The sequence below is a fragment of the Prauserella muralis genome, assembly GCF_003202285.1.
Taxonomy (GTDB): Bacteria; Actinomycetota; Actinomycetes; order Mycobacteriales; family Pseudonocardiaceae; genus Prauserella_B; species Prauserella_B muralis.
In genome coordinates this window covers 1,524,172-1,637,602 of sequence record NZ_MASW01000002.1, presented here as the reverse complement: position 1 = coordinate 1,637,602, position 113,431 = coordinate 1,524,172, and the positions used below count along the sequence as shown (strand labels likewise).

Annotated in this window: 111 protein-coding genes (2 of these 111 running past the window's edge); 65 read left to right on the top strand and 46 right to left on the bottom strand. The window is 72.4% G+C overall.

Annotation, left to right across the window (positions count from 1 at the left end; genetic code table 11):
• Window positions 1-585: the 5' portion of a cell division protein ZapE gene (zapE, locus tag BAY60_RS18945; protein WP_112282219.1), read on the bottom strand. It extends 468 nt beyond the left edge of the window; 585 of the gene's 1,053 nt are visible here — the first part of the coding sequence; its start codon is at window positions 583-585; its stop codon lies beyond the left edge, outside the window.
• Between the two features lie 60 nt (window positions 586-645).
• On the opposite strand from zapE, the gene BAY60_RS18940 reads away from it, so the two are divergent.
• The 12 genes from BAY60_RS18940 (at window position 646) to BAY60_RS18885 (ending at window position 8,126) form a co-directional block, all read left to right on the top strand.
• Entirely contained in the window at window positions 646-1,428 is a 783-nt protein-coding gene (locus BAY60_RS18940) for a pyrimidine reductase family protein (protein WP_112282218.1), read from the top strand.
• On the top strand, window positions 1,425-2,048 hold the full coding sequence (locus tag BAY60_RS18935) for an RNA polymerase sigma factor (RefSeq protein ID WP_112282217.1): 624 nt from the start codon (window positions 1,425-1,427) through the stop codon (window positions 2,046-2,048). The genes BAY60_RS18940 and BAY60_RS18935 overlap by 4 nt, the downstream gene beginning before the upstream one ends.
• The gene (locus tag BAY60_RS18930) at window positions 2,045-2,479 is read left to right on the top strand and encodes an Asp23/Gls24 family envelope stress response protein (RefSeq protein ID WP_112282216.1); all 435 of its coding nucleotides are present in this window, start codon (window positions 2,045-2,047) and stop codon (window positions 2,477-2,479) included. The genes BAY60_RS18935 and BAY60_RS18930 overlap by 4 nt, the downstream gene beginning before the upstream one ends.
• Window positions 2,480-2,596: 117 nt before the next feature.
• Window positions 2,597-3,067, top strand: coding sequence for an Asp23/Gls24 family envelope stress response protein (locus BAY60_RS18925; protein ID WP_112282215.1), 471 nt, complete (start codon window positions 2,597-2,599; stop codon window positions 3,065-3,067).
• A gap of 12 nt (window positions 3,068-3,079) precedes the next feature.
• Window positions 3,080-3,394, top strand: coding sequence for a hypothetical protein (locus BAY60_RS18920; RefSeq protein WP_112282214.1), 315 nt, complete (start codon window positions 3,080-3,082; stop codon window positions 3,392-3,394).
• Window positions 3,391-3,651 carry a hypothetical protein gene (locus tag BAY60_RS18915; RefSeq protein WP_112282213.1) on the top strand — a complete coding sequence of 87 codons (261 nt, stop codon included), beginning with the start codon at window positions 3,391-3,393 and terminating at the stop codon, window positions 3,649-3,651. Before BAY60_RS18920 ends, BAY60_RS18915 begins: the two co-directional genes overlap by 4 nt.
• 53 nt (window positions 3,652-3,704) lie before the next feature.
• Complete coding sequence (locus BAY60_RS18910; protein ID WP_112282212.1) at window positions 3,705-3,881, top strand: hypothetical protein; 177 nt, start codon at window positions 3,705-3,707, stop codon at window positions 3,879-3,881.
• Entirely contained in the window at window positions 3,878-4,237 is a 360-nt protein-coding gene (locus BAY60_RS18905; RefSeq protein WP_112282211.1) for an Asp23/Gls24 family envelope stress response protein, read from the top strand. Before BAY60_RS18910 ends, BAY60_RS18905 begins: the two co-directional genes overlap by 4 nt.
• Before the next feature lie 25 nt (window positions 4,238-4,262).
• Window positions 4,263-4,799, top strand: coding sequence for a DUF6286 domain-containing protein (locus tag BAY60_RS18900; protein ID WP_112282210.1), 537 nt, complete (start codon window positions 4,263-4,265; stop codon window positions 4,797-4,799).
• The gene (locus tag BAY60_RS18895) at window positions 4,796-5,404 is read left to right on the top strand and encodes an Asp23/Gls24 family envelope stress response protein (protein WP_112282209.1); all 609 of its coding nucleotides are present in this window, start codon (window positions 4,796-4,798) and stop codon (window positions 5,402-5,404) included. The genes BAY60_RS18900 and BAY60_RS18895 overlap by 4 nt, the downstream gene beginning before the upstream one ends.
• A 4-nt stretch (window positions 5,405-5,408) precedes the next feature.
• Window positions 5,409-6,485 carry an ATP-dependent DNA ligase gene (locus BAY60_RS18890; RefSeq protein ID WP_112282208.1) on the top strand — a complete coding sequence of 359 codons (1,077 nt, stop codon included), beginning with the start codon at window positions 5,409-5,411 and terminating at the stop codon, window positions 6,483-6,485.
• 87 nt (window positions 6,486-6,572) lie between these two features.
• Window positions 6,573-8,126 (top strand): alpha/beta hydrolase, encoded by a 1,554-nt coding sequence (locus BAY60_RS18885; protein WP_112282207.1) that lies wholly within the window; start codon window positions 6,573-6,575, stop codon window positions 8,124-8,126.
• A 9-nt stretch (window positions 8,127-8,135) separates the two neighbouring features.
• Here the strand turns inward: BAY60_RS18885 and BAY60_RS18880 are convergent, their stop codons facing one another.
• Window positions 8,136-8,984, bottom strand: a complete 849-nt coding sequence (locus BAY60_RS18880; RefSeq protein ID WP_112282484.1) for an endonuclease/exonuclease/phosphatase family protein — start codon at window positions 8,982-8,984, stop codon at window positions 8,136-8,138.
• Window positions 8,985-9,041: 57 nt separating this feature from the next.
• On the opposite strand from BAY60_RS18880, the gene BAY60_RS18875 reads away from it, so the two are divergent.
• Both BAY60_RS18875 and BAY60_RS18870 read left to right on the top strand, forming a co-directional pair.
• On the top strand, window positions 9,042-10,313 hold the full coding sequence (locus tag BAY60_RS18875) for an AMP-binding protein (protein ID WP_112282206.1): 1,272 nt from the start codon (window positions 9,042-9,044) through the stop codon (window positions 10,311-10,313).
• A 54-nt stretch (window positions 10,314-10,367) separates the two neighbouring features.
• The gene (locus BAY60_RS18870; RefSeq protein ID WP_112282205.1) at window positions 10,368-10,781 is read left to right on the top strand and encodes a pyridoxamine 5'-phosphate oxidase family protein; all 414 of its coding nucleotides are present in this window, start codon (window positions 10,368-10,370) and stop codon (window positions 10,779-10,781) included.
• A 97-nt stretch (window positions 10,782-10,878) separates the two neighbouring features.
• On the opposite strand, the gene BAY60_RS18865 is transcribed toward BAY60_RS18870, so the two are convergent.
• Window positions 10,879-11,898, bottom strand: coding sequence for a DNA polymerase domain-containing protein (locus tag BAY60_RS18865; protein ID WP_112282204.1), 1,020 nt, complete (start codon window positions 11,896-11,898; stop codon window positions 10,879-10,881).
• A gap of 52 nt (window positions 11,899-11,950) precedes the next feature.
• Here BAY60_RS18865 and BAY60_RS18860 point away from each other — a divergent pair, with 52 nt between their 5' ends.
• From BAY60_RS18860 to msrB, 4 genes are all read left to right on the top strand, one after another.
• Complete coding sequence (locus BAY60_RS18860) at window positions 11,951-12,628, top strand: TVP38/TMEM64 family protein (protein ID WP_112282483.1); 678 nt, start codon at window positions 11,951-11,953, stop codon at window positions 12,626-12,628.
• Between the two features lie 145 nt (window positions 12,629-12,773).
• Window positions 12,774-14,342: a serine/threonine-protein kinase gene (locus tag BAY60_RS18855; protein WP_112282203.1), complete on the top strand. Its 1,569-nt coding sequence runs from the start codon at window positions 12,774-12,776 to the stop codon at window positions 14,340-14,342.
• A 35-nt stretch (window positions 14,343-14,377) separates the two neighbouring features.
• Window positions 14,378-14,677 (top strand): hypothetical protein, encoded by a 300-nt coding sequence (locus BAY60_RS18850; protein WP_112282202.1) that lies wholly within the window; start codon window positions 14,378-14,380, stop codon window positions 14,675-14,677.
• 27 nt (window positions 14,678-14,704) lie between these two features.
• Window positions 14,705-15,130 (top strand): peptide-methionine (R)-S-oxide reductase MsrB, encoded by a 426-nt coding sequence (msrB, locus tag BAY60_RS18845; protein ID WP_112282201.1) that lies wholly within the window; start codon window positions 14,705-14,707, stop codon window positions 15,128-15,130.
• Between the two features lie 4 nt (window positions 15,131-15,134).
• On the opposite strand, the gene hemQ is transcribed toward msrB, so the two are convergent.
• Genes hemQ through hemE form a run of 3 tightly spaced genes read right to left on the bottom strand, consistent with a single transcriptional unit; the run spans window position 15,135 to window position 18,315 of the window.
• Window positions 15,135-15,827 (bottom strand): hydrogen peroxide-dependent heme synthase, encoded by a 693-nt coding sequence (gene hemQ / locus BAY60_RS18840; protein ID WP_112282200.1) that lies wholly within the window; start codon window positions 15,825-15,827, stop codon window positions 15,135-15,137.
• Between the two features lie 4 nt (window positions 15,828-15,831).
• Window positions 15,832-17,211, bottom strand: a complete 1,380-nt coding sequence (gene hemG / locus BAY60_RS18835) for a protoporphyrinogen oxidase (RefSeq protein ID WP_112282199.1) — start codon at window positions 17,209-17,211, stop codon at window positions 15,832-15,834.
• Between the two features lie 21 nt (window positions 17,212-17,232).
• Complete coding sequence (gene hemE, locus BAY60_RS18830; protein WP_112282198.1) at window positions 17,233-18,315, bottom strand: uroporphyrinogen decarboxylase; 1,083 nt, start codon at window positions 18,313-18,315, stop codon at window positions 17,233-17,235.
• A gap of 86 nt (window positions 18,316-18,401) precedes the next feature.
• Here hemE and BAY60_RS18825 point away from each other — a divergent pair, with 86 nt between their 5' ends.
• From BAY60_RS18825 to BAY60_RS18805, 5 genes are all read left to right on the top strand, one after another.
• Window positions 18,402-18,965, top strand: coding sequence for a DUF3000 domain-containing protein (locus tag BAY60_RS18825; RefSeq protein ID WP_170160448.1), 564 nt, complete (start codon window positions 18,402-18,404; stop codon window positions 18,963-18,965).
• Between the two features lie 368 nt (window positions 18,966-19,333).
• Complete coding sequence (locus tag BAY60_RS18820; RefSeq protein WP_112282197.1) at window positions 19,334-20,050, top strand: response regulator; 717 nt, start codon at window positions 19,334-19,336, stop codon at window positions 20,048-20,050.
• 66 nt (window positions 20,051-20,116) lie between these two features.
• Entirely contained in the window at window positions 20,117-21,358 is a 1,242-nt protein-coding gene (locus BAY60_RS18815) for a ribonuclease D (protein WP_112282196.1), read from the top strand.
• Window positions 21,359-21,536: 178 nt separating this feature from the next.
• The gene (locus tag BAY60_RS18810) at window positions 21,537-22,727 is read left to right on the top strand and encodes a thiolase family protein (RefSeq protein ID WP_112282481.1); all 1,191 of its coding nucleotides are present in this window, start codon (window positions 21,537-21,539) and stop codon (window positions 22,725-22,727) included.
• Entirely contained in the window at window positions 22,724-24,832 is a 2,109-nt protein-coding gene (locus BAY60_RS18805; RefSeq protein ID WP_112282195.1) for a 3-hydroxyacyl-CoA dehydrogenase NAD-binding domain-containing protein, read from the top strand. Before BAY60_RS18810 ends, BAY60_RS18805 begins: the two co-directional genes overlap by 4 nt.
• A 145-nt stretch (window positions 24,833-24,977) precedes the next feature.
• On the opposite strand, the gene BAY60_RS18800 is transcribed toward BAY60_RS18805, so the two are convergent.
• The 9 genes from BAY60_RS18800 to BAY60_RS18760 all read right to left on the bottom strand — a co-directional run bounded on the left by BAY60_RS18800 (window position 24,978) and on the right by BAY60_RS18760 (window position 33,363).
• Complete coding sequence (locus BAY60_RS18800) at window positions 24,978-25,805, bottom strand: aldo/keto reductase (RefSeq protein ID WP_112282194.1); 828 nt, start codon at window positions 25,803-25,805, stop codon at window positions 24,978-24,980.
• Between the two features lie 17 nt (window positions 25,806-25,822).
• Complete coding sequence (locus BAY60_RS18795) at window positions 25,823-26,956, bottom strand: sensor histidine kinase (RefSeq protein ID WP_112282193.1); 1,134 nt, start codon at window positions 26,954-26,956, stop codon at window positions 25,823-25,825.
• Window positions 26,953-27,648, bottom strand: a complete 696-nt coding sequence (locus tag BAY60_RS18790; protein WP_112282192.1) for a response regulator transcription factor — start codon at window positions 27,646-27,648, stop codon at window positions 26,953-26,955. Before BAY60_RS18790 ends, BAY60_RS18795 begins: the two co-directional genes overlap by 4 nt.
• Window positions 27,649-27,833: 185 nt before the next feature.
• Entirely contained in the window at window positions 27,834-28,520 is a 687-nt protein-coding gene (locus tag BAY60_RS18785) for an anti-sigma factor family protein (protein WP_112282191.1), read from the bottom strand.
• Window positions 28,517-29,068, bottom strand: a complete 552-nt coding sequence (locus BAY60_RS18780; RefSeq protein ID WP_112282190.1) for a sigma-70 family RNA polymerase sigma factor — start codon at window positions 29,066-29,068, stop codon at window positions 28,517-28,519. The genes BAY60_RS18785 and BAY60_RS18780 overlap by 4 nt, the downstream gene beginning before the upstream one ends.
• A 114-nt stretch (window positions 29,069-29,182) precedes the next feature.
• On the bottom strand, window positions 29,183-30,139 hold the full coding sequence (locus BAY60_RS18775) for an SCO0930 family lipoprotein (RefSeq protein WP_112282189.1): 957 nt from the start codon (window positions 30,137-30,139) through the stop codon (window positions 29,183-29,185).
• Between the two features lie 122 nt (window positions 30,140-30,261).
• Window positions 30,262-31,743, bottom strand: a complete 1,482-nt coding sequence (locus tag BAY60_RS18770; protein ID WP_112282188.1) for a DUF1996 domain-containing protein — start codon at window positions 31,741-31,743, stop codon at window positions 30,262-30,264.
• Between the two features lie 209 nt (window positions 31,744-31,952).
• Window positions 31,953-32,804 carry a zf-HC2 domain-containing protein gene (locus tag BAY60_RS18765; protein WP_112282187.1) on the bottom strand — a complete coding sequence of 284 codons (852 nt, stop codon included), beginning with the start codon at window positions 32,802-32,804 and terminating at the stop codon, window positions 31,953-31,955.
• Window positions 32,805-32,808: 4 nt separating this feature from the next.
• Entirely contained in the window at window positions 32,809-33,363 is a 555-nt protein-coding gene (locus BAY60_RS18760) for a sigma-70 family RNA polymerase sigma factor (protein ID WP_425466473.1), read from the bottom strand.
• Window positions 33,364-33,609: 246 nt separating this feature from the next.
• On the opposite strand from BAY60_RS18760, the gene BAY60_RS37940 reads away from it, so the two are divergent.
• From BAY60_RS37940 to BAY60_RS18745, 4 genes are read left to right on the top strand one after another with little or no spacing between them, the layout of a single operon-like run.
• Window positions 33,610-34,830: a DUF4142 domain-containing protein gene (locus tag BAY60_RS37940; RefSeq protein WP_245992610.1), complete on the top strand. Its 1,221-nt coding sequence runs from the start codon at window positions 33,610-33,612 to the stop codon at window positions 34,828-34,830.
• A complete protein-coding gene (locus tag BAY60_RS18750) occupies window positions 34,823-35,428 on the top strand; it encodes a ferric reductase-like transmembrane domain-containing protein (RefSeq protein WP_170160447.1) in 606 nt (201 codons plus the stop codon). The genes BAY60_RS37940 and BAY60_RS18750 overlap by 8 nt, the downstream gene beginning before the upstream one ends.
• A complete protein-coding gene (locus BAY60_RS37175; protein WP_245992608.1) occupies window positions 35,425-35,658 on the top strand; it encodes a ferredoxin in 234 nt (77 codons plus the stop codon). The genes BAY60_RS18750 and BAY60_RS37175 overlap by 4 nt, the downstream gene beginning before the upstream one ends.
• Window positions 35,651-36,880 (top strand): NAD(P)/FAD-dependent oxidoreductase, encoded by a 1,230-nt coding sequence (locus BAY60_RS18745; protein ID WP_112282185.1) that lies wholly within the window; start codon window positions 35,651-35,653, stop codon window positions 36,878-36,880. Before BAY60_RS37175 ends, BAY60_RS18745 begins: the two co-directional genes overlap by 8 nt.
• Window positions 36,881-37,000: 120 nt before the next feature.
• Here BAY60_RS18745 and BAY60_RS18735 read toward each other — a convergent pair whose 3' ends face one another.
• Window positions 37,001-38,470 carry a PucR family transcriptional regulator gene (locus BAY60_RS18735; protein ID WP_211330394.1) on the bottom strand — a complete coding sequence of 490 codons (1,470 nt, stop codon included), beginning with the start codon at window positions 38,468-38,470 and terminating at the stop codon, window positions 37,001-37,003.
• A gap of 98 nt (window positions 38,471-38,568) precedes the next feature.
• Between BAY60_RS18735 and BAY60_RS18730 the strand changes: the two genes are divergently transcribed.
• From BAY60_RS18730 to BAY60_RS18710, 5 genes are read left to right on the top strand one after another with little or no spacing between them, the layout of a single operon-like run.
• Window positions 38,569-40,002, top strand: coding sequence for a sodium:solute symporter family protein (locus BAY60_RS18730; RefSeq protein WP_112282183.1), 1,434 nt, complete (start codon window positions 38,569-38,571; stop codon window positions 40,000-40,002).
• 17 nt (window positions 40,003-40,019) lie between these two features.
• Window positions 40,020-40,964, top strand: coding sequence for an agmatinase (speB, locus tag BAY60_RS18725; RefSeq protein ID WP_112282182.1), 945 nt, complete (start codon window positions 40,020-40,022; stop codon window positions 40,962-40,964).
• Window positions 40,961-42,580: a thiamine pyrophosphate-binding protein gene (locus BAY60_RS18720; protein ID WP_112282181.1), complete on the top strand. Its 1,620-nt coding sequence runs from the start codon at window positions 40,961-40,963 to the stop codon at window positions 42,578-42,580. Before speB ends, BAY60_RS18720 begins: the two co-directional genes overlap by 4 nt.
• Window positions 42,580-43,986 carry an aminobutyraldehyde dehydrogenase gene (locus BAY60_RS18715; protein ID WP_112282180.1) on the top strand — a complete coding sequence of 469 codons (1,407 nt, stop codon included), beginning with the start codon at window positions 42,580-42,582 and terminating at the stop codon, window positions 43,984-43,986. The genes BAY60_RS18720 and BAY60_RS18715 overlap by 1 nt, the downstream gene beginning before the upstream one ends.
• 19 nt (window positions 43,987-44,005) lie before the next feature.
• A complete protein-coding gene (locus BAY60_RS18710) occupies window positions 44,006-45,589 on the top strand; it encodes a purine-cytosine permease family protein (RefSeq protein WP_112282179.1) in 1,584 nt (527 codons plus the stop codon).
• A gap of 6 nt (window positions 45,590-45,595) precedes the next feature.
• On the opposite strand, the gene dxs is transcribed toward BAY60_RS18710, so the two are convergent.
• The gene (gene dxs / locus BAY60_RS18705) at window positions 45,596-47,536 is read right to left on the bottom strand and encodes a 1-deoxy-D-xylulose-5-phosphate synthase (RefSeq protein ID WP_112282178.1); all 1,941 of its coding nucleotides are present in this window, start codon (window positions 47,534-47,536) and stop codon (window positions 45,596-45,598) included.
• A gap of 237 nt (window positions 47,537-47,773) precedes the next feature.
• Between dxs and BAY60_RS18700 the strand changes: the two genes are divergently transcribed.
• Together BAY60_RS18700 and BAY60_RS18695 are read left to right on the top strand one after the other, a co-directional pair.
• Entirely contained in the window at window positions 47,774-49,246 is a 1,473-nt protein-coding gene (locus BAY60_RS18700) for an aldehyde dehydrogenase family protein (protein WP_112282177.1), read from the top strand.
• 17 nt (window positions 49,247-49,263) lie between these two features.
• Window positions 49,264-50,817 (top strand): GMC family oxidoreductase, encoded by a 1,554-nt coding sequence (locus tag BAY60_RS18695; RefSeq protein ID WP_112282176.1) that lies wholly within the window; start codon window positions 49,264-49,266, stop codon window positions 50,815-50,817.
• Between the two features lie 115 nt (window positions 50,818-50,932).
• On the opposite strand, the gene BAY60_RS18690 is transcribed toward BAY60_RS18695, so the two are convergent.
• Window positions 50,933-51,652, bottom strand: coding sequence for a FadR/GntR family transcriptional regulator (locus BAY60_RS18690; protein ID WP_112282175.1), 720 nt, complete (start codon window positions 51,650-51,652; stop codon window positions 50,933-50,935).
• 94 nt (window positions 51,653-51,746) lie between these two features.
• On the opposite strand from BAY60_RS18690, the gene BAY60_RS18685 reads away from it, so the two are divergent.
• The 4 genes from BAY60_RS18685 (at window position 51,747) to BAY60_RS18670 (ending at window position 55,520) form a co-directional block, all read left to right on the top strand.
• Window positions 51,747-52,274, top strand: a complete 528-nt coding sequence (locus BAY60_RS18685) for a gluconokinase (protein WP_112282174.1) — start codon at window positions 51,747-51,749, stop codon at window positions 52,272-52,274.
• 62 nt (window positions 52,275-52,336) lie between these two features.
• Window positions 52,337-53,725: a GntP family permease gene (locus tag BAY60_RS18680; protein WP_112282173.1), complete on the top strand. Its 1,389-nt coding sequence runs from the start codon at window positions 52,337-52,339 to the stop codon at window positions 53,723-53,725.
• Window positions 53,726-53,736: 11 nt separating this feature from the next.
• Window positions 53,737-54,489, top strand: coding sequence for an SDR family oxidoreductase (locus BAY60_RS18675; protein ID WP_112282172.1), 753 nt, complete (start codon window positions 53,737-53,739; stop codon window positions 54,487-54,489).
• 11 nt (window positions 54,490-54,500) lie between these two features.
• Window positions 54,501-55,520 (top strand): L-idonate 5-dehydrogenase, encoded by a 1,020-nt coding sequence (locus BAY60_RS18670; protein WP_112282171.1) that lies wholly within the window; start codon window positions 54,501-54,503, stop codon window positions 55,518-55,520.
• Window positions 55,521-55,578: 58 nt separating this feature from the next.
• Here BAY60_RS18670 and BAY60_RS18665 read toward each other — a convergent pair whose 3' ends face one another.
• The 3 genes from BAY60_RS18665 to BAY60_RS18655 are packed head-to-tail and all read right to left on the bottom strand — an operon-like array spanning window position 55,579 to window position 59,285.
• Complete coding sequence (locus tag BAY60_RS18665) at window positions 55,579-56,757, bottom strand: class I SAM-dependent RNA methyltransferase (protein ID WP_112282170.1); 1,179 nt, start codon at window positions 56,755-56,757, stop codon at window positions 55,579-55,581.
• Entirely contained in the window at window positions 56,754-58,796 is a 2,043-nt protein-coding gene (locus tag BAY60_RS18660; RefSeq protein ID WP_112282169.1) for an APC family permease, read from the bottom strand. Before BAY60_RS18660 ends, BAY60_RS18665 begins: the two co-directional genes overlap by 4 nt.
• 33 nt (window positions 58,797-58,829) lie before the next feature.
• The gene (locus BAY60_RS18655) at window positions 58,830-59,285 is read right to left on the bottom strand and encodes a GbsR/MarR family transcriptional regulator (protein WP_112282168.1); all 456 of its coding nucleotides are present in this window, start codon (window positions 59,283-59,285) and stop codon (window positions 58,830-58,832) included.
• A gap of 152 nt (window positions 59,286-59,437) precedes the next feature.
• Here BAY60_RS18655 and BAY60_RS18650 point away from each other — a divergent pair, with 152 nt between their 5' ends.
• The gene (locus tag BAY60_RS18650) at window positions 59,438-60,103 is read left to right on the top strand and encodes a potassium channel family protein (RefSeq protein WP_112282167.1); all 666 of its coding nucleotides are present in this window, start codon (window positions 59,438-59,440) and stop codon (window positions 60,101-60,103) included.
• Window positions 60,103-60,759 (top strand): potassium channel family protein, encoded by a 657-nt coding sequence (locus tag BAY60_RS18645; RefSeq protein WP_112282166.1) that lies wholly within the window; start codon window positions 60,103-60,105, stop codon window positions 60,757-60,759. Before BAY60_RS18650 ends, BAY60_RS18645 begins: the two co-directional genes overlap by 1 nt.
• A 58-nt stretch (window positions 60,760-60,817) precedes the next feature.
• On the opposite strand, the gene BAY60_RS18640 is transcribed toward BAY60_RS18645, so the two are convergent.
• Window positions 60,818-61,468 carry a DUF3159 domain-containing protein gene (locus BAY60_RS18640; protein ID WP_112282479.1) on the bottom strand — a complete coding sequence of 217 codons (651 nt, stop codon included), beginning with the start codon at window positions 61,466-61,468 and terminating at the stop codon, window positions 60,818-60,820.
• Between the two features lie 126 nt (window positions 61,469-61,594).
• Window positions 61,595-61,972, bottom strand: coding sequence for an OB-fold nucleic acid binding domain-containing protein (locus tag BAY60_RS18635; protein WP_112282165.1), 378 nt, complete (start codon window positions 61,970-61,972; stop codon window positions 61,595-61,597).
• Between the two features lie 109 nt (window positions 61,973-62,081).
• On the opposite strand from BAY60_RS18635, the gene BAY60_RS18630 reads away from it, so the two are divergent.
• A complete protein-coding gene (locus BAY60_RS18630) occupies window positions 62,082-62,795 on the top strand; it encodes an alpha/beta hydrolase (RefSeq protein WP_245992606.1) in 714 nt (237 codons plus the stop codon).
• Between the two features lie 16 nt (window positions 62,796-62,811).
• Here the strand turns inward: BAY60_RS18630 and BAY60_RS18625 are convergent, their stop codons facing one another.
• From BAY60_RS18625 to dut, 3 genes are read right to left on the bottom strand one after another with little or no spacing between them, the layout of a single operon-like run.
• Entirely contained in the window at window positions 62,812-63,447 is a 636-nt protein-coding gene (locus BAY60_RS18625; RefSeq protein ID WP_112282163.1) for a LysE family translocator, read from the bottom strand.
• Between the two features lie 32 nt (window positions 63,448-63,479).
• Window positions 63,480-64,190, bottom strand: coding sequence for a DUF3710 domain-containing protein (locus BAY60_RS18620; protein ID WP_112282162.1), 711 nt, complete (start codon window positions 64,188-64,190; stop codon window positions 63,480-63,482).
• 2 nt (window positions 64,191-64,192) lie between these two features.
• Window positions 64,193-64,654 carry a dUTP diphosphatase gene (dut, locus tag BAY60_RS18615; protein ID WP_112282161.1) on the bottom strand — a complete coding sequence of 154 codons (462 nt, stop codon included), beginning with the start codon at window positions 64,652-64,654 and terminating at the stop codon, window positions 64,193-64,195.
• A 24-nt stretch (window positions 64,655-64,678) separates the two neighbouring features.
• On the opposite strand from dut, the gene BAY60_RS18610 reads away from it, so the two are divergent.
• Window positions 64,679-65,209 (top strand): DUF3093 domain-containing protein, encoded by a 531-nt coding sequence (locus tag BAY60_RS18610; protein ID WP_112282160.1) that lies wholly within the window; start codon window positions 64,679-64,681, stop codon window positions 65,207-65,209.
• A gap of 104 nt (window positions 65,210-65,313) precedes the next feature.
• Here the strand turns inward: BAY60_RS18610 and BAY60_RS18605 are convergent, their stop codons facing one another.
• Window positions 65,314-65,622, bottom strand: coding sequence for a DUF4193 domain-containing protein (locus BAY60_RS18605; protein ID WP_112282159.1), 309 nt, complete (start codon window positions 65,620-65,622; stop codon window positions 65,314-65,316).
• Between the two features lie 468 nt (window positions 65,623-66,090).
• Between BAY60_RS18605 and cei the strand changes: the two genes are divergently transcribed.
• On the top strand, window positions 66,091-66,768 hold the full coding sequence (gene cei / locus BAY60_RS18600; protein ID WP_342769774.1) for an envelope integrity protein Cei: 678 nt from the start codon (window positions 66,091-66,093) through the stop codon (window positions 66,766-66,768).
• Window positions 66,769-66,862: 94 nt separating this feature from the next.
• Here cei and BAY60_RS18595 read toward each other — a convergent pair whose 3' ends face one another.
• Window positions 66,863-67,696, bottom strand: coding sequence for an inositol monophosphatase family protein (locus tag BAY60_RS18595; protein ID WP_112282158.1), 834 nt, complete (start codon window positions 67,694-67,696; stop codon window positions 66,863-66,865).
• A gap of 128 nt (window positions 67,697-67,824) precedes the next feature.
• On the opposite strand from BAY60_RS18595, the gene ppgK reads away from it, so the two are divergent.
• Entirely contained in the window at window positions 67,825-68,586 is a 762-nt protein-coding gene (gene ppgK / locus BAY60_RS18590; RefSeq protein WP_112282157.1) for a polyphosphate--glucose phosphotransferase, read from the top strand.
• A 188-nt stretch (window positions 68,587-68,774) separates the two neighbouring features.
• A complete protein-coding gene (locus BAY60_RS18585) occupies window positions 68,775-70,142 on the top strand; it encodes an RNA polymerase sigma factor (RefSeq protein WP_112282477.1) in 1,368 nt (455 codons plus the stop codon).
• A 77-nt stretch (window positions 70,143-70,219) separates the two neighbouring features.
• On the opposite strand, the gene BAY60_RS18580 is transcribed toward BAY60_RS18585, so the two are convergent.
• Window positions 70,220-70,465: a hypothetical protein gene (locus BAY60_RS18580; RefSeq protein ID WP_245992605.1), complete on the bottom strand. Its 246-nt coding sequence runs from the start codon at window positions 70,463-70,465 to the stop codon at window positions 70,220-70,222.
• A 78-nt stretch (window positions 70,466-70,543) separates the two neighbouring features.
• Here BAY60_RS18580 and BAY60_RS18575 point away from each other — a divergent pair, with 78 nt between their 5' ends.
• The 3 genes from BAY60_RS18575 to BAY60_RS18565 all read left to right on the top strand — a co-directional run bounded on the left by BAY60_RS18575 (window position 70,544) and on the right by BAY60_RS18565 (window position 73,874).
• The gene (locus BAY60_RS18575) at window positions 70,544-71,722 is read left to right on the top strand and encodes a sensor histidine kinase (protein WP_112282156.1); all 1,179 of its coding nucleotides are present in this window, start codon (window positions 70,544-70,546) and stop codon (window positions 71,720-71,722) included.
• Complete coding sequence (locus tag BAY60_RS18570; RefSeq protein ID WP_112282155.1) at window positions 71,719-72,354, top strand: response regulator; 636 nt, start codon at window positions 71,719-71,721, stop codon at window positions 72,352-72,354. The genes BAY60_RS18575 and BAY60_RS18570 overlap by 4 nt, the downstream gene beginning before the upstream one ends.
• Before the next feature lie 62 nt (window positions 72,355-72,416).
• Window positions 72,417-73,874, top strand: a complete 1,458-nt coding sequence (locus BAY60_RS18565) for an amino acid permease (protein ID WP_112282154.1) — start codon at window positions 72,417-72,419, stop codon at window positions 73,872-73,874.
• A 15-nt stretch (window positions 73,875-73,889) separates the two neighbouring features.
• Here the strand turns inward: BAY60_RS18565 and BAY60_RS18560 are convergent, their stop codons facing one another.
• Genes BAY60_RS18560 through BAY60_RS18550 form a run of 3 tightly spaced genes read right to left on the bottom strand, consistent with a single transcriptional unit; the run spans window position 73,890 to window position 76,844 of the window.
• Window positions 73,890-74,690, bottom strand: coding sequence for a DUF6885 family protein (locus tag BAY60_RS18560; protein WP_112282153.1), 801 nt, complete (start codon window positions 74,688-74,690; stop codon window positions 73,890-73,892).
• A 3-nt stretch (window positions 74,691-74,693) separates the two neighbouring features.
• Window positions 74,694-76,046 (bottom strand): type I glutamate--ammonia ligase, encoded by a 1,353-nt coding sequence (locus BAY60_RS18555; protein ID WP_112282152.1) that lies wholly within the window; start codon window positions 76,044-76,046, stop codon window positions 74,694-74,696.
• Between the two features lie 9 nt (window positions 76,047-76,055).
• Window positions 76,056-76,844 carry an EamA family transporter gene (locus BAY60_RS18550; protein WP_425466478.1) on the bottom strand — a complete coding sequence of 263 codons (789 nt, stop codon included), beginning with the start codon at window positions 76,842-76,844 and terminating at the stop codon, window positions 76,056-76,058.
• Between the two features lie 324 nt (window positions 76,845-77,168).
• Between BAY60_RS18550 and BAY60_RS18545 the strand changes: the two genes are divergently transcribed.
• Window positions 77,169-77,348 (top strand): DUF7455 domain-containing protein, encoded by a 180-nt coding sequence (locus BAY60_RS18545; RefSeq protein WP_112282151.1) that lies wholly within the window; start codon window positions 77,169-77,171, stop codon window positions 77,346-77,348.
• 171 nt (window positions 77,349-77,519) lie between these two features.
• Entirely contained in the window at window positions 77,520-78,908 is a 1,389-nt protein-coding gene (locus BAY60_RS18540) for a PepSY-associated TM helix domain-containing protein (protein WP_112282150.1), read from the top strand.
• Window positions 78,909-78,917: 9 nt separating this feature from the next.
• On the opposite strand, the gene BAY60_RS18535 is transcribed toward BAY60_RS18540, so the two are convergent.
• From BAY60_RS18535 to BAY60_RS18515, 5 genes are all read right to left on the bottom strand, one after another.
• Complete coding sequence (locus BAY60_RS18535; RefSeq protein ID WP_112282149.1) at window positions 78,918-80,087, bottom strand: ROK family transcriptional regulator; 1,170 nt, start codon at window positions 80,085-80,087, stop codon at window positions 78,918-78,920.
• 25 nt (window positions 80,088-80,112) lie between these two features.
• The gene (locus BAY60_RS18530; protein ID WP_112282148.1) at window positions 80,113-81,531 is read right to left on the bottom strand and encodes a sugar ABC transporter permease; all 1,419 of its coding nucleotides are present in this window, start codon (window positions 81,529-81,531) and stop codon (window positions 80,113-80,115) included.
• A gap of 32 nt (window positions 81,532-81,563) precedes the next feature.
• Entirely contained in the window at window positions 81,564-82,337 is a 774-nt protein-coding gene (locus BAY60_RS18525) for an ATP-binding cassette domain-containing protein (protein ID WP_112282147.1), read from the bottom strand.
• A gap of 85 nt (window positions 82,338-82,422) precedes the next feature.
• Window positions 82,423-83,556 (bottom strand): sugar ABC transporter substrate-binding protein, encoded by a 1,134-nt coding sequence (locus BAY60_RS18520; protein ID WP_112282146.1) that lies wholly within the window; start codon window positions 83,554-83,556, stop codon window positions 82,423-82,425.
• Between the two features lie 471 nt (window positions 83,557-84,027).
• The gene (locus tag BAY60_RS18515; protein WP_112282145.1) at window positions 84,028-85,782 is read right to left on the bottom strand and encodes a DEAD/DEAH box helicase; all 1,755 of its coding nucleotides are present in this window, start codon (window positions 85,780-85,782) and stop codon (window positions 84,028-84,030) included.
• 192 nt (window positions 85,783-85,974) lie between these two features.
• Here BAY60_RS18515 and BAY60_RS18510 point away from each other — a divergent pair, with 192 nt between their 5' ends.
• Window positions 85,975-87,207 (top strand): YihY/virulence factor BrkB family protein, encoded by a 1,233-nt coding sequence (locus BAY60_RS18510; RefSeq protein ID WP_245992602.1) that lies wholly within the window; start codon window positions 85,975-85,977, stop codon window positions 87,205-87,207.
• Here the strand turns inward: BAY60_RS18510 and BAY60_RS18505 are convergent.
• Entirely contained in the window at window positions 87,171-87,431 is a 261-nt protein-coding gene (locus tag BAY60_RS18505; RefSeq protein ID WP_211330356.1) for a DUF3039 domain-containing protein, read from the bottom strand. The two genes, BAY60_RS18510 and BAY60_RS18505, sit on opposite strands and share 37 nt — an antisense overlap.
• A gap of 117 nt (window positions 87,432-87,548) precedes the next feature.
• On the opposite strand from BAY60_RS18505, the gene BAY60_RS18500 reads away from it, so the two are divergent.
• Together BAY60_RS18500 and BAY60_RS18495 are read left to right on the top strand one after the other, a co-directional pair.
• On the top strand, window positions 87,549-88,451 hold the full coding sequence (locus BAY60_RS18500; protein WP_245992667.1) for a pseudouridine-5'-phosphate glycosidase: 903 nt from the start codon (window positions 87,549-87,551) through the stop codon (window positions 88,449-88,451).
• Window positions 88,448-89,317, top strand: coding sequence for a carbohydrate kinase family protein (locus BAY60_RS18495; protein ID WP_112282141.1), 870 nt, complete (start codon window positions 88,448-88,450; stop codon window positions 89,315-89,317). Before BAY60_RS18500 ends, BAY60_RS18495 begins: the two co-directional genes overlap by 4 nt.
• Before the next feature lie 125 nt (window positions 89,318-89,442).
• Here the strand turns inward: BAY60_RS18495 and BAY60_RS18490 are convergent, their stop codons facing one another.
• Window positions 89,443-89,757: a DUF3099 domain-containing protein gene (locus BAY60_RS18490; protein ID WP_112282474.1), complete on the bottom strand. Its 315-nt coding sequence runs from the start codon at window positions 89,755-89,757 to the stop codon at window positions 89,443-89,445.
• Between the two features lie 40 nt (window positions 89,758-89,797).
• A complete protein-coding gene (locus BAY60_RS18485; protein ID WP_112282140.1) occupies window positions 89,798-91,057 on the bottom strand; it encodes an amidohydrolase in 1,260 nt (419 codons plus the stop codon).
• Between the two features lie 51 nt (window positions 91,058-91,108).
• On the opposite strand from BAY60_RS18485, the gene BAY60_RS18480 reads away from it, so the two are divergent.
• From BAY60_RS18480 to BAY60_RS18465, 4 genes are all read left to right on the top strand, one after another.
• Complete coding sequence (locus tag BAY60_RS18480; RefSeq protein WP_170160446.1) at window positions 91,109-92,602, top strand: DUF7782 domain-containing protein; 1,494 nt, start codon at window positions 91,109-91,111, stop codon at window positions 92,600-92,602.
• A complete protein-coding gene (gene dtd, locus BAY60_RS18475; protein ID WP_112282139.1) occupies window positions 92,599-93,024 on the top strand; it encodes a D-aminoacyl-tRNA deacylase in 426 nt (141 codons plus the stop codon). The genes BAY60_RS18480 and dtd overlap by 4 nt, the downstream gene beginning before the upstream one ends.
• A 259-nt stretch (window positions 93,025-93,283) precedes the next feature.
• Window positions 93,284-94,321 (top strand): sigma-70 family RNA polymerase sigma factor, encoded by a 1,038-nt coding sequence (locus tag BAY60_RS18470; protein WP_112282138.1) that lies wholly within the window; start codon window positions 93,284-93,286, stop codon window positions 94,319-94,321.
• Window positions 94,322-94,713: 392 nt separating this feature from the next.
• Window positions 94,714-96,378 (top strand): fumarate hydratase, encoded by a 1,665-nt coding sequence (locus BAY60_RS18465; protein WP_112282137.1) that lies wholly within the window; start codon window positions 94,714-94,716, stop codon window positions 96,376-96,378.
• 15 nt (window positions 96,379-96,393) lie between these two features.
• On the opposite strand, the gene BAY60_RS18460 is transcribed toward BAY60_RS18465, so the two are convergent.
• The gene (locus BAY60_RS18460) at window positions 96,394-97,257 is read right to left on the bottom strand and encodes a MurR/RpiR family transcriptional regulator (protein WP_112282136.1); all 864 of its coding nucleotides are present in this window, start codon (window positions 97,255-97,257) and stop codon (window positions 96,394-96,396) included.
• A gap of 111 nt (window positions 97,258-97,368) precedes the next feature.
• On the opposite strand from BAY60_RS18460, the gene BAY60_RS18455 reads away from it, so the two are divergent.
• From BAY60_RS18455 to BAY60_RS18445, 3 genes are all read left to right on the top strand, one after another.
• Window positions 97,369-98,775 (top strand): sodium:solute symporter family protein, encoded by a 1,407-nt coding sequence (locus tag BAY60_RS18455; protein WP_112282135.1) that lies wholly within the window; start codon window positions 97,369-97,371, stop codon window positions 98,773-98,775.
• On the top strand, window positions 98,772-99,995 hold the full coding sequence (locus BAY60_RS18450; protein ID WP_112282134.1) for a metal-dependent hydrolase family protein: 1,224 nt from the start codon (window positions 98,772-98,774) through the stop codon (window positions 99,993-99,995). The genes BAY60_RS18455 and BAY60_RS18450 overlap by 4 nt, the downstream gene beginning before the upstream one ends.
• Before the next feature lie 225 nt (window positions 99,996-100,220).
• Complete coding sequence (locus BAY60_RS18445; protein WP_245992601.1) at window positions 100,221-101,456, top strand: glycoside hydrolase family 16 protein; 1,236 nt, start codon at window positions 100,221-100,223, stop codon at window positions 101,454-101,456.
• A 15-nt stretch (window positions 101,457-101,471) separates the two neighbouring features.
• Here BAY60_RS18445 and BAY60_RS18440 read toward each other — a convergent pair whose 3' ends face one another.
• A complete protein-coding gene (locus tag BAY60_RS18440; protein ID WP_112282472.1) occupies window positions 101,472-101,984 on the bottom strand; it encodes a hypothetical protein in 513 nt (170 codons plus the stop codon).
• A gap of 40 nt (window positions 101,985-102,024) precedes the next feature.
• Between BAY60_RS18440 and BAY60_RS18435 the strand changes: the two genes are divergently transcribed.
• Entirely contained in the window at window positions 102,025-103,257 is a 1,233-nt protein-coding gene (locus BAY60_RS18435) for an APC family permease (RefSeq protein WP_112282132.1), read from the top strand.
• On the opposite strand, the gene BAY60_RS18430 is transcribed toward BAY60_RS18435, so the two are convergent.
• Together BAY60_RS18430 and BAY60_RS18425 are read right to left on the bottom strand one after the other, a co-directional pair.
• Window positions 103,244-104,356, bottom strand: a complete 1,113-nt coding sequence (locus BAY60_RS18430; RefSeq protein ID WP_112282131.1) for an NAD(P)H-dependent flavin oxidoreductase — start codon at window positions 104,354-104,356, stop codon at window positions 103,244-103,246. The two genes, BAY60_RS18435 and BAY60_RS18430, sit on opposite strands and share 14 nt — an antisense overlap.
• A gap of 16 nt (window positions 104,357-104,372) precedes the next feature.
• Complete coding sequence (locus tag BAY60_RS18425) at window positions 104,373-105,989, bottom strand: acyl-CoA synthetase (protein WP_112282130.1); 1,617 nt, start codon at window positions 105,987-105,989, stop codon at window positions 104,373-104,375.
• A gap of 83 nt (window positions 105,990-106,072) precedes the next feature.
• Between BAY60_RS18425 and BAY60_RS18420 the strand changes: the two genes are divergently transcribed.
• Window positions 106,073-106,858 carry a crotonase/enoyl-CoA hydratase family protein gene (locus BAY60_RS18420; protein WP_112282129.1) on the top strand — a complete coding sequence of 262 codons (786 nt, stop codon included), beginning with the start codon at window positions 106,073-106,075 and terminating at the stop codon, window positions 106,856-106,858.
• 67 nt (window positions 106,859-106,925) lie between these two features.
• Here the strand turns inward: BAY60_RS18420 and BAY60_RS18415 are convergent, their stop codons facing one another.
• Complete coding sequence (locus BAY60_RS18415; protein WP_112282128.1) at window positions 106,926-108,500, bottom strand: acyl-CoA synthetase; 1,575 nt, start codon at window positions 108,498-108,500, stop codon at window positions 106,926-106,928.
• A 99-nt stretch (window positions 108,501-108,599) separates the two neighbouring features.
• Between BAY60_RS18415 and BAY60_RS18410 the strand changes: the two genes are divergently transcribed.
• From BAY60_RS18410 to BAY60_RS18400, 3 genes are read left to right on the top strand one after another with little or no spacing between them, the layout of a single operon-like run.
• Window positions 108,600-109,610 carry a Zn-ribbon domain-containing OB-fold protein gene (locus BAY60_RS18410; RefSeq protein ID WP_112282127.1) on the top strand — a complete coding sequence of 337 codons (1,011 nt, stop codon included), beginning with the start codon at window positions 108,600-108,602 and terminating at the stop codon, window positions 109,608-109,610.
• A gap of 11 nt (window positions 109,611-109,621) precedes the next feature.
• The gene (locus BAY60_RS18405; protein ID WP_112282126.1) at window positions 109,622-110,677 is read left to right on the top strand and encodes a thiolase domain-containing protein; all 1,056 of its coding nucleotides are present in this window, start codon (window positions 109,622-109,624) and stop codon (window positions 110,675-110,677) included.
• A gap of 3 nt (window positions 110,678-110,680) precedes the next feature.
• Entirely contained in the window at window positions 110,681-111,841 is a 1,161-nt protein-coding gene (locus BAY60_RS18400) for a thiolase domain-containing protein (RefSeq protein ID WP_112282125.1), read from the top strand.
• A 73-nt stretch (window positions 111,842-111,914) separates the two neighbouring features.
• Here the strand turns inward: BAY60_RS18400 and BAY60_RS18395 are convergent, their stop codons facing one another.
• On the bottom strand, window positions 111,915-113,431 hold the 3' portion of the coding sequence (locus tag BAY60_RS18395; RefSeq protein WP_245992600.1) for a helix-turn-helix transcriptional regulator. The gene runs 1,207 nt beyond the window's last position; 1,517 of the gene's 2,724 nt are visible here — the last part of the coding sequence; its start codon lies off the right edge, out of view; it ends in the stop codon at window positions 111,915-111,917.

Below are 113,431 nucleotides of genomic sequence, written 5' to 3'. Positions count from 1 at the left end.
GAAGTCCTCGGCAGCGAACCGGCCCTCCCCGAGCTTGTCCGGCAGCGTGTTCGACGTCGCCGCGACGAACACCCCGGCCTCGGTCAGCTCCCGCAGCAGCCGGTTGACCAGCATCGTGTCGCCGGGATCGTCCAGCTCGAACTCGTCGATCGCGAGCAGCGTGTGCTCGGCGAGCCTGCGCACCGCCTCGGCGAACCCGAGGGCGCCCACCACGTGGGTCAGTTCCACGAACGTGCCGTAGGCCTTCGGGCCGGGCACCTCGTGCCAGATCGAGGCGAGCAGGTGCGTCTTGCCCACTCCGAAGCCGCCGTCGAGGTAGAGGCCGGGCCGCTCCGGCGCCGAGCCCTTGCGGTCCTTGCGCCCGAACAGCGCGCGCCATCCCGAACGCCGCCCGCCCCTGCCCTGCGCCACCCGCTCGGCGAAGGCCGCGCACGAGGCGACCGCCTCGGCCTGGCTCGGCTCGTCCGGGTTGGGCACGTAGGTCGAGAAGCGGACGCTGTCGAACCGGGGCGGCGGCACGAGCGAGGTGATCAGCTCGTCCGCCCCGATCTCCGGGTCGCGTGCGGTCAGCGTCTCGATGGCCATGCCGACGAGGTTACGGGGGCGCCGGAGCCCGAATGGCCACGGCCTTGCCGTCATGTTGGGATGGGACGCGTGCATTGCCTGTGGCCCCTGCCATCCGACGCGGCGTCCGCCGGCCCGCTGACGGTCGCCGACCTCGAACGGATCTACGCCTACCCGGAGGAGCTGACCCGGCCCTGGGTGCAGGCGAACTTCGTGTCCTCCGCCGACGGCGCCGTCACCGTCGCGGACCGCTCGGAGGGCCTGTCCCACCCCGCCGACAAGCGGATCTTCGCGCTCGGCAGGGACCTCGCCGACGTGATCCTGGTCGGCGCGGGCACCGTGAAGGCCGAGAAGTACCGGGGCGCCAAGCCCGGCGAGGTGCGCATCGAGCGCAGGCGCAGGCACGGCCTCGCCGAGGTGCCGACCATCGCGGTCGTCAGCGGGCGCTGCACCATCAGCGCCGACGACCCGATCGTCACCGACACCGTGGTGCCACCGGTGATCGTCACCACGTCCTCCGCCGACCCGGCGCGCAGGGCGGCGCTGGCCGACGCGGGCGCCGACGTCCTGGTGGCCGGGGAGCACGGGGTGGACCTGCCACTGGCCCTGCGGCTGCTCGGCGAGCGCGGACTGCTGCGCGTCAACTGCGAGGGCGGGCCGCACCTGTTCGCGTCACTGGTCGCCGACGACCTGGTGGACCAGCTGTGCCTCACGCTGGCGCCGCTGCTGGCCGGGGCGGGCGCCGATCGCATCGTCGCGGGCCGGGCGGCCCCGGTGCCCCGCACCATGCGGCTGGCCTCGCTGCTGCACGAGGACGGCTTCACGATGTTCCGCTACCGCCGCGACCGCGACGCCGCCGGATGACCGACACGGCGGACACGGCGGGCGCGGCGGGCACCGGTCCGGCCGGTACCGCCGACGCCACGCTGGTGGCGCGGGCCGCGCGCGGCGAGGCCGCGGCCTTCGACGGGCTCGTGCGCAGGCACACGCCGCGCATGTACCGGGTGGCGCTGCGCATCACCGGCACGGCAGCCGAGGCCGAGGACGTGGTGCAGGAGGCGTGGCTGTCGGCCTGGCGGGGGCTGGCCGACTTTCGCGGCGAGTCCGCCGTGTCCACCTGGCTCTACCGGGTGGTGACCAACGCCGCGCTCGGCCACGTGCGCAAGCGCAGGCCCACCGTCTCGCTGGACGCCGCGCTCCTCGCCGGCACCGGCGAGAGCGGCCCCCTGCCCGGACTTGGCGTGCTCGCCGACCCGCACGCCAATCCCGAGGGCCAGGTGGTGCGCGCCGAACAGGTGGATGCGGTCCTGCGCGCCATCGCCGAGCTGGACGTGTCGCAGCGGGTGCCACTCGTCTTGCGGGAGCTGGAGGAGCTCAGTTACGAGGAGGTCGCCGAAGTGCTGGAGGTCAGCGTCCCGGCCTTGCGTTCCCGGCTGCACCGCGCGAGGGTGGCCCTGCTCGCGAAACTCAAGGAGCGGTCATGAGTGCCGGCGCCGACCCCCTCGACGACCCGCGCTGGGAATGGGTGCGGGCGGCCGCGCGCACCCCGGCTCCCACGCCGCCGGGGCTGGTCGAGCGGGTGCTGCGCTCCGTGCGCGGCGTGCGGGGCACGCTGCTGACCGAGCCGCTGGAGCTGGAGCAGGACGGCGGCAGGCTGCGCGTCGGCGAGCGGGCGGTGGTCGTGCTGGCCAGACGGCGGGGCGCCGAACTGGCCGGGGAGATCGGCGGGGTGCACGTCGCGGCCGTGGCGCTGGAGCCCGGCGGGCTCGACGTGCTCGTCACCGTGCGCTACGGCACCCCGGCCGACGAGGTGGCCGAGGCACTGCGCCGCGGGCTGCGGGATGCGCTGGTGGCCGAGTTCGGGCCCGTCGCCCCCGCGGTGAACGTCCACATCACCGACGTCTACGGCGGCTGACGATCCCGTGCTGCTAACCCTTTAGGGGGAGTTCGCGGAAGACCGCGCGGCGAAGCCGCATCGTACGGGGTGAGAAAGGGTTCGATCCCTTTCACGGCGTGCGAAAGGAGCAGCTTCATGGCGCAGAACAGCGCTGCCAAGCCGGAGACGTCGGTCGCGGCCCGGGCGGGTTCGGCCACCGCGCTCAACGAGGAGGGCACCGCGGGCAAGACCACCATCGCCTCGTCGGTGGTGCAGAAGGTGGCGGGCATCGCCGCGCGGGAGGTGTCCGGTGTGTACGCGATCGGGGGCGGCGTCTCCCGCGCGTTCGGGGCGATCCGGGAACGCATTCCCGGCTCCGGCACCGTCACCACCTCCGGAGTGTCGGTCGAGGTCGGCGAGAAGCAGGCGGCCGTCGACCTCGACCTCGTCGTCGAGTACGGCGCGCGCATCGTGGACGTGGCCAGGGCGGTGCGGCGCAACGTGATCTCCACCGTGGAACAGATCACCGGCCTGGAGGTCATCGAGGTCAACATCGCGGTCAACGACATCCACGTCCCGGAGGACGACGAGGCCGGGGACACCAGCACCACCACCCGCGTGGAGTGAGGCGGAACAGCCATGGACTCCGAACTGGCGGACGCCATCGCCCGGGAGGTCGGCGCGCACCCTTCGGTGGTCCGGCTCGACGGCGGACCAGTGGGCACGCTCGCCACGCACCTGCCCGGCCGCAGGATCGCCGGCGTGCGCGTGGCGGGCCCCGGTGAGCCGGTGGACGTCGGCGTGGTGCTGCGCCTCGGCGAGCGCCTGCCCGAGGTGACCGGCGAGCTGCGCGAGCTGGTGCGCGGCGTCGCGGGTGAGGTCGCCGTGAACATCGAGGTGACCGACGTCGTCGCACCGTCCACTGCGGACGGCACGGCGGCCACACCGCGATGAGCGGCGCCGGGGGCCGGGACGCGGAACCGCGCGCGCGGCGGGCGGAGTTCCGCGCCTACGTCCGCGCTCACCATCCCGACGCGGGCGGTGATGCCGACGCCTTCGTCGCCGGGCTGGCCCGCTTCGCCGAACGCGGCCGGCGCAGCTCCGTCGCCGACCGGGCCGACGCGCCCGTCGTGTTCGTCTCGCGACCTGGCGCCCTCACCCGTCTCGTCCGGTGGTGGCGCAGGCGGCGCAGCCCGCCGCGGGTCCGCTGACGCCGGCGCGTCGCCAGATCCGTCCACACTGCACTGACACGGAGGAGCCACGCATGAACGCCACCCAGACCGGCCTGCTCGCCGGTCTCGTCCTGGGACTCGCGGCCGCCCAGAGCTTCGCCGCGTTCCTCGTCACGCTCGCCGTGGGCGTGATCGGTCTCGTCGTCGGCAGGGCGCTCGACGGCCAGCTGGACCTCTCCGAGGTCTTCGGCAGGGGCAGGGACCGGTGAGCACGATCGACCCCGGCGAGCGCGGCACGCTGGAGATCGCGCACGGCGTGGTGCGCAAGGTCGCCGAGCGGGCCGCGGCCACGGTGCCGGGCACCGCCAAGGCCCCGGCCCCACCCCGCATCGCCGGGCTCGGCCGCGGCGGCAACGGCGCCGCGGTGCGCGTGTCCGGCGCGGGCAACGACGTCGACCTCGCCCTCGACCTCGCCCTGCACTACCCGGCCCCGGTGCGCGACGTCGTCGACGACGTGCGCTCGAAGGTCACCGGTGAGGTCGAGCGGATCACGTCCTATCGGGTCCGTGCGCTCGACGTGACGGTGTCGGCGCTGCTGCCGCAGTCCCCGTCACGGGTGCGGTGAAGGGCCGGGAGGAGGAGCAACTGCCGTGCGTGTCTTCGTCCGTCTACTCTCGACAGTGCTGGCGCTCGCCCTCGCGGCGGCGGGCGCCCTGCTCGCGCTGGAGGTCGCCTGGCACTGGTGGCGCCCCGCCGGCGCGCCGCTGCTGCTGCCGTGGCCCGGGTGGCGCGACACCCTCGGCGGTCTCGCCTGGGACTCGCCCCCGTTGCGCGTCGCCGCGATCGTCACCGGTGGCGCGGGCCTCGTCCTGCTGTTGGCCGCGGGCGCGGCCCGGCGCAGGGAGGTGCCGCTGCGCGAGCCTGCCGCCGGGGTCAGGGTCACCACCTCGCCACGGGCGCTGGCGCGGCTGGTCGGCCAGCACGTCAGGGCGCAGGACAACGTCACCGGCGCCACGGTGACCGCGGGCTCGCGCAAGGTCCGCGTACGCGCGACGAGCACGCTGGAGGCCGAGCAGCAGCTGCGGCCGCGGCTGACCGAGTCGGTCACCGCGCTGCTGGACGACGTGCCGCTGGTGCGCCGGCCCACCGTCTCCGTGGTCGTCGACTCCCCGAAGGACCGCCGATGACGAAACCCAGCACCATCTCCGCGAAGGCGCTCGCCCGCTCGTACCGCACCGAGCGCACGCTGACGACCGTGACCGGGCTGCTGGCCGTCGCGATCGCCGCGGTGGTCCTGGTCGCAGGCGCCGGCTGGCTGGGCGAGTTCCGCGCCCGCAGGCCCGTGCTCGACCCGCTCGTGCTGGACTGGCTCGGCGGCCTGCCGCCGTGGCTGGCCCGCGGCGGGGCCATCGCCGCGGGCGTGCTGCTGGCCGTGCTCGGCCTGTGGTGGCTGGCCCGCTCGCTGCGGCCGGAGCGGCGCCCCGATCTGGAACTCGACCACACCGACGGCAGGACGCTGACGGTGACCGCGTCGGCGCTGGCCGGTGCCGTGCGGGCCGACGCCGAGGGCGTGGCCGGCGTCGTCAAGGCGCGGGTGCGCTCGGTCGGCGATGCCGCCGAGCCCGCGCTGCGCCTGCGGCTCTGGCTGCGGGAGGGCAGCGACCTGCGGCAGGTGTGGCACGAGCTGGACACCCGCGTGCTCGCGCGGGCCAGGGACACGCTCGGCGTGGCCGTCCTGCCCGCTGCCGTGCGGTTCGAGCTCGGCTCGGCCCAGCGCCGACGCGTACGGTGAGCGCATGTCGTTGCCGGTCACCCCGCCCGTCAAGCCGATGCTGGCCCGTCCGGCCAAGCGCATCCCCGACTCGGCCGAGCTGCTGTTCGAGCCCAAGTGGGACGGCTTCCGCTGCCTCGTCTTCCGCGACGGCGCCGAGCTCACCCTGCAGTCGCGCTCGCTGAAGCCGCTCAACCGCTACTTTCCCGAGGTGCTCGCCGAGCTCGCCGAGACCCTGCCCGAGCGGGTCGTGCTCGACGGGGAGCTGGTCGTCGGGCTCGGCGGCCGCCTCGACTTCGACGCGCTCACCGAGCGAATCCACCCGGCGCAGAGCCGGATCAGCCTGCTCGCCGAGCAGACCCCGGCCAGCTTCGTGGCCTTCGACGTGCTCGCCGTGGGCGACCGGTCGCTGCTGGACGAGCCGACCGGCGAGCGCAGGGCGGCGCTCACCGACCTGGCGGGCGAGGCGGTCCGGCTCACTCCCGCGACCACCGACCCGGCCACCGCCCGGCACTGGTTCGAGCTGTTCGAGGGCGCCGGGCTCGACGGCGTCATCGGCAAGCCGCTCGCCGAGACCTACCAGCCCGGCAAGCGGGTGCTGTTCAAGTACAAGCACTCCCGCACCGCCGACTGCGTCGTGGCGGGGCTGCGCTGGCACGCCGACACCGCACCCGGCGAGGCCGTCGGCTCCCTGCTGCTCGGCCTGCACGACGAGGCGGGGGTGCTGCACCACGTCGGCGTCGTCGGCGCGTTCCCGGTGGCCCGCCGCCGGGAGCTGGCGGCCGAGCTGGCCGGCCTGGTCACCGAGGGCCCGCACCCGTGGCTCGGCGACGCCGTGACCGAGCACCAGCGGCTGCCGGGCGGGGTGAACCGGTGGCGGCCGAGCGAGCAGCCGTGGGTGCCGCTGCGGCCCGAGCGGGTGGTCGAAGTCAGCTACGAGCACACCGAGGGCGGCCACCCGGCGCGGCTGCGCCACACCGCCCAGTTCGTGCGCTGGCGGCCCGACCGCGACCCCGCGTCGTGCGGCTACGCCCAGCTGGAGGAGCCCGCCCGCTACGACCTCGACGCGGTGTTCCACGGCGAGGTCAAGCGCACACGCTGACGCCGCCCCGCTCACCGCGCTCTCACCCGGCACGTGCGAAGGTGGCTGGGCAAAGCAGATCCCAGGGGGAAGTGAGGACGACAACTCGTGCCGCGCCGTGCCCGCAGGCTCACGCTCGCCGCGCTCGTGCCGCTGATCCTCGCGGGGTGCACCGCGGGGCCGTCCACCCGCCCCCCGGTGGTGGAGAACGACGGGCCCGCCCCGAGCGAGAAGACCACCACGCCCAGCCAGGCCCCGCTGCCCGAGCTCGCCGAGCCACGCGGCTCGGCCATCGACTGGTCGGACTGCGGCGCCGAGACCCAGCAGCGGCTCGGCGCCGACGGCGGCGAGGCGGGCGGCTCGCTGAGCTACTCCTGCGCGCGGATCACCACCACCCTGGACGCCCCGGACCTGCCGCGCCGCGGCATCAAGCGGATCGCCGTGCTCAAGGCGGGCACGGGGCCGGTCCCGCTGGTGGTCGTGAACGACGTCGACGGCGAGCCGGGCACCCTCTACGCCGCGAAGCTGGCCGCCACGCTCCCGCCCGAGCTGCTGGAGACGTTCTCGCTGGTCGGCATGGACCGCAGGGGCACAGGGCAGTCCGACCCGGCGCGCTGCATCCCCAGCGACGTGCGCGCCACCCTGCTCGGGCACGACCCCGCCGCCGGGCTGGAGCCCGTCCTGGACGCCGCGCGTACCGCGGGGCAGCAGTGCGCCATCAACCTGGAGGACGAGCAGGGCGCCCTGGACAGCTGGCGGGCGGCAGGCGACCTCGACGAGCTGCGCGACCAGCTGGGCGTGGCGCGGCTCAACGCGATCGGCCACGGCGAGGGATCGAACGTGGTGGCGCTCTTCGGTGCCCGCTACCCGGGCCGCGCCGGCAGGCTCGTGCTCGACGGCGTGCCCGACCCGTCCGCCGACCGGGCGGCCGTGCTCGACGGCATGGCAGGCGGTGCCGAGGCGACCCTCGACGCGTTCGGCGAGCAGTGCGCGACCGACCCGGGCTGCCCGCTCGGCGGCGACGTGCGCGGCGATGTCACCGCACTCGCCGAGCAGGCCCGGCGCAGCCCCGTGCCGACCGGGCGCGGCACGGCGCTCGGACCGGGACTGGTGCTGCGTGCCGTGCTCGCCGGGCTGGCCGACCGGAACCGCTGGGGCGAGCTCGCGGGCGCGCTGGCCGCCGCGAAGTCCGGGGACGGCGCGAAGCTGTCGGCGTTCGTGGAGCCGATGCTGGTGGAGACGGAGTACGCGGCGGCACGGCTCGACGGCAGCCTCGCCACCCAGTGCAACGACACCGTGACGAGGCTGCCGGCCGACCAGCTCGCCAAGGCGGCGAAGGATCTGGACGCCAGGCACCCGGTGTTCGGCGCCGTGCTCGCGCAGGAGCTGGCCTGGTGCAGCCCGTGGCCGAGCAGGCGCGAGCCCGTGCCCCAGCTCGGCGCTCCCGGCGCGCCGCCGATCCTGGTGATCTCCACGGCCGTCGATCCGGTCACGCCCGAGCGCGGCACCATCAGGGCCGCCGAGCGCCTCCCCAGCGCCGTGCGCGTCGCGTGGCAGGGCACCGGGCACGGGGCGCTCGGCTCGCCGTGTGTGGCCCAGGCGACGCAGGCGTTCCTCGTGAACGGCACCGTGCCCCGCGACGGCACCCTCTGCCCGGCCTGAGCGCGCCGGTCAGCGCAGGGCGAGCTCGGCCAGCACCGGCAGGTGGTCGGAGGCCCGCGTGCCGGGCACGGCCGCCGAGCGCACCCGGATCGGCCCGGAGACCGTCACGTAGTCGATGCGCGAGCTCGGCGTCTCCGCCGGGTAGGTGAAGCCACCGGCACCGTCGCCGTGCGCGGCGGGCCAGGCATCCCGCACCCGCGCGAACAGCGGGACCAGCTCGGGCGCGTCCGGCGGGGCGTTGACGTCGCCGAGCAGCACCTGCGCGGCCCCGCGCGGCGCGCGGTCGAGGATGTCCACGGTTTCGGTGACCTGCGTGGCCCGCACGGCCGGGTCCGCCCGGTGGTCCAGGTGGGTCGAGTAGACGTGGACTACCGTGCCACGCACCGACAGCACCACCTCGGCGAAGCCGGGCGCAGGCGCGGGCGCCGGGTCGGGCTCCACCGTCGACAGCCGCGTGAGCGGGTGGTTCACCGCCCGCACGATCGGGTGGCGGCTGAGCACGGCGACGCCGTAGCGGCGGCGCTCGGTACGCCCGGGTTCCGGGGCGAGGTCGTAGATCGGGGCGAAGAAGGCCCGCATCCCGGTGAGCCGGGCCAGCTCGCTGACCTGGTCGGCGTAGCCGCTGCGGGCCGACCAGCGCACGTCCACCTCCTGCAGGCCCACGACGTCGGCGCCGGTGGCCCGGATGGCGGCCGCCGTGCGGGCGAGGTCGAGGGCGCCGTCGGCGCCGATGCCGGCGTGGATGTTGTAGCTCAGCACGCGCAGCGTGCCCGGCCGGGTGGCGGTCGCGGGCGCGGCGGAGGCGAGCAGCACGGCCAGAGCGGCCAGCACCGAGACGATCACCCGCGGCGTTCGCATGACGATCAAACTAGCCCCACTTGACGGAGGCCGAACCAAGTGTTTCGCTGTCGCGCGGTGAATCTTCTGTCGTTGCTCGCAGGCCTGACCAAGCGCGACCCACACGCCACCATCGCGATCGACGCCGATCCCGGACACCCCGTACACGTGAGCCGCTCCGAACTGTGGCGGCGCACGTTGCAGCTGCGCGCCGATCTGGCGACGGCCGGCGTCGGGCGCGGGGACGCGGTGGCCGTGTGGCTGCCGAACTGGTCGGAGGTGCTGGACTGGCACATCGCCACGGCCTCGCTCGGCGCGCACACCGTGGGGCTGGGCCTGGACGCGGACACCGACGAGGTCGCGCGCGTGGTCCGGGCCGCGCGGCCGAGAGTGGTGGCGCTGGCCCACGGCGCCGGTGAGCGCGACCTGACCGCGACGCTGCGGGAGGCGCTCGCGCGCGCCGAGGTGATCGCACCGCCCGCCGTCGCCGTGGTGGCGGGCCCGCACGGCACGCCTCCGCTGGACCCGGCGCTGCACGACGTGGGCGGAGGCGCCTGGCTGCCCAGCGCCAGCACCGCGGGCATGCCCATGCCGGTGACGAGCGGTGACGAGCCGGCCGTGGCGTTCGGGCCCCGGCTGGCGGCGCACCGGGAGTCGGCGGTGGTGCGGCACGCGCTCGCCGTGGCCCGCGCGATCGGCATCCGCGACGACGACGCCGTGCTGTGCGTGCACCCGCTCACCGGTGCATTCGGCTGCGCGCTCGCGCTGGCCGCGCTGGCGGGCGGCGCCACGTGCGTGCTGGAGCCGGTCACCGACGCCGGGCTGCTCCTGGCGGACATGGAGCGCTTCGACGTCACCCAGCTCGCCGTCACCGACGAGGTGGCGCTGCGGCTGGCGGGGGCGTGGCAGCGGCGGCCGCGGGAGCTGCGCTCGTGGCGCTGGCTCGGGGTGGCCGAGGCCGTCGGCTCGGTCCAGGAGTCCGCGACGTGGGCGGAGAAGGAGTTCGGTGTCGTCAGCACGGGGCTGTACGGCTCGCCGGAGCTGTTCGGGCTCACCGCGCTGTGGCCTCCGGGCTCGCCGGCCCCCCACCGCTGGTGGCCCGGCGGGCACCCGGTGTCGCCGGAGCTGGAGGTCCGCGTCGCCGACCCGCTCACCGGCAGGCCGGTGCCCGCCGAGGAACAGGGTGAGCTGCAGTTCCGCGGCTATGCCGTGGCCGACGCCCACCTCGGCGACGACCCCGCGGAGCGCCCGCTCACCGAGGACGGCTGGTTCCGTACCGGTGAACGGGGCTCCCTGGTGGGCGACGGCGGTTTCCGCTACCTCGGCGCGATACCGGTTTCGTCCCTGTGAGTGAGGACTTTGTGCCCTAGGTGACCGGTCGCGACAGCCCGGATACTCCTGCTCATGACCGACGCCGCACCACGGCGAATGGAGCAGCTCAGCACGGAGGAGTCTCTTCGCCTGCTGGGCAGCGTGTCGTTCGGCCGGATCGCGTTCAGCTTGCATGCCCTGCCCGCCATCCGGCCGGTGAACCATCTCGTCGACGGCGGTGACGTCATCATCCGCAGCCACTCCGACTCCGGCATGACCAATGCCGCCGGGCAGGTCGTCGCCTACGAGGCCGACCGCATCGGCGAGGAGGACCACCTCGGCTGGAGTGTCATCATCACCGGCAAGGCCGAACTCGTGCGCGACGTGGAGCAGCTCGCCCGCTACGAAGGGCGGCTGCGCCCGTGGGTCGCCGTCGAGATGGACGCCGTGATCCGCATCCCGCCCGAGTTCGTCACCGGTTACCGCCTGGTCAACGGCACCCCCTAGCCGCCAGGCACGCTCCCCAATGTGGCATTCGTGGCGTTCGACTTCCCCAATGCGGCATTCGTAGCGCTCAACTTCCCCAATGCCGCATCGGGCGCTCTCAGTCGCGGTGACGGGCGCGGCTGGGCTGCACGCGCATCGGCTCGCCCGCCATCTTCGGGTACTCCGGCGGATACGGCAGGTCGCCGAGGCCGTGGTCGCGTTCGTCGCGGGCGTAGGCCTCCAGCAGCGGCTCGATGCCGAACGCCTGCCCGTCCAGCTCGCCGTGGGGATCGCCGTACGCGGTGAGCAGGCCCGGCGCGGTGAGCAGGTCGAAGTCCTCGGGCTCCACCTGCGGCAGGTGTTCCCAGGTCACCGGCATCGACACCGTCGCCCTCGGCGTGCCGCGCACCGACCACGCCGAGGCGATCGTGCGGTCGCGCGCCGCCTGGTTGTAGTCGAGGAAGACCCGCCCCGCGCGTTCCTCCTTCCACCAGGCCACGGTCGCCTCCCCGGGAGCCCTCCGCTCCACCTCGCGCCCCAGCGCGATCACCGCGTGCCGCACCGCGACGAAGTCCCACTCCGGCCGGATGCGGACCAGCACGTGCACCCCACGCCCGCCGGACGTCTTCGGGTAGCCCACCAGCCCGGCGTCGGCCAGCACCTCACGCACCACGCCCGCCACTCGCACGGCGGCGGCGAAGCCCGCGGTCTCCGGCGGATCGACGTCGATCCGCAGCTCGTCGGGACGATCGACGTCGGCACGCCGCACCGGCCACGGGTGGAAGTCGAACGTGCCCAGGTTGGCCGCCCATGCGAGCACGGCGGGCTCGGTCGGGCAGACCTCCTCGGCCGGACGGCCGGACGGGAAGGTGATCCGCACCCGCTCCACCCAGTCCGGGGCGCCCTTCGGCACGCGCTTGGCGTAGAACGGCTCGCCGGTGACGCCGTCGACGTAGCGCTTCAGTGTCGTCGGCCGCTCGCCCACTGCGCGCAACAACGGTTCCGAAACGGACAGGTAGTACTCCACCAGCTGCCGCTTGGTGATGCCCCGCTCCGGGAAGTAGACCTTGTCCGGATTGGACACCCGGACCACCCGCTCATCCACGCGGTACTCGACCGCCTCGCCGTGTCGCGCCACAGTCGCGAGCGTAGCCGTGAGCGCGTCACCACACGTGCTCTACCGTGAACGGGTGGCAGGCAGATCGAAGATTCTCGTGGCACTCGTGCTCGTGGCGGCACTCGCGGTGGCGGCGCTGACCCTGCCACTGCCCAGCCCCGCGGCGGTGCGCGCGTGGGCCGACGACGCGGGCGCCGCGGCGGCGCTGCTGCTGCTGGCCGCCTACGCGCTGCTGACGGTGGCGCCGATTCCGCGCACGGTGTTCAGCCTGGCCGCGGGCCTGCTGCTCGGCGAGGCGCTGGGCGTGGTGGTCGCGATCACCGCCACCACCGTCTCGGCCTGCCTCGGTTTCCTGCTGGCCCGCGCGCTGGGCCAGGACTTCGTGGCCCGCCACCTGCATCGCGCGCCGGTGCGCACGGTGAACGACCGGCTCGCCGGCGGGGGCGCCCTGGCCGTGGCTTCGCTGCGGCTGATTCCGGTGGTGCCGTTCGCGCCGCTGAGTTACTGCTGCGGCGTCTCGTCGTTGCGACTGCGCCCCTACCTGCTGGGCACCGTCGCAGGCAGCCTGCCCGGAACGGTCGCCGTGGTGGTGCTCGGCGACGCACTCACAGGGACCACACCTCCCGCTTTGCTTGTCTGCTATGTGGTCTTCGCGCTGCTGGGCGCGATAGGGTTGCTGCGCGCCATTCGCACGGCGAGGCCGCACCCGGCCGAGCCGCCTCCGGCCGAGCCGGAGTACGCCGTACGATGACGCGGCGCGAGCGGCGGTTCACGCGGATCGGCAACCGGGGACCGCTACACTCGATCGGGGCGCGAGCCAGGACACATCGCGCCTGCCGAGTCCATTCACGATCGCGAGAAACAGCCGAGGAGCAGGCGCCATCGACACGGGTCAGTTGATCGCAGGCCACTATCGCCTCGTAGAGCACGTCGGCAGCGGTGCCATGGGGATCGTCTGGCGCGCGATCGACGAGCGTTTGGAACGTTCGGTCGCCGTCAAGCAAATCCTGACCCAGCCGGGGCTCTCGGAGGCCGAGCGCAGCAACGTGCGCCAGCGCGCCATGCGCGAGGCGAAGAACGCCGCGCGCTTCCAGCATCCCAACGCGATCGTGGTGTTCGACATCGCCGAGCACGCCGGCGATCCATGCCTGGTGATGGAGTACCTGCCCTCGCGCAGCCTGTCCGCGATCCTCGCCGACGCGGGCACCCTGCCGGTGCAGGAGGTCGCGCGGATCGGCGAGCAGGTGGCCGCGGCCCTCGTCGCCGCCCACCGTGCCGGGATCGTGCACCGCGACATCAAGCCGGGCAACATCCTCATCGACGACAACGGCGTCTGCAAGATCACCGACTTCGGCATCTCCCGGGCCAGTGGTGACCTGACCCTCACCCAGACCGGGCTGATCGGCGGGACGCCCGCCTACCTGGCGCCGGAGCTGGCACGCGGTGCGGATCCGACGCCGGCGTCCGACGTGTTCTCCCTGGGTGCGACGCTGTACCACGCGGTCGAGGGCCTGCCGCCGTACGGCGACAGCACCAATCAGCTGGCGTTGCTGTACGCGGCGGCGAACGGCAAGGTCAACCCGCCGACCCACGCAGGCCCGGCCACCGCGCTGCTCATGAGCCTGCTGCGCGCCGAGCCGGAGGAACGGCCCACCATGAGCGAGGCCCGGGAGCGGCTCGCCCGGCTGGCCGTCGGCGGCGAGGGCAACGGCAAGCCGCTGGCCGGGACACTCGTCTCCCCGCCGCTGCTGTCCGGCGGTGCGGGCCCGAAGCCCGCCGCGCCAGGCCCGCAGGCGGCGCCGTGGCAGCGCAACCCGCCACACCAGCAGCACAGCGGTCCGCGCCCGCAGCCCACCGCCAACGCGGCGGCCGCCGCCCCGCCCGCACCCCCCGCGCGGCAGCAGACGGGCACCGGCGGTGACAGACGCAAGCCGCTCGTGTTCGGCGCGATCGGCGTCGCCGTGCTGATTCTCGCGGCAGCGCTCATCATCGTGCTCAACCTGGGCGGCACCGAGGAGAACCCGAACGCCCAGGGCGGCGACCCGTCGACCTCCACGTCGTCGTCGCCCGGCACGCCGAGCTCATCGAACTCCCCGTCGCCCAGCTCGCGGGCGCAGAGTTCCGGTGGCCCCGTGGCCTGGGGTGCGGCGGGCCAGACGATCGAGACCTTCTACAGCAACCCGGCGGGCTCCTGGAACCTGCTCACCCCCGCCGCCAAGGCCGCCTACGACAACGACCAGTCCGAGTTCGCCGAGTACTGGCAGGAGAACCAGCCGACGTCGTTCGGCGGCATCGAGGCCTACAAGCGCAAGAACAACCCGGACGGCTCGGTGGACATGCGGCTGACCGTCGACATCGGGGACGGCGCGCAGCAGATGACGCTGCGGGTGATCGACTCCGGCGGCAGGCTGCTCATCGACGGCGACACCCGCCCCGACAAGAGCGGCCGCGGCTCCTCGGGCTGATGCGCAGGCCAGCGCCGATGGCCTACCGTTGTGACATGTCGGAGGACAACCCGGCCCGCCGCAGCTCGCGCTTCGACGACGAGCTCGTCGGGCTCGACCCGGACGATCCGGAGACCCAGGCGTTCGCCGAGCACCTGGACCGGATGCAACGCACCGGGCCGGCCTTCACCGTGGAGGCCTCGCTGCGCGGGGTCGCCGACTTCGCCGAGGGCAGCAACCGCGCGGGCGGCCTGCGCTGGTTCGTGGCCGTGCTGCTGGTGTGCCTGATCCTGCTCGGCGTGCTCGTCTCGGCCTGGGACACGCTGGGCAACCTGCTCGACTGGCTGGCCCAGTGAGCCGCGCGGACAGGTAGTCTCGGACGCATGGAACCTGCCGCCGAGACCAGTCCACGCGTTCAGAAGTCCGACGAGGAATGGCGCAGGCAGCTCTCGCCCGAGGAGTACGCCGTGCTGCGCCAGGCGGCCACCGAGCGGCCGTTCACCGGCGAGTACACCGACACCAAGACCGAGGGCGTGTACGAGTGCCGCGCCTGTGGCGCCGAGCTGTTCCGCAGCGACACCAAGTTCGAGAGCCACTGCGGCTGGCCGTCGTTCTACGACCCGGCCGACTCCGACGCCGTGATCCTGCGTCAGGACCGCTCGATGGGCATGGTGCGCACCGAGGTGCTGTGCGCCGCCTGCCACAGCCACCTCGGCCACGTGTTCGAGGGCGAGGGCTACCCGACACCCACCGACCAGCGCTACTGCATCAACTCGGTCGCGCTGCGCCTCACGCCTGCCGGGTCGTAGCCGCTCAGGGCAGGTTCAGCACCAGCTCACCCGGTGCCACGCGGGTCCCCGTGTAGAACGGAATCTCCTCCCGGACGTGGCGGCGGGCCTCGGTGCCGCGCAGGTGCCGCATGAGGTCCACGATGCGGTGGAGCTCGTCGGCCTCGAACGCGAGGATCCACTCGTAGTCGCCGAGCGCGAACGACGCGACCGTGTTCGCGCGCACGTCCGGGTAGTCCCTGGCCTCCTTGCCGTGGTCGGCGAGCATCTTGCGCCGCTCGTCGTCCGGCAGCAGGTACCACTCGTACGAGCGCACGAACGGGTACACGCACACGTACCGGCGGGCTTCCTCGCCGGCCAGGAACGCCGGGACGTGGCTCTTGTTGAACTCCGCGGGACGGTGCAGCGCCACCTGGCTCCACACCGGCACGGAGACCCGGCCCAGCGGGGTGCGCCGGAACCCGGTGTAGGCGGCCTGGACCTGCTCGACCTCCGGCGCGTGCCACCAGATCAGGTAGTCGGCGTCGGCCCGCAGGCCCGCCACGTCGTACACGCCGCGCACGACCACGCCCTTGTCCTCCAGCGCGTCCAGGTAGTCGCTGGTCTCCCGGGCCGCGGGGCCGCGGTCGTCGGGCAGCCTGCCCGGCTCGACGCGGAACACCGACCAGGCGGTGTAGCGGATGGTGTCGTTGAGTTCTTGGTAGTTCAGGCGCGCCATGCCCCTATCGTCCCACCAGACGGCGGGCGGCCACCTCGGCGGTGGCCACACATGCGGGGATCCCCACACCGTGCAGGGCGGCGCCCGCGACCTCCAGCCCCGGCACGGCGGCGACGGCACGCTCGATGCGCGCGACCCGCTCGGTGTGGCCGGTGCCGTACTGGGGCAGTCCTCCGCCCCAGCGGTGTACGAGCGCGTCGACGGGCTCGGCGGTGATGCCGGTCAGCGCGGCGAGGTCGTCGCGGACCAGCCGCACCAGCTCGGCGTCGGTGGCCCGCAGCGACTCCGTCTCGCCGAACCGCCCGACCGAGCCCCGGATCAGCACCGGAAGGCCCTCGGTGAGGTGATGCGCCCACTTGCGCGCCGAGAAGGTGAACGCCTTCGCCGTGAACGGCCTGCCGTCGGCGTGCCGCTCCCCCTGGCCGATGAGGACACCGGAGGCCCGCGGCGGGTCGGTGCCGGGCGGCAGCGCGAGGGCCACCACGGCCATCGAGGCCAGCTCGACGCCCGCGAACGCGGCGGACGCCTCCGGTGCCACGTCGGCCAGCAGCCTGCGGGCGGCGGGCGGGGGCACGGCCAGCAGCACCGCGTCGGCCTCCAGCGGGCCGCCGTCGCCGAACGTCAGCCGCCAGCCGCCCTCCGGCAGCCGGGCCAGCGACAGCACCGGCGCACCGCGGCGCACGTGCGCGGCCGAGGCCTTCTCCAGCTGCGCCACCAGCGTGCCGAGGCCCCCGGTCAGCGTCGCGAACACCGGCGAGGTGCCGGGCGTCGCCGGAAGCTGGCGGGAGGCGGCCTCGGTGAGCGAACCGGCCCCGGCATCGAGTGCGGCGGCCAGCGCGGGCAGCGTGGCGCGCAGGCCGAGCCCGTCGGCTCCCCCGGCGTACACACCGCCGAGCAGCGGGTCCACCAGCCGGTCGACGAGCTCGTCGCCGAAGCGCCGCCGCAGCAGCCCGCCGAGCGAGACGTCGTCCTCCGCCAACTCCAGCCGCGGCAGCGAGGGCTCGGCGGCCACCCGTTCACCGCCCTCGGCGGAGAGCACCCCGGCCACGGCGTCGCGCGAGGCGGGCACGCCCATGACGGTCCCGGCGGGCAGCGGCACGGTGCGGCCCCCGGCCCGCACCGTGGCCTTCGCCCCGGTGGGGTGGGTCAGCTCGGCCTCGAGCCCCAGCTCCCTGGCGAGGTCCACGGCCTCGGGCCTGCGCGCGAGAAACGCCTCGGCGCCCACGTCGAAGGAGCGACCGGCCAGTTCCACGGTGCGCAGCTTGCCGCCGAGCACGTCACCGGCCTCACACACGGTGATGGCGGCGCGGTCACCGAGCAGCGCACGCAGCCGGTGGGCCGCGGCCAGCCCGGAGACGCCTCCGCCGACGACGGCGACTCTCACCGGTACCTCACGACAGGGTCCTCACAGGCTGTGCACCAGCTCCACGACACGGGTGAGCACGGCCGGGTCCGTCTCCGGCAGCACGCCGTGCCCCAGGTTGAAGATGTGCCCGGCCGCGGCGCGGCCCTCGGCGGCGATGCGGCGGACCTCCGCCTCGATCACCGGCCACGACGCCATGAGCAACGCGGGGTCGAGGTTGCCCTGCACCACCGGGGGCGGCCCGCCGGGCAGGTCGAGCCTGCGCACGGCCTCGTCGAGCGGCACGCGCCAGTCGACGCCGACCACGTCGGCCCCGGCGTCGCGCATCGCGGTGAGCAGCTCGCCGGTGCCGACGCCGAAGTGGATGCGCGGCACGCCGTACTCGGCCACGCCCGCGAGCACCTTCTCCGAGTGCGGCAGCACGAACTCCCGGTAGTCGCGGGCCGACAGCGCACCGGCCCAGGAGTCGAACAGCTGCACGGCGTCGACGCCGGCGTCCAGCTGCGCCCGCAGAAACGCCAGGGTGATGTCGGCGAGCCTGCTCGCCAGGTCGTGCCACAGCGCGGGGTCGGCGTGCATGAGCGCCTTGGTGTGTTCGTGGTTCTTGCTCGGGCCTCCCTCGATGAGATAGGAGGCCAGCGTGAACGGGGCACCGGCGAAGCCGATCAGCGGCGTGTCGCCGAGCCTGCCGACCAGCAGCCGCACGCCCTCGGCGACGGCGTCGACCTGACCCGGCTCCAGCCGCGGCAGGGCCGCCACCGCGTCGGCCGAGCGCACGGGCTCGGCCACCACGGGCCCGGTGCCGGGCACGATGTCGATCTCGACCCCGGCCGCGGCGAGCGGCACGACGATGTCGCTGAACAGGATCGCGGCGTCCACGCCGTGCCTGCGCACCGGCTGCAGGGTGATCTCGGCCAGCATCTCGGGGTCGAAGCACGCGTCGAGCATGGACACGCCCTCCCGCAGGGCGCGGTACTCGGGCAGCGACCGGCCGGCCTGGCGCATGAACCACACCGGAAGCCGGGACGGCCTGCCGCCCCGCGCGGCCACGAGCAGCGGCGCGCCGGTGAGGTCACGCCGTGCCGGGACGGAGGCCAGGGACGGCGAGGAGGGGGACGTTGTCATCATCGTTATCGTGCCACGACCAGTTCGAGCCCGGTTCTCGGCGCGTCCTTTGCCTGCGGGCCAGGGTGGCGATTTAGAGTCGGACAGTGACCGCCATGACGCAGGCTCCCGAGGAGTTCCGTGCCGCCGTCGCAGGGCTGCAGGCCGTGCGACCCCGGCCGGAGGTGAGCCTGGAGCCGATCCGGGCCCCCCAGCGTCTCGCGCCGTGGGCCTACGCGCTGAGCTGTGAGACGCAGGGGGCGGGCGACGTGCTCGCGTCGGGACGGCTGGTGCTGCTGCACGATCCGGACGGCCAGGAGGCGTGGAACGGCGTGTTCCGGCTGGTGGTCTACGTGCGGGCCGGGCTGGACCGGGAGCTGGCGACGGACCCGTTCCTGCCCGCGGTCGGCTGGTCGTGGCTCACCGACGCGCTGGAGGCCTCGGGCGCGGCCTGGAGCACCCTGGGTGGTACGGTCACGGAGACGTCCTCGGCACGCTTCGGCGACATCGCGGGACCGGCCCGTACCGACGATCTCGAACTGCGGGCGTCCTGGACGCCGGTCACCTCGGAGCTGCGGCCGCACGGCGAGGCGTTCTGCCAGCTGATGGCGAGCTACGCCGGACTGCCTCCCGTGGGCGTCACGATGTTCGGCCAGCGTCAGTCTTCCTAGCGTCCTCCCGGCCGGGGACGACGTCACCGTCGGTTCACACGCGTCCGCCGGCGGCACTGCGCTCCGCGACCGCCGATTCGCCGTGCACGAGGCATCTGCACGCCCTGATGAGCACCGGCAACCTCTCTACATCGTGTTCGCTCAGCGATCCGTTAACCACGGGCCGTGTAATAACCTGATCGTGCGACAACCACGGCGGCTAGTTACTACCCGATTGGGATAGATACCCGTTCGATCGCCCCACTGACCCACTCGGGCGGCTAAAGTGCATCCAACGACACCACTTTCGGTCTAAAGCTGGCGCGGCTGATTGGCCGAAAGTCCCGGTGCCGGTCGGGGGGCACGACCGGCACCAGGGAGGTAGTGACGTGGCTGCCGTCGGCTTTAACCAGGCCGTTCGTTCCACGCCAGCCGGTGCGTTGCCGGCGAGCATGGTCCCGCACCCGCGGGAAGAGTTGTTTTCCGTGCTGGTGGTCGACGACCACCCGCTGTTGAGGGAGGCGATTGCCGCACGACTGGCGCAGATGGGCGCCGGGACGGTACACGAGGCCGCCACGGTGGCCGAGGCACGAGCGAGGGCGGCGGCCACCGGGCCGTGCGACCTGGCGATCCTCGACCTCGGGCTGCCCGATGGCAGTGGCATCGAGCTGGTCACCGAGCTGCGCAGCACCGGCTGGCCACGCGTGGTGGTGCTCGCGTCGTCGGACGACCCGTACGCGGTGCGCTCGGCGTTCCAGGCGGGCGCCCAGGCGTACCTGCTGAAGTCCGCCTCGCCGGTGGTCGTCACCGACGGGGTCCGGCGGGTGCTCGAGGGCGGCGTCTACGCCGACCCGAGCGTGGCGCCCGTGCTCGCGACGGGCACGCGAGTGGCGGGCACCGACAACACCCCGCGCGAGCTCTCGGCGCGCGAGGTGGAGGTCCTGCAGCTGGTCGCCGATGGCCAGTCGAACAAGGAGATCGGTGAGGAGCTGAGCCTGTCCGCGCTGACGGTGAAATCGCACCTGTCGCGGATCGGGCGCAAGCTCGGCACCGGTGACCGGGCTCAGATGGTGGCGCTGGCCATGCGGGCCGGCGTCATCCGCTAGACGGGCAACACCCCTACGGGGCGGGCCGACCAGGCGCGGCGAGCCCGTCCCGTAGGGTTCAAGCTTGTGGACAACGCAGATCACGGCCCCGAGGTGCCGGAGGAGTCTGCGCCCATACCGCTGACGGAACCGGCGGGGGGAACCCCGCCGGTGATCTCTGACGTCGCGGCACTCCGGGCGGCGTGCGCACGTCTGGCGGCGGGCAGTGGCTCCATCGCCGTCGACACCGAGCGGGCGTCCGGGTACCGGTACTGGCCGAAGGCCTACCTGGTGCAGATCCGGCGCGAGGGCGCCGGAACGATGCTCATCGACCCGATCCCGCTGCGCGACGAGCTGACACCGCTGGCCGAGGTCCTCTCCGGCGCGGAGTGGGTGCTGCACGCGGCCTCGCAGGACCTGCCGTGCCTTGCCGAGCTCGACCTGCACCCGCCCGCCCTCTTCGACACCGAGCTGGCGGGCAGGCTGGCGGGCTACGAGCGCGTCGCGCTGGGCACCCTGGTCGAGGTGCTGCTCGGCTACCGGCTGGAGAAGGGCCACAGCGCCGCCGACTGGTCGAAGCGGCCGCTGCCGCAGGACTGGCTGAACTACGCGGCGCTCGACGTCGAACTGCTGGTGCCGCTGCGCGAGAAGCTGGAGGCCGAGCTCGCCGCCCAGGGCAAGCTGGAGTGGGCGCGGCAGGAGTTCGAGGCGGTCCGGTTGGCTCCGCCGCCAGGGCCCCGTGCCGAACCGTGGCGACGGACCTCCGGCATTCACAAGATCCGCACCGCGCGCGGGCTCGCCGCCGTGCGCGCGCTCTGGGAGGCGCGCGACGAACTGGCCCGCAAGCGCGACCGCGCGCCGAGCCGCATCCTGCCCGATAGCGCGATCATCAACGCCGTGCTCTCGGACGCCCGGACGAGTGCCGACCTGCAGGCGTTGCCGGTGTTCGGCGGCCGCGTGCAGCGCCGCTACACGGGCAACTGGCTGCGGCACCTGCAGGCGGCGCGCACGCTGCCGTCCTCCGAGCTGCCCAGCCCGTCGGTGCCCAACGACGGTCCTCCCCCGACCAACCGGTGGAGCGACAAGGACCCGGACGCCGCCGCGCGGCTGGCCGCCGCCCGCACGGCACTGGCCACCATCGCCGAGCACCACCGGCTGCCGGTGGAGAACCTCCTGCTGCCCGACCTGCTGCGCCGCACCTGCTGGCGCCCGCCCGAGGACCGCTCCCCCGCGGGCGTCGCCGAGATGCTCCGCGAGAACGGGGCCCGGCCCTGGCAGATCGAGCTCACCGCCACGGAGATCAGCAAGGCCCTGCACACACAGGCCTGAGCCACGGACCGCTCGTCCTCCCTCCCCCCGCGCCGGCGGGGCGCTGTCGTTGCGCTGTCCTGCGCGCGGCGTGAGCCACCCGACAGGAGTACCATCCTGGTTACCGGGCGGTAACTTAGGCTATCGTGCCGGCATCCACGTACTCGACATCCACGAAGGAGCACCCGTGGCCGCACCCGTGCGCACCGTGGCCTTCGTCGACGGGGTCCGAACCCCCTTCGGCAGGGCAGGCGACAAGGGGATCTACGCCAACACGCGGGCCGACGACATGATCGTCAAGGTCATCCGCGAGCTGCTGCGCCGGCACCCGGAGCTGCCGCCCGAGCGGGTGGACGACGTCGCCGTCGCCGCGACGACCCAGACCGGCGACCAGGGACTGACCATCGGCCGCACCGCCGCGCTGCTGGCCGGGCTGCCCAAGTCCGTGCCCGGTTTCGCGATCGACCGCATGTGCGCGGGCGCGATGACCGCGGTCACCACCACCGCGAGCGGCATCGGCTTCGGTGCCTACGACGTCGTCATCGCGGGCGGCGTGGAGCACATGGGCCGTCATCCGATGGGCGAGGGCGTCGACCCCAACCCGCGGTTTCTCACCGACAAGCTCGTCGACCCTTCGGCGCTGGTGATGGGCCAGACGGCCGAGAACCTGCACGACCGCTTCCCCGCCATCACCAAGCAGCGCTGCGACGCCTACGCGGTGCGCAGCCAGGAGCGCTTCGCCGACGCGGTGAAGGAAGGCAAGATCGGCCCGGAGCTGGTGCCGGTCGCCACGCGCCACCCCGAGCTGGGCTGGGGCCTGGCCACCGAGGACGAGCCGCCTCGCCCCGGCACGACGATGGAGGGCCTGGCGAGCCTGAAGACGCCGTTCCGCCCGCACGGGCGGGTCACCGCGGGCAACGCCGCGGGTCTCAACGACGGCGCGACCGGCGCGATCCTCGCCGACGAGTCCACCGCCAGGGAACTGGGGCTGCCCGTCGGCATGCGCCTGGTGGGCTACGCCTTCGCCGGGGTCGACCCGGAGGTGATGGGCGTGGGCCCGGTTCCGGCCACCGAGAAGGCGCTCGCCCGCGCCGGTCTGTCCATCTCGGACATCGGCCTGTTCGAGATCAACGAGGCGTTCGCCGTGCAGGTGCTGGCGTTTCTCGACCACTTCGGCATCGCCGAGGACGACCCGCGCGTCAACCAGTGGGGCGGCGCGATCGCGTGCGGGCACCCGCTGGCCTCGTCCGGTGTCCGGCTGATGACGCAGCTGTCCCGGCAGTTCGCCGAGCGGCCCGACGTCCGCTACGGCATCACCACCATGTGCATCGGCATCGGCATGGGTGGCACGGTCATCTGGGAGAACCCCGCCTGGGAGGGAGCGAAGTGATTTCCGCCGAGCAGGCCAAGCAGGCCTTCCCCGACGAGGTGGTCACCCGTGCGGTGACCCGGCTGGTGACCGTGCCCGGCCTGGACAAGCCGGTCGCGCTCATCACCATCGACAACGGCTACGACCACAACCGGCCCTCGACGTTCGGCCCGCAGAGCCTGGTCAGCCTCGACGCCGCGCTCGACGAGGCGTTCTCCGCCGAGCCCGCCGCGGTGGCGGTCACCGGCAAGCCGTTCGTCTTCGCCGTCGGCGCCGACCTCTCCGGCGTCGAGCAGGTCTCCCGGCCCGAGCTGGCCCGCGAGATCGCGCAGTCAGGGCACGACGTGTTCCGCAGGCTCACCGAGTCGCGCATCCCGACCTTCGCCTTCGTCAACGGCGCGGTGATGGGCGGCGGGCTGGAGCTGGCGCTGTCCTGCCACTACCGGACGCTGGCCGACAACGCCGCCGCGATCGCGTTTCCCGAGGTGTTTCTCGGGCTGTTCCCCGGCTGGGGCGGCACGCAGCTGCTGCCGAACCTCATCGGCCCTGACGCCGCCGTGACGGTGACCATCGAGAACGCGCTCAACCAGAACACGATGCTCAAGCCGAAGCAGGCGGCCGAGCTGAGGATCGTGGACGAGCTGCTCGGCTCGGCCGACTTCCTGGAGCAGTCCCTGCTGTGGCTGGCGAAGGTGGTGCGCGGCGAGCACACCCCGGCGCGCAGGGAGATCGACCGCGGCCAGGAGTGGGACGCCGCCATCGCCCGGGCCCGCGCGATCGTCGACGGCAAGACCAAGGGCGCCTCGCCCGGCGCGGCGAAGGCCGTCGAGCTGCTGGAGCTGGCCCGCGAGGCGGACCTGGACACCGGCTACGCGGCGGAGACCGACGCGCTGGCCGAGATCCTGATGACCGACACCCTGCGCGCGGGGCTGTACTCGTTCAACCTCGTCAACAAGCGCGCCAAGCGGCCGGCCGGGGCGCCGGACAAGGCGCTGGCCCGGCAGGTCGGCAAGGTCGGCATCGTGGGCGCGGGCCTGATGGCCAGCCAGCTGGCGCTGCTGTTCGTGCGCAGGCTCAAGGTGCCGGTGGTGCTCACCGACGTCGACCAGCAGCGCATCGACTCCGGCGTCGGCTACGTCCACGACGAGATCGGCAAGCTGGCCGCCAAGAAGCGCGTGTCGCCCGACGAGGCGAACCGGCTCAAGGCCCTGGTGTCCGGCTCGCTGGACAAGGCCGCCTTCGCCGATGCCGACTTCGTCATCGAGGCGGTGTTCGAGGAGCTGGGCGTCAAGCGACAGGTGTTCGCCGAGTTGGAGCAGCACGTGTCCCCCGAGGCGATCCTGGCGACCAACACCTCGTCGCTGTCGGTGACCGCCATGGCCGAGCAGCTGCAGCACCCGGAGCGGGTCGTCGGCTTCCACTTCTTCAACCCGGTGGCCGTGCTGCCGTTGCTGGAGATCGTGCGCGGCGAGCGCACCGACGACGCGGCGCTGGCCACCGCGTTCGCCGTGGGCAAGCAGTTGAAGAAGTCGTGCGTGCTGGTCAAGGACGCGCCGGCGTTCGTGGTGAACCGGCTGCTGACCCGGTTCCTCGGCGAGGTCCTGGCGTCGGTGGACGAGGGCACGCCGTTCGAGGTGGCCGACTCCGCGCTCGACCCGCTGGGCCTGCCGATGTCGCCGCTGACCCTGCTGCAGCTGGTCGGGCCTCCGGTGGCACTGCACGTCGCCGAGACGATGCACGAGGCGTTCCCCGACCGGTTCGGGGTGAGCGAGAACCTCAGGCGTTTCGTCGAGGCGGGCAAGCGCGCCGTCTGGACCTGGGACGAGCAGGGCAACCAGCGGCTCGACCCCGAGGTGGCGCAGCTGTGGCAGCAGGGTGACCGGCCCGCCACGGCCGAGCAGGTGCGCGAGCGGGCGCTGGGCGCGATCGCCGAGGAGGTGCGCATCATGCTCGACGAGGGTGTGGTCGCCGAGGCGCAGGACATCGACCTGTGCCTGATCCTCGGCGCGGGCTGGCCGTTCTGGCTCGGCGGCATCACGCCGTACCTCGACCGCACGGGCGTGTCCGAAAAGGTCAACGGCAAGCCGTTCCTCGCGCCCGGGGTCGCCTCGGTACCCGCCGCCTGACCAAAGCTCCCCAATGCGGCATTGGTGGCGTTGAACCGGCACAGCGACGCGGAGCGTCTCCGTTTGGGCAGTGGTGGGAGACGGGCGGGCGCTACGAATGCCGCATTGGGGAAGTTGAACGCTACAAATGTGGCATTGGGGAGCTTCAGGCGAGCGTGTCGGGATGGGGGCCGAGACGGTCGCCGGATTCCAGGGTCGCGAAGGCGGCGATGTCGTGCTCGTCGAGCTCGAAGTCGAAGACGTCGATGTTCTCGGCGATACGCGCCGGGGTCACCGACTTCGGGATCACCACGTGCCCCATCTCGAGGTGCCAGCGCAGAACGACCTGCGCCGGGGTCTTGCCGTGCTTGCGGGCGACCGTGGAGATCACCTCGCTGCCGGAAAGGCGCTCGCCGCCCCGCGCGATCGGACTCCACGCCTCGGTGGCGATGCCGTTCTCCTCGTGGAAGGTGCGCAGCTCCGGCTGCTGCAGCCAGGGGTGCAGTTCGATCTGGTTCACCGCCGGCGTCACGCCCGTCTCGTCGATGAGCCGCTGCAGATGCGGCACCTGGAAGTTCGAGACGCCGACGGCGCGGGCACGGCCGTCCGAGGCGATCTTCTCCAGCGCACGCCACGTGTCGACGTAAAGGTCCTTGCTGGGCACGGGCCAGTGGATCAGGTACAGGTCCACGTAGTCGAGGGCCAGCTCCCGCAGGCTGACGTCGAAGGCCCGCAACGCCGCGTCGTAGCCGTGCTCCGTGTTCCACAGCTTCGTGGTGACGAACAACTCCTCGCGCGGCAGCCCGGACTTGGCCACCGCCTCACCGACACCGCGCTCGTTGCGGTACAGCGTCGCCGTGTCGACGCTGCGGTAGCCGGCCTCGAAGGCGGTGAGCACCGTGTCGGTGGCCTCGGCGTCCGGGACCTTGTACACCCCGAATCCCAGCTGGGGCATCCGGACACCGTTGTTGAGCTCGACCGTGGGTACGTCCATGCCCCGACCGTAACCCGCTATCCCGCCAGCGGCAGCGTCACGGTGACCGCCAGTCCCCCGCCCACCACGGGCTCCGCGGTGACGGACCCGCCGTGTGCGCGCACGGCCGCGCGCACGATGGACAGCCCGAGGCCGGCGCCCGAGCGTGCGGTGCGCGCCACGCCCGCCCTGCGGAACGGTTCGAACAGCTCGGCCACGGTCGCCGGGTCGATCAGCGGACCCGAGGAGCGCACGCACAGCCGCACCGAGCGCGGCCCGCTGTCGGTGCGCACGTCGATCCAGCCGCCGTCGACGTTGTGCCGCACGGCGTTCTCCAGCAGATTGCCCGCGATCCGCTCCAGCAGGGCGGGGTCGCCGGTCGTGACCGCCGAGGGGGTCTCGAACTCGGCGCGCAGGCCGCGCTTGTCGGCCTCGGTCCGCACGGCCCGCCACGCGCTGTCGGCCACCGCGGCCAGGTCCACGTGCTCGGTCAGCGCGAGCCCCGCGCCGTCGGTGCGGGCCAGCAGCAGCAGCGAGCCCACCAGCTGCTCGGCCCGCTCGGTGGCGTCGCGCACCACCGCGGCCATGCGGCGCAGCTCCGTCTCGTCGGCCTGCTCGTCGGACAGCGTGACGTCCAGCTCGGTGCGGATCACCGACAGCGGGGTGCGCAGCTCGTGGCTGGCGTTGGCCACGAAATGCCGCTGCGCCTCGAACGCCGCCTGCAGCCGGTCGAGCATCTCGTCGAAGGTGTGCGCCAGCTCGGCCAGCTCGTCGCGGGTGCTCAGCTCGCCGATACGCTCGCCCAGCGACTCCACCGACAGCCGGTGGGCGGTGTCGGTGATCTCCCGCAGCGGCAGCAGCACCCGCGAGGTGAACGTCCACGACAGAATGCCCGCGGCGGCCACGACGAAGCAGAAGGCCACGGCGCCCGCGATGAGCATCCGCTGCCGCGCCTGCTCACGCAGGTGCTCGGCCAGCGTGGAGGCCTCCACGTCGACGCCGTCCACCCGGACCACCGTGCCGGGCGGCATCTGCGGCACCGCCGCCACCGAGTCGCCGACCAGCTGCCAGGCCAGCCAGAGCAGCACGAGGCTCACGAGCGCGACCAGGACGGTCGCGAGCACCGTGATACGCGCGCGCAGGCTGCGCGCTCCGAGGCCCCGGCGGATCACCCGTCGAGCGAACCAGATCCCGAACTCGTCCCGGCGCCCGGCACCCGGTAACCCGATCCGACCACCGTTTCGATGATCCCTGGTTCGCCCAGCTTCTTACGCAACGTCATCACGGTGACACGGACCGTGGTAGTGAAGGGGTCGGCGTTCTCGTCCCACACCCGTTCGAGCAGGTCCTCGCTGCTGACCACGGCGCCACCCGCGGAGAGCAGCACCTCCAGCACGCCGAACTCCTTGCGCGTCAGCTCCACCAGCTCGCCCGCCCTGCGCACGGTGCGCCGTGCCGGGTCGAGCTCGACGTCGTCCGCGGTGAGCACCGGCGGTGCCGCCGGGGTGGCCCTCCTGCCCAGAGCACGCACGCGGGCGACCAGCTCCGGGAAGGCGAACGGCTTGGCCAGGTAGTCGTCGGCCCCCAGGGACAGTCCCTCGACACGGTCGGACACCGCGCCGCTGGCCGTGAGCATGAGCACCCGCGTCAGCTCGCCCGAGGTGACGATCTCCTTGCACAGGTCGTCTCCCGACATGCCGGGCAGGTCACGGTCCAGCAGCACCACGTCGTAGCGCGTGATGGACGCCTTCTCGTGCCCGTCGTCGCCGTTGAGCGCGACGTCCACCGCCATACCCTCGCGGCGCAGACCCCGCGCGATCGCCTCGGCGAGCGGCTCCTCGTCCTCAACTACCAAAACCCGCACGTCAACACCGTGTCACACAATCCTGAGAGCTTTCTATGTGAAGCCCGTGTGTGTGCATTCTAGGCCGATTACCGTACCCCGCAGCCGGACGACGACGGGCACGGTGGCGAGCCCGAGGGCACCTTGGGTACACGCCACGTACCCAGGGTGCCCTTGGGCTCGGCGACAGCGGCCGGTGCGCCACCCTAGAGCGGTACGGACACCAGCTGCTCGCCGTCGAAGGTCTCGATCCGTACCGAGGCGATGTCGGCGGCCGGGACAGCGGCGGCGCCGTCCAGCTCCAGGCCTTCGCGCTCGCCCTTGGCCGAGACGGTCCAGCTGCCCGCGACCTCGCGCGTGCCGTCCGACGAGACGACGACCAGCCTGCACTTCAGGCCCGCCGCCACGCCCTCGACGGTGGCGGCGAGCCGCACCCAGTCACCGGCGGGCCGGACCGACACGCGCAGGGCCGCGCCGGTGCGGGCGTCGGTCGCCGACGTGATGGTGGTGCCCTCGGCGATCTCCTCGCCCGGCACCACATCCGGCGCCGCGACCCAGCCGACGAGCACACCACCTCCGGCGAGCACGGCGGCGACGGCGGCGGCCGCGAGCCCGGCGCGCACGAGCCGCCGCCTGCCGATCGCGTCCCGCTCGGCACGGACGAGACGCAGCGTCCGGCGCAGGAACAGGTCGTCCTCGGCGGGCGGGCCGTCGAGCAGCGCCTCGGGCGGCACCTCGCCGAGCACGGCATGCGCGTCGCGCAGCTGAGCCAGTTCCGCGCGGCAGCGCGGGCAGCCGGCCAGATGCCCTTCCACGGCACGTGCCTCCAGGGGGTCGAGCGCGGTGAGCACGTAGCCGCCGAGCGAGGCCGCTTCCTCGTGCCGCTGCCTCATCCGGCCACCTCCCGCACCGCGAGCCTGCCGCCCGCGAAGCCCTGGCGCAGGGCGCGCAGCGCGTAGTACGACCGCGACTTCACGGTGCCGGGCGGCACGCCGAGCGTGCGGGCGGCCTCGCTGACGGTGCGGCCGTGGAAGTAGATCTCGGTGAGCACGTCGCGGTGCTCCGGGCTGAGCCGGGCGAGTGCGTCGAACACGACGAGCGAGTCGACGACGTGGTCGGCGTGGTCGGTCTGCACCGGTGGCGTCTGCGGCGACTCGGCCACCTCCTGCGGCCGGGCCGCCTTGGCCCGGACCCGGTCGGTGACGATGTTGCGGGCGACGGTGAGCAGCCAGCCACGCACGGAGCCTTTGCCGTTGAGCAGCGCGTCCGGACGCCGCCACGCGCGGACCAGGGTTTCCTGGACCACGTCCTCGGCAGTCGCGCGGTCGCCGGTGAGCCGCGTCGCGTAGGCGAGCAGTGCCCGGCCGTGTTCGGCGTAGAGCGAGCGGATGAGCGCCTCGTCGGCCGCTTCCTCTCGTCTCCGGGCCCACAAAGCGGCCATGCGGGAGCCTCTTTCTCGGGGAAGGAACAACGGGGGTGGACCGGCCCGGCGGGTGTGGTGAGGCGGGCGCACCCGCCGGGCCGGAGACTTCGAAGCCGGGGTCCGGGAGAGCGGTCAGTAGCCGTCGCCCGCGTCCTCGGACGCGGCGGAGCCGGTGGGGCGCTTGTCGGCGGCGACGGCGCAGCCGTTGGTCTCCACCGCGAACCAGGTGCCCTTGACGCCGTGCCCGGCGGCGTCGCCGGGGCCGGCGTCCCTGGCGTAGGTGTACATCGGCCAGCCGCCGACGGTGACCTGCTCGGTGCCGTCGGGACGGGTGACCGTGCCGACCAGATCCGGGTCCACACCGGTGATCTCGACGTCTCCGTCGGCGATCACCGGCGGCCAGGCCTCGGCGCACTCCCCCGCGCACGTGGCAGCCGGGGGTTTCGTGCCGTCCTCGGTGAACAGGTACAGCGTGCGGCCCTCGCCGTCGGTGAGCACGGTGCCGAGCCCGCCGATCCGGGTGGTGGCGACCGCGACGGACCTGTCCCGCGCGGACGACGACGGAGCCGAGGCCTGCCCCACCGTGGCCCCGGTCGGGCTGATCGCCGACCACTGGCCGTCACCCGCGCCGTGTCCGGTGGACTCACCGGGTTCGGCGTCCTGGGCATAGGTGTAGACCGGCCAGCCCTTGACGGTGACCTGCTCGGTGCCGTCGGCCCGCCGGACGGTGCCGACGACGTCGGAGCTGAGACCGTCGACGGCCACGCCGTCCTTGGCGATCAGCGGCGGCCAGGCGGCCGCGCACTCACCGTCGCAGTGGGACTGTGGCGGATCGGCGGTGTCCTGGCTGAACCGGTAGAGCGTCCGGCCGTCGCCGTCGGTGAGCACCGCGCCCAGCCCGGCCACGTCGGCGACCGCGACCAGCGTCGCGGTCGCCGACGTGGATTCGGCCTGCGCCTGCTGCTGAACCGCCACCGGAGTGGTCCGGCCCGTGCCGGAGGAACCATCAGTGCCGTCTCCGCACGCGCCGAGCAGTCCGATACCGGCCACGGCTGCGACCGTGAGGGCGGCAAGACTCCTGCGAGACATGAGTTTCTCCTTGTGTGAAGGGAGGTCCCGCGCTCGTCGCGGTGACCGGCACTGCGAACACGGCTGCCGGGAGCGTTCGGTTCAGCGCGGCGGGCACTGGTGTCAACCAGTCGCCGGGCGCGTCACTCGTTGCAGGTCTGCCCGTCGTTGATGCAGTTCACGACGCGGTTCATGAGGTCCTGGCCCATGACGTTGGCGAAGTCGTCATGGTCGGAGGCCGGGTTGTTGTCCTCCTCCGGGAACGAGTCTATTGTGTACTGTCCGGCTTCCTGCACCGCGCGGGGAATGTCGTAGGTCAGCGTGATCCGCAGCTGCGGCACCGCGGTGAAGCCGTCGGGACACTGCCCGGTCGCCTCGTCGGGGAAGACGATGTGGTCCCGGTGGTTCGGGCTGTCGACGTTCTGGCCGTCCCAGCAGCTCGGGAAGTCGTGCACGCGCATCACCTGGCTGCCTTCCGGGCACACGACGTAGGTGTCGACCAGCCGGTCCTCGAAACCGGAGCAGGTGAACGAAGGGCGGGCCAGCGCGTCGCCGTTCGCGGTGGGCTTGGCCTGGCCGGTCAGCACGCGCAGGAACTGGGGCATCGCCGTGACCGGTCCCGCGGCGTTGCCCCGGAAGGTCAACTCGACACTGGTCTCGCGCTGGATCTCGCCCTCGTTGCCCGGCAGTTCCAGGTTCGGTCCCTGCGGTTCGGGGAACTGCCCGTCCTGCGAGTCGTCGCCGTCGCCGTTCTCGTCGCCGTTGTCGATGCCGGAGTCCTCGTCGTCGCGCACGTCGCAGCCGTCCAGGCCGCCGAGGCCGCCGGGCCGCTCGGCGAACCGGTCGATGGCGGTGCGGATCCGGTCGAGGACGGCGCGGCGTTTGGCCTGCAACGGCCCGAGGATGGCGTTGCGGACGAAGTTCGGGCCGCCTTCACCGCGCGCGGTCTCCAGCCGCCGGTCCGCCTCGGCGATCTGCCGGTCGAGGGTGGCCAGTGCGCGATTGACCTCGGTCATGGCGCGAGCGGGCACGTTGGGCAGGCGCGTCACGACATCCGGGCATTCGACACCGGGTCGCGTGGCCGTCTGCCGCGCCTGGGCGCGCAGTGCCGCCGTGCGCCGGGATTCGGCACGCCAGTCGCGCGGCCCACCCCGGAAGCGGCCCGTGGCCTCGCCCGCCTCGCGGTCGATGCGCAGCACCGGCCAGTAGTAGGTCGACTTGTCACCGTTGGCGCACGTCGTGTCCGCCTCGAGCAGGCTTTCGTTGGTGGAGTCGGCGTTGGTGGAGAGGTTTCCGACGTAGGTGTGCACGTGCTGGGCGCCACCGTTGACGCCGGGCTGCGCGATGACGTTGTCGGCGTTGAAATGGCCCTCCTCGTTGGTGCCGCAGTCGACGGTGAACGTTCCGGTGGAGGCGTTCTCGCCCGCGGGCGGCTCCTGCACGTTCGGCTGCACGGTCGTGATGTCGACGTAGCGCGACGGATCGGCCTGGCCTGCGGCGGCCTTGCCGGTCTCGCCGGTCGTCGTGGTGACGACGAGCGCGCCGACCGCGATGGCGAAGCCGAGGGCGCCGGTGGCGATCTTCGTTCTCCGGGCAAGACGATGCCGCCCTTGATTTCGGGGCATGGGGTGTTTCACCTCGTTCGCGTTCTGGCCACGGCGGGCGGGGAGCACTCGTCGCGGCACAGTGACGGATTGGTGCGTGGAGATCGCGAACCGGACCGGTCGTCGGTCCCGGTTCGTCAGCCGGAAGGTCCGGCACCGGGGAGTACGGGGCGAGTTGCCGAGAAGGTTTAAACCGCGACCCTGTCGTTATCTTCTCGTTATAAAGTGCCTCAGGGTGACACCGAGGTCAACAGCGCGCCGTCGTCGGAGCGGATCTCGAAATGGTCGATCTCCTCCGGGCTCAGCGCGGTTCCGCCGCTCAGCCGCAACGGTTTCGGCGACGCGGGCACGCCGTAGCCCTTGGCGGGAACCGCCCAGCCGACGACGACCCAGGCCGTTCCCTCATTCGTCACGGCGAGTAGCTGGCATCGTAACGGTCCGGTGACGCCCTCCAGCTGCAGATCGACCCTGCTACCCCACTCCCTGCGCTTGACCGAGACCTTCGCGGCGACGGCGGCCGAGCCCTGGCTGAGCAGGTGGGGATCGCGGCGGTCCTCCGGCGGCCCGCCCGGCTCGACGTGCCCGCCCTTCACCGTCGGGCTCGGGGAGCTCGGCGCCGTGCTGGGTGGCGGCGCGGCACCTTCCGGGGGACCGGAGGACGACTCCGGCCCGGACGTGGCCGGTGGCGCCTGCGTGGTGGCTGCCGGTGGCGGCGCCACCCCGGCGTACGGAGTTCCCGGGGAGGCCGACGCGAGCACGGCCAGCGTGACCAGCGGCCCGGCGATGATCAGCAGCACCGCCGCGGCGGCGACCAGCTTCGCGGTGCGCCTTCCCTTGCGCCGCGCCTCGGCCGTGGCGTCCAGCAGCTGGTGCAGCACCGGTGCACGGGGCGCGGGCAGCGGCGGGTTGGGCCAGGTCTGACGCACGCGATCGAGCACGCCCGGCAGGTCCTGCAGTTCCAGCAGGTCGAGCTGGCAGTGCGGGCAGTCGAGCAGGTGCGCCTCGAACAGCGCGTTGTCGGCGTCGTCGAGCACGCCGAGCACGTAGGCGGCGACGTCGGTGTGAGTCGGGCCTCCGGACATCAGCTCACCCCCGCTCCTGCAGCGCGCGCCGCAGGGTGCGTACCGCGTGGTAGATCCGTGACTTGACCGTGCCGGGCGGGATGCCGAGTGTCGCCGCGACCTCGTTGACGGTACGGCCGCGCAGGTAGGTCTGCAGCACCGCCTCGCGCTGTTCCGGCGTGAGGCTGCGCAGCGCGTCGTAGACCACCAGCGCGGCCAGCGTCTTGTCCGACTCGTCCGGCACGCCGACGGAGTCGGCGTCGGCTTCCTCGACCTCCTGCGGCCTGGCCTGCCTGCTGCGCCACCCGTCGATGATGATGCGCCGCGCCACGGTGTAGAGCCAGGCACGCAGCATCTCGGGGTCGCGGTCGAGCTTGTCGGCGTTGCGCCAGGCCCGGATCAGGGTCTCCTGCACCACGTCCTCGGCCCATTGCCGGTCCCGGCCGGTCAGATTGAGGGCAAAGGCCATCAACGGCCGGCCGAACTCCTGGTACAGGGCTCGCGCCAGGTCATCCTGCCGGCCGCTCGTCTCGGCACCTCGCTCGATCACGGGTTGCAGAGTTCGACTGTGGCGTCCCACGGCGGACATCCTTGTGGCAAACGGGTTCGGCGTCCAGTACCCCGGCCGCAGACACTCGGTGAGATCTTTTTTTGAACCGCTCCCCACCAGGGACCGTATCCCCCGGCGTAGGCCCCGGAAGGCGTTGTCCCCCGCGACGCCTGAGTTCCATTATGGATGGAAACGTCCACAGTAGATACGTTGCGCCCTTGAACTGCTACTTCCATGGCGATGGCGCACGCCCCTGGCCCCCGACAGGAGGAAGTCATGGCGCGCCCGAAGCGCTCGGCCGGCACCGTGGCCGCGGGACTCGTCCTGCTCGCGCTGACCGCAGCCTGCGACGACAGCAATTCCTACGGCAGCTATTACTCCAGTGGCACCAATGACAGCGTCCGAATACACACGGTCGCGCAGGAGAGCACGGCCGAGGCCACGCTGCCGCTGCACGCCGCCGAGGCGTTCGACATCGGCCGGATGGTCGTCGACGACAACGGCTTCGCGCTTTACCGCTACGACCGCGACAGCGCCGACCCGCCACGGTCGAGATGCGAGAACGCGTGCGCGCGGACGTGGCGTCCGGTACCCGCCCGCGGCGAGCTGCGCGCCACCGGTATAGACCAGAGCCTGCTGGGCACGGTGACCCGCTCCGACGGCACCGACCAGCTGACACTCAACGGCCGGCCCCTCTACCGCTACACCGGCGACGAGATGCCGGGCGAGACCTCGGGCCACGGCGCGGACGGCGCCTGGTTCCCGGTGACGCCCGACGGCGGCAAGGTCCGCGACTCGGGCGCCATCGCCCGTGCCGAGAACCCCGGGACGCTCACCGACACCGACGTCGAACTGCTCGTCAAGGTGCGCCAGGCCGGGCTGTGGGAGATGCCGTCGGCCACCTGGGCCCGCGAACGCGGCGCCAGCGAGCGGGTCCGCGCGATCGGCCTGCCCATCCTCGTCGACCACGGCAGGCTCGACGCCGCGACCACCGACCTCGCCGCGCGCTTCGGCGTGCGGCTGCCGTCCGAGCCGACCGTGAAACAGCAGGACTGGCTGGGCGAGATGCGCTCGGCGGGCAGCGGGGAGGAGTTCGACCGCATCTTCGCCAACCGGCTGCGCCTGGCGCACGGCAAGGTGCTGACCTACATCGCCAACGTGCGGGCAGGCACACGCAACGAGACGATGCGCCAGTACGCCTCCACCGGAAACCAGGCCGTGCTCCGGCACATCACGCTGCTGGAGAGCACCGGCCTCGTCGACTTCGAGGCGCTGCCCGCCCCGGTGCTCGACGCCTCCGCCACCTCCGCCGGCGCCGCGCTCGACACCGAGGCCACCGACGTGTTCCTCGGCGTCGTGCTCGCCGTGTTCGTCTCCGGCGCCACGGTGCTGCTGCTCTGGCTCACGCGCCAGTCGCGGCGCCGGAAAGCCGCGGCGCCCGGCGGCGCCGACGACCTCACCGCCACAACTGAATCAGGAGAGAGGACGCATGCCTGACAGCTACGTGCAGGCCGTCATCCACCTCGCCCAGCCCGCCGCGGACCAGGGCCTGCGCTACGTGGCCGCCATCTCGGCGCGCCTGTCGTACGCGTTCCTGTGCCTGACCCTGTGCTGGGGGGTGCTGACGGCGACCGGATGGATCCAGCACATCTGCGGCCGCAAGGCGATGCGCAGCGGACACATCGCGCTGGCGACGCTGGCGCTGGCCTTTGGCGTCGTGCACGCCGTCGGATTCCTGTTCGTCACGGCGGGCACGTTCAGCGCCGCGCGCCTGCTGATCCCCCTGCTCCCGGGCACGATGGCCCGGCACACGATGGGCATCGTCGGGCTGGAACTGACCCTGGCCGTGGCGCTCACCGCGGGCATGCTCCGCTGGACGTCCTACCGGCGCTGGCTGTGGCTGCACCGCCTCGCCTACCCCGCGTTCGCGCTGCTGGTGCTGCACTCGCTCCTGGGGGCCATCGCCAACGGGCGGCTCGCGCTGCTGTGGCTGGGCGGCATCACGCTGCTGGTGCCCGCAGTGACGCTCGCGGTGCTGCGTTTCCTGCCCGTCCGGGTGCTGGAGCGCATCGGCCTCGTCGAGGAGCAGGTGTGAGCCGGCTGCGCAGGAAGTCCCGGACGCGCGCCCGCCTCAGCGTGGACAACGAGCGCTGCGAGCTGTTCGGCATCTGCGAGTGGGAGGCGCCCGCGTTGTTCGAGCTCGGCCGCGACGGCCGGCTCCGCTACCGGCGGCAACCCGCCGCCGGCGAACTGACCCAGGCCGCGGCGGCAGCCCGGTGCTGCCCGATGCAGGCGATCGAGCTACGAGGTGGAGACGATGAGTGACGGCGACCGGATCGTGATCGTGGGTGCGGGGGTTGCCGGCCTGCGTGCCGCCGAACGGCTGCGCGAGCTCGGCTTCGACGGGGAGCTGGTGATCATCGGCGACGAGGCCCGCAAGCCCTACCACCGGCCGTCGGTGTCCAAGCAGCTCGTCATGGGCACCGCGCGCCCTTCGGACATGACGCTGCACGCCTACACCGACCTGGACGCGCGCTGGCGGCTGGGCACGCGGGCGACGCACCTGGACACCGCCGAGCGCGTCGTGCACCTGCCCGGCGTTGAACAGCTGTGGTACGACGGGCTGGTCATCGCCACCGGCGTGGTGCCCCGGCACCTTCCGGGGGCGATGCGGCACGACCCGCGGGTGCGCGTGCTGCGCACGGTGGACGACGCGCTGGCGGTACGCCGCGCGCTCGCCGCGAGCACCAGGCCCGCGGTGGTGATCGGCACCGGGCTCATCGGCTGCGAGTTCGCCGCGAGCATGCGGCAGCTGGGCCGCGACGTCACGCTCGTCGGGCACGCCCGCGCGCCGCTGTATCGCTTCGGGCCCGCCATCGCCGACTCGGTGTCGCGGCTGCTGGCCGGCCACAGGGCCAAACTGGCGATGAAGTCGGAGATCCGGCACTGGATCAGCACCAAGGAGACGTTCGGCCTGCACCTGACCAACAACCAGCTCGTCGTCGCCAGCTGCGTCGTTCTCGCCATCGGCAGCGTGCCCGCGGTCGACTGGCTGCGCGGCTCGGGACTCGACATCTCCGACGGGGTGCTGTGCGAGCCGACGCTGTTCGCCGAGGGCGCCGACGACGTCGTGGTGGCCGGGGACACGGCACGCTGGCCGAACCTGCGCTTCGACGAGGTCCCCCGGCGGGTCGAGCACTGGCTCAACGCGGTGGAGTCGGCCAGGGCGGCGGCCGAGAGCCTGCTCGCGGGACGGGCCGCGGCGACGCCGTTCACCCCGCTGCCGCGCGCGTGGTCGAGCCTGTACGACGTACGCCTGCAGATGGCGGGCCTGCCCGCGCTGGCGGAGGACACCGTGCAGCTCGACCGCGACGTGACCGGGTTCGTCCGCGCCGGGGAGCTGGTCGGTGTCTGCACGTGGGACCGGCCGCACGCCATGATGCGCTGGACCGCGGAGCTGGAGCGCAGGCTTCCCGCGCCCGCGACCACCCCGGCTCCCGCGCACGCCGCCTCCACGGCCGGGATCACCCGGCTGGCCACGGTGTGAGCACCATGACCGGCGGCAGCGGCGAGGACGTCGAGCGGGCCGAGCGCGCGGCACGGGAGCTGATCGACGACGAGCTGGTGCCCGCGTACGGGCGGCTGTACCGGTGCCTCTACCTGGATCTCACGTTTCCGCCCAGCGAAGGGCGAACCACAGCTCCATCCGGGCATCCGGATCGGACAGATCGAGCTTGAGCGCGCGCTCGGCCTGGCCGATGCGGTGCCGGACGCTGTTGCGGTGCACGCCAAGAGCGGCCGCGGTGCGGTCCCAGCCGCCGTGGCAGGCGAGCCAGGTGCGCAGTGTGGTGACGAGGACGTCGTCGCCGCGCTCGCGCAGCGGGGCGAGCAGGCGCCGCGCGTGGCGGGCCGCCGCCTCCGGTGGCACCACCGACGAGAGGCCCTGCCCCGGCTCGGCCGTCACGGGACGGCCGAGCGCCCGTGCCCGCTCCAGCAGCGTGCGCAGCTCCGACTCGGCCTCGGCCAGCCGCCCGGCGGGCAGGGGGCTCGCGGTGACGACGAGCCAGCCCTGCGCGGCGAGCGCGGCGGTCGTGTCCGGATCCGGTGCCGCGGTGGCGATGGCGGTGAACCGCCCGCCCGTCACCCGCACGAGCGGCGTGCGCAGCAGGGAGTGCAGCCACTCGTAGCCCGGTTCCTCCTCGCCCGTGCCGTCGCGGCGCACGCCCGCGACGACGCGGTACTCGGCCGACGGCAGCAGCGCGCTGAGCGCGTCCGCCTGCGCGCTGCCGGTGAGCAGAGCGGTGGTCGCCGCGCCGAGCCGGGCGGTGTCGGTGCCCGCGTGCGCCGCGAGGCCCAGCAGCGCGGCGCCGACGGCCACGATGGCCCTGTCGGTGGAGCCGAACCGCTCGCCCCGGCCCACCACGAGCAAATGCGCCGCCGTGGCCTGCGGGTAGACCGGCTGCGCCACCACGAACGTCGGACCGGGCAGTTCGGTGGTCGCGCTGCGGATGCCGGTGCCCGCGCGCAGCCGGGCCAGGATGCCGCCGACCTCGGCGGGCAGCGGACGTGGCGCGCCGTCCTCGGCGGTGGGCTCGTCGTCGCGGCCGACCAGCGCCACCCAGCCGGAGAGCCTGCGCGCCAGACCGCGCACCACCTCCCGCACGCCTCCCGCGGCGGCGCGGGTGAGTGCCTCCCTCGCCTCGGCCACCCGGCGCTGCTCGCGCTGGCTCGCCTCGGCCAGCGCCACCGACACCGCCCGGCTGATCGCGAGGAACGGCGTGCGGGTGGGCACCACGAGCAGGGGAAGCTGGTGCCGGGCGCAGGCGTGCCGCAGCCGCACGGGCAACTCGTGGTGCATCGGCGGGGTGACCCCGAAGCCCAGTGCGGTGATGCCTGCCGCCGCGAGCCCACGCACGTACTCGTCCACTGCCGCGCGGCTGCCCGGCAGGTTCACGCCCGCCGTGAGCAGCAGCTCGTCGCCGAGCAGGTACGGCGCCGGGTCGCGCAGCTCGCTGACATGGGCCCAGCGCACCGGCTGGTCGAGCGCGCCTGGCCGCAGGGTCTCGGGCACGACCTCGAGGTGCAGCTCGGGATGGTCGGCGACCGTTCGTAACGGCACCGACACGTCGTTGTTCATATCGTCCACGATCTCTCTCCGTTTGGGACGGATTATCCCATTCAACACGGGTGGTGACCGAACTTACGGTTGCCGGAACCCGAATGAAGGAGGTTGCCGTGGCCGGTGACTACGCGGTGATCACGCTCTACATCGCCGGAATGATCGGGATCGGCTGGTACAGCCTGCGGCTGGCCAAGACCCGCAACGACTACCTGGTCGCCGGGCGGCGGCTGGGCGGATTCCTGTACGCGGGCACCATGTCGGCGGTGGTGCTGGGCGGCGCCTCGACGATCGGCGGCGTCGGGCTCGGCTACACCTACGGCATCTCGGGCGCCTGGCTCGTGCTCACCATCGGGCTCGGCATCCTGGCGCTGCACGCGGTGTTCGCGCGGCGACTGGTTCGGCTGCGCCTCTACACCGTCTCCGAGCTGCTCGACCTGCGCTACGGCGGCTCCACCAGCGCGATCTCCGGGGTGGTGATGTGGGGCTACACCCTGATGCTCACCGTGACCTCCACCCTGGCGTTCGCCACCATCTTCAGCGTCCTCTACGACCTGCCGACCTGGGCGTCCGTGGCGATCGGTGGCGCGATCGTCGTCTGCTACGCCGCACTCGGCGGCATGTGGTCGATCACGCTCACCGACCTGGCGCAGTTCGTGATCATGACGATCGGGTTCCTGCTGATCCTGCTGCCCGTGGCGCTGACCTCGGCCGACGGCTTCACCGGGCTGCGCGCCGAGCTGGACGCGAGCTTCTTCTCCTTCGGCAGCATCGGCGGCGGCACGATCTTCACCTACGTGCTGATCTACGGCTTCGGGCTGCTCATCGGCCAGGACATCTGGCAGCGGGTGTTCACCGCCCGCAGCCCGAAGGTGTCCACGTGGGGCGGCATCGGCTCGGCCGTCTACTGCGCCGTCTACGCCATCGCCGGTGCGCTCATCGGCACCGCGGCCAAGGCCCTGTATCCGAACCTCGGCAACGCCGACGACGCGTTCGCCACCATCGTGCGCGACCTGCTGCCCTCGGGTGTGCGCGGGCTGGTGCTCGCGGCGGCGCTCTCGGCGCTGATGTCCACGGCAAGCGGCGCGCTCATCGCCTGCTCGACGGTGAGCACCACCGACATCCTGCCCAAGCTGCTGCGCCGCGAGCTGGGCACGAGCGTGGCGACCAACCGGATCGCCACGGTGGTGCTGGGCGCGCTGGCGATCGGCATCTCGATGATCGTCACCGACGTCGTGGCCGCGCTGACCGTCGCCTACAACATCCTCGTCGGCGGGCTGCTGGTCGCGATCCTGGGCGCGCTGCTGTGGCGGCGCGGCACCCGCGCGGGTGCCCTGGCGTCGATGGTCACCGGCTCGGTCGTCGTGATCGTCTCGATGATCACGCAGGGCCTGCTGGCGAACGAACCCATCTACTACGGCCTCGGCGCGAGCCTGGTCGTCTACGTCGTGGTCAGCCTGGCCACGCCCCGCACGTCCGACGCCGTGCTGCGGACCTGGGACCAGCGGCTGGCGGCGGAACAGGAAGAGCCCGCGAGCGTCCGCTCGTAGGCGCGAGCAAGGAGCAGGTGTTGTACGTACCACCCACTGATTCGTCGGCGGTGCCGCGGTTCGCGGGTTTCGCCACGTTCGCCCGGCTGCCGAGGATCGACGAGGTCGCCCACGCCGACATCGCCGTCGTCGGCGTCCCGTTCGACGCCGGGGTCTCCTACCGGCCGGGCGCCCGGTTCGGCCCCGCCGCGGTGCGGGAGGCCAGCAGGTTGCTGCGGCCCTACCACCCCGGCCTTGACGTCTCGCCGTTCGCGTCGTGCCAGGTGGCCGACGCGGGCGACGTCGCGCTCAACCCGTTCAACATCGGCGAGGCGATCGAGACCCTGCAGCACGCGGCGGGCGAGTTCGCGGGCCGCGGCACGCGCATGGTCACGGTCGGCGGCGACCACACGATCGCGCTGCCGCTGCTGCGAGCCGCGGCGGCCCAGCACGGGCCGGTGGCGCTGCTGCACTTCGACGCCCACCTCGACACCTGGGACACCTATTTCGGCGAGCCGTACACGCACGGCACGCCGTTTCGCAGGGCGGTCGAGGAGGGCGTGCTCGACACGAGCGCGCTGTGCCACGTGGGCACGCGCGGACCGCTGTACGGCAAGCGCGACCTCGACGAGGACACCCGGCTGGGCTTCGGCATCGTCACCTCCGCCGACGTGATGTACCGGGGCGTGCGCGAGACCGTCGCCGCGCTGCGGGAGCGCATCGGCGAGCGCCCGCTGTACGTCTCGGTGGACATCGACGTGCTCGACCCGGCCCACGCGCCCGGCACCGGCACGCCGGAGGCGGGCGGCATGACCAGCCGCGAGCTGCTGGAGATCCTGCGCGGGCTGCGCGACTGTCACCTGATCGGCGCCGACGTCGTGGAGGTCGCGCCCGCCTACGACCACGCCGAGATCACCGCGATCGCCGCCTCGCACGTCGCCTACGACCTGGTGAGCCTGCTGGCGCTGCGGGGGGGTTCGTGAGCCGCATCGGGGGTGACCTCGTCGTCGAGACGCTGCGGGCGCTCGGCGCGGACACCGTGTTCGGCCTGCCGGGCCAGCACGCGCTCGGGCTGTTCGAGGCGCTGCGCCGGGCCCCCGACCTGCGGCTGATCGGTGCGCGGGTGGAGAACAACCTCGCCTTCGCCGCCGACGGTTTCGCCCGCACCCGCGGCACGGTGACGCCGATGGTCGTCTCCACCGGCCCGGGGGCGTTGCTCACGCTCGCGTCGCTGCAGGAGTCGCGCTCGGCGTCGGCGCCGGTGCTGGGCATCGGCAGCCAGGTGCCGGTGGCCGGGCTCGGCGGCGGCAGGCACGGCTACCTGCACGAGCTGCCCGACCAGCAGGCCAGCTTCCGCGACGTCGTCAAGTCGGTGCACGTGGTGCGCACGGCGAGCCAGATCCCGACGGTGCTGCGCGAGGCGTGGGAGTCCGCGGCGAGGGCGCCGCAGGGTCCGGTGTGGGTGGAGATCCCACAGGACGTGCTCCTGGGCCCTGCCGGGCTGCCGCCGATCACCTCCGTGCCTGCCTGCGTCCCCGCCCTGCCGCCGCTGCCGGAGGTCGCCGACGAGGCGGCGCGGCTGCTCGCCTCGGCGGAGAACCCGGTGATCCTCGCCGGGGGCGGCGTGGTGCGGGCCGGGGCGCAGGCCGAGCTGCGCGCCCTCGCCGAGGCGCTGCGGGCACCGGTGCTGACGACGTTCGGCGGCAAGGGCGCCTTCGGCTGGGACCATCCCCTTTCCGGGCAGTCCTGGCTGGAGGACCGGCACTCCACCGCGTTCCTGGAGGACGCCGACGTGCTGCTGGTCGCGGGCTCCGGGCTCGGCGAGCTGTCCAGCAACTACCACACGTTCGCGCCGCGCGGCCGGATCGTGCAGATCGACGCCGACGCGGGCACGCTCGGCGCGAACCATCCGGTGCTCGGCGTGCACGCCGACGCGCGGCTGGCGCTCGCCGAGCTCGTCGAACGGGTGCCCGCGCGGGAGCCGGACGGCCGCGCCGAGGCGGCGGTCGCCGGGCTGCTCGCCCGCGTGCGGGCGCGCCTCGACGCGCAGGACCTGGCGCTGGAGCGGCGGGTGCTCGCGGACGTGCGGGCCGCGCTGCCGGAGGGCACGCCGAGCTTCTGGGACATGACGATCCTCGGCTACTGGGCCTGGTCCGCCTGGAACGCCGACGGCGCGCCGATCCACACCGCGCAGGGCGCGGGCGGCCTCGGTTTCGGGCTGCCCGCCGCGCTCGGTGCCGCCGCGGCCACCGGTGGGCCGGTGCTGGCGGTGTCCGGTGACGGCGGCGCGATGTACGGCATCGCCGAGCTGGCCACCGCCGTGCAGCACGACCTCGACGTCACGTGGCTCGTCGTCGACGACGGCGGCTACGGCATCCTGCGCGAGTACCTGACCGGCGCCTTCGGCGCGACCACCGCCACCGAGCTGACCCGCCCCGACTTCGCCGCGCTGGCCGCCGCCTTCGGCGTCGCGGCCACCGTGTCCTCCGTGGACACACTGCGCGCCGACCTCGCCGGCGCGCTCGCCACGCCGGGGCCACACGTCGTCGTCCTTCCGGCACGACTGCGGATGTTCGAACCCACGCATGGGGAGGCCTGATGCTCACCAACGTCGTCGCGGGCCGCCACCGGCCCGCCTCCACGGGCAGCGCGCTCACGCTGGTCGACCCGAGCACCGGCACGACCTCCGGCCACACCGTCAACTCGCGACAGTCCGATGTGGATGAAGCGATGACCGCTGCGGCGTCGGCGTTCCCGCGCTGGCGGCGCAGCACCCCCGCCGAACGGCAGCGGGCGCTGCTGGCGCTCGCCGACGCGCTGGAGTCCGGTGCCGAGACGTTCGCCGACGCCGAGATCCGGGAGACCGGCAAGCCGCGCAGGGTGGTGCTGGACGAGGAGATTCCCGAGTGCGTGAGCGCGCTGCGGTTCTTCGCGGGCGCCGCCCGGCTGCTGGAGGGCACTGCCGCCACCGAGTACGCGCCGGGCCACACGTCGTTCGTCCGCCGCGAGCCGGTGGGCGTGTGCGCGCAGATCGCGCCGTGGAACTACCCGCTGATGATGGCGGTGTGGAAGATCGCCCCGGCACTGGCCGCGGGCAACACCGTCGTGCTCAAGCCCGCCGAGACCACGCCGAGCACCGCGGTGCTGCTGGCGGAGACGGCGGCGGAGCAGCTGCCGCCCGGCACGTTCAACGTGGTGCTCGGCGACCGCGACACCGGCAGGGCACTGGTGTCGCACCCGCTCACCGACCTGGTGTCCATCACCGGATCGACGCGCGCCGGGATCGACGTCGCCACCACGGCCGCCGCCGACCTCAAACGCACGCATCTGGAACTCGGCGGCAACGCGCCGCTGCTGGTGTTCGGCGACGTGGACGTCGCGGAGACGGCCGAGGGCATCTGCGCCGCCGCGTTCTACAACGCCGGCCAGGACTGCACGGCGGCCAGCCGCGTCCTTGCCCACGAGTCGGTGTACGACGAGCTGGTGGCGGCACTGACCAAGGCCGCGGCGGGCACGCGCACCGCGACCGCCGACGCGGACTTCGGCCCGCTCAACAGCGCCGCGCAGCTGTCGCGCGTGCAGGGCCTCATCGACCGGCTCGGCGACCATGCCGAGCTGCGCACGGGTGGCCGCCGGGCCGCCGACCACGGATTCTTCTTCTCCCCCACCGTGATCGCGAACCTGCGCCAGGACGACGAGATCGTGCAGGAGGAGATCTTCGGCCCCGTCATCACCGTGCAGCGCTTCGCAAGCGAGGCCGAGGCGGTGGCGCTGGCGAACGACGTGCGCTACGGGCTGGCCGCGTCGGTGTGGACGCGCGACCACGCCCGCGCGCTGCGCGTGTCGGCCGAGCTGGACTTCGGCTGCGTGTGGGTGAACACACACGGCCCGCTGGTGCTCGAGATGCCGCACGGCGGGTTCCGCCACTCCGGGCACGGCAAGGACCTGTCCGCCTACTCGTTCGCCGAGTACACCCGCGTCAAGCATGTGATGAGCAGGCTCTGACTCCCAGGGAGAGTCCACCATGGAAGAACGCACACCCCGGGTCACCGAGGTCGAGCACCACGGCATCAACCCGATCCCGCCCGCCGAGCAGACCTCCCGCCCCCGGGACCTGTTCCGGCTGGCCTTCGGTGGCGCCAACACCTTCGCCACGATCATCCTCGGCACATTGCCGATCGCGTTCGGGCTCGGGTTCTGGCAGGCGGCGTCCGCGACCGCGGCCGGGGTGCTGATCGGCGCCCTCGTGCTCGCGCCGATGGCGTTGTTCGGCCCGGTGACGCGCACGAACAACGCCGTGTCGTCCGGCGCGCACTTCGGAGTCGTGGGCCGCTGCGTCGGCTCGTTCCTGTCGCTGCTGACCGCGATCACGTTCTTCGCGATCTCGGTGTGGGTCAGCGGCGACGCGGTGACCGGCGCCGCCCGCCGCCTGCTCGGCATCGACGGCGGCCAGGTGCTGCGCGCGGTGTCCTACGGCGTGATCGCGCTCGCGGTGCTCGTGGTGTGCATCTACGGCTACCGGTTCATGCTCCTGGTCAACCGCGTCGCGGTGGTGCTGGGGACGGCGATCATGCTGCTGGGCATCGCGGCCTACGGCGGCCGGTTCGACCCGGACTTCGCAGGTACGGGCACCTACGCGCTCGGCGAGTTCTGGCCCACGTGGATCCTCGCCGCGCTGACGGCGATGGCGAACCCGATCTCGTTCGGCGCATTCCTCGGTGACTGGTCGCGCTACATCCCGGCCACGCACAGCAGGCGGTCTCTGCTGGCCGCGCCGCTGCTGGCGCAGATGGCGACGCTGCTGCCCTTCGGTTTCGGACTGACCACGGCCACGCTCGTCACCGACGCGGGCGACTACATCACCGGGCTGACCGCGATCTCGCCGCTGTGGTACGTGATCCCGCTGATCGTGGTGGCACTCATCGGCGGGCTGTCCACCGGCACGACGGCCCTGTACGGCACGGGGCTGGACTTCAGCTCGATCTTCACGCGGCTGAGCCGGGTGCAGGCCACGGTGCTGGTCGGGTCGCTGGCGGTGGTGTTCATCTTCGTCGGCAACTTCGCGCTGGACATGGTGAGCAGCATCAACGCGTTCGCGACGCTGATCGTGCTGTGCACGTCGCCGTGGATGGTGATCATGATGATCGGCTACTGGACGCGCAGGGGCTTCTACGACGTGGCCGACCTGCAGGTGTTCAACGAGGGCCGCAAGGGCGGGCGGTACTGGTTCAGCCGGGGCGTGAACTGGCGGGCCATGGGCGCCTGGGTGCCCGCCACCGGTGCCGGGCTGCTGACGGCCAACACGCCGATGATCGCGGGCCCGCTGCGCGACATCGCGGGCGGTGTGGACGTCAGCATGGTGTGCACCCTGGCGACGGCCGCGGTCCTCTACCCGCTGCTCATCACCCTGTTCCCGGAACCCCACGAGGTGTTCGGCCCCGAAGGCCCCCGTGCGGTCCGCACCAAGCTCCCCAATGCGGCATTCGCTCCACTGGATGGAGCGAATGCCGCATTCGCTCCGTTGAGTGGAACAAATGTGGCATTGGGGAGCTCTTCGGCGGCGGCGTCCGGCTCCGACGGGGTGCAGCCGGACGCCGGTCGGTCGTGAACGCCGTCAGTCCTGAGGCGTGTCGAGATCCAGGACGTCGCTCGCCTCGCCGGCACTCGCGGGCTCCGTCTGGGACTCCCCGAGACGGGTGGCGGCCCACTCGGTGACCTGGCGGGCCACGTCCTGGGCGGTGAGCCCCACGGCGGCGAGCACCTCGTCGCGGGTGCCGTGGGCATGGAAGCGCTGCGGAACGGCGAGGTCACGCAGCGGCACGTCGCAGTCGGCGTCGCGCAGCGCGGCTGCCAGCGCGGCGCCGAACCCGCCGTGCCTGCCGCTGTCCTCGACGGTGACGACGAGCCGGTGCCGCGCGGCCAGCTCGACCAGCTCCTCCGGCACCGGCACCACCCAGCGGGGATCCACCACGGTGACGCCGATGCCCTGGTCCGCGAGCCGCCCCGCGGCGGCCAGACCGAGCGTGCCGAACGCGCCCACCGACACGAGCAGCACGTCCTCGCTCGCGCATCGGCGCAGCACGTCGACGGTGCCGATGCGCTCGACGGCGGGCAGCGGCTCGCCCACACTGCCCTTGGAGAAACGCAGCGCCGTCGGCCCGTCCGAGACGGCGACAGCCTCGCGCAGCTCCTCCCGCAGCGTCTCGGCGTCCCGCGGCGCGGCCACGCGCATACCGGGCACCATGCCCAGCAGGGAGAGGTCCCACATGCCGTGGTGGCTGGGCCCGTCCGGGCCCGTGATGCCCGCGCGGTCCAGCACGAGCGTCACCGGCAGCCTGTGCAGAGCGATATCCATCAGCACCTGGTCGAACGCCCGGTTGAGGAACGTCGAGTACACGGCCACCACCGGGTGCAGCCCGCCCAGCGCCAGCCCGGCAGCCGAGGTCACGGCGTGCTGCTCGGCGATGCCGACGTCGTACCAGCGGTCGGGGTAGGCCTCGGCGAAGGTGTGCAGCCCGGTGGAGCGCAGCATCGCCGCCGTGATGGCCACGAGGTCCTGCCGCTCGCCGCCCAGCCGCGTCAGCTCGTCGCCGAAGACCGAGGTCCAGCTGGTGCCCTTCTTCGGCGGCAGTCCGGTGGCCGGGTCGATCGGGTCGGTCTGGTGCATCTGGTCGGCCTCGTGGTTGACCGCGGGCGGGTAACCGTGACCCTTCTCGGTGACCGCGTGCACGATCACCGGACCGCCGAAGGCCTTCGCGTTGTGCAGCGCCTTCTCCAGCGCCGCGAGGTCGTGCCCGTCGACGGGACCGAAGTACTTCAGCCCCAGGTCGGAGAACATCACCTGCGGGCTCAGCGCATCCTTGATGCCGGCCTTGGCGGCGTGCAGCGCGGTGTAGAGCGGCCTGCCCACCACCGGCGTGTTCTGCAGCAGCTCCCGCCCGCCGTCGAGGATGCGCTCGTAGCTGGGCCGCAGCCGCAGCGCCGCGAGATGCTCGGCCAGCCCGCCGATCGTCGGCGAGTACGACCGCCCGTTGTCGTTGACGACGATCACGACCGGCCGCTCCGGGTCGGCGGCGATGTTGTTGAGCGCCTCCCAGCACATGCCACCGGTGAGCGCGCCGTCACCGACGACGGCCACCGCGTGCCGCCCGCCGCCACCGAGCTGGAACGCCTTGGCCAGGCCGTCGGCGTAGGACAGGGCGGTGGAGGCGTGGCTGTTCTCGATGAGGTCGTGCTCGCTCTCCGCCTGCGCCGGGTAGCCGGCGATGCCACCCTGCTGCCGCAGACCGTCGAACCCACCGTGACGACCCGTCACGATCTTGTGGACATACGACTGGTGACCGACGTCGAACAGCAGGGCGTCCTTCGGCGAGTCGAACACCCGGTGCAGAGCGAGGGTCAGCTCGACGACACCGAGGTTGGGGCCGAGGTGACCACCGGTCTTGCACACTTTGTCGACGAGGAACTGCCTGATCTCCTCAGCCAGGACCCCCAGCTGATCATGGCTCATGCGCTTGAGGTCGGCCGGTTCACGCACGGACTCCAGCAGCGTCACTTTTCACCTCACCTGTCCGCCTCACCCATCGATCCAGGGCTGTCGCTCAAGTCTAGGAGAGAGCGGAAAGCGGCACCGCCCGCCGCGCGCCCGAATCTGCTACATACAGTATCCGGCGCCGTGGTCCAGACCACATCGGACGCGGACGGACGTGTCCGGGATTACGCTCCGGCTGCCGGGATTCCGCAGGTCCCGTAGGATTCGCGATCGGCAAGCACCAGGCCGATCGGGAGAGTCATGTCCGAACTATTCATCGGTGGCGAATGGGTCTCCGCGCGGCGCGGACAGACGAGGGAGATCCGCTGTCCCGCGGACGGTTCCCTGGTCGCGACCGTCGACGAGGGAACCCGCGAGGACACCGAAGCCGCCATCGCGGCAGCACGCACGGCGTTCGACTCCGGCCCGTGGCCGTCGGTCCCGGCCCGGCGGCGGGGCGACCTGCTCCTGCGTGTGGCCGACCTGCTGGACCGCGACCGGGACACCTTCGCCCGCGCGGAGTCGCTCGACACCGGCAAGCGCCTCGTCGAGAGCGAGTACGACATGGCCGACATCGCGGCCTGCTTCCGCTACTACGGCGAGTTCGCGGGCAAGGACGCGGGCCGGGTCGTCGACACGGGCGACCCGGACGTCATCAGCCGCATCGTGCACGAGCCGGTCGGCGTCTGCGGGCTCATCACCCCCTGGAACTACCCGCTGCTGCAGGTCGCCTGGAAGGTGGCACCCGCGCTCGCGGCGGGCAACACCTTCGTCCTCAAGCCCAGCGAGCTGACGCCGCACACCGCGATCCTGCTGATGCGGATCCTGAGCGAGGCCGGCCTGCCCGACGGCGTGGCCAACCTGGTGCTCGGCGCGGGCGCCGAGGCCGGGGCGCCGCTGTCGGAGCACCCGGACGTCGACATGGTCTCGTTCACCGGCGGGCTGGCCACCGGGCGGCGCATCGCCGCCGCGGCGGCCGGGACGGTGAAGAAGGTCGCACTCGAGCTCGGCGGCAAGAACCCGAACGTGGTGTTCGCCGACGCCGACTTCGACACGGCCGTCGACTACGCGCTGATGGCGATCTTCCTGCACTCCGGGCAGGTGTGCTCCGCGGGCTCGCGGCTGATCGTGCAGCAGGAGTGGCACGAGGAGTTCGTGGCCGAGGTCGTGCGCAGGGCCGAGCGCATCCGGCTCGGCGGGCCGTTCGACCCGGACGCGGAGACGGGGCCGCTGATCTCGGCCGCCCACCGTGACAAGGTGGAACGCCACGTCGAGGCCGCGCTCGCCGAGGGTGCCGTGCTGCGCACCGGCGGCCGCAGGCCGGACGACGAGCGGCTGGCCGGCGGCTTCTACTACCTGCCGACCGTGCTCGACGGCGTGCGCCAGGGCAGCACGGCGGTCCAGGAGGAGTCGTTCGGCCCGGTGCTCACGGTGGAGACCTTCACCGACGAGGACGACGCGGTGCGCATCGCCAACGACACCCACTACGGGCTCGCGGGCGCCGTGTTCACCTCGGACGTCTCGCGCGCGCAGCGGGTGGCCCAGCGGCTGCGGCACGGCACGATCTGGATCAACGACTTCCACCCCTACCTGCCGCAGGCCGAGTGGGGCGGCTTCAAGCAGTCCGGGTTCGGCCGCGAGCTCGGGCCGACCGGCCTCGCCGAGTACCAGGAGACCAAGCACATCTACCAGAACCTGCGGCCGGCGCCACAGCGCTGGTTCTCCGGCAAGTGAGCAAAGGAGCGAAGAGCGTGACCCGCGAGTTCGACTACGTCGTCGTCGGTGGCGGCACGGCCGGTTCGGTCGTGGCGGCACGGCTGTCGGAGGACCCCGACGTCTCCGTGTGCCTGCTGGAGGCCGGACCCTCCGATGTGGACGATCCAGCGGTGCTCGAGCTGAACAGGTGGATGGCGCTGCTGGAGTCCGGCTACGACTGGGACTACCTCGTGGAGCCGCAGGAGTCGGGCAACTCCTTCCTGCGGCACGCCAGGGCCAAGGTGCTCGGCGGGTGCTCCTCGCACAACTCGTGCATCGCCTTCTGGGCCCCGGCCGAGGACCTCGACGAGTGGGCCTCGCTGGGGCTGCCCGGCTGGTCGGCCGAGGACGTGTTCCCGCTGTACAAGCGGCTGGAGACCAACGACGGGCCCGGCGACCACCACGGCAGGTCGGGCCCGGTGACCATCCGCTCCGTGCCGCCGCGCGACCCGGCCGGCGTGGCGTTGCTGGAGGCGTGCGAGCAGGCGGGCATCCCGAGGGCCGAGTTCAACTCCGGCACCACCGTGACCCACGGCGCGAACTGGTTCCAGATCAACGCGCGTGAGGACGGCACCCGGTCGTCGGCCTCGGTGTCCTACCTGCATCCGATCATGGGCAAGCGGTCCAACCTGGAGGTTCGCACGGGAGTGCGCGCCAAGCGGCTCACGTTCGACGGGCTGCGCTGCACCGGCGTCGAGGTGCTCACCGAGGACCTGCTGCACAGCGAGCCGATCGTGGCGCGGCGCGAGGTGATCGTCAGCACGGGCGCCATCGACACACCGAAGCTGCTGATGCTGTCGGGCATCGGGCCCGCCGAGCACCTGACGGGCCTGGGCATCGACGTGCTCGTCGACTCCCCCGGCATCGGCGAGAACCTGCAGGACCACCCGGAGGGCCTGGTCCAGTGGGAGGCGCGCAAGCCGATGGTCGGCGACTCCACGCAGTGGTGGGAGATCGGCATCTTCACCACCACCGAGCCCGGGCTGGACCGGCCGGACCTGATGTTCCACTACGGCTCGGTGCCGTTCGACCTGAACACGCTGCGGCACGGCTACCCGACGACGGAGAACGGCTTCTGCCTGACGCCGAACGTCACCCGCGCCCGCTCCACCGGCACGGTCCGGCTGCGCACCAGGGACTTCCGCGACAAGCCGAAGGTGGACCCGCGCTACTTCACCGACCCGCACGACATGCGGGTGATGACGTACGGCGTCAAACTGGCGCGCAAGATCGTGTCGCAGCCGGCGATGGCGGAGTGGGCGGGCCCCGAGCTGGCGCCCGGCGTGGACGCGCGCAGCGACGACGAGATCGCCGACTACCTGCGCAAGACCCACAACACCGTCTACCACCCGTCGTGCACGGTGAAGATGGGCCCGGCGAGTGACCCGATGGCGCCGCTGGACGAGCGGCTGCGGGTGCGTGGCGTGCAGAACCTGCGGGTGGCCGACGGCTCGGCGATGCCGTTCCTCGTCGCCGTCAACCCCTGCATCACCACGATGGCGATCGGCGAGAAGTGCGCCGACCTGCTTGCCGAGGACGCCAAGCGCTGACCCTCACCGCCGTCCCAAGCTCCCCAATGCGGCATTGGTTACGTTGAGTGGAGCCAATGCGGCATTCGCTCCATCCAGTGGAGCGAATGCCGCATTGGGGAGCTCGGGGCGCGGGCTACTGGCGGTGCCAGAGGGGAAGCATGGCGTCGCGGACCTCGGCGAGCAGTTCCCGCATGGCGTGCTCGGCGTCGGCGCCGCGCCCAGCCGCCACGGCGTGCGCCACCTCCTCGTGCAGGTCCAGTGCCTCGGGCACCGGCTGATGCGGCATGAGACCCAGCTGCGTGCGGCCCCGCAGCACCACCGCCACGACGTCGGCCAGCGCACCGAACATCTCGTTGCCGCTGGCCCGCAGCAGCAGCGAGTGGAACGCGATGTCGAGCTCCATGAACTCGTCGAGCCTGCCCGCCTCCCCCAGCGTGCGCATGCGCGAGGCCACCTCCACCGCACGGGTGCGCTGCTCGCCGGAGGCGCTGCGCGCGGCCGCGCTGGCCGCCAGGGGCTCGACGGCGATGCGCAGCTCGGTGAGCGAGCGTAGCTGCGCGTCGCGCCCGGAACCGGACAGCCGCCACCAGATCACGCGCGGGTCGAAGACGTTCCAGGACGCGGCGGGCTGCACGGTGATGCCGACGCGCCGCCGCGAGCGCACGAGCCCCATCGACTCCAGGATGCGCATGGTCTCGCGAGCCACCGTGCGGGAGACGCCGAAGCGCTCCTGAATCCGGTCGAGCGTGAGGACGTGGCCAGGGGACAGCTCGCCGCAGGTGATCTCCAGCCCGATCGTGTCGAGCACCGTGCTGTGCAGCGCCTCGATGCCGCCCTCGTACCCAGCTCCCACGCCGAAAGCCTATCCGGGGAGGGGGCTTCCCCCGGCTCCGCCAATGGTGTTATCTTTCGCCGTCAAAGATAGTACCTTTCGACGAGGAGCGGTCATGACAACCACCTGCCTGGTGGTGATGGGGGTTTCGGGCGCGGGCAAGACCACGATCGCCCGGATGCTCGCCGACCGGCTCGGCTGGCGGATGGCCGAGGCGGACGAGTTCCACCCCCCGGCCAACATCGCCAAGATGACGGCCGGCACCCCCCTCACCGACGCCGACCGGGCACCGTGGTTGCGGGCCATCCGCGACTGGGTCAGCGAGCGGGACGCCGAGGGCGAGAACGTGGTCGTCACGTGCTCGGCCCTCAAGCGCGCGTACCGCGACCTGCTCCGCCAGGCCACGGCCCGCGTGCGGTTCGTCTACCTCCGCGGCACCACCGAGATCGTCGGCAGCAGGCTGGCGGACCGGTCGGGCCACTTCATGCCGCCCTCGCTGCTGGGCTCCCAGTTCGGCGACCTCGAACCCCTCGCTCCCGACGAGGACGGGGTCACCGTCGACATCGGAGACACCCCCGAGCACATCACCGACACGGCACTCGTCGCGCTCGGCCTGCGCAACGGGGCCTCCGCGGGCGCCTAGCAGCACCAACCCCTCCCCCAACCCATCGCGAAGCAACACGCAAGAAGCAACGGAGCTTTCGTATGGAAACCGACGAGTGGACCCAGACCCTCGGCGCAGGGCCGCTGCTGGGTATCGCGGCCGGCGCCATCGCCGTGCTGCTGTTCCTCATCATCAAGCTGCGCGTGCACGCCTTCCTGGCGCTGGTCACCGTCAGCGTGGCGACCGCGTTCGCCACGGGCATCCCCGCGGGCAGCATCATCGACACCTTGACCGACGGCTTCGGCTCCACGCTGGCGAGCGTCGCGCTGCTGGTGGGCCTCGGCGCGATGCTCGGGAGGCTCGTCGAGGTCAGCGGTGGCGCCCAGGCCCTGACCGACACGCTGATCGGCAAGTTCGGTGAGCGGCGCGCACCGCTGGCGCTGGGCGTCGCCTCACTGATCTTCGGCTTCCCGATCTTCTTCGACGCCGGCCTCGTCGTCATGCTGCCGATCGTGTTCTCGGTGGCCCGGCGGCTCGGCGGCGGCGTGCTCCGCTACGGCCTGCCCGCGGCGGGCGCGTTCTCGGTCATGCACATCTACGTGCCGCCGCATCCCGGCCCCGTCGCGGCCAGCGGCCTGCTCGGCGCCGACGTCGGCCTCGTCATCCTCTTCGCCATCCTCGTCGCGGTGCCGACGTGGTTCCTCACCAGCTACCTCTACGGCCTGTGGGCGGGCAAGCGCATCGTGCTGCCCGTGCCGGACATCCTCAGCGGCGGCGTGCCGGAGGAGGAGCGCGATCAGAACCCGCCCAAGGCCGGCACCGTCGTGGCGCTGCTGCTCCTCCCGCTGGTGATGATCTTCGCCAACACCGGCCTCAACACGGCGGGCGAGGCGGGCTGGATCGACGGCGACGCGGGCTGGGTGCAGGTGCTGCTGGCGCTCGGCTCCACCCCGATCGCCCTGCTCGTCACGGTCTTCGTGGCCAGCTACGTGCTCGGCACCCGCCGCGGGCGCGGCAAGGACGTCCTGGAGAAGCTGCTCGACACCGCACTCGGCCCGGTGTGCGCGATCATCCTGATCACCGGCGCCGGTGGCATGTTCGGTGGTGTCCTGCGGGCCAGCGGCATCGGCGACGCCCTGTCGAACGCGCTCTCCGACATCGGGCTGCCCGTCGTGGTCGCCGCCTACCTCATCGCCACCATCCTGCGCATCGCGCAGGGCTCGGCGACGGTCGCGCTCACCACCGCGGCCGGGCTGGTGCAGCCGCTCGTCGTGGGCAACGGGTTCAACAGCGTCGAGCTGGTCGCGCTCGTGCTGGCGCTGGCCGCCGGTTCGGTCACCGCGGGCCACGTCAACGACTCCGGGTTCTGGCTGGTCGGCCGGTTCTTCGGCATGGACGTCAAGACGACGCTCAAGACCTGGACCGTCATGCAGACCACCATCGGGCTCATGGGCTTCGCCCTGTCGGCCCTGCTGTTCGTCATCGCGTAAGGGAGTTCGTCGTGTCGCCGACGCTGTTCGACCTGTCCGGCCGTGTCGCGCTGGTGACCGGCAGCACGCGGGGCCTCGGCCGCGAGATCGCGGCCGGCCTCGCGGCCGCCGGGGCCACGGTGGTGCTCAACGGCCGCGATCCACAACGGCTGGAGGCCGCCCGCACGGCACTGGGCGCCGACGGCGTCGCGTTCGACGTCACCGACCCCGACGCGGTGGCGGCCGCGGTCGGGCAGGTCACCGAACGGCACGGCGGCATCGACATCCTCGTCAACAACGCCGGGTTCCAGCACCGGCAGCCGATGCTGGAACTGTCGCTGGCCGACTGGGAGGCCGTGCTCCGCACCGACCTCACGAGCGCCTTCGTGATCGGCAAGGCGGTGGCGCCTGGCATGATCGCCCGCGGCCGCGGCAAGATCATCAACATCTGCTCGGTGCAGACGGAGCTGGCCCGCCCTTCGATCGCCCCGTACACGGCGGCGAAGGGCGGGCTGCGCAACCTCACCCGCGCGATGACCGCCGAGTGGGCCGGGCACGGGCTGCAGATCAACGGCATCGCACCCGGCTACGTCGACACCGAGCTGACCGCGGCACTGGTGGCCGACGAGCAGTTCTCCTCGTGGGTCACCGGCCGCACACCCGCGGGACGCTGGGGCCGCGCCGAGGATCTCGTCGGCCCCGCGGTGTTCCTGGCCTCCGACGCCTCGGCGTTCGTCAACGGCCAGGTGCTGTTCGTCGACGGCGGCATGACCGCCGTCGTGTGAGGGAGGCGGACATGGCCACTGCCCAGGCTCTGGTGGTCCACGCGGCGGGCGACCTGAGGGTGGAGGAGCGCACACTGCCCGAGCCCGCACCGCACGAGGCCGTGGTCGCCATCGGCTACGGCGGCGTGTGCGGGTCGGACCTGCACTACGTGGCGCACGGCGCGGTGGGCGAGTCGGTGCTGCGGGCGCCGATGGTGCTGGGACACGAGGTGTCCGGGCGCGTCGCCGTCGCGGCGGCCGACGGCTCCGGGCCCACCGAGGGCACGCCGGTGGCCGTGCACCCGGCGACGCCGTGCGGGCAGTGCGGCTACTGCGCCGCGAGCAGGCAGAACCTGTGCCCGCACACCAGCTACCTCGGCTCGGCGGCCCGTTTCCCGCACACCGACGGCGCCTTCGCACAGCGCTACGTCGTCGCCACCGACCGGCTGCTGCCGCTGCCGGACGCGCTTTCCGTGCGGACGGCGGCGCTCGTGGAGCCCGCCTCGGTGGCGTGGCACGCGGTGTCGCGTGCGGGCGACGTGGCGGGCAAGCGGGTGCTGGTGACGGGCGCGGGCCCGATCGGCGCGCTCGTCGTGGCCGTGCTGCGCAGGGCGGGCGCGGCCGAGATCGTGGTGACCGACCTGCACGAGCGTCCGCTGCGGGTGGCGCGCGAACTCGGCGCCACGCGGACCCGGCTGGGCACCGCGCCCGAGGACCTCGGCGCGGACGTGGCGATCGACTCCTCCGGCGCGGCCGCCGGGGTGGCCACGGCCGTGCGCGCGCTGCGCCGGGGCGGTCACCTGGTGCTGCTCGGCCTGCCGCCCGCGCCGGAGCAGCCGTTCCTGTCGGGGCTGGTGGCGACCCGGGAACTGACGGTCGCGGGGTCGTTCCGGTTCCACGCCGAGATGGCCGACGTCATCGCGGCGATGGCCGACGGCTCCCTGGCGGTGGATGCCGTCATCAGCCACGAGTTCCCGCTGGCCGAGGCGGAGCAGGCGTTCGCCGTCGCCCGCGACGCCACGGCCTCGGGCAAGGTGCTGCTCCGCTTCTGACGCGATCTCGTCCACCGCCGGGTGGCGTACGGGCAAGGCTGGACAGCGGCTCAGCGGCTCAGCGGACGAGCAGCGCGAGACACTCCACGTGGTGGGTCATCGGGAACGCGTCGAAGGCCCTCAGCCGCTGCAGGCGGTAGCCGTGCTGGGCGAACGTCGCCACGTCCCGGGCCAGCGCCGCCGGGTCACACGCCACGTACACCACCCGTTCGGCCCCGGCGGCGGCGATCGCCTCCACCACCTCGCGGCCCGCTCCCTTGCGCGGCGGGTCGAGCACCACGACGTCGGCACGGGCGTCCCCGGTGTCCGGATCGGACAGCACGTCCTCCACCCGGCCGCAGCGCCACTGCACCTGCGGCAACTCGGCGAGGTTGCGCTCGCCGTCGGCCACCGCGCGGCGGCCCGACTCCACCGCCAGCACCGACCCCGCCGGGCCCACCTGCTCGGCGAGCACGGACGCGAAGAGACCCACCCCGGCGTAGAGGTCCCACGCCCGGGCTCCGGTGGCCGCCGCGGCCCACTCGCCCACGACGGCGGCGAACGTCTCCGCAGCCTCGGGATGCACCTGCCAGAAGCCGTGGGCCGCCAGCCGCCAGTCCCGGCCCGCCGCCCGCTCGGCGGCCAGCCCGCCCCGGAGCTGCCTGCCGTCACGGCGCACGTGCACGGTTCCCGCGGCGTCCTCGGTGACCTCCACCTCGCCACCCGGCCGGGCCCTCCTGGCCAGGCCGGCCCCGGCCGCGGCACGCGCGGTGATGGGGCAGTCCTCCAGCGGGATCACGCGGTGGCTGCGATGCGCCCGCAGGCCCGGCCTGCCGTCGCGGCCCGCCACGAACCGCACCCGGGTCCGCCAGCGCAGCGCGCCCCCCGGCAGGTCCTCCACCTCCACCGGCCACGTGATCCCCGCCAGCCGCTCCAGCTGCTCGGCCACGACCGCGGCCTTGAGCGCCCGCTGCGCGGCCGGGGTCGCGTGCTGCCAGTCGCAGCCGCCGCACAGGCCGGGGCCCGCCACCGGGCACGGCGGCGTCACGCGGTCCTCCGACGCACGCAGCACGCGCACGGCGTCGGCGCGGCAGAACGACTTTCCCGCGTCCTCGGTGACCCTGGCGACCACCCGCTCCCCCGGCAGCGCATGCCGTACGAACACGACCCGGCCCTCCACCCGGGACACGCAGTGCCCGCCGTGGGCGACGGCGCCGACGTCCAGCTCCAGCTCCCGGCCCGTCCAGTCCTGTTTCACCGCCCGGAACCCTGGCCCTTGCCGCCGCCGTCCGGCCCGCGCGTGAGGTCGAACAGGCCCCTGCGCACGTCACCGGCCACCGGATGGGCCGCCTCCGCGCGCCTGGACGCGTACTTGGAGGACTCCAGCTGCCACGGCACGCTCGTCACCATCACCCGTGACTGGAACAGCAGCCTGCCCTTGAGCCGCAGAGCGCTCTGGTTGTGCAGCAGCTGCTCCCACCAGTGCCCCACGACGTACTCCGGAATGAACACGGTGACGACGTTACGCGGGTGGTCGCCACGGATCCGGCGCACGTAGTCGAGCACGGGCCTCGTCACCTCCCGGTAGGGCGACTCCACGACCTTGAGCGGGATCGAGAAACCGTGCTTGTCCCACGAGTCCACGAGCCTGCGCGTGTCGGCATCGTCCACATTGACCGTCACCGCCTCCAGGATGTCGGGCCGCGTGGCCTTCGCGTAGGCGAGCGCGCGCAGGGTCGGCCGGTGCAGCTGGGAGACCAGCACGATCGCGTGGTTGCGCGCGGGCAGGGTCACCGGCTCGCTCTCGTCCTCCTTCAGTTCCTGGGCGACCCGGTCGTAGTGCTTGCGGATGGCGCCCATGAGGAAGTAGATGGCCGCCATCGACACGATCGAGATCCACGCGCCGGCCAGGAACTTGGTGACCAAGATCACCACGAGCACCGATGCGGTCATGAACAGGCCGAACGAGTTGATCGCCTGTGCCCGGCGCATCCGCCGTCGCGCCGCCGGGTCGGTCTCGGTACGCAGCAGGCGGTTCCAGTGCCGGATCATGCCGCTCTGGCTCAGCACGAACGACACGAACACGCCCACGATGTAGAGCTGGATGAGGGCGGTCACCTCGGCGTTGAACGCGATCACCAGCACGATGGCGAACCCGGCGAGGAACAGGATGCCGTTGCTGAACGCGAGCCGGTCGCCGCGGGTGTGCAGCTGCCGCGGCAGGAAGCGGTCCTGCGCCAGGATCGAGCCCAGCACCGGAAAGCCGTTGAACGCCGTGTTGGCCGCCAGCACCAGGATCAGCCCGGTGAAGAAGATGACGTACCACATGGCGGGAGGGAAGCCGGCGAACACCGCACCGGCGAGCTGGGCGACGAGGGTCTTCTGCTCGTAGCCCTCCGGGGCGTTGATCAGCTGCTCGCCGGGGTGCTCGGCCATCACGGCGCCGGTGACGTTGGCCAGGAACAGCAGCCCCAGAAACATCGTGATGGCCAGGGTGCCCATCATCAGCAGCGTGGTCGCGGCGTTGCGGCCCTTGGGCTTGCGGAACGCGGGCACCCCGTTGGCGATGGCCTCCACGCCGGTCAGCGCCGCACTGCCGGAGGAGAACGCGCGCAGGATCAGGAAGACGAAGGCGAACCCGGTGAGGTGGTGCTCCTCGGCCACCAGTTCCAGATCGGCGCTCTCGGCGCGCGGCGCGTCGCCGAGCACGAACGTCTGGATCGCACCCCACAGGATCATGGCGAGGATGCCGGCGACGAAGGCGTAGGACGGGATCGCGAAGGCGGTGCCCGACTCCCGCACGCCGCGCAGGTTCACCGCCATCAGCAGCAGGATCGCGGCGACGGCGAAGGCCACCTTGTGAGTGGCGACGAACGGCACGGCCGAGCCGATGTTCGCCGCGGCCGAGGCGATCGACACGGCCACGGTGAGGATGTAGTCGACGAGCAGGGCACTGCCGACCGCCAGGCCCCAGCGTGGCCCGTGGTTGACGGTCGCCACCTCGTAGTCGCCGCCGCCGGAGGTGTAGGCGCGCACGTTCTGCCGGTACGACGCCACCACGGCCACCATGACCAGTGCCACGACGAGCCCGATCCACGGGCTGTAGACGTAGGCCGAGGCGCCCGCGACGGAGAGCATGAGCAGGATCTCTTCCGGCGCGTAGGCCACGCTCGACATGGGGTCGGACGCGAACACCGGCAGCGCGATCCGCTTCGGAAGCAGCGTGTGGGCGAGCCGGTCGCTGCGGAAGGGACGGCCCAGGACGAGCCGTTTCGTCGCGGTGGCGAACTTGGACACGGCTGGAGCGTAATCGTCGGGGTGCGAAGCCGATCAGGCCTGGGCCCGGTCGCGCTGCCAACGCTCGATCAGTGCGGGCAGCTCGGCCATCAGATAGCCGTAGAAGTCCCGCATGTCGGCGAGCCTGCGTTCGGCGGGGCCGCCCTCGGCCACCTGCTTGATGCCCTCCTCGGCGGCCTGCAGCATCTCGTCGACGACCCGGTTCTGCGCCGACATCATCCGCTGCCAGCCGTCGTCGGGGAAGCGGTAGTGGTCGCGGCGGCTGCCCGGCACGGGCGCCCGTTCGATCATGCCGACCGGCTCCAGCATCTTGATGGCACCCGAGACCGCGCCCGCGCTCACGACCAGCCGTTCGGCGATCTCGCCCGCCGTGATGGTCTCCTGGTCGGCGAAGAGCACCGCGCACAGCACGCGCGCTGTCATGCGCTGCATGCCCCCGCGGGTGAGGATGAGCGCCATGCGCTCGGCGGGATCGCTCGCGTCGGCCATGATCCTCCTGTCTCGTCTCATTTCACTCTAACATTTCCCAACTTTCGCAAATTCGTGAAATCTACGCCGTTCGGGTGGCCTGACCTGAACACGCGGCGCGTTCGCTGCGGGGTAGGTTCGGCGCTGGCACCGACACACTGGAGGAGGCAGGCGTGCACGTGGTGATCATGGGGTGCGGCCGGGTCGGCGCGTCCCTGGCCGCGGCGCTCGAACGGCTCGGTCACGAGGTCGCCGTCATCGACAGGGACCGGGAGGCTTTCCGCAGACTCGGCAGCGACTTCCACGGCCAGCAGGTCGTGGGCATCGGCTTCGACCGGCAGGTGCTCACCGAGGCCGGCATCGAGCGCGCGGGCGCGTTCGCGGCCGTGTCCAGTGGCGACAACTCGAACATCATCTCGGCCCGTGTGGCCCGCGAGAACTTCGGTGTCGAACACGTCGTCGCCCGCATCTACGACCCCAAGCGGGCCGCGGTGTACGAGCGGCTCGGCATCCCGACGGTGGCGACCGTGCCCTGGACCACCGACCGGTTCCTGCGCACCCTGCTGCCCGACGGCGTGGCCACGTCGTGGCGCGAGCCCACCGGGACGGTCGCCCTGCTGCAGCTGCCACTGCACGAGGGCTGGATCGGCCGCAGCGTGCGGGACCTGCAGGCGGCGACCGGCTGCCGGGTGGCGTTCATCATGCGGTTCGGGACCGGTGTCCTGCCCGACGACAAGACCGTGTTGCAGGCCGACGACGACGTCTACGCCGCCGCGCAGTCCGGCACCGTCACCGACGTCACGAGCGTGGCGGCGCGGGCACCCGAGGAGGAGAGCTGATGCGGGTCGCGATCGCGGGCGCGGGCGCGGTGGGCCGCTCCATCGCGTCGGAGCTCATCGAGGCAGGGCACACGGTGATGCTCATCGAGCGGCAGTCCGGGCAGTTCACCCCGGAGACCGTGCCGCAGGCCGACTGGGTGCTCGGCGACGCGTGCGAGGTCTCGACGCTGGAGGACTCCGGCATCGAGCTGTGCGACGTCGTGATCGCCGCGACCGGTGACGACAAGGTCAACCTCGTGGTGGCCCTGCTGGCCAAGACGGAGTTCGCGGTGCGCCGCGTGGTGGCGAGGGTGAACAACCCGGCCAACGAGTGGCTGTTCAACGAGAGCTGGGGTGTGGACGTGGCCGTGTCGACGCCGCGCATGCTGGCGGCGATGGTGGAGGAGGCCGTCAGCGTCGGCGACCTGGTGCGCCTGATGACGTTCCGGCAGAGCCAGGCCAACCTCGTGGAGCTGACCCTGCCCGCGGAGACGCCGCTGGCCGGCAAGCCGGTCCGCGACATCGCCCTGCCCCGCGACGCCGCGCTGGTGACGATCCTGCGCGGCGACCGCGTGATCGTCCCCCAGCCGGACGACCCGCTGGAGGCGGGCGACGAGCTGCTGTTCGTCTCCCCGAGCGACGTGGAGCCGGAGATCCGCAGGGCGCTCGGCTACTGAGCGCGCCGGGCGAACGAGTGGGCCGGGGCCTCTGCGGTCAACCGTCCCGCGGGGCCCCTCACGCCTGCTGAGGCGGCGGCTGGCCGTACTTCACCCGCAGGCGGGCCTCCACCTCGGCGTCGCTCTCCTCGACCTCGGCCAGCTCCTTGAGCCGCTTGTCCGAGCGCCGCACGGCCCACACCACGACGAGCAGCACCAGCGCGTACAGCGGGTAGCCCATCGCGATCTTGGCGAAGGCGAGCCAGCCGGTGTAGTCCTCCTGGTAGAGCCAGCGCTGCACGACGAACCGCGCGGCGAACATCGCCGCCAGGGCGAGCGTGGCCACGTCGTAGCCGAAGCGCGACTGCTTGTCCTTGCGCCAGGCGCTGCCGGTGCCGTTGAGGTAGCTCCACACCACGCCGGCCAGCGGCCTGCGCACCAGGACCGACAGCACCAGCACCCCGCAGTACACCAGGCTGGCCCAGATGCCGAACAGGAAGAAGCCCTTGGCCGAGCCCGTGCGGTAGGCGATGAACGCCGCGATGGCCACCCCGAAGAAGCCGGAGATCGCGGGCTGGATCGGCTCCCTGCGCACCAGGCGCAGGACGGTGATGGCCACGGCGCTGCCCACCGCGCTCCAGATGGCGACCGTGAGACCGAACAGCGAGTTCGCGAGCACGAACACGATGACCGGGACGGCGGAGTAGAACAGCCCGGACAGCCCACCCATCTGCTCCAGCAGGGTGGGCTGCCGCTCCGGCTCCTCGCGCGTGGCAGCGGGCTCCCCCGCTGGGTCGGTCTGCTCGCCGGTGCGGTCGCGGTCGGGCTCAGTCACGCGCGGACACTCTCTGGTTCGTCAGGTCGTCTGCAGCAGTTCGTAGTACGGGTTGTACAGAACCTTCTGGCCATTGCGTTCGGCCATCCGGCCGCGCGCCTTGATGGTACGGCCGGGTTCGATGCCGGGAATGCGGCGACGGCCGAGCCACACCAGCGTCACGTCGTCCGTGCCGTCGAACAGCTCCGCCTCCAGGGTAGCGACCTCGTTGGCCGGGCACAGCTCGACACTGCGGAGTCTGCCGAGCACGGTCACTTCCTCGCCCGAGCGGCAGTCGCACGCCCGCTGCGCACCACCGGCCTCCGACTTCTCCGAGAGGTCGTCGGCGTCCAACGTCTCGATGTCACTGGTCAGCTTGCGAACCAGCCGGCTGAAGTAGCCGCCGTCTTTGGCGGACATAGGCGCCTCTGCTCCTGTGCTCCGGGGCCCCCGACTTGTAAACGGCCCGTGCGATGTTCAGCGTAGCTCTGCCGGAGCAAGGGAAGCGGACTTGCGTCAGGATCGCAACGTGACGTCCGTTATGCCGCACCCTGCCGCCGTTCTGCTGCCCGGAACGGGCTCCGACGAGGTGTTCGTACGCTCGGTGTTCGCCGGGCCGCTTGCCGCGTTCGGCATCACCCTGACCACCCCGGCGCCCGCGCCGGGCGCGGCGGTGGTGACCGGCGGCCTCGCCGCACTCGACGCGGCGGCGGAGCGGGCGGGCGGGCCCGTCCTCGTGGGCGGCATCTCGCTGGGCGCCCACATGGCCACCGAGTGGGCCCTGCGCAACCCGCGGCGGTGTGCCGGGGTCCTGGCGGCGCTGCCCGCGTGGAACGGCGCCGCTGACAGGGCTCCCGCTGCCGTCGCCGCCCGTCACTCCGCCGACCTCGTGGCCCGCGCCGGGCTGACCGCGGCGCTGGCCGCCTCGGTCGAGGGGGTGGCGCCGTGGCTGGCCGCGGAGCTGACCCGGGCCTGGCGGCGGCACGGAGCCGGGCTGGCGGACAGCCTGCGCGCCGCCGCGGCGCACCCGGCGCCCGAACTGGCCGACCTGGCGGCGCTGGAGGTGCCCGTGGGCATCGCCGCGTGCGCCGACGACCCGGTGCATCCGCTGCCGGTGGCGCGGGCGTGGGCGGCCGCTCTGCCGCGCGCGGCGCTCTGCGAGACGACGCTCGCCGCGTTCGGCGCCGACCGTGAGGCGCTGGGGCGGGCGGCGGTGCTCGCGTGGCTGCGCGCCCGCGGGTAGACGTGCGCCGGTGCGGCTACTCGGCGACGGCGACGAAGCCGCCGAGGCCGATCATCGTCAGCCCGCTGGCGACGCGCTGCCGGATCCGCCACCGGGGGCTGGCCAGCAGCCGCGCCCCGAGCGTGCCCGCGAACAGCGCGACGGCGAGGTCGGCGAGCACGGTCATGCCCAGGGCGATCAGGCCCAGCAGCAGGAACACCAGCGGGGCCGGCGCGGTCTCCGGGTGCACGAAATGGGGAAGCAGCGCCATGAAGTACAACGCCGTCTTGGGGTTGAGCAGCTCGGTGAGGATGCCCTGCACCAGCGGTGACGACGCCCAGCGGCGGGCCGCCGTGGCGTCGCCGCCGGCCGAGGGGCCCTCGTCGTGCCGCTTCAGGATGGCGTGCAGACCGAGGAACACCAGGTAGGCGGCACCGGCGAACTTGACGATGGTGAAGGCCACCGTCGAGGTGGCCAGCAGCGCCGACAGCCCGAGCGCCGCCGCGACGACGTGCATCGACGCGCCGATCCCGTTGCCGAGGGCCGAGCGAAGGCCCTCTCCCCTGCCGCCGCGCAGGCTGCGCGCGAGCACGTAGAGGATGCCGGGGCCGGGGGTCACCGCGAAGAGGGTGGCCGTGCCCAGGAAGATCAGCCATTCGGCGGAGGTCGGCATCCGCCCACTCTAGAACGCCGCGACGCGCCGTTTCACCCCTGCTGACCCTGCTGCTCGGCGATGTGCGCGGCGACGGCCTCCGGCAGCTGGATCGGCAGCGGGGTGCGCACCGGCATCGGGTTGTCGCCTCGCACCACGATCGTGTCGCGCACGATGTCCCTGAGCACGGCGGGTGCCTGGGCGGCCTGCGACTGCGGGCTCGCGATCACCCCGCGCAGCATCCAGCGGGGGCCGTCGACCCCGACGAACCGCAGCGCCACCTCACCGACGATCGCGGACAGTTCGAGGCCCCACTCGCCCCGGCCCGAGGTCACCTGCGCGCCGTCGGAGCGCAGCTGCTCGGCCAGCTCGGAGCTGACCTCCCGCCACAGCCCGCCCGAGCGCGGAGCGGCGTAGGCACTCACGGTGACCTGGCCGTGCGTGGTCACCACGTGCACCGCGCGGACGTTGCCGCTCGCCTGGTCCATCTCGACCTGGACCTGCGACCCGTCCGGCACCGGCACCTGCACCGAGCCGAGGTCCATGCGCGGCAGCCCGTCCTCGGGCGCGTCGGCGGCGTCGAACGGTCCGGACTCCTGCGCCTCGTAGCCGGTGTCGTCACCGTCGGGCTCGTCGTACTGGTCGTACTCCTCGCCCGCGTCGTCCTGGTCGTACTCTTCGTCCTGGTCGTACTGGCCGGCCTCGACGTCGGCGAGACCGTCGGGCTCGGGCTCATCCCGGCGCTTCCGCCTGAAAATCCCCACTGCTACTCCGTTCCGAGGGCGGCGTGCCCACCGGTCGAACCGTAGCCACCCGCTCCTCGCTCCGTCGCTTCGAGTTCCGCGACCTCGACGAACTCCGCGTGTTCGACTCGCTGCACGACGAGCTGCGCGATCCGGTCGCCCCTGGCGAGCTTCACCGGCTCCACCGGATCGTGGTTGACCAGGCAGACCCGGATCTCGCCGCGGTAACCGGCGTCGATGGTGCCCGGGGTGTTGACGATCGAGAGTCCCACCCGGGCCGCCAGGCCCGAACGCGGGTGCACGAACCCGGCATAGCCCTCCGGCAGCGCGATGGCCACGCCGGTGCCGACCACGGTCCGCTCCCCCGGCGGCAGCACGACGTCGGAGGTGGTCACGAGGTCGGCGCCCGCGTCACCGGGCCGCGCGTAGGACGGCAGCGGGACGTCGGGGTCGAGTCGAGTGAGAAGGACCTGCACGCTGGACACGACACGCGAGACTACCCTGGTGCCGTGGGCACCAGTACACCTGCGGGATCGAAGGGCGCGGCGCTGTTCACCGAGCGCCTCTACGTGACGTGGTGGGGCTGGCCGCTGCCGCTGCTCGGCGCCGCGCTGCTCGCCGCCGAGATCCACATGGGCTACCCGGGCGTGCGCGCGTGGCTGCCGTACGTGGTGATGCTGCCGCTGGCCGTCGCGCTGCTGCTGAGCATGGGGCGCACCACCGTGCGCGTCACCGGCGGCGACGACCCCGAACTGTGGGTGGGCGACGCCCACCTGCCGTTGCGCTACGTCGGCGAGGTGGAGACGGTCGGCAAGCAGGGCAAGCGCAAGGCCATGGGTCCCGAGCTCGACCCTGCCGCGTTCGTGGTGCATCGCGGCTGGGTTCCCACTCTCGTGCGGCTGCACCTGACCGACCCCGACGACCCCACGCCGTACTGGCTCATCAGCACCCGCCATCCCGAGCGGCTCGCCACCGTGTTGCGTGAGCACGCCGCCGCGCGGCGCGCGGCGGACGACACCGGTGCCCGCGAACCCGGCTGACCAGAACAAACCGGGTGGTCGAGCGCGCGCTCGACCACCCGTTCGCTGAACCTGTGAACCCCTCCGGGTGTCCGCCACCCCGCGTACGGCCGCGCCGCGCCGGATCAGGCGCAGTCGCGGCAGATCAGCTGGCCGCCCGATTCCTCGGCCAGCCGGCTGCGGTGGTGCACCAGGAAACACACCGAGCAGGTGAACTCGTCGGCCTGCTTCGGCACGACCTTCACGGTCAGGTCCTCACCGGAAAGCCCGGAAAGGTCGGCCCCGGGAAGCTCGAAATTCTCCGCGGTCGCGTCCTCGTCAACGTCGACCACGCCGGACTGCGTCTCGTTCCGCCGTGCCTTCAGCTCCTCCAACGAGTCTTCGGCAAGCTCGTCGGCTTCGCTGCGACGCGGAGCGTCGTAGTCGGTCGCCATTGTCCTTCACCCCTGCGATCAGCTTCGATACCAGTTCGGGACCCGGTCCGCGGGCGTCACCCCGCTCGCGAGTCCTTCCGTGCCGCTGGTCAACGTTCCAGCGCCCGTGTTTGTGCCCGAAACGACAGTGAGAGAGGTCTCTATCTTGAGACTTCCGATCTTCGCCCGGAGCCCGGAGAGGGTAGCCCACGAGATACCCGGACTCGAAGCGGGTTAGCCCAGCCCGCAGCGACGTCACTCGACAGGGCTAATCCGGGTATGAGCTGCGCTTACGCCGTTCGGGTTGCGGCTCGGTATCGGCGGGCTGCGTAACGGCCGTGTCCGCTTGCCCGGTCGGGTGACGCCATGGTGCCATCCGATGGCGCTTCCGGCGCCTCGTCATGTAACGCCTAGGCTGATCTGTAACGACGGTGTCGGTACAGGCAGGCACACGCTCGGGCATGGGTTTCGGGAAGGGACGGCGCACTGGTGTCGGGGATCGGGGGCTTCGGCCGGAAACCGAAGGGGTACCGCAAGCGCAAGCCGCTGCCCGCCCTCATCGTGATCGGCCTGCTGGGCGCCGTCGCGACGTTCGTCTGGTTCAACGCGATCACGAGCACCGACGACATCAACGAAGCCATCCGCTGCGAGCCGAAGCCCGTGCCGCCGCAGGGCGTGACGTACGAGCCGCTGTCCTTCGACGCGCTCGAGGGCACACCGCTGACGCCGCCGGACCGGATCCCGCTGCGAGTGCTCAACGCCAGCGGGCTGCGCGGCGAGGCGGCCATGACGACGGCCGCGCTGCGCGAGCTCGGCTTCACCCGGATCGCCGAGCCGGAGAACGACCCCGCCTACAGCAACACCGAGGCCGACTGCCACGGCCAGATCCGGTTCGGCGAGAACGGCGCCGGCGCCGCCCGCACGATGCAGCTCATCGACCCGTGCCTGCAGCTGGTACGGGACAACCGCAAGGACGCCACGGTGGACCTGGCCATCGGCACCACCTACAACGACACCCGCCCGACGGCCGCGGCGCACGACGTGCTCGACCAGCTCGCCGCCTGGTCGGCCGAGAACGCCGGCACCGGCAACAGCGAGGCGTCCCAGGGCGGCCGCCCCGACATCGACGAGCAACTGCTCGAGGAAACCGCCCCCACCCACTGCTAGAAGCTCCCCAATGTGGCATTGGTGGCGTCCAACGCTACGAATGCCGCATTGGGGAAGTTGAGCGCTACGAATGTGGCATTGGGGAGCTCCGGCGCTAGACGGCTCCCGCGCCGCACTTGACGAGTACCGCGCGCAGGGCCTCGGCGATGGGTGGCGCCGCCGCGAGCGTGCCGTCCGCGCCCAGTTCCGGATCCTCGCCGGGCAGCGACACCACCGCGCCCGCCTCGGTGGCCACCAGCGCCGCCGCGGCCCAGTCCCAGCGGTGCAGGCCGTGCTCGAAGTAGGCGTCCGTCCAGCCCGCCGCCACCGCGCACAGGTCCAGCGCCGCCGAGCCGGGCCTGCGGATGTCGCGCACGTGGCCGAGCAGGCCCGCCACCAGCTCCGCCTGCCGGGCGCGCCGCTCGGGCACGTAGGCGAACCCGGTGCCCACGAGGGCGAGGTCGAGCCGCTCGGGCGCGGACACGGCCAGCCGCCTGCCGTCCAGCCACGATCCGGCGCCCCGGGTGGCGGTCCACCGGCGCCCGCTCACGGGCTCCACGACCGCACCGGCGACCGAGACACCGTCGACCTGCGCGGCCACGGACACGGCGAACTCGGGCAGCCCGTAGAGGAAGTTGACGGTGCCGTCGATCGGGTCGACCACCCACGTCACCGCGGTGCCCGGCGCGCCCGAGGTCCCCTCGTGGCCGCCCTCCTCGCCCAGCACCGGCTCGCCAGGGCGCAGCTCGGCGAGCCGGGCGCGGATGAGCCGCTCGGACTCGTGGTCGACGGCGGTCACCACGTCGGTCGTGCTGGTCTTGGTGTCGACGGTCACGGCACGACCGGCGAGCATGGACTCACGGGCGTCCCGCACCAGTTCGGCGGCCTCGGTGGCCACGCGCTCGGCGGTCTCGGTCAGGATGGCCAGGTCTGGCTCGGCAGATTCCACACCACCATGGGATCACATCCGGCGCCGCGACGGCCGCCGTCGGGCTGGGCTGTGGGTCTCGCCCCACGGAACACGGCTAGAGTCTTCGTCCGGTGACTTTCTGAATCGAGAAGGAAGGGACGACGCCAATGACGGCGACCCGGGGTTTCGGCATCGACATCGGCGGCAGCGGCATCAAGGGCGCCCTTGTCGACCTGGCGGAGGGCCGGCTCATCGGCGACCGGCTGCGGATCGACACGCCGCAGCCCGCGACGCCCGCCGCAGTCGCCGAGGTCGTCGCCGAGATCGTGCGGCACTTCGACTGGGAAGGCCCGGTGGGCATCACGCTGCCCGCGGTGATCAAGAAGGGTGTGGCCCAGACGGCGGCGAACATCGACCCCAGCTGGATCGGCACGGACGCCGACGGGCTGTTCGCCGAGCGGCTCGGCCGCCACGTCGACGACGTGGCGATGCTCAACGACGCCGACGCCGCGGGCATGGCCGAGATGCGCTTCGGCGACCCGGCGGGACGCACCGGGGTCGTGGCACTGCTGACCTTCGGCACCGGCATCGGCAGCGCGTTGTTCCACGACGGCAAACTCGTGCCCAATACGGAATTCGGTCACCTGGAGGTCGACGGACACGACGCCGAGAAGAAGGCGGCGGCCTCGGTGAAGGACAACGAGGGGCTTTCCTACCCGGACTGGGCCAAGCGCGTGGATCGTTACCTGACTGTGCTCGAGAACCTGATCTGGCCGGACCTGTTCATCGTGGGCGGGGGCGTCAGCAAGAAGTCCGAGAAATGGGTGCCGCTGCTCGACATCCGGACCCGCGTCGTCGTCGCATCATTGCAGAACAACGCCGGGATCGTGGGCGCGGCGGCCGCCGCCGTGGAGGGCATCGAACACTGATCCGCCACCCGGCACGGGCACGCGGAAAGTTGATCGCTTGGGCACGCCGCGGCCCATCGTCGTTACAATGGAACACGGCCCTGGAGGCGGGAGGCAAAACCGCAGGCCAGGGTGTGTTCCCCGAATCTAAGGCAGCCGGGACCGCCGCGTCTCGGTTCGTCATGATCGACCGCTGCGAAAGGGCGTACGTGGCAGCCGCAAAGACCGCAACCCGAAGCGGGACGAAGACAACGAGCGCCGCCAAGCAAGCGACAGCCGACGACACGGCGGACGCGAACGGGACGGCCGCGCCGGACGCGAAGTCGGCAGGCCGGAAGCCGGCCGCCAAGAAGGCCCCTGCCAAGTCCACGCGGACGCGCAAGAACACCAAGGCCGAGAAGCCGAAGACCAAGGGCGAGGCCTCGGAGCTCGGCGAGGACATCGACGCGGCCGAACTGGAGGATGTCGACCTGTCCGACCTCGACGTGGACGCGGTGGAGGTCGACGTCGTCGACGCCACGGTGACGGAGGAAGCCGAGGTCGAGGAGGCCGAGGAGGAGCCGGCCGCCAAGTCCCGCGCCAACGACCCCGACTTCGTCTGGGACGAGGAGGAGTCGGAGGCGCTGCGGCAGGCCCGCAAGGACGCCGAGCTGACGGCCTCGGCCGACTCGGTGCGTGCCTACCTCAAGCAGATCGGCAAGGTCGCCCTGCTCAACGCGGAGGAGGAGGTCGAGCTCGCCAAGCGGATCGAGGCCGGGCTCTACGCCGCGGAGCGGCTCCGCGTCGCGGAGGACGAGGGCGAGAAGCTCAGCACGCAGATGCGGCGCGACCTCAAGTGGATCGTGCGTGACGGCGAGCGGGCCAAGAGCCACCTGCTGGAGGCCAACCTGCGCCTGGTGGTGTCGCTGGCCAAGCGCTACACCGGCCGTGGCATGGCGTTCCTGGACCTCATCCAGGAAGGCAACCTGGGCCTGATCCGCGCGGTCGAGAAGTTCGACTACACCAAGGGCTTCAAGTTCTCCACCTACGCCACCTGGTGGATCCGGCAGGCCATCACCCGCGCCATGGCCGACCAGGCCCGCACCATCCGCATCCCGGTGCACATGGTCGAGGTCATCAACAAGCTCGGCCGCATCCAGCGTGAGCTGCTGCAGGACCTCGGCCGCGAGCCCACCCCCGAGGAGCTCGCGAAGGAGATGGACATCTCCCCGGAGAAGGTCCTGGAGATCCAGCAGTACGCACGGGAGCCGATCTCGCTCGACCAGACCATCGGCGACGAGGGCGACTCGCAGCTCGGCGACTTCATCGAGGACAGCGAGGCCGTTGTCGCGGTCGACGCCGTGTCGTTCACGCTGCTACAGGACCAGCTCCAGTCCGTGCTGCAGACGCTGTCCGAGCGCGAGGCGGGCGTGGTCCGGCTGCGCTTCGGGCTCACCGACGGGCAGCCGAGGACTTTAGACGAGATCGGCCAGGTCTACGGCGTGACCCGCGAGCGCATCCGGCAGATCGAGTCCAAGACGATGTCCAAGCTGCGGCACCCGTCGCGCTCGCAGGTGCTGCGGGACTACCTGGACTGACGTCCGTAGACACCCGGCACGCGGCGGCCGGTCCGAGACCATCTCGGGCCGGCCGCTTCGTCTCGTGCGCGACCTGCTCACGACCGCGGCGAGTCCTTCCTGCGCCTGCTGCCACCGGCGAAGGCGAGCACCCCGCCGACGAGCGCCAGCACGATGCTGGCCGGGATGTGCAGGCTCTCCGGCAGCACGTGCAGCTGCACGAACCAGCTCTTCGACTCCCCGCCCGCGACCCGGTTGACGAAGCCCCCGACGCCCTGCACGGTCAGCAGGATTCCCAGTAACTCGACCATGCCGCCCAGCCTGCGCCGTGCCGCGGAAGCCACGCGTCGGCGGAGCGCACGACCGCGCCGTCATCAGTTCGGAGGAGGCAGCGCGCCGCGCCGGTGTGCTGTGATGGATCCGTGCGGCTGAGCGTGCTCTCCACCTACCGCGCCCTGCCGGGTTTCGCCCAGGACCTGCTCGTGGCGGTGGCCTTCGTCGCGGGCGGCAGCGCCCTGTACGCGGCGGACATGCATGCGTTCGCGGGCCACGACCCGGTTCCCGGCTGGGGCCGCCACACGCTGCTGGTCGCGGTGGCCGCCCCGCTGCTGCTGCGGCGGCGTGCCCCGGCAACGGGACTGTGCCTTGCCGCCGTGCCGCTGGCCGCCGACATCGCCCTCGGCCCCACGGTGCCCGTGCTGCTCGCGTTCACCGACCATCTCTACGCCGTCACCCTCTACGGCTCCCGGCGGGCGAACCGGGTGCTGGTCACCGTCGCGGCCGCCGGTTCCCTCGCCGTCACCGTCGGGGCGCTGGTGCTCACCGCCGACTGGCGCACGGCCGTACTCGTGGTGGTGGTGTACGTGCCGTTCGTGGCCGTCCCGGTGTGGTGGGCCACCAACATCCGCCAGCACCGGGAGCTCGCCGAGACCGAACGGGAGGCGGCCGCCCGGCTCGCGCGCATCGCCGAGCTGGACCGCGACGCGGCCGTCGCCGCCGAGCGCGCCCGCATGGCGCGCGACCTGCACGACGTGATCGCGGGGCACCTGTCGGCGATCGCACTGCAGTCGGAGGCCGCGCTGTCCACACCGGACCCCACGGCAGCGGGCACGGTGCTGCGCTCGGTGCGGGAGAACAGCGTCAGCGCACTGGAGGAGATGCGAGCGATGATCGGGCTGCTGCGGACAGGCGAGTCCGCCGAGACGACCGCGCCCGCGCGGCTGTCGGCGCTGTCCAAACTGGTGGAGTCGGCCAGGGCGAGCGGGATGCGGGTGGAGGTCCACAGTGAACTCGGCGGCGAGCCCGGCCTGCCGGCGGCCGTCGATCTGGCCGCGTACCGGATCGCGCAGGAGGCGCTGACCAACGCCGTCCGGCACGCCCCGGGCTCCTCGGCCACGGTGACGGTGCGGCGCGCCGACGATGAGCTCACCGTCGAGGTGGTCAACGAGCTGACCGGCACGCAGGACGGAAAGGGACAGGGCACCGGCCTGCTGAGCATGCGCGAGCGCGCGCAGGCGGTCGGCGGCTCGCTGTCCGCGGGCCCGGCAGGGCACGGCTGGCGGGTGCGTGCGGTGCTGCCCGTGGGGAGGGTCCGCTCATGAGCATCCGCGTGGTGGTCGCCGACGATCACGGTGCGATCCGTGCCGGCATCGTGATGATCCTGTCCGGCGCCGAGGGCATCGAGGTGGTCGGCGAGGCCGCCGACGGCGCGGCGGCGGTCCGGCAGGCACGCGCGTTGCGACCGGACGTGACGCTCATGGATGTGCGCATGCCAGACGTGGACGGCATCGCCGCCACCCGGGAACTGGTGGCGCAGGGCCTGGGCGACGTGCTGGTGCTCACCACGTTCGACCTCGACGAGTACGTCTACGGCGCGCTGCGGGCGGGCGCGGCGGGGTTCCTGCTGAAGTCGGTGGAAGCGCCAAGGCTGGTGGAGGCCGTGCGGCTGGTGGCTGCCGGAGAGGGTGTCGTCGCGCCACAGGTGACCCGCAGGCTCATCGCCGCGTTCGCCGCCGGGGCGCCGCCGTCCGCGCCACCGGCCGGGCTGGAACTGCTCACCGACCGGGAACGGGACGTGCTCGCGTGCCTCGGCGAGGGACTGTCCAACGCCGAGATCGCCAGGAAGCTGTTCATCGGCGAGACGACCGTGAAGACGCACGTGTCACGGGTGCTCGGGAAACTGAACCTGCAGTCCCGGGTGCAAGCGGCGCTGCTGGCGGGCGAACTGGCGTGACTCACGTCAAACCACGCGGACGCTGACCGGCGGCACTCGCGCGTCTGGCCTACCGTGGCCCGGTGAGTGTGTTCCGGACCCTCGATGTCGACGAAGTGCTCAAACGCCAGGAATCGGGCGAACTGAAGCGACGGCTGCGCGGCCGGGATCTCGTCGGATTCGGTGTCGGCATCATCATCGGCACCGGGATCTTCACGCTTGCCGGGGTGGAGGCGAAGAACCACGCGGGCCCGGCCGTGACACTGTCGTTCGTCATCGGTGCGGTGGTGGCCGGTCTGGCTGCCCTCTGTTACGCCGAACTGGCCTCCAGCGTGCCGACCGCGGGCAGCGCCTACACCTACGCGTTCGCCACGCTCGGCGAGGTGTTCGCCTGGATCATCGGCTGGGACCTGTTGCTGGAGTTCGCGCTCGGCGCGGCCGTGGTGTCGCGGGGCTGGTCCGGCTACCTGGCCAACCTCATGGGCCTTCCCCAGGACCTGTTCGGCGAGGACGCGGTGGTCAACGTCGGCGCGGTGGTCATCATCGCCGCGCTCACCGTGGTGGCCGTGCTCGGCATCCGCCAGTCGGCGATGTTCACGAACACGCTGGTGGTGGTGAAGGTGGCCGTGTGCGTGCTGGTGATCGCGGTCGGCGCGTTCTACGTCACCGCCGCCAACCTGACGCCGTTCGTCCCGCCCGAGCGTCCCGCCGAGAGCGGCGCGAGCGCGCTGCACCAGCCGGTGGTGCAGGCGGCCCTGGGCCTCGAGCAGTCGGTGTACGGGCTGGCCGGGATGCTCACGGCGGCGGCCGTGGTGTTCTTCGCCTACACCGGTTTCGAGGCGCTGGCCAACCTCGGCGAGGAGACCCGCAAGCCCAGCAAGGACCTGCGGGTGGGGATCCTCGGAGCGCTGGGCGTGTGCGCGCTGCTCTACATCGGCGTGTCGTTGGTGCTCACCGGCATGGTGCCGTTCACCGAGATCGACGAGGGCGCACCGCTGGCCGCGGCGTTCGGCTCCGTCGGGCAACACTGGGTGAGCGCGCTGATCTCGCTCGGGGCGGTGACCGGGCTGACCTCGGTGATGATGGTCGAGCTGGTGACCATTGGGCGGATCGGCTACGCGATGGGACGCGACGGCCTGCTGCCCCGGCCCCTCGGCACGGTGCACCCGCGCTGGGGCACACCGCATCGCGTGACGATCGGCGGCGCGGTGCTCATCGCGCTGCTGGCGGCCTTCGTGCCGATCAGCGAGCTGGCCGACATGGTGAGCATCGGAGCGCTCTCCGCGATGATCATCGTGGCCATCGCGGTGCCGGTGCTGCGGCGCACGCGGCCGGATCTGCGCCGCCCGTTCCGGGTGCCGTTCTCGCCGGTGCTGCCGATCGTGGCCGCGCTGGCCTGCCTGTACCTGATGCTGAACCTCGACGTGCTGACGTGGCTGCGCTTCGCCGCCTGGCTCCTGCTCGGCCTGCTGATCTACGTCTTCTACGGGCGCAGGCACTCGCGTTTGGCGAAGCGCACGCCGCAGCAACCGGTCGGCTAGGACCTCGCCGCCGAGCTAGTCGGCGGGCGCGGGGCTGCCGTTGTCCCACAGCCGCGGGTGTAGCCCCGCCCGCTCGACCACGTCCCGGGCCGCGGGGGCTTCGGCCGCGGGCACCACCAGCAGCAGCCCACCGGGCGCCATTCCCTCGCGGCGCAGCGCCGCGGCGACGTGCCCGGCGGGCTGCAGGTGCACGCCCCGCCGTCCCAGCGACGGATAGGTGTCCGCAATGGACACCAGCGTGCCCTCGGACCCGCTGAGCACCCCGACGACGAGCACGAAGTGGCCCACCCGCCAGCGAGACATCCACAGTGGAGGGATCCCGGTGTCGAGGTAGTCACGCAGGGCGCGCGTGGGTGTGTCGTGGGCGGCGAAGGCACCGGTGTCGACATTGCCGATCACCGCGACGCGGGAGAGCCGATACGCGCCGGCGAGCAGGCGCAGCACCGCTTGCTCCGTCCACTCGCCGCAGGCGGGCACCACCGCCAGGCTCGCGCCGGCGAGCCGCTCCACCGCGCGCGCGACACCGATGGCCGACGTTCCCGCCCGCGCCGGGTCGCCGGTGACGGGCAGCGGCGCCCGGTAGTCGGAGCGGCCGGCCTCGCCGGGCGGCAGGCTCGGTACCGCCGCCGTGGGCAGGACGGTGCCCGCGGCGAGCGCGACCTCGTCCTGGCCGGGGACGGCGACGCCGTGAGCGCGCAGGGCCACCAGGCCGGTGAACGCACCGCACAGGTTGTCCTTCTGCGGCAGTTCGGCGCGGGCGGCGGCGAGCACCTCGGCGGCACCGGGCAGCAGGCGCACCTCGTCGAGCAGGGTCACGCGTCAGTACCGCCAGAGATGGGCACGCACGATCTCGTGCAACGGCCTTTCCCCGGCCCACTCGGCGTCCGAGGCCCGCACGGCCGTGAACGCACCGAGCAGCTCCTGCCCCAGCGCCGCCCCGATCCGGGGGGTGGCGGCGAGCGCGGCCGCCTGCGCCGACGGCGATTCCGGCAGCCTGCCAACGCCCAGGGTCTGCCGTTCGTGCTCGCTCCAGGAACCCGGATCCTCCTCGATCGGGCGCGGCAGCGGCACCTCGTCGTCGATCCCGGCGAGCCCGGCCGCGAGCACGGCGGCCAGCGCCAGGTAGGGGTTGGCCGAGGCGTCACACGGCTTGAGCTCGACGTTGGCGTGATCGTCGCCGAGCAGCGGTGAGCCGGGCACGTAACGCAGCGGCGCCTCCCGGTTCTCCACCCCCCAGAACGCGTACGCACTGGCGAAGTAGCCGGGCCGCAGCCGCGCGGTGGAAGGCACGCTGGGCGCGGTGATCGCCGTGAGTGCCCCGAGGTCGCGCAGCAGTCCGGCGAGGTAGGCCGCGCCCTCGCCCTGCGGCCCGTCCGGCCCGGCGAGCAGGTTGCGGCCCTTGCGCCAGAGCGAGGTGTGCAGGTGCCAGCCGTTGCCCGCGGCGGCGGGCGCCACCAGCGGCGCGAAGCTCACCCGCAGGCCGTGCGCGTGCGCGGCGGCATGGATGGTCTGCCGGGCCAGCAACTGGTCGTCGGCCGCCGACACCGGGTCGGTCACGGGCAGGCTCAGTTCCAGCTGCGCGAGCCCGTACTCGGCGTGCAGCTGGCCGAGGCGGAGCCCATTGGCCTCGAAGTCGTGCAGCAGCGCGGTGACGAACGGGTCCAGCGGCACCAGCGCGTGCGGGCTGTAGGCGGGCCCTGCGTGCCCCGGAGCGGCCGCGATGTCGTCGCTGCCGAGCGGGGTCACGCAGAACTCCAGCTCGAAACCGGCACGCAGCTCCAGCCCGCGCCTCCCGGCCTCGGCGACCTGGCGCTGCAGTGCGGCGCGCTGACAGTACGGCCACGGCGCACCGTCCACGGCGACCTGCCGGGCCGGCGCCCACGCCAGCGCGGGCTGCCCGGCGAGCCTGCGCAGCCGCTCGATCACCGGGAACAGCCGGACGTCGCCGGAGGGCGTGGCGAGCCCGTGATGGCCGTAGGTGATGCGGTCGTGGGTGTCGAACACCGCGAACAGGGTGGTGGCGCCCACGCCGCGCGTGGCGGCGTCCGCGAGACCGCCGATCGGCACGATCCGCGAGCGCGGGATGCCGTTGTTGTCGGCCCAGGCCAGGTGCACGCCGCTCACACCCGCGGCGGCCAGGTCCTTGGCCGCCGCCGACGCCGCCTTCGTCATCGGCTCATCCTAGTGTGGCTCGCGGGTCTGCTCGCGGGAACGCAACGCCACGCCGGCCACGACGGCGAGGATGCCGAGGCCCTCCGGCACCGTCGGCACCTGCCGCAGCACGAGGACGCCGATCACGGTGGCGGTTACCGGCAGCAGGGCCAGCAGCAGCGCGAACCGGGCCTGCCCGACCCGCCGCAGCACCACCTGGTCGAGCACGTACGGCACCACGGTCGCGAGCAGGCCGACCCCGATGCCCAGCGCCAGCAGCCGCGGCGAACCCCACACCTGGCCCGTGCCCAGCGCGAGCGGGCTGAGCAGCACGGTCGCCACGGCGAAACCCACGGCGAGGCTGTCGATACCGTTGCCGCCCAGCGCCACGCGCCTGCCGAGCACGATGTAGCCCGCCCACGCCGCGGCGGCGGCCACCGCGAAGGCGACCCCGGCGGGACTCCCCCTCAATTGCACGTCGGCGATGCACACCACACCGGCGGCGACCAACACCAGCGCGGCGATGTCGCGGCGGCCACGCGAGCCGAACGCGGCGACGGTGACCGGCCCCGCGAACTCGATGGCCACCACGGTGCCGAGCGGCAGGCGCGCGATCGCCTCGTAGAAGACCACGTTCATCCCTGCGGTCACCACGCCGAAGGCACCGGCCAGCAGCAGCGGCCTGCCGCGCCACGCCGCGCGGCCCGGCCGGCGCCACGCGAGCAGGATCAGCGCGGCGCCCAGGCAGCGCAGCCAGGCGACTCCGGACGGCGCAGCGGCGGCGAACAACCACACCGCGATCGCCGCGCCGACGTACATCGAAATTCCGCTGAGAACGAACAAGACGGGTGCCGGGACGGCGTCCACCCGTCGTTTCGGAACCGCAACATCCACGTCACGATGGTGCCTGACCATGGCAAATGCGGGGCGGTGACCTGCGAGTTCTTGGATGCCGGGATAGACCTGCGGCATTCGGGGTAATTCGACGTGACACACCTCCCACAGAACCGGGAACACTTGCGGACGCCGAAACGTCTGCAACAGTGGAAGCAGCGAGCACCGCGGTCGGGCACCGCCGGACAACGGTGATCGTGGCTGAATTGATGGCATCGGCCTCCGATGCCGGGACGGAGGGAGACTCCAATGACTTCACCGACGCTCACCCGCCCCGAACTGACCGCTGCGGACCGTTGTGACCGTTGCGGCGCAGCCGCCCAGATGCGTGCGATCCTCCGCAACGGCGGAGAGCTGCTGTTCTGCGGACACCACGGACGCGAGTACGAGGCCAAGCTCAAGGAGCTGGAAGCCGACATCCAGCGCTGAGCGAGCCGTCAGCACCAGCCGCGAGACGGGCGGGGATCCGGAAGGGTCCCCGCCCGTTCGACATTCCGGACCCCGGCGCCGCCGTCGTGGGCGGGCCGGACCCGCACAGTGACGAAGGACACACTGGCTCGCCGCGGGAACCACCCGGCCTCCGGTGGCGACCTGCCTGGAATGCCGACCGAGGCGCAGACCCCGACCGTCCCCACCCCGACCGAGCAGGCCCCCGCACGCAGCCTGCTGCCGCTGCTGCGGCGGCTTCACTTCTACGCGGGCATCCTCGTCGGGCCCTTCCTCCTCGTCGCCGCGCTCACCGGGCTGCTCTACGTCTTCGCGCCCCATCTCGAGCAGGCGATCTACGACCACGAGCTGCGGGTGCCCGCCGCGCAGGACTCGGTGCCGCTGGCCGAGCAGGTGGCGGCCGCCGAGGCCGCGCTGCCGGAGGGCACGCTCGTGTCGGTACGGCCCGCGCCGTCGCCCACCGACACCACGCAGGTGATCTTGGACGAGCCCGGGCTGGCCGAGAGCTACCACCGCACCGTGTTCGTCAACCCGCACGACGGCGAGGTGCGCGGCGTGCTCGAGACCTACGGCTCGAGCCAGGCGCTTCCCGTGCGTGCCTGGCTCGACCAGCTGCACCGCAGCCTGCACCTCGGCGACGTCGGCCGGATCTACAGCGAGCTCGCCGCGAGCTGGCTGTGGGTGGTGGTACTCGGCGGCCTGGTGCTGTGGTGGGGCAAGCGCCGCCGCAGGCGGGTGCGCCCGGACCGCACGGCCAAGGGCAGGGCCCGCACGCTGTCCTGGCACGGCGCCACGGGCACCTGGGTGGCGCTGGTGCTGCTGTTCCTGTCGGCGACCGGGCTGACGTGGTCGCAGTACGCCGGGGAGAACGTCAGCGCCCTGCGGGAGGCCCTGTCGTGGGAGACGCCGTCCATCTCGGCCTCGGCGGGCGAGCACGCGCAGCACCAGGGCTCCGCAGGCCACACGGGCCACGCAGGGCACACCGGTCAGCAGGCCGGATCGGGCACCGGCATCGGCCCGGACGGGGCGCTGGCCGCCGCACGCACGGTGGGCCTGGACGACCCCGTCGAGATCACCGTGCCCGCGAACGACGGCGAGGTCTACGTCGTCACGCAGACCCAGCGGCACTGGCCGACCAAGCAGGACTCCGCCGCGATCGACCCGGCCACCGGCCAGGTGCTGGAGGTGCTGCGCTTCGACGACTACCCGCTGGCCGCCAAACTGGCGCGCTGGGGCATCGACGGCCACATGGGGCTGCTGTTCGGGCTGCCGAACCAGCTGGTGCTGGCCACCGTGTGCCTTGCGGTGGTCGCGCTCGTGATCTGGGGCTACCGCATGTGGTGGCAGCGGCGGCCCACGCAGGCCGGGTTCGGCAAGCCGTTCCCTCGGGGCGCGTGGCGCAGCACGCCACCGTGGCTGCTGGTGGTGCTGGTGCTCGCCGCGGCCGCCGTCGGCTGGTTCCTGCCACTGCTGGGCATCTCGCTGCTCGGCTTCCTCGTACTCGACGCGCTGCTCGGACTGCGCCGGCAGCGGGCGGGCTGACGGGCCCGCCTACACCGTGTCGAGCACGCCCTCGAACGCGGCCTCGGCGGCGCCGAGCAGCTTCACGTCGGCGCCCAGCGACGACTTCTCGATGCGCACACCGCCGATGGCCCTGCTCACCAGGCTGCGGCGGCGGACCTCGGCGCCGACGTGGTCGAGCACCGTGTCCGGCAGCGCCGTGAACAGGTCACCGAGCACGACCAGCTCCGGCCCGAGCAGGTTCACGACGTTGACCAGGCCGAGCGTCAGCCACTCGGCGAACTCGGCGAGCGTGCCGCGAGCGGCCGCGGGGTCACGGCCGAGATCGCGCAGCGCGACCACGATCGTTCCGCGAGGGCTGTCGTCGGGCAGCCCGAGCGCCCGGCACAGCGCGGCCTCACCGACCTCGGTCTCCCAGCAGCCCTCGTTGCCGCAGTAACAGGACCGGCCGCGTGGCCGGACCACCATGTGCCCGATCTCGCCGACGTAGCCTCCGGCGCCACGCAGCGGCGTGCCCTGGGCGATGACGCCCCCGCCGACCCCGATGTCGGCGGAGACGAACACCGCGTCGGAGGCGTCGCGGGCCGCGCCCCGCAGGTGCTCGGCGAGCGCACCCAGTTCGGCGTCGTTGCCCGCGACCACCGGCATGTCGAGTGCGGCCGCCAGCCGCTCGCCCAGGGCGATGTCGCTCCAGCGCAGGTTGGGCGCCTCGTGCACGTGCCCGTCCGAGCGCCGCACCACGCCGGGCACGGAGATGCCGCCGGCGACCGGCTTGACGGCCAGGTCGGCGGCGAGCAACGTCGTCGACTCGATGACGTGGGTGAGCACCTCGGCCGGTTCGCGGCCGCGGCCGTGCAGGTTCCAGCTGTTGCGTCCCAGGATCTGCCCGCCGAGCCCGACCAGCGCGATGGCCACGTGCTCCACCTGGACGTCCACCGCCAGTACCACGGCGGCCTCCGGCTGCGGCAGCACCAGCAGCGACGGCCTGCCCGCGCCCCTGCCGGGCCGGGGTACGCGTTCCACGACCACCCCGGCCTCGGCGAGGCCGTCCACCAGCGTCTTGATGGTGCTGCGATTCAGCCCGAGCTCGGTCGCCAGCGTGGCCCGGGTGCACGGGCCGCCGACGTGCAGCAGGCGCAGCAGGCTCGATCGGTTGTACCGGCGCACCTCGTCGGGTCTGGCAACGGGTGTGCTGGTCACCACCCTATCGTTCCATCGACCGAATTCATCGTGCCGCGGAGGCTGCCCGGCGGCGCGACAGGGCGTCGACGGTGGCGGCCAGCAGGAGCACCAGGCCCGTGACGATGGAGACCACGGCGGCGGGCTGGCGCAGCAGGCCGAGCCCGTTGGCGACGACGGCCAGCACCGTGCCGCCGATCACCGCGTCGGACACCCTGCCCTTGCCGCCGAACAGCGACGCGCCACCGATCACGGCCGCACCCACCGCGAACAGCAGGGTGTTGAGGCCACCGGCCTGCGGGTCGACCGAGCCGACCTTCGACGAGTACACGATCGCGCCGAGCGCGGCCACCGACGAGCACACGACGAACACGCTGGCGCGGATCTTGGTGACGTTGATACCGGCCCTGCGCGCCGCCTCGCGGTTGCCACCGACGGCGTAGATGTGCCTGCCGTAGCGGGTGCGGTTGAGCACGTAGGTGCCGATCACCAGCAGCGCCAGCACGATCGGGACGACGTAGGGCACGCCCGAGATCTCGATGTTGGGGTTCGGCGCGCGGTTGATGGTGAGCAGTGCGGTGGCGGCGGCGCCGATGACGGCGAGCCCGCCGACCTTGAACAGCACGATCGTGGTGGGCTGCGTGACGAGGCCGCGTTTGAGCCTGCGGAAGTGCCTGCCCAGGCTCAGTGCCGCGAAGCCTCCCGCGGCCACCACGTAGAGAATCCAGCTGGCGAGGATCGAGAGGTTGCCGTTGGCGACCTTGTTGAGCACCTCCGACGAGCTGATGCCGATGACCCCGCCCTCGCCGATGAACTGCAGCAGCACGCCCTGCCAGGCCAGGAAGAGGGCCAGCGTCACGACGAACGACGGCATGCCGATTTTGGAGACGAGGAAGCCCGTGATGCAGCCGATCGCGGTGCCGACGCACAGCGCGAGCAGCATCTCGATCCACGGGTTGGCGGCCATGCCCGACACGGTGAGCACGATGCCGAGCAACGAGATCGCGGTGCCCGCCCAGATGCGCAGGTACGCGGCGAGCGCGGCGGCGAGCGCCAGCGCGGCGATGAACATGATGAACACGGTGGAGCCCATGCCGCCCATGAGGTTGCCGTTCTCGGCGTAGTGCATGGCCAGCACGGCACCCGCGACACCGGAGGCGGTGCCCGCGGACAGGTCAATCTCGCCGACCAGGAGCACGAACACGATGCCCATCGCGATCATCGTCTGCCCCGCGCCCTGCGCGAGCAGGTTGGCGAGGTTGTTCAGCGACAGGAACACGTCCGACAGGGCCGCGAAGAGCACCACGAGCGCGACAAGGCCGGTCAGCGCGGGCAGCGAGCCCAGCTGGCCTGCGCGCAGGCGGGAGAGGTAGTCACGCACCGCCTCGGACGTCGACATCGTGGTGGTGTCGATGCCGAAGTCGGTGATCGCCGTGTTCGACGACGCCGTGGGGGTCTGGGTCATGGTGGGTTCTTTCTCGCTCACGAAACGACGGCTCAGAGAACGGCGTTCTCGGGACGGGCGAGTCCGATGTCGCCGGACCGGCCCGCGGTGATCAGCTCCACGACCTGGCCGTGGGTGACGTCCTTGGTGTGCACCTCGGCGGCCATCCGGCCGAGGTAGAGCACGGCGATGCGGTCGGCCACCTCGAACACGTCGGCCATGTTGTGGCTGATGAGCACCACGCCGAGGCCCTGCTCGGCGAGCCTGCGCACCAGGTCCAGCACCTGGCGGGTCTGGGCGACACCGAGTGCGGCGGTCGGCTCGTCGAGCAGCACGACCTTGCTGTCCCACAGCACGGACTTCGCGATGGCCACGGTCTGCCGCTGGCCACCGGACAGCGCCGAGACGGGCGTGCGCACGGACTTGACGGTGCGCACCGACAGCGAGGCCAGCGTCTCCCGCGCCGCCTGCTCCATGTTCGCCTCGTCGAGCAGCCACGCGCTGCCACGCTCGCGGCCGAGGAACATGTTCTGCACGATGTCGAGGTTGTCCGCCAGCGCCAGGTCCTGGTACACGACCTCGATGCCGAGGTCCGCGGCGTCCTTGGGGCCCCGGATGTGGACCTCCTCGCCGCGGAAGCGGACGCGGCCGGAGTCCGTGCCGTAGATGCCGGCGACGCACTTGACCAATGTGGACTTTCCGGCACCGTTGTCGCCGACGAGCGCGGTGACCTCCCCTGCCCGCACGGCGAAGTCGACGTCGTGCAGGACGTGAACCGGCCCGAAGCTCTTGTTCAGGCCGGTGATGTCGAGGATGGGCTCAGTCATGGTCTGTTCTTTCGCGTCTGAGGGTCGAGATCCGGGGCGGACCGCGCAGTCGGGGTGCGCGGCCCGCCCCGGAGGCAGGGAGGGGTCAGGAGATGCCGAGCTCGGAGCAGGTCTGCTGCAGGTCGCCCGTGCAGATCTCGCTCGCCTTCACGTAGCCCTCGTCGACCACGCGCTTGACGTTCTCCTTCGTGATCAGGTACGGCTCGAGCAGCACGGACTTGACCTTGCGGTTGCCCTCCGGGTCGTCGCTGACGTCCTTGGCGAGCTCGTCCGCCGCCGCCGTGTCGCCCTCGGCCAGCGCCGCGGCGAGCTTCGCCGTGGCCTCGGCCTCCTCCTTCACCGGCTTGAAGACGGTCATGTACTGGTCGCCACGCAGGATGGCCTTGAGGCCGTCCGGGGTGGCGTCCTGACCGGTGACCGGGACGCGGCCGTTGAGCCCGTTCTTCTTCAGCACGGTGATGATCGCACCGGCGAGGCCGTCGTTGGCGGCCACCACGCCGTCGACCTTGCCGCCGTTGCCGGTGAGGATCTGCTCGAACGTGGTGCCGCCCTTCTGGTTGTTCCAGTCGTCGATGGGCTGGCTGCGGACGAGCTCGAGCGTGCCGTTGTCGTACAGCGGCTGCAGGACGTTGCGCTGGCCCTCGTGGAACAGGGTCGCGTTGTTGTCGGTCGGGGCGCCCTCGATCTCGATCACCTCGGCGCCCTTCTTGCCCTTGAGGGCGTCGGCGAGGCCCTGGCCCTGCAGTTCGCCGACCTTGACGTTGTCGAAGGAGACGTAGTAGTCGGAGCTGCCACCGAGGTTGAGGCGGTCGTAGTCAATGGTCGGGATGCCCGCGTTCTTGGCCTTGGCCGCGACGGCGCCGCCGACCTCGCTGTTGATCGAGGCGATGATGAGCACCTTGACGCCCTGGGCGATCATGCCGTCGGCGAGGGTGGTGAACTTCTGGACGTCGCCCTGGGCGTTCTGCACGTCGGGGTCGAAGCCCTCGGCCCGCAGCGCCGCCTCGAGCATGGGCTTGTCGAAGCCCTCCCAGCGAGCGGAACTGGCCGTTTCCGGCAGGATCACGCCGACCTTGCCGTTCGGGGCCGCCTGTCCCTGCGATTCGTTGCCGCCGGAGCCGCCCCCGTCACCACCCCCGGTGTTGGCGCCGCACGCCGCGAGCGTCAGTGTGACGCCGAGGATCGCGGCTGCGACTGCAAGAGGTCTTTTGATCCGCATCCGTTGAACCTTTCGGGGTTTCCAGCCGACGGGACAGCGGACCCGAAAGGGACCCGGCGCCGCGTCGCGCAAAATGTTGTGGCCGACAACATATGCCGCCGACCGCCGGAGCGGAAGAAGTTCTGTATCGATTAAGCGAACGTGAAACCACTACGGTTTGGTAACCGCGAGTCCTGCGCTCAGGCCCGCGAGTCCTGCGCTCAGGCCCGCGAGTTCTGCGCTCGTGATGGCGCCGGGGCTGGCCCAAGCGGCCCTGGTGGCGCCGAGGTCGGCACAGCCGGCGAGCAGGCGTGGGCCCTGCTGCCGGCGCGGCTTCGCCCAGGCCGAAGCTCCCCAATGTCACATTCGTAGCGCCCGCCACCCCCAAACGGAGCCGCTGCGCGGAGGTCCGAACGCGCACCTCGCACCCTGAGCGCAGAACTCGCGGACCTGGACGCAGGACTCGCGGGCTTGAACGCAGGACTCGCGGGGTTACCAGCTGCGGAGGGTGGCGATGCGCTCCTCCAGCTGTTCCACGGTGGCCATCGCGGTGGGCGGGCCGCCACAGATGCGGCGCAGCTCGTTGTGGATCGCGCCGTGGGGCTTGCGGGTGCGATGGTGGTACACGCCCACCAGCGTGTTGAGCTCCTTGCGCAGCGACTGGAGGCGCTCGCTCACCGACTGCGGCCGCGGCGCCGCCTCACCCGGAGACTGCTCCTGCTTGGCGGGCTTGCGCCGCTTGGCGTCGGCAAGCTGCTCCTCCTGGCGCTTGCGCAGCAGCGCGCGCACCTGGTCGGGCTCGAGCAGACCCGGCAGGCCGAGGTACTCCTGCTCCTCCTCGCTGCCGGAGAACACCGCCGTGCCGAACGAGCTGCCGTCGTAGATCACCTGGTCCAGCTCGGCGGAGGCACCCAGCGACGTGAACGCCTTCTCCTCCTCGCCCGGCTCGTCCTCGGTGCGGTTGGCCGCGACCAGCAGCTCGTCGTCCCAGCCGTCCTTCTCCCGATGCGGCTTGCCGAGCACGTGATCGCGCTCAGCTTCCAGCTCACTGGCCAGTTCCAGCAGCACGGGCACGCTCGGCAGGAAGATGCTCGCCGTCTCACCCGGCCTGCGCGAGCGGACGAACCGGCCGATCGCCTGCGCGAAGAACAGCGGCGTCGACGCGCTCGTCGCGTACACCCCGACGGCCAGGCGTGGCACGTCCACGCCCTCGGACACCATCCGCACGGCCACCAGCCAGCGGTCGTCGGAGTCGGCGAACTCCCCGATCCGCTTGGTCGCCTTCGGGTCGTCGGAGAGCACCACCACCGGCGGCTCCCCGGCGATGCGCGCCAGCAGTTTCGCGTACGCCCGCGCCGAGTCCTGGTCCGTGGCGATCACCAGGCCGCCGGCGTCCGGGATGCCCGCCGACCGCAGCTGCGACAGCCGGGTGTCGGCCGCCTGCAGCACGGCAGGCACCCACTCGCCGCCCGGATCGAGCGCGGTGCGCCACGCCCGGGCCGTCTGTTCGGCGGTCAGCGGCTCGCCGAGCCGGGCGGTGAACTCGTCGCCCGCGCTCGTGCGCCACGAGGCCTCGCCGGAGTAGGCGAGAAACACCACCGGCCGGACCACGCCGTCGGCGAGCGCGTCGGCGTAGCCGTAGGAGTGGTCGGCCTTGCTGCGCAGCGCACCGTCGCCGTCCGGCTCGTAGGTGACGAACGGGATCGGCGAGTCGTCGCTGCGGAAGGGCGTACCGGTGAGCGCCAGCCTGCGCACCGCCGGGGTGAACGCCTCGAACACCGCGTCGCCCCACGACTTGGCGTCACCCGCGTGGTGGATCTCGTCGAGGATGACGAGTGTCTTGCGGTTCTCGGTGCGCACGCGGTGCATCGTCGGGTGGGCGGCGACCTGCGCGTAGGTCAGCGCCACGCCCTGGTAGTCGGACGAGGTGACACCCGAGGTGTTGGTGAAGTTGGAGTCGATGGCGATGCCGGCCGCGGCGGCCGAGGCGGCCCACTGGTGCTTGAGATGCTCGGTCGGCGTCACGATGGTGATCGCCTCGACGGTGCGGTCGGACAGCAGCTCGGCGGCGATCCGCAGCCCGAAGACGGTCTTGCCCGCGCCGGGGGTGGCGACCGCGAGGAAGTCCTTCGGCCTGGTGGTCAGGTACTTCGTGAGCGCCCTGCGCTGCCAGGCACGCAGCGGACGTGCGGTGGCGTCGTGCTGAGCCTCGGGTGCGGCGAACCCGGTCCGCGCCGTGTCCGTCACTTCCCGCCGACCTCCTCTCAACCTGCACACCGACATGCGAAGGCCCCCACGACGGCGGCCCCGGCAGCTGTGCCGGGCCCGCGGTGAGGGCGCCTGCCCGAGCGTACCCGGAGGCACCGACAGCCGCGTCTCACGGCACGCCGGGGACCCGGCGAGCCAAACGAGGGCCCATGGACCATGCTTGAAGCTGCGATGGAGACGCCAGAACCAGGGACGACGCGCGGCGAGGGTGAGCCGGAGCCCGACGCCCGCCTCAGGCGCAAGGGACCCCTGCGCCTGATGGGCCGCACCCTCAGCAAGGCGTGGGACGGCAACATCTTCTCCGAGTCGGCCGAGGCCGCCTTCTGGCAGACGCTGTCGCTGCCTCCGCTGCTGCTCGGCCTGCTCGGCAGCCTCGGCTTCCTCGGCGACTGGTTCGGCGACGCGGTCGTGCGTGAGGTGCACGACGGCATCATCGACTTCTCCGAGAAGGTCTTCAGCGGCAGCGTCGTTACCCAGATCATCGAGCCGACCGTCAACGACATCCTCACCACCGGCAAGGGTGAGATCGTCTCGGTCGGCTTCCTCATCTCCCTGTGGGCCGGATCGTCGGCGATGTCCTCGTTCGTCGACGCGATCACGGTGGCCCACGACCAGTACGGCGTGCGCAACGAGGTCTGGCAGCGGATCTTCGCGCTGCTGCTCTACCTGGTGAGCCTGATCCTGCTCGTGGTGGGCCTGCCGATCATCGCGATCGGGCCGAACCTGCTGCCGCGGTTCTTCCCCATGGACTGGCGGCCCACCATCGCCGAGTGGGTCGGCATCCTCTACTACCCCACCGTCGGGGTGCTGCTGGTGCTGGCGCTGGCGACGCTGTACAAGCTGGCGCTGCCCCGCAAGCTGCCGTGGCACCGCGGCCTGCCGGGCGCGATGCTGGCCATGGTGATCTTCCTGCTGTCCAGTGTCGGCCTGCGGATCTACATCGGCTGGATCACCACCACCGGCTACACCTACGGCGCGCTGGCCACGCCCATCGCCTTCCTGCTGTTCACGTTCTTCATCGGGCTGGCGATCGTCGGCGGCGCGTACTTCAACGCGGCGATCCAGGAGCTGTGGCCCGCGAAGATGACCCGCAGGCAACGCCGCAAGTGGCGGCGGCTGGAGATGGAGCGGGCCAACGAGCGGATAGGCGACGAGGAAAGCAAGTCACTCTGGCAGCGCACGACAATCCCGCTGCGCAGGCCGCGCCGGCCCGCCGAGCCGCGGACCCCGGACGGCGGCGGGCAGTCCGGCCCCGCCAGCGAGGTCACCGGCCAGGACGGCGGGCGATCAGCCGGCGAGAACGGCCCTGCCGCCGGGGACGACACCCCGGCGGAGCCGCCTCACTCTCCCCGCGAACGGAACTCCGACTACTCCTCGCCGCCGCCGGGCGGAAGGTTCTCGTAGATCCGCTTGCAGTCGGGGCACACCGGCGAACCCGGCTTCGGCGACTTGGTCACCGGGAACACCTCGCCACAGAGGGCCACCACGTGCGTGCCCATGACCGCGCTCTCGGCGATCTTGTTCTTCCGCACGTAGTGGAACATCTTCGGGGCGTCGTCATCGGTGGTGTCGGCACCCTCGGGACGGGTGTCGACATCAGGCAACGTCTGAGTACTCACGGCATCCATGATGCCGCATGACCGTCGATTCGCGAACGAGCCGCCGCCCGTGACCCGCCACGCGGGCGCACCCCGCCGATGGGCGAGGATGCCCCTGTGATCACCCCACAGTCGTCCCAGCTGGCGATGTCGGCCGAGGTGGCCGACGCGCTGGCCGCCGCCCGGCCCGTCGTCGCACTGGAGAGCACCCTGCTGTCGCACGGCCTGCCACCCGGCCGCAACCTCGACGTCGCCGTGCGGCTCGACCGGGTGGTGCGGGAGCAGGGCGCGGTGCCCGCCACCATCGCCGTGCTGGACGGCCAGGCGCTCGTCGGCCTGTCCCGCGGCCAGCTGGAGCGGGTGTGCGCGCCCGAGGCGGCGCTGGCCAAGCTGTCGGCACGCGACCTCGGCCCGGCGCTGGCGCTGGGCGGTTCGGGCGCGACCACGGTCGCCGCGACCTCGTTGCTCGCCCACGCGGCCGGTGTCGGCGTGTTCGCCACCGGCGGCCTCGGCGGCGTGCACCTTGCGCTGCCCGGTTCGGCCGGCACCTGGGACGTCTCGGCCGACCTCGGCACGCTCGCCAGGACACCGGTGCTGGTCGTGTGCTCGGGCATGAAGTCGATCCTCGATATCGGCGCCACCCTGGAGGTGCTGGAAACCGCCTCGGTGCCCGTCCTGGGTTACCGCACCGACGACTTCCCGGCGTTCTACCTGCGCTCGTCGGGACATCCGGTGCCACATCGCGTGGACTCCCCCGCGCAGGTGGCCGCCGTGGTGCGGGCACACCGGCACCTCGCCGGATCCGGCGTGCTGCTGGCCAACCCGATTCCCGAGGAGTCCGAAATGGACGAGTCCGTGCACGACCGGCTGCTCGCCGAGGGGCTGGAGCTGGTGCGCTCGCGCGGCGTCCGCGGCGCCGACGTCACCCCGGCGCTGCTGGAGCACTTCCACACCGCCAGCGGCGGCGCGAGCCTGGACGCCAACGAGGCGCTCGTGCTGGCCAACGCGCGGCTCGCCGCGCGCGTCGCCGGGGAGCTGGCGGCGACGTGAGGGTCGCCGTGGTCGGCGACGCGGCGCTGGACGTGCTGGTGCGGCAGCACGGCCCCGTGGTGGCGGGCGGCGACACCCGGGCCCGCACCCGGCTGGCGAGCGGCGGTGCGGGTGCCAACACGGCGCGCTGGCTGCGCCTGGCGGGCGTCGAACCCGTGCTGCTGGCGCGGGTGGGTGACGACGCGGCGGGGCGGCTCGTCTCCGCCGAGCTGGCCAGGGCGGGCGTCGCGTGCGCGTTCGCGGTGGACCCCGACGCGCCCACGTGCACGGTCGTGGTGCTGGTCGGCGACGGCGGGCAGCGCAGCATGCTGGCCGACCGGGGTGCGGGCGAACGGCTGCGCCCTGCCGACGTCACCGGCCCCGCCCTGCGGACCGCGGCGCACGTGCACGTGTCCGGCTACGTCCTGCTCGACCCGGCTTCGCGGCCCGCGGGGCTGGCCGCGCTCGCGGCGGCCCGCGAGGCGGGGCTGACGAGCTCGGTGGATCCGCAGGCGGCGGCGCTGCTCACCGATCCGGCCGGGTTCCTCGCCGACGTGACCGGCGTGGACCTGCTGCTGCCGAACGCCGACGAGCTGCGCGCGCTCACCGGCTCGGCCGAGCCGGCCTCGGCGCGGGCGCTGCTGGACGCGGCGGGTGCGGTGGCGGTCACCGCGGGCCCGCGGGGCGCGGCGTGGGTGAGCGCGGACGGCCTGGTCACGGTGCCCGCGGAGCCGGCGACGTGCGTGGACAGCACGGGCGCCGGGGATGCCTTCGACGCGGGCCTGCTCGCCGCGTGGCTGCACGGTGAGTCCACAGTAGACTGCCTGCGTGCGGGGGTCCGCCTCGCCACCAGGGCGATGAGCGTGCTGGGCGCCCAGCCGGAGTAGCCGGCCGCCGGGGTGGTTCCCCAATGCGGCATTCGTGGCGCTCAACTTCCCCAATGCGGCATTCGTAGCGTTCAACGCCACCAATGCCGCATTGGGGAGCTTTTGGCCAGACGGGCAGGCGCGAGTCAGCCGTCGATGACGCGGTGGGTGGTGCCCTCGATCGCCGTCGGCTCCCGCTGGTAGCGGTTGACCTGCTCCGCCTTGCGCGGCGGGCGGTCGTTGGCTCGCAGCACGGCGATCCACGGCAGTGGCACCGAGAGCACGATGAACGCCAGCGCGAGCCACCACGTGTGGTAGAAGACTCCCGCCAGCACGAGGCACGGGATGCGCATGCCCATCGTGAGGATGTAATGGCGCTTGCGGGCGGCCAGCTCGTCGTCGTAGGAGGGGGCCGCCGCGGTGATCAGCACCGGATCCGCGTGCCTGTCGTGCTCTGTCACCGGCTTCACCTCCACCCCTCCATGCTCCCACCCACACCGCTCACGCGACAGCCGGGGAGCCGAACCAGTCCATGGCGGCCACGACGAGCGCCTCCACACCGGTGCGCAGCGTGGGGTGCAGCACCGGCGCGAACAGCGGCGAGTGGTTGGACGGGATGTCGGTCTCGAACCGGCCCGCGGCGATCGCCTCCAGCACCGTGCGCTCGTCAAGGCCGCCGACCAGCCAGAACACCGACGGCACCCCGGCGGCGGCCGCCAGCTCGCCGAAGTCCTCGCTCCCGGTGACCTGCGGCGCCTCCCACACCCGCCCTTCCGGGAAGTGCCCGGTGAAGACCTCGGTGAGCCGGGCCGTGGCCGCCTCGTCGTTGGTCAGCACGGGAAACGTCGCCAGCTCGGTCATCTCCGGCGGCCGGGGCGCACCGGCGGCCTGTGCCTCGGCGTGCACGATGCGCTCGATCGCCGCCAGCACCCGCCTGCGCACGCCCCCGTCGAAGCTGCGGACGTTGACCTCCAGCACGGCCTCGTCGGCGATGATGTTGTGCGCGGTGCCCGCGTGCAGCGAGCCGACGGTGACCACGGCGGCCTCGGTGGCCGCGATCTCCCGCGACACGATCGTCTGCAGCTTGAGCACCACCGACGCCGCCAGCACCACGGGATCGACGGTCGTCTCCGGACGCGATCCGTGCCCGCCCCGGCCGTGCAGTGTCACCCGCAGCGCGTCGGTCGCCGCCATGAGCGCGCCCGGCCGGGTGAGCACCCACCCCGCGGGGCCCGGGGTCACGTGCTGGCCGAACGCCACGTCCGGCGGGCCGGCCCGGTCGAACAGGCCGTCGGCGACCATCGCCCGCGCGCCGCCGCCCGCTTCCTCAGCGGGCTGGAACACCGCGAGCAGCGTGCCCGACCACTCCCCGCGGTGCGCGGCGAGCTGCGCGGCCGCCCCGGACAGCCAGGTGGCGTGCATGTCGTGCCCGCACGCGTGCATCACCGGCACCTCGCGCCCGTCCTGGTCCACGGCCGTGGCCGTGCTGGCGTAGGCGAGCCCGGTGCGCTCCCGCACGGGCAGCGCGTCGATGTCGGCGCGCAGCAGCACCGTGGGGCCCGGCCCGGTGCGCAGGACACCGAGCACCCCGGTGCCGCCGATGCCGGTGTGGACCTCGTAGCCGTCGGCGGTGAGCCTGCGCGCCAGCTCGGCAGCCGTCCGGGTCTCCGCGAAGCCCAGCTCCGGATGCCGGTGCAGGTCCACGTAGAGCCGCTCCAGGTCGGGCAGCCGGGCGTCGAGGCCGCTCAGTACCGTGCTCATCCCCGTATCTGACCACAGGCCACAGCACGCCGCGTGGGATCATGACGCACTGTGAACGGTGCACCTCCCCCGCTGTCCGCCGACGTCTGCGCCCGGCTGCGCGCGGCGTTCGGCCAGGCCCGCTACGACGCCGACGGCGTGCTCGACGCGCTCGGGGGCGCCGCGCACGCCGCGCTCGGCCGCGGCGAGCCGGTGCCCGCCCACCGGGCCAGTCTCGACGCGGGCGAGCTGGGCGTGTTCATCCGGCTGTTCCTGCTCGGCGAGGCGGAGCCCGCCGAGCGGGTGCGCGCCGCACTGGGACCGCTCCCGGTGGAGGACGCCGTGGCCGCCGGGGTGCTGCGTGCCGAAGGGCAGCGGCTGCGGGCCGGGCTCGACATCCGCCCGCACGGCGACGAGACGGGCTCCTGGTGGGTGGTGTCGGACCTGGACTCCGACCAGCTGGGCAGGCCGGTTCCCGGGGACCATGTGCTGGGCGTGGGGCACGCCTCGCTCAGCCTGATCCGGGCCACGAGCAGGCGGCCGGTGGGCTCGCTGCTCGACGTCGGCACGGGCAACGGCGTGCAGGCCCTGCATGCGAGCAGGCACGCCGAGCGGATCACCGCCACCGACGTCTCGCCCCGCGCGCTGGCACTGGCCGAGGCGACGTTCCGGCTGAACGAGGTCGACGTGGAGCTGCTGCGCGGCGACTGGTTCGCGCCGGTGGCCCGCAGGCGCTTCGACCAGATCGTGTGCAACCCGCCGTTCGTGGTGGGGCCGCCGCGGGTGGACTACGTGTACCGCGACTCGGGCCTGGCCGGGGACGACGCGAGCGCGCTCGTCGTGCGGCAGCTGCCCGGGTTCCTGAACCACGGCGGCGTCGGGCACGTGCTCGCATCGTGGCTGCACACGAAGAACGACGACTGGTCCGACCGGGTGAGGCGCTGGCTGCCGCCCGGCACCGACGCCTGGTTCGTGCAGCGTGATGTCGCCGAACCGGCACTCTACGTGGGCACCTGGCTGCGCGACGCCGGCATCGACCCGCGTTCCGCCGAGGGCAGGGCCAAGGCCGCCGCGTGGCTGGACTGGTTCGCCGCGCACGAGGTCGAGGGCGTCGGCTTCGGGTTCGTCACGCTGCGCCGTACCGACGGCACGCCGGCGATCGTCTGCGAGGACCTGCGGCAGGCCTACGACGACCCGCTCGGCGCCGAGGCCGCGGCCTGGCTCGACCGCGTGGACTGGCTGCGCGAGCACGGCCGCGACCTGCTCGGCACGGTGTTCCGGGTGCCGGACAGCGTGGTGCTCGAGCGCATCGACGAGCCGGGTGACGACGGATGGTCCACCGTGGTGCGCAGGCTGCACCGCACCGACGGGCCCGGCTGGCAGCACGAGCTGGACGAGCTGGCCGAGGCACTGCTCGCCGGCTGCCGGGGGGCCCTGCCCCTGTCCGACCTGCTGGAACTGCTGGCGCTGGCGCACGGCCAGGACACGGACGCGCTGGCCGAGGCGGCCCTGCCGGTGGTCACGGAGCTGGTCCGGCACGGGATGCTCGAGGCGGTGGGCCGGTGAGGGCGGTCGCCGCGCGGGTGAGCCAGGCCAGCGTCACCGTCGACGGCGAGGTGGTCGGCGCCATCGAGGAACCGGGTCTGCTGGTGCTGCTCGGAGTTCACACGGACGACACACCGGACACGGCCGCCACGATGGCCCGCAAACTGCACGAGCTGCGCATTCTCCGCGACGAGGAGTCATGCGCGAGCGCGCATGCGCCGTTGCTCGTCGTCAGCCAGTTCACGCTCTACGGCGACACGCGCAAGGGCCGTCGTCCATCGTGGACGGCGGCGGCGCGACCGGAGGCCGCGGAGCGGCTCGTGAACGCCGTCGTGGAGGCGCTGCGCGCCCGGGGTGCCACGGTCAGCACCGGGCGGTTCGGGGCGATGATGGCCGTGCACAGCGTCAACGACGGACCGTTCACGGTTCTCGTCGAGGTTTAGACCAGGCAACCGGAAATCCCTCTCTTCACACGCGGCACACCGTTCTCAGGACAACCTCGGGTTTGCTCGAGACAGGGAGCTCGGGTGAGTCGCTCAACACACGCGACGAGCCGGGAACGATTTCGCGCATCCCGACGTTGATCGGGGTGTCCAGCCAGCTAGCTGGTGTCGCGCGGAGGGTTCCACAGGCTCGCCACGCGGCGCGCAACGCAGGCGTGAGCACCACACAACACGTCAGCCCGTTGACCGGGGAGGCAGAATGTCCGTCCAGACTCTCGAACGCGAGGCCCGCGGGATCCGCGAGCGTGGCATCCCGATGGCCGCGGCCGACGACGAGATCGTGGTTCCGGCGCCCGCAGGCGAGGAGCCGGATCTCGACGCGCAGGGCCCGTCCGCCGACCTCGTTCGCGTCTACCTCAACGGCATCGGCAAGACCGCCCTGCTGACCGCCGAGCAGGAGGTGGACCTCGCCAAGCGGATCGAGGCCGGGGTCTTCGCGCAGCACATGCTGGAGACCGCCGAGGACCTCTCCGCCGAGCGGCGTGCGGAGCTGTCCGCGCTGGTCCGCGACGGGCACCGGGCCAAGAACCACCTGCTGCAGGCCAACCTGCGTCTCGTGGTGTCGCTGGCCAAGCGTTACACCGGACGGGGGATGCCGCTGCTGGACCTCATCCAGGAAGGCAACCTGGGCCTAATCCGCGCCGTGGAGAAGTTCGACTACTCCAAGGGCTTCAAGTTCTCCACCTACGCCACCTGGTGGATCCGGCAGGCCATCACCCGGGGGATGGCCGACCAGGGCCGCACCATCCGGCTGCCGGTGCACCTGGTGGAGCAGGTCAACAAGCTGGCCAGGATCAAGCGCGACCTGCACCAGCAGCTCGGCCGCGAGGCCACCAACGAGGAGCTGGCCGCCGAGTCCGGCATCGCCGAGGACAAGGTGGCGAGCCTGCTCGACCACGCCCGCGACCCGGTGAGCCTCGACATGCCGGTCGGCACCGAGGAGGACGCCCCCCTGGGCGACTTCATCGAGGACTCCGAGGCCACCGACGCCGAGAGCGCCGTCATCTCCGGGCTGCTGCAGGACGACCTGCGCCGGGTGCTCGGCACGCTCGACGACCGGGAGCAGCACGTCATCCGCCTGCGCTACGGGCTGGACGACGGGCAGCCGCGCACGCTGGACCAGATCGGCAGGCACTTCGGCCTCTCCCGTGAGCGGGTCCGCCAGATCGAGCGCGAGGTCATGGCCAAGCTGCGGCAGGGCGAGCGGGCCGACCGGCTGCGCGCCTACGCCAGCTGAGTCACGCCCGGTAGTCATTCACCTACACTCGGACAGACGCGTTGACTTCTGACGGCGATCAGGAGACGGTCTTAGCCATGTTCACGACCGCGGGCCCCGGCCGGAGGCGTCGCCCGGCGCACCGGCGGCACCGCGGCCGAGGCGCGTGTCCGGGCAACCTCGCCGCCGCCCGGGCGTCCAACTGACGTGAGGCTTGGCGGCAGGTGCCTCGGGCGCCGGTCGCTTTCCCCGGAAGGTCGGGTCCGTCGGGGTGGGCCCGGCCTTCCGCATGTCCGGGCCCGGAAACGCGGGCGTGATCTGCGTCGCCCCCCGGTCAGGCCTCGCTCACCCGTCTCCCGCCGCGCGGTACGGTCGACTCCCCCTTGTGACCACCGTGCAACGGAGCCCGAGCTGTGACCTCAACCACCACATCGTTCCAGCACACCGACGTCCTGCCGCTCGGCGAGGACACCCACACCGAGTACCGGCTCGTCACGCAGGACGGCGTCCGGGTCGCCGAGGCGGGCGGCCGGACGTTTCTGGAGATCGAGCCGCAGGCGCTGACCACGCTGGCCCGCACCGCGATCACCGACATCCAGCACCTGCTGCGCTCGTCGCACCTGGCCCAGCTGCGCGCGATCGTCGACGACCCGGAGGCCAGCGGCAACGACCGGTTCGTCGCGATGGACCTGCTGCGCAACGCGGCCATCTCCGCGGGTGGTGTGCTGCCGATGTGCCAGGACACCGGCACGGCGATCGTGATCGGCAAGCGCAGCGAGGGCGTGCTCACCGGCGGCGCCGACGAGCAGGCGCTCTCGCGCGGCATCTTCGAGGCCTACCAGACGCTCAACCTGCGCTACTCGCAGATGGCACCGGTCACCTTCTGGGACGAGCGCAACACCGGCACCAACCTGCCCGCCCAGATCGAGCTCTACCACAAGGACGGCGCGAAGGACCCGGCCTACGAGTTCCTGTTCCTGGCCAAGGGCGGCGGCAGCGCCAACAAGACCTTCCTGTACCAGGAGACCAAGGCGGTCCTCAACCCGAAGCGGCTCGCGAGGTTCCTGGACGAGAAGCTGCGCAGCCTCGGCACCGCGGCCTGCCCGCCCTACCACCTGGCGATCGTGGTCGGCGGCATGTCCGCCGAGTACAACCTCAAGGTCGCCAAGCTCGCCTCCGCCCGCTACCTCGACGACCTGCCGCGTGAGGGCTCGCCGCTCGGGCACGGCTTCCGCGACACCGGCCTCGAGCAGCAGGTGCTGGAGATGACCAGGCAGTTCGGCATCGGCGCGCAGTTCGGCGGCAAGTACTTCTGCCACGACGTGCGCGTGATCCGGCTGCCGCGGCACGGCGCGTCGTGCCCCGTCGGCATCGCCGTGTCGTGCTCGGCCGACCGGCAGGCCAAGGCCAAGATCACCGCCGAGGGCGTGTTCATCGAGCAGCTGGAGCGCGACCCCGCCCGGTTCCTGCCCGAGGTCACCGAGGACGACCTCTCCGAGGAGGTCGTGTCCGTCGACCTGAACCGGCCGATGGCCGAGATCCGCGAGCAGCTCTCGCGGCTGCCGGTGAAGACGCGGCTGAGCCTCACCGGGCCACTGGTGGTGGCCCGCGACATCGCCCACGCCAAGATCGCCGAACGGCTCGACGCGGGCGAGCCGATGCCCCAGTACCTGCGGGACCATCCGGTGTACTACGCGGGTCCCGCCAAGACCCCGGACGGCTACGCCTCCGGCTCGTTCGGGCCGACCACCGCGGGCCGGATGGACTCCTACGTCGAGCAGTTCCAGGCCGCGGGCGGCTCGCTGGTGATGCTCGCCAAGGGCAACCGCTCGAAGAAGGTCACGGCCTCGTGCGAGCAGCACGGCGGCTTCTACCTCGGCTCCATCGGCGGCCCGGCCGCCCGGCTGGCCCAGGACTGCATCAAGAAGGTGGAGGTCCTGGAGTATCCCGAGCTGGGCATGGAGGCGGTCTGGAAGATCGAGGTGGAGGACTTCCCCGCGTTCATCGTCATCGACGACAAGGGCAACGACTTCTTCGCCGAGACCTCCGAGCCGGTGCTGCAGATCTCGTTCCGCTGACCCGGACGGGCCTGGTCAGCGCGACTCTCCGAACAGGCCCATCCGGCTCCACGTCGTTTCCGTGCGTTCCATCGCCCGGCGCGTGGCGTCGCCGCCCAGCTGGGCGAGTTCGGCGAGGATGCCGTGCACCACGGCCATCGCCGCGGTCACCGAGGGGAAGGAGCTGACGCCTTCGCTCGGCACCACCACGACGTGGTCGGCGACCGCCACCAGGGGCGAGGTCCGCAGGTCGGTGACCACACAGGTGGTCGTGCCCGCCTCGTGGGCGATGCGCACGGCCTCCAGCACCTGCGTCGGCAACCACCAGAGGTTCACCGCGACGAGGCAGTCGTCCTCGCCGAGCCGCGCGACCGTGTTGGCCAGATGCGTCCCGAAATGGCGCTCCATCAGCACATCCCTGCCCATCGACGTGCTGCCGTGGGCGAGTTGCACACCGGGCGCGGCGAAGGTGCCCGATCCGAGGACCACCGTGCGCCGGGCCCGGTCGATCGCGCGGGCCACGGCCCGGATCGCGCCGGTGTCCACCGTGTGCGCCAGCGTCTCCAGGTTCTCCAGGTCCCGCCGGATCGCCGCGAGCGGGAGGTCGCCGGCCTCCTCGGCGAGCAGTTGCCTGGCCGAGAGCGAGGTGAGGTACCGGTTGCGCAGTTCCAGGCGCAGGTGCGGCCAGCCCTCGAAACCCAGGGCCCGTGCGGTGCGCACCACCGTCGCCACGTTGACCGACGCGCGCTCGGCGAGTTCGGCGGTGGAGGCGTAGGAGGCCAGGCGAGGCTGCGTGGCCAGGATGTCGACCACGCGGCTGGCCGCGGGCCCGAGCGTGGCGTCGGCCGCGCGCGCCGACACCCACTCCTGCACGGTGGCGTCCGCACCGTCCGTCGCCATGCCCCTCACACTCCGCTCTCCCCGTACGGCGCCTGCCAGCCTAGCCGCGCAACAGCCATTGCATTGCTCGGATCATGCTGTAAGTATTGCGAGCCGACGAGGAGGCGGCGCATGCAGACGGTCCATGTCGTGATCCTGATCGGCTACCTGGTGCTGATGCTCGGCATCGGCGCGTACTTCTCCCGCCGGAGCAGACTGCGCACCGGCGACGACTTCCTGTTCGCCGGCCGCAGGCTGCCCCGCGTCGTGCTGATCGGCACCCTGCTGGCCACCTGGGTCGGCTCCGGAACGATCGTCGGCGGGGCCAACTTCGCCTACACCTACGGCCCGCTGGCGTCGCTGTTCTTCTTCGCCGGAACGCCGGTGGGCATCGTGGTGCTCTACTTCGCCGCCGCGAAGCTGCGGGCGCTGTCGCGCTACACCATCCCGGACCTGCTGGAGGTCCGCTTCGGCCTCGGCGTGCGCATGGTGGGCGCGGTGGTGATCCTGCTGGCCTACATCGGGATCACCGCGTACCAGTTCCTCGGCGGCGGCTACATCGTCAGCCTGGTGACGCCGCTGTCCACCGGCCAGGCCACCGCGCTGGTCGCGCTCGTGGTGACCTTCCTCGCCGTCTCCGGCGGCATGTTCAGCGTGGCGTGGACCGACTTCGTGTCGGCGCTGGTGATCGTGGTCGCCCTGCTGGCCAGCGTGCCCCTCGTCATCGGGGCGATCGGCTCCCCCGGCGACTACCTGGCCCAGCTGCCCGAGCGGGCACGCACGCTCTCCGGCGGGCTCAGCGGCACGCAGCTGCTCGGCTACTTCCTCCCGCTGTTGCTGCTGATCCTCGCCGATCAGAACCTCTACCAGCGGCTCACCGCGGCCAAGGACGAGGGCAGTGCCCGCTCGTCCACGGCGGGTTTCCTCGCGGGCAGCTTCGTCATCATGATCCCCATCGCGATCCTGGCCTCGGCCGCGGCGATCCTGCTTCCGCGGCTGGAGGACCCGGACGCGGCGGTGCTGTCGCTGGCCTCCGAGGGCCTGCTGCCCGCCGCGATCGGCGGCCTGCTGCTGGCCGGGGCACTGGCGTTCATCGTCACCACGGCGACCTCGTTCATGCTCTCGGTCGGCGGCAACATGCTCTACGACTTCTACGTCCGGCACCGCCGGACCGAGGTGCCCGGTCCGGCGCGGCTGCGACTGCACCGCCTCGCCGTCCTGGTGGTGGCCGCGCTCGCGTACGTGCTCGGCCAGTTCTTCCCCAGCGTGTTGGAGCTGCAGATCTACTCGTACACCATCTACGGCGTCGCGATCACGCCCGCCGTGCTGGCCGTGCTGTTCTGGCGGCGGGTCACCACGGCGGGCGCGCTCGCCAGCATGGTGCTCGGCACCGCCACCCTGGTGGTCTGGGAGTTCGTGCTCGGCCAGCCCCGCGAGTGGAACGCCGTCATCGTGGCGCTGCCCGTGTCGCTGCTCGCGCTCGTCGCGGGCAGCCTGCTCACCACCCCCCGCCCGGCTCGAGAGGAGAACCCGGCGTGACGACCCTGCTGGACAACGCGACGGTGCTGGACGTCGCACGGGGCGAGCTGCTGCCCGACCGGCGCGTGCTGGTGCGCGACGGACGGATCGCCGAGGTCGGGGGCCGGGACGTGGCCGCCTCCGGTGCCCGCGTGATCGACGTCCGCGGCAGGACCGTGCTGCCCGGGTTCGTGGACGCGCACGTGCATGTCACCGCCGTCACCGCCGATCTGGCCGGGCAGGCGGAATGGTCGCCCACCTACGTGGCCGCGCGCGCCGGGGTGATCCTGCGCGAGATGTTGCAGCGGGGCTTCACGACGGTGCGCGACGTCGGCGGCGCCGACTACGGACTGGCCGACGCGGTGGACGAGGGCATCCTGCCCGGCCCCCGCATCCGCTTCGGCGGCAAGGCGCTGTCGCAGACGGGCGGGCACGCCGATCTGCGGCACCGCGGCCGGACCGTGCTGGACGACCATCGCTGCTGCCCCGGTCTCGGGCTGGTCTGCGACGGCGTGGACGAGGTGCGCCGGGCGGCCCGCGAGCAGCTGCGGACGGGCGCCCACCACGTGAAAATCATGCTGTCGGGCGGGGTGGCCTCGCCGACCGACCGGGTGGACGCGACGCAGTTCTCCGACGACGAGATCGCGGCGGTGGTCGCCGAGGCGGAGGCCGCCAACCGCTACGTCACCGGTCACGCGTACACCGCCAGGGCGATCAACCGTGGCCTGCGGGCCGGGGTGCGTTGCATCGAGCACGGCAACCTGCTGGACGACACCAGCATCGCGCTGTTCCGCGAGCGCGGCGCGTTCCTGGTTCCGACGCTGGTGACCTATGAGAAGCTGGCGGCCGAAGGTGCCGAGCACGGCCTGCCCGCCGAGTCGCAGCGCAAGGTCGGCGACGTCCTGGAGCACGGCCTGCGCGCGCTGGAGTCCGCGCACCGCGCCGGCGTGGACATCGTGTTCGGCACCGACCTGCTCGGTGGCATGCACCGGCACCAGCTCGACGAGTTCCGCATCCGCGCGCAGGTCCAGCCTCCGCTCGACGTGGTGCGCTCGGCCACGGTCACCGCCGCCCGGCTGCTCGGGCTGGAGGGCCGCATCGGCGTGGTGGCGCCCGGAGCCGAGGCCGACCTGCTGGTCGTGGACGGCGACCCGCTCGCCGACATCGGCGTGCTCGCCTCCGCCCCGGCGCTGGTGATGAAGGGCGGCATCGTGCACCGCGACGAGCTGCCGCACACCTGAGAATCGCCGGCCGCCGAGCCGAAGGGCCCCGTGGGTACATACCCGGTACCCACGGGGCCCTTGGGCCCGCGCACGGTGTCGTCACCCGGGTGCCTCTTGCGATTGTGGTCTAGACCATGGCAGCTTGGTTGTCGCACCGACAAACCGAGCGAGCGGTGGTGACGACCCGTGACGACAACGACGACGACACCAAGACGATCCCGGAGCCGGTGGGCAGCAGCCTCCGTGGCCACCGTGGCCCTCGCCGCGCTCGGCGCCACCGTGGCGGCGACCGTTCCCGCTTCGGGCGCCCCGGCGCCGGAACGGCCCGTCGCGGCGGAGGCCGCCGCGGCCGTGACGACCTTCGCCGACGAGTTCGACAAGCCGGCGGGCACGCCGCCGGATCCGGCCAAGTGGGTGCTCGAGACCGGCAACAACAACGGCAACAACCGCGAGCGGCAGTACTACACCACCTCCACCAGCAACGCCGCCCACGACGGCCAGGGCCACCTGGTGATCACGGCACGCAAGGAGAACCCAGGCGACTACCAGTGCTGGTACGGCCGCTGCGAGTACACCTCCGCGCGGCTGAACACCTCGGGCAGGTTCGCGCAGGCCTACGGTCACGTCGAGGCACGCATCAAGGTGCCGCGAGGCCAGGGCATGTGGCCCGCGTTCTGGATGCTGGGCGACAACTTCGGTGAGGTCGGCTGGCCGGACAGCGGCGAGATCGACATCATGGAGAACGTCGGCTACGAACCGTCCACAGTGCACGGAACGATCCACGGCCCCGGCTACTCGGGCGCCGGCGGCATCGGCGCCGCCTACTCGATCGGCGGCGCGTTCGCCGACGACTTCCACACCTTCGCCATCGACTGGTCCCCCGGCCGCATCAGCTGGTCGGTGGACGGCAACGTCTACCAGACCAGGACACCGGCCGACCTCGGCGGCCGCCAGTGGGTGTTCGACCACCCGTTCTTCCTGATCCTCAACCTCGCCGTCGGCGGGGAGTGGCCGGGCGACCCGGACGCCGGCACTCCGTTCCCGAACCAGCTGGTGGTCGACTATGTCCGGGTGACGACCAGCGACACCGCATCCCGCACGGGCCAGATCACCGGCCTGGCGGGCAAATGCGTCGACGTCGCGGGCGGCGAGAGCGCCAACGGCACGCCCGTGCAGCTCCACGACTGCAACGGCACGGCGGCCCAGCAGTGGACCATCGGCTCGGACGGCACCATCCAGGCGCTCGGCAAGTGCCTGGACGTCACCGGCGGGTCCACCGCCGACGGCGCGCAGGTCCAGCTCTACGAATGCAACGGAACCGGCGCACAGGACTGGGCGGTGAGCCCCGCAGGCGACATCGTCAACGTCGCGGCGGACAAGTGCCTCGACGTCGCGGGCAACGATCCGGCCAACGGGACCCGGTTGCAGATCTGGACGTGCACGGGTGCCGCGAACCAGAAGTGGAGCGTGCCCGGCTGACCCGGCTGCCGGGGCTCAGGCGGTGCGCCGCACGTAGTCGAGCACGACGGTCCGGTCGCCGAGTGGCTGGTCCAGCCGCACGGTGATCGGCGGATAGCGCATGTCCATCGTGCACATGACGTTCTTGTCCGCCAGCTTGGTCTCGACCATCGTGACGGCGACCCGCTGGCGCGCCTGGTCGCCGACCTCGGCGCTCGCCTGGCTGCAGCCGCCCTCCTGGCCGATGATCGTCAGCGCCCTGCCGTCCGCGGACACCGACACGTCCACCGGGTAGCCCCGGGGCAGCGCCGAGCCGTCGACGCGCTCCGGTGGCACCGCCCTGCCGTCCGCACCCGGCTCGGAGGGCGGCTGTTCGGACGGCGGCTGGGCGGGCTTGCGGCCCGGCACCTTCGTCAGCTCGCCGGACGGGGCCTCGACCGAGTTTCCTGCCTCTCGGGCGGGCAGCGATCCGGAGCCGGGTTGCTGGCCGCAGGCGGTCGCGAGCAGCAGCACCGCGCCGGCGGCGGTGATCGTCTCTTTCCACCTCATGGTCAACAGGACGTAACCAGCCCGGCGGTAGGTTGCACCCATGGCGGCGGAATCGGATCGGCTGGCGCGCAGGCTCGGCACCGGTGACGCCGTGGTCATCGGCCTCGGCGCGATGATCGGCGCGGGGGTGTTCGTCGCCTTCGCCCCCGCCGCGCGGGCAGCGGGCGCGGGCCTGCTGCTGGGACTGGTGATCGCGGCCGTGGTGGCGTACTGCAACGCGACCTCCTCGGCACGGCTCGCCGCCCGGTACCCGTCCTCCGGCGGCACCTACGTCTACGGCCGGGAGCGGCTGGGCCCGTTCTGGGGCCACCTCGCCGGCTGGGGCTTCGTGGTCGGCAAGACGGCCAGCTGCGCGGCCATGGCGCTGACCGTCGTCGCCTACACCGCGCCGGGCCTCGGCCAGCCGTGGCGCGGCCTGCTCGCCGTGGCGGTGGTGGCGGCGCTGACGGCGGTGAACTACCGCGGCGTGCACCGCTCCGCGCTGGCGACCAGGCTGATCGTCGCGGTGAGCCTGCTCGTGCTGGCCTGCGCCGTGGTGGCGATCCTGGTGGCGGGCACCCCCGGCGGCGAAGGGCTCACGCCCTTCCCGGGCGCAGGCCCCGCCGGCGTGCTGGAGGCGGCCGGGCTGCTGTTCTTCGCCTTCGCGGGATACGCGCGCATCGCCACGCTCGGCGAGGAGGTGCGCGACCCGGCACGCACGATCCCCCGCGCCATCCCGGTGGCGCTCGGCATCGTGCTGGTCGTGTACGCGGCCGTGGCGGTGACCGTGCTGGCCCAGCTCGGGCCCGCCGCGCTGGGCGCGTCGGCCGACCCGGTGGCGCAGGCGGTCGCGGCGACGTCCTGGGCACCGCTCGCGCCGGTGGTGCGCGCCGGGGCGGCGGTCGCGGCACTGGGCGCGCTGCTGGCACTGGTGCTGGGCGTGTCCAGGACGGTGCTGGCGATGTCGCGGGACGGCCACCTGCCGCGCGGGCTTGCCGCCGTGCACCCGCGATTCGGGGTGCCGCACCGGGCCGAGGTGGCGGTGGGTGTCGTGGTGGCCGCGGTCGCCTCGGTCGCCGATCTGCGCTCGGCGATCGGCTTCTCGTCGTTCGCGGTGCTGACCTACTACGCCGTCGCCAACGCCAGCGCGCTGACGCTGGGCCGACGCGCGGTGCCCGTGGTCGGCCTGGCGGGCTGCGTGGTGCTGGCGTTCAGCCTGCCCTGGACGTCGGTGGCGGCGGGCGCCGCCGCGCTCGCCGCCGGCGCCCTCGCCTACGTCGTCAGGCGCGCCTGATCCCGGCGACGCGGTCGACGGCGGCCTCGAACCCGCCGACCAGGTCGGCGACGACATCGGCCACGGCGCGCACCTCGTTGAGCCTGCCGACGATCTGGCCCACCGGCATCGACACCACCGAGGGGTCCGCGGCGGCGTGGATGCGGTTGTGCGCGTGCGAGACCAGCAGGTTCTGCAGCGGCATCGGCAGCGGCTCCGGCGCGTCCGGCGCCGCCCACGCCTCCGTCCAGCGGGTCCTGAGCAGGCGGGCGGGCTTGCCGGTGTAGATGCGGGTGCGCACCGTGTCCGACGAGCTGGCCGCGACCAGCGCCTGCTGCATCGGCTCCGAGTCGGGCATCGTCTCCAGGTACTCGCGCGTGGCCAGCCAGATCGAGCCGGTCCACACCCCGGCGGCGCCCAGTGCCAGCGCAGCCGCGGCCTGCCGTCCGGAGCCGATGCCCCCCGCCGCCAGGACGGGTGCCCGCTCGCCCACGGCGTCGACGATCTCCGGCAGCAGCACCATCGAGGCGATCTCGCCGGTGTGCCCGCCCGCCTCGTAGCCCTGTGCCACGACGAAGTCCACGCCGTTGTCGACGTGGCGCACCGCGTGCTCGGCCTTGCCCGCCAGTGCGGCCACCGGCACCCCGCGCTCGTGGGCCTGCGCGATGACGTCCACCGGTGGCGAGCCCAGAGCGTTGGCGATGAGGGCGATCGGGTGCCGGAGGGCCACCTCGACGTGGGAGCGCGCCACCGAGTGCAGCCAGCCGAGCACACCGGCGCGCTCGTCGGTGCCGTCGGGCAGCTCGGGTACGCCCAGCTGGGCGAGGGTGCGCTCGACGAAGGCCTTGTGCCCGTCGGGGATCAGCTCGGCCAGGTCGACGGAGCTGCCCTCGGTGGGGATCTTCGACGGCATCACCACGTCGACCCCGTAGGGCCTGCCGTCGGTGTTGGCGTCCATCCAGCCGAGCACCTTGTCGAGCTCGTCGGCGTCGTTGAACCGGACGCAGCCGAGCACGCCGAGCCCGCCTGCCCTGCTGATGGCGGCGGCGACGTGTTCCGACGGCGTGAACCCGATGATCGGCACGTCGATGCCGAGTGTGTCGCACAGCGGGGTGCGCATGTCGCTGGGCCTCTCCTTACTGAGTCTGACTCACGGTGGGCGGGTGCGCGGCGGCGTGCCGCTGGGCCCACGGGTAGTCGGGCTTGCCGCTGGGCAGGCGGCCGATCTCGTCGACGAGCCAGATGCTGCGCGGCACCTTGTACCCGGCGACCTGCGTACGCACGTGGGCCTCGACGGCGGCAAGGTCCGGCCGCCTGCCGGGCCTTGCCTGCACGATGGCGCCCACGCGCTGCCCGAGCCGTTCGTCGGGCACGCCGAGCACGAGCGCGTCGAAGACGTCGGGGTGCGACTTGAGCGCGCCCTCGACCTCCTCGGGAAACACCTTCTCGCCGCCGGTGTTGACGCACTGCGAGCCGCGGCCGAGGAGGGTGACCGTGCCGTCCTCCTCGTAGCGGGCCCAGTCGCCGGGCACCACGTAGCGGGCGCCGCCGGCCTCGACGAAGATCGTCTCGCTCTTGGCGGGGTCCTTGTAGTAGCCGAGCGGCACGTGCCCTCGCCTGCCGATCCGGCCGACCGCGCCCGGCTTGCGCTCCACGATGCGGTTGTCGTCGTCGAGCAGGACGGCGTCCTTGCCGAAGTTCACCCTCGGGCCCGCCGAGTGGTCGGCGTCCTTGGCCATCATGCCGATGCCGGTGAAGCCGCTCTCGGAGGAGCCGATGGCGTCGGTGAGCACGATGTTGGGAAACGTCGCCAGGTACTCCTGCTTGACCGAATGCGAGAACAGCGCGGCGTGGCTGGAGATGGCGACGATGGACGAGGCGTCGTAGCCGCCCTCGTGGTAGGCGTCCAGCAACGGGCGGGCCATGGCGTCGCCGACGATGGTGAGCACCTGCACCTTGTGCTGCTGGACCTGCCGCCAGATCTCGTGCGCGTCGAACTGCGGCACGAACACCACCGTGCCTCCGGCGAACAGGGCACCGAACGCGGCCCACTGGGCGGCGCCGTGGATGAGCGGCGCGGCGGGCAGCCGCACCAGCGCGCCCTGCTTGCCCTGCTCGGCGAGGGTCCACTCGTCCGGCACGTACTCGCCGGTGACGAAGTCGATGCCGCCGCCGAGGGCGCGCCAGACGTCCTCGTGCCGCCACATGACGCCCTTGGGGTAACCGGTGGTGCCGCCGGTGTAGAGGATGTAGAGGTCGTCGGGGCTGCGCTCGGCGAAGTCGCGATCGCGCGAGCTCTGCGCCACGGCCTGCTCGTAGTCGATACCGCCGTAGGCGGAGTAGTCCGCGTCGCTGCCGTCCTCGACGACTAAAACGTGTTTCAACTTCGGCGCCTCGGGGAGCACGGCCGCCACCCGGTCCGAGTACTGCCGCTCGTGCACCAGCGCGACGAGGTCGGCGTTGTCGAACAGGTAGGTCAGCTCCCCGTGGACGTACCGGTAGTTGACGTTGATCGCGATGGCGCGGAGTTTGTACGCCGCGAACATCGTTTCGATCATCTCGATGGAGTTTCGCGAGTACACACCGATGTGGTCGCCCGTGCCCACACCTTGCGCCGCGAGGTGGTGGGCGAGCGCGTTGGCGCGCTCGTCCAGCTGGGCATAGGTGACGCTCCGGCCGCCGCAGATGACCGCGGTGCGATCCGGCACGGCGTCGACGGCGTGCTCGAGCAGATCCGCGATGTTGAGTGCCACTCACACAAACTAGAACATGTTATCGTTCTGGGCAATGGCCTTGTCGGCCGTTCGGCGATTCCCCGATCGAGAGGTCGCGAGAAGTGGAACCACACGCGCTGGTGGAACAACGCGGGCACACGCTCGTGGTGACGATGAACCGCCCCGAAGCCCGGAACGCCCTGACGGGCGAGATGCTGGCGATCATGGCGCAGGCGTGGGACCGGGTCGATGCCGATCCGGACATTCGCAGCTGCGTGCTGACCGGCGCGGGCGGCGCGTTCTGCGCGGGCGCCGACCTCAAGTCCATGAGCCGGAACAGCCCCGCCGCGTCGTTCGAGAAGGGCACCTGGGACCCGAGCAGGATGGACGGCCTGCTCAAGGGCCGCAGGCTCACCAAGCCGCTCATCGCCGCGGTCGAGGGGCCCGCGATCGCGGGCGGCACGGAGATCCTGCAGGGCACCGACATCCGCGTCGCGGGCGAGAGCGCGCGGTTCGGGGTGTCCGAGGCACGGTGGGGGCTGTTCCCCCTCGGCGGCTCCGCCGTGCGGCTGCCGCGGCAGATTCCCTACACGGTGGCGGCGGAGATCCTGCTGACCGGCAAGCACATCACGGCCGCCGAGGCCAAGGAGATCGGGCTCGTCGGCCACGTCGTCGCCGACGGGACCGCGCTCGAGACGGCGCTGGAGATCGCGGAGACCATCGCGGGCAACGGGCCGCTCGCCGTGCAGGCGATCCTGCGCACGATGCGCGACACGGAGGGCATGCACGAGGAGGAGGCGTTCAAGCTGGACGCCCAGTACGGCATGACCGTCTTCGCCAGCGACGACGCCAAGGAGGGCCCGCGCGCCTTCGCCGAGAAGCGCAAGCCCCGTTTCCAGGGCCGCTGACGACAGCACGAGGACGGCCCGGGACCGGCGTCCTCCGCCGGTCCCGGGCCGCTCTCGTGGGGCAGCCTCAGATGGCGCGCTCGCGGCCCTGCCAGTACGGGTCGCGCAGCTTGCGCTTGTAGAGCTTGCCGTTGGGGTCGCGGGGCAGCTCGGCGACGTAGTCGACGCTGCGCGGCAGCTTGAACTTCGCCAGCCTGCCGCGCGCATACTCCAGCAGCTCCTCGGTGAGCTCCGGCGACGGCTGCACACCCTCGGCGGGCTGCACGACGGCCTTGATCTGCTCACCCCAGTCGTCGTGCGGAACGCCGAACACGGCCACGTCGGCGACCTTGGGGTGCAGCACCAGCTCGTTCTCGATCTCGGCGGGATAGATGTTCACCCCACCCGAGATGATCATGTCGTTCTTGCGGTCGTGCAGGTACAGGTAGCCGTCCTCGTCGAGGTAGCCCACGTCTCCGAGGGTGAACAGGTCGCCGACGCGCGCCTGCTCGGTCTTCGCGCGGTCCTTGTGGTACTCGAATGTCGAGGAACCCATGCGCATGTAGACGGTGCCGGGTTCGCCCGGCGGCAGCTCGTTGCCGTCGTCGTCGAGCACCTTCACCACCGAGCCCGGCCACGGCTTGCCCACCGATCCCGGCTTGCGCAGCCACTCCTGCCCGCTGATGGCCGTGCCACCCCCCTCCGTGGCGGCGTAGTACTCGGTCACGACGGGGCCCCACCACTCGAGCATGCGGCGCTTGACCTCCTGCGGGCAGGGCGCCGCACCGTGGATCATGACGCGCAGCGACGACACGTCGTAGCGCGCCCGCACATCCTCCGGCAGCGCCAGCAGCCTGCGGAACTGCGTGGGCACCATGTGGCTGTGCGTCACGCGATGCCGCTCGATGAGCCGCAGCATCTCCTCCGGGTCCCAGCGGTCCATGAGCACCGCCGGGTGGCCGAGCTGGATCGAGATCGCGACGAAGTTGAGCACCGCCGTGTGGTACAGCGGCGAGCCGCACAGATGCACGTGCCCGTCGAACGGCGCGAGGCCGAAGATGCCGAAGAACCAGGTCGACGCCGCGGGAACCTCGTCGGGGTCGGCACCGGTCAGCGGCCGCCGCACGCCCTTGGGCCGCCCCGTGGTGCCCGACGTGTAGAGCATCGGCGAGCCCGCCGTGCGCACGTCCGGGCGGCCGTCCCCCTCCCCCGCGCCCAGTTCCTCCACGCGGCGAAAGCCCGGCACGCTGCCCACGGCGAACCTGGCCTCCGCGGCCACACCTGCCTCGTCCGCCGCCGCGACCGCCACGTCGGCGAACCGCTCGTGTGCCAGGAAGGCCTTGGCGCCCGAGTCGGTGATGATGTAGGCCACCTCGGGCGCCACCAGGTGCCAGTTGACCATGACGACGTACAGGCCGGTCTGGACGGCGGCGAAGTAGGCGGCCAGCAGTTCGACCCCGTTGGGCTGCAGGACCACGACGGCGTCGCCGGTCTGCAGGCCGAGCGCACGCAGCCCGCGGGCGTAGGCGTTGGCCTTCGCGCTGAGCTCGCCGTAGCTGACCTCGGTGCCGTCCGGGTCGACCACCGCCGTGAGCTCGGGCCGCTCGGCGGCGATGTTCCACAGGCCGATGGTGTCGGTCGTCGGCTCGGTAGTAGTGGGCATACGTCAGAATCTAGAACGCGTTTCACTCTTGGGCAAGACAGTGAGCACATCGGCCTGCCACGGCTTGCCCGAGTCACGAGAACGTGTTTCACTTTTGGCGTGAATGCCGCCGCAACCGAGACATCCGAGGCGCCTGAGGCACCGCTGTCGGCTCCGCTCAACGTGGGCTTCGACTACACCCGCTCGGTCGGTCCCGTGCTCGGCCGGTTCGTCAACGCGCTGCGCGAGCGGCGCATCGTCGGCGTACGCGGCTCGGACGGCCGGGTGCACGTGCCGCCGGTCGAGTACGACCCGCTGACCGCGCAGCCGCTCACCGAGTTCACCGACGTCGCCGACGAGGGCACCGTGGTGTCCTGGTCGTGGGTCGCCGAACCGCTCGACGCCCAGCCCGTGCAGCGCCCGTTCGCGTGGGCGCTGATCCGCCTGGACGGCGCCGACACCTGCCTGCTGCACGCCGTCGACGCCGGCTCGCCCGACAACATCCACACCGGCATGCGGGTGCGGGCGCGCTGGGCCGACGAGCCCGTCGGCCACATCCGCGACATCGCCTGCTTCACCGGCCCCGACTCCCCCGCCGGCCCGGCCCCGACCGCGCCGCCGCCACCGGTGGCCGAGCGCGCCGAGGGCGAGCCGGTGAGCACCGTCATCACGCCGATCCACCTGCGCTACCTGCACTCCGCCTCGCCCGAGGAGAGCCGTTACCTGCGCGGGCTGGCCGAGGGCAAGCTGATCGCGCAGCGCTGCCCCGCCTGCCACAAGGTCTACATCCCGCCGCGTGGCGCGTGTCCCACCGACGGCGTGCCGACCACCGACGAGGTCGAGCTGCCCGACACCGGCATCGTCACCACGTTCTGCATCGTCAACGTGCCCTTCCTCGGGCAGCGGCTCACCCCGCCCTACGTCGCCGCGTACATCCTGCTCGACGGCGCCGACATCCCGTTCCTGCACCTCGTGCTCGGCTGCGAGGCCTCCGAGGTGCGCATGGGCATGCGCGTGCGCGCGGCGTGGAAGCCGCGCGAGCAGTGGTCGACGACCCTGGAGAACATCGGGCACTTCGAGCCGACCGGCGAGCCGGACGCGCCCTACGAGTCCTACGCCCACCACCTGTGAGGGGAAGCCCGATGAACGATGTGGCCGTGGTCGGGTTCGCGCAGGCACCCGCGGTGCGGCGCACCCACGCAACCACCAACGGCGTCGAGATGCTCGTTCCCATCTTCGCCGAGGTGTTCGAGCAAACCGGACTGTCCAAAACCGACATCGGATTCTGGTGCTCCGGCTCCTCGGACTACCTGGCGGGCAGGGCGTTCTCGTTCATCGCCGCCGTCGACGCGATCGGCGCGTTCCCGCCGATCCACGAGTCGCACGTGGAGATGGACGCCGCCTGGGCGCTGTACGAGGCGTGGCTGAAGATCCGCATGGGTGAGGTCGACACCGCCCTGGTCTACGGCTTCGGCAAGTCGTCCGCGGGCCAGCTGCGCCGCGTGCTCGCGCTGCAGCTCGACCCGTACGTGCTGGCACCACTGTGGCCCGACTCGATCGGCATCGCGGGCCTGCAGGCCCGGCTCGGCATCGAGGCGGGCCTGTGGTCGGAGAAGGACCTCGCCGAGGTGGCCGCACGCAACCGGCGGGACGCGCGGGACAACCCGTTCGCCCAGCTCTCCGGCGATGTCGACGCCGCTGCGCTGCTGGACACGCCGTACGTGGCCGACCCGCTGCGGGCGCACGACATCGCACCGGTCACCGACGGCGCCGCCGTCGTCGTGCTGGCCTCGGCCGAACGCGCCCGCGACATCGTCGAGCGGCCCGCCGTCATCACCGGCATCGAGCACCGGGTGGACTCCCCCGCGCTCGGGACCCGCGACCTCACGCGTTCGCCGTCGACCGAGGCCGCGGGCCGCGCGGCGGGCGCGGACGCAAGCGTGGAGATCGCCGAGCTGCACGCGCCGTTCACCCACCAGGAGCTGATCGTGCGGGACGCCCTCGGCCTCGGTGACGGGGTCCGGGTGAACCCTTCCGGGGGCACGCTCACCGGCAACCCGATGTTCTCGGCCGGGCTGATCCGCATCGGCGAAGCGGCCAGGCAGATCCTCGCAGGCAACGCGCGGCGCACACTGGCCCACGCGACGAGCGGGCCCGCGCTGCAGCAGAACCTCGTGGCCGTACTGGAGAAGGGCTGACGATTGGGCAAGCAACGCACCGCCGTCCTCGGCACCGGGCAGACCCACCACCGCGCCAAGCGCACCGACGTGTCGATGCCCGGCCTGCTGCGCGAGGCCGTCGACCGTGCGATGGCCGACGCGCAGGTGGACTGGCCCGACATCGACGCCGTCGTGCTCGGCAAGGCTCCCGACCTCTTCGAGGGCGTGATGATGCCCGAGCTGTTCCTCGCCGACGCGCTGGGCGCCAACGGCAAGCCACTGCTGCGCGTGCACACCGCGGGCTCGGTGGGCGGCTCCACCGCGCTGGTGGCGGCCAGCCTCGTCCAGGCGGGCGTGCACCGCAGGGTGCTCACCGTGGCGTTCGAGAAGCAGTCGGAGTCGAACGCCATGTGGGCGCTGTCGATCCTCCCGCCGTTCCAGATGCCGGTGGGCGCGGGCGCGGGCGGCTACTTCGCCCCCCACGTGCGCTCCTACATCCGCCGCTCGGGCGCGCCCGAACACGTCGGCGCGATCGTGGCGGCCAAGGATCGGCGCAACGGCGCCCTCAACCCGTTCGCGCACCTGCGCCAGCCCGACATCACGGTCGAGTCGGTGCGGGCCTCGCAGATGCTGTGGGACCCGATCCGTTACGACGAGACGTGCCCCTCCTCCGACGGCGCGTGCGCGATGGTGCTCGGCGACGAGACCGCCGGTGACGCCGTGCCGGGTGGCGCGGCGTGGATCCACGCCACGGCGATGCGCACGGAGCCGACCACGTTCGCCGGGCGCGACCAGGTGAACCCGCAGGCGGGCAAGGACGCCGCCGCCGCGCTGTGGCGCGAGGCGGGCATCACCGACCCGCTGTCGCAGGTGGACACCGCGGAGATCTACGTGCCGTTCTCCTGGTTCGAGCCGATGTGGCTGGAGAACCTGGGCTTCATGCCGGAGGGCGAGGGCTGGAAGCTCACCGAGGCCGGGGAGACGGCGCTCGGCGGGCGGCTGCCGGTGAACCCCTCGGGCGGGGTGCTCTCGTCCAACCCGATCGGCGCGTCCGGCATGCTGCGCTTCTCCGAGGCGGCCAAGCAGGTGATGGGCCGCGCGGGCGACTACCAGGTGGACGGCGCCAGGACCGCCCTGGGTCACGCCTACGGCGGCGGCTCGCAGTTCTTCGCCATGTGGGTCGTGGGCGCGGCCAAACCGTGACCCGGAGCCGCCCTGACCCGATCGCCGGGCAGCGAACCACCCAGCACGAGCGCGACGCGCGGATCGGCGGAGGTCATGGGGAGGCATCCGCGAGCTCGACGGCGGCGAGTTCGGTCCGCGCCGTGACACCAAGCTTGGGGAATGCCTTGTAGAGGTGGTATCCCACGGTGCGAGGGCTGAGAAACAGCTGCGCAGCGATGTCCCGATTGGACAGTCCGCGTGCGGCCAGCCGGACGATCTTGCGCTCCTGCGGGGTGAGCGCGGCCAGCGCTCCGCCCACGGCGCCGGGCTTCCGCACGACCTCACCGGTCGCGTCGAGCTCGGCGCGCGCTCGTTCCGCCCACGGCGTGGCACCGTGTCTCCGGAATGTCTCGAACGCGTCGCGGAGCTGGATCCTTGCCTCGGACTTGCGGCGCATACGGCGCAGCCACTCGCCGTAGAGCAGGGCGGTGCGCGCGCGTTCGAACTCGCGCCCATCGGGATGCAGCCGCAACGCCGCCTGGTACAGCTCCGCGGCTTCCGTTTCCGGCGCGAGCAACGCCCGGCAGCGTTGGACGTCCGCGTCGATCCACTGCTGGCCGGCGTGGTGCGCCCAGTCGGTGAACCAGGCGAGTGCCTCACGGGCCTCGGCAGGGCGGCCCAGCCGCACCGCTGCCTCGACCAGGTCGGGGACGCTGCGCAGGCCGGGAAGCTGATGCCGCACGGGTCCGGTGTGCAGGGCGGCAAGCTGGGTCAGGGCGGACTCCCACCGCGCGTGGCCGAGGTCGAGCAGGGCCAGTGCCCACTGTGCCCAGGCCAGGCCGGGTGCGGGTGCGCCGGGTTCCGGCGCGCCGAGCGCGTCGTCGGCGAAAGCACGGCAGCCGTGCTCGTCACCCGACACCGCGGCCAGGTAGGCCAGCACGCCGCTGGTTTCGGCGACCCATTGCCGGTGTCCGAACTCACGCGCGATCTGCAGCGCCTCGGTGGCCTCGTCCCAGGCGTCGGTGTGCCGGCCGAGGAAGGTCGACGCCCTGGCGACGCACGCCAGCACCGGCGGAGTCCGGCCGATCCATCCCTGGTCGCGGCACTGCGCGAGGAGCTTGGCTGCCACCTGATGTGCGTCGGTGTCCTGTCCTGCGGCCTGCAGGCTCGTGGCTCCGACCAGGATCGTGTCGTGCGGGCCGCCGAACCCGCTCCGGCCGGCCGCTGCGATCCGTTGCGCGAGGATCTCCCTGTCGCCGTCGCCGCGTCCGATCGCGGACCGCACGACCCAGGTCAGCAGGCGGGCGACGTCGGTGAGCGGGTCGCCGGCCGGAAGCGGCAGCGCGTCCAGCCGCTCGGCGGTGTCCGCGATCTCGGCCTCCCCCAGGTACCAGGCGGCGTGCACCGCGTCGAGCAGCATGTGAGCGGCCAGCGCCGGGTCACTGGCCTGGGCGAGCGCGGCCGCCTCGGTCAGCAACTCGCGCGCCGTGCTGAGCGAGCCCTGGTGAAACGCCGCGGCGGCGCGAACCCGGATGGTGCGGATCGCCAGTGCCGGGTCATCGGTGCTCGCGGCGCCGCGATGGGCGAGCTCCACCATGCGTTCGAGGTCGCCCTCCTCGGCGGCCGCTT

Bases quoted from the DNA above. Each gene is read 5' to 3' on its own strand.
- BAY60_RS18765 (WP_112282187.1), bottom strand. From the start codon at position 32,804: ATGTCCGGAGGCCCGACTCACACCGACGTCGCCGCCTACGTGCTCGGC.
- BAY60_RS18460 (WP_112282136.1), bottom strand. From the start codon at position 97,257: ATGGCGACGGACGGTGCGGACGCCACCGTGCAGGAGTGGGTGTCGGCG.
- BAY60_RS18785 (WP_112282191.1), bottom strand. From the start codon at position 28,520: ATGAGGCAGCGGCACGAGGAAGCGGCCTCGCTCGGCGGCTACGTGCTC.
- BAY60_RS37940 (WP_245992610.1), top strand. From the start codon at position 33,610: ATGGCGCGCCCGAAGCGCTCGGCCGGCACCGTGGCCGCGGGACTCGTC.
- BAY60_RS18710 (WP_112282179.1), top strand. From the start codon at position 44,006: ATGGAAGAACGCACACCCCGGGTCACCGAGGTCGAGCACCACGGCATC.
- BAY60_RS18510 (WP_245992602.1), top strand. From the start codon at position 85,975: ATGGAGACGCCAGAACCAGGGACGACGCGCGGCGAGGGTGAGCCGGAG.
- BAY60_RS18685 (WP_112282174.1), top strand. From the start codon at position 51,747: ATGACAACCACCTGCCTGGTGGTGATGGGGGTTTCGGGCGCGGGCAAG.
- BAY60_RS18800 (WP_112282194.1), bottom strand. From the start codon at position 25,805: ATGGACGTACCCACGGTCGAGCTCAACAACGGTGTCCGGATGCCCCAG.
- msrB (WP_112282201.1), top strand. From the start codon at position 14,705: ATGGAACCTGCCGCCGAGACCAGTCCACGCGTTCAGAAGTCCGACGAG.
- BAY60_RS18405 (WP_112282126.1), top strand. From the start codon at position 109,622: ATGAACGATGTGGCCGTGGTCGGGTTCGCGCAGGCACCCGCGGTGCGG.
- BAY60_RS18455 (WP_112282135.1), top strand. From the start codon at position 97,369: ATGCAGACGGTCCATGTCGTGATCCTGATCGGCTACCTGGTGCTGATG.
- BAY60_RS18745 (WP_112282185.1), top strand. From the start codon at position 35,651: ATGAGTGACGGCGACCGGATCGTGATCGTGGGTGCGGGGGTTGCCGGC.
- BAY60_RS18910 (WP_112282212.1), top strand. From the start codon at position 3,705: ATGAACGCCACCCAGACCGGCCTGCTCGCCGGTCTCGTCCTGGGACTC.
- BAY60_RS18505 (WP_211330356.1), bottom strand. From the start codon at position 87,431: ATGGATGCCGTGAGTACTCAGACGTTGCCTGATGTCGACACCCGTCCC.
- BAY60_RS18670 (WP_112282171.1), top strand. From the start codon at position 54,501: ATGGCCACTGCCCAGGCTCTGGTGGTCCACGCGGCGGGCGACCTGAGG.
- hemQ (WP_112282200.1), bottom strand. From the start codon at position 15,827: ATGGCGCGCCTGAACTACCAAGAACTCAACGACACCATCCGCTACACC.
- BAY60_RS18520 (WP_112282146.1), bottom strand. From the start codon at position 83,556: ATGCGGATCAAAAGACCTCTTGCAGTCGCAGCCGCGATCCTCGGCGTC.
- BAY60_RS18890 (WP_112282208.1), top strand. From the start codon at position 5,409: ATGTCGTTGCCGGTCACCCCGCCCGTCAAGCCGATGCTGGCCCGTCCG.
- BAY60_RS18870 (WP_112282205.1), top strand. From the start codon at position 10,368: ATGACCGACGCCGCACCACGGCGAATGGAGCAGCTCAGCACGGAGGAG.
- BAY60_RS18925 (WP_112282215.1), top strand. From the start codon at position 2,597: ATGGCGCAGAACAGCGCTGCCAAGCCGGAGACGTCGGTCGCGGCCCGG.
- BAY60_RS18525 (WP_112282147.1), bottom strand. From the start codon at position 82,337: ATGACTGAGCCCATCCTCGACATCACCGGCCTGAACAAGAGCTTCGGG.
- BAY60_RS18550 (WP_425466478.1), bottom strand. From the start codon at position 76,844: ATGTACGTCGGCGCGGCGATCGCGGTGTGGTTGTTCGCCGCCGCTGCG.
- BAY60_RS18500 (WP_245992667.1), top strand. From the start codon at position 87,549: ATGTCGGCCGAGGTGGCCGACGCGCTGGCCGCCGCCCGGCCCGTCGTC.
- BAY60_RS18605 (WP_112282159.1), bottom strand. From the start codon at position 65,622: ATGGCGACCGACTACGACGCTCCGCGTCGCAGCGAAGCCGACGAGCTT.
- BAY60_RS18735 (WP_211330394.1), bottom strand. From the start codon at position 38,470: ATGAACAACGACGTGTCGGTGCCGTTACGAACGGTCGCCGACCATCCC.
- BAY60_RS18640 (WP_112282479.1), bottom strand. From the start codon at position 61,468: ATGGGTGGGCTGTCCGGGCTGTTCTACTCCGCCGTCCCGGTCATCGTG.
- BAY60_RS18625 (WP_112282163.1), bottom strand. From the start codon at position 63,447: ATGCCGACCTCCGCCGAATGGCTGATCTTCCTGGGCACGGCCACCCTC.
- BAY60_RS18700 (WP_112282177.1), top strand. From the start codon at position 47,774: ATGTCCGAACTATTCATCGGTGGCGAATGGGTCTCCGCGCGGCGCGGA.
- BAY60_RS18935 (WP_112282217.1), top strand. From the start codon at position 1,425: ATGACCGACACGGCGGACACGGCGGGCGCGGCGGGCACCGGTCCGGCC.
- BAY60_RS18470 (WP_112282138.1), top strand. From the start codon at position 93,284: ATGTCCGTCCAGACTCTCGAACGCGAGGCCCGCGGGATCCGCGAGCGT.
- hemE (WP_112282198.1), bottom strand. From the start codon at position 18,315: ATGACAACGTCCCCCTCCTCGCCGTCCCTGGCCTCCGTCCCGGCACGG.
- BAY60_RS18920 (WP_112282214.1), top strand. From the start codon at position 3,080: ATGGACTCCGAACTGGCGGACGCCATCGCCCGGGAGGTCGGCGCGCAC.
- BAY60_RS18440 (WP_112282472.1), bottom strand. From the start codon at position 101,984: ATGAGGTGGAAAGAGACGATCACCGCCGCCGGCGCGGTGCTGCTGCTC.
- BAY60_RS18850 (WP_112282202.1), top strand. From the start codon at position 14,378: ATGTCGGAGGACAACCCGGCCCGCCGCAGCTCGCGCTTCGACGACGAG.
- BAY60_RS18570 (WP_112282155.1), top strand. From the start codon at position 71,719: ATGAGCATCCGCGTGGTGGTCGCCGACGATCACGGTGCGATCCGTGCC.
- BAY60_RS18430 (WP_112282131.1), bottom strand. From the start codon at position 104,356: ATGCGCACCCCGCTGTGCGACACACTCGGCATCGACGTGCCGATCATC.
- BAY60_RS18645 (WP_112282166.1), top strand. From the start codon at position 60,103: ATGCGGGTCGCGATCGCGGGCGCGGGCGCGGTGGGCCGCTCCATCGCG.
- BAY60_RS18435 (WP_112282132.1), top strand. From the start codon at position 102,025: ATGGCGGCGGAATCGGATCGGCTGGCGCGCAGGCTCGGCACCGGTGAC.
- BAY60_RS18770 (WP_112282188.1), bottom strand. From the start codon at position 31,743: ATGCCCCGAAATCAAGGGCGGCATCGTCTTGCCCGGAGAACGAAGATC.
- BAY60_RS18485 (WP_112282140.1), bottom strand. From the start codon at position 91,057: ATGAGCACGGTACTGAGCGGCCTCGACGCCCGGCTGCCCGACCTGGAG.
- BAY60_RS18780 (WP_112282190.1), bottom strand. From the start codon at position 29,068: ATGGCCGCTTTGTGGGCCCGGAGACGAGAGGAAGCGGCCGACGAGGCG.
- BAY60_RS18530 (WP_112282148.1), bottom strand. From the start codon at position 81,531: ATGACCCAGACCCCCACGGCGTCGTCGAACACGGCGATCACCGACTTC.
- BAY60_RS18635 (WP_112282165.1), bottom strand. From the start codon at position 61,972: ATGTCCGCCAAAGACGGCGGCTACTTCAGCCGGCTGGTTCGCAAGCTG.
- BAY60_RS18680 (WP_112282173.1), top strand. From the start codon at position 52,337: ATGGAAACCGACGAGTGGACCCAGACCCTCGGCGCAGGGCCGCTGCTG.
- BAY60_RS18415 (WP_112282128.1), bottom strand. From the start codon at position 108,500: ATGCCCACTACTACCGAGCCGACGACCGACACCATCGGCCTGTGGAAC.
- BAY60_RS18555 (WP_112282152.1), bottom strand. From the start codon at position 76,046: ATGACGAAGGCGGCGTCGGCGGCGGCCAAGGACCTGGCCGCCGCGGGT.
- BAY60_RS18540 (WP_112282150.1), top strand. From the start codon at position 77,520: ATGCCGACCGAGGCGCAGACCCCGACCGTCCCCACCCCGACCGAGCAG.
- BAY60_RS18940 (WP_112282218.1), top strand. From the start codon at position 646: ATGGGACGCGTGCATTGCCTGTGGCCCCTGCCATCCGACGCGGCGTCC.
- BAY60_RS18715 (WP_112282180.1), top strand. From the start codon at position 42,580: ATGCTCACCAACGTCGTCGCGGGCCGCCACCGGCCCGCCTCCACGGGC.
- ppgK (WP_112282157.1), top strand. From the start codon at position 67,825: ATGACGGCGACCCGGGGTTTCGGCATCGACATCGGCGGCAGCGGCATC.
- BAY60_RS18915 (WP_112282213.1), top strand. From the start codon at position 3,391: ATGAGCGGCGCCGGGGGCCGGGACGCGGAACCGCGCGCGCGGCGGGCG.
- BAY60_RS18775 (WP_112282189.1), bottom strand. From the start codon at position 30,139: ATGTCTCGCAGGAGTCTTGCCGCCCTCACGGTCGCAGCCGTGGCCGGT.
- BAY60_RS18930 (WP_112282216.1), top strand. From the start codon at position 2,045: ATGAGTGCCGGCGCCGACCCCCTCGACGACCCGCGCTGGGAATGGGTG.
- BAY60_RS18750 (WP_170160447.1), top strand. From the start codon at position 34,823: ATGCCTGACAGCTACGTGCAGGCCGTCATCCACCTCGCCCAGCCCGCC.
- BAY60_RS18655 (WP_112282168.1), bottom strand. From the start codon at position 59,285: ATGGCCGACGCGAGCGATCCCGCCGAGCGCATGGCGCTCATCCTCACC.
- BAY60_RS18880 (WP_112282484.1), bottom strand. From the start codon at position 8,984: ATGCGAACGCCGCGGGTGATCGTCTCGGTGCTGGCCGCTCTGGCCGTG.
- BAY60_RS18545 (WP_112282151.1), top strand. From the start codon at position 77,169: ATGACTTCACCGACGCTCACCCGCCCCGAACTGACCGCTGCGGACCGT.
- BAY60_RS18895 (WP_112282209.1), top strand. From the start codon at position 4,796: ATGACGAAACCCAGCACCATCTCCGCGAAGGCGCTCGCCCGCTCGTAC.